The organism is Jatrophihabitans endophyticus (assembly GCF_900129455.1).
GTDB classification, from domain to species: Bacteria; Actinomycetota; Actinomycetes; order Mycobacteriales; family Jatrophihabitantaceae; genus Jatrophihabitans; species Jatrophihabitans endophyticus.
Genome location: NZ_FQVU01000004.1, coordinates 227,906 through 342,972 on the forward strand (window position 1 = coordinate 227,906; position 115,067 = coordinate 342,972).

At 72.5% G+C, this 115,067-nt stretch carries 105 protein-coding genes (2 of these 105 running past the window's edge); 71 read left to right on the forward strand and 34 right to left on the reverse strand.

All coding sequences use genetic code 11. The annotated features are described in order from the left end of the window. Both BUE29_RS15660 and BUE29_RS15665 read left to right on the forward strand, forming a co-directional pair. Positions 1-115, forward strand: the final stretch of a protein-coding gene (locus BUE29_RS15660; protein WP_084181218.1) for an enoyl-CoA hydratase/isomerase family protein. 701 nt of this gene lie to the left of the window's left edge; the window shows 115 of its 816 coding nt (coding positions 702-816); its start codon lies off the left edge, out of view; its stop codon occupies positions 113-115. A 62-nt stretch (positions 116-177) separates the two neighbouring features. Further along, positions 178-1,191 (forward strand): NAD(P)H-dependent flavin oxidoreductase, encoded by a 1,014-nt coding sequence (locus BUE29_RS15665; RefSeq protein ID WP_084181220.1) that lies wholly within the window; start codon positions 178-180, stop codon positions 1,189-1,191. Here the strand turns inward: BUE29_RS15665 and BUE29_RS15670 are convergent. The 4 genes from BUE29_RS15670 to BUE29_RS15685 form a co-directional block, all read right to left on the reverse strand. Next, complete coding sequence (locus tag BUE29_RS15670) at positions 1,146-2,024, reverse strand: FadR/GntR family transcriptional regulator (protein WP_073391368.1); 879 nt, start codon at positions 2,022-2,024, stop codon at positions 1,146-1,148. The two genes, BUE29_RS15665 and BUE29_RS15670, sit on opposite strands and share 46 nt — an antisense overlap. A gap of 106 nt (positions 2,025-2,130) precedes the next feature. Continuing rightward, complete coding sequence (locus tag BUE29_RS15675) at positions 2,131-3,090, reverse strand: PDR/VanB family oxidoreductase (RefSeq protein WP_073391369.1); 960 nt, start codon at positions 3,088-3,090, stop codon at positions 2,131-2,133. A gap of 108 nt (positions 3,091-3,198) precedes the next feature. Next, on the reverse strand, positions 3,199-4,656 hold the full coding sequence (locus BUE29_RS15680; protein ID WP_073391370.1) for an aldehyde dehydrogenase family protein: 1,458 nt from the start codon (positions 4,654-4,656) through the stop codon (positions 3,199-3,201). A gap of 40 nt (positions 4,657-4,696) precedes the next feature. Then, a complete protein-coding gene (locus BUE29_RS15685) occupies positions 4,697-5,488 on the reverse strand; it encodes an enoyl-CoA hydratase/isomerase family protein (protein WP_073391371.1) in 792 nt (263 codons plus the stop codon). An 85-nt stretch (positions 5,489-5,573) separates the two neighbouring features. Between BUE29_RS15685 and BUE29_RS15690 the strand changes: the two genes are divergently transcribed. From BUE29_RS15690 to BUE29_RS15770, 18 genes are all read left to right on the forward strand, one after another. Next, complete coding sequence (locus BUE29_RS15690) at positions 5,574-6,761, forward strand: thiolase family protein (RefSeq protein WP_073391372.1); 1,188 nt, start codon at positions 5,574-5,576, stop codon at positions 6,759-6,761. A 137-nt stretch (positions 6,762-6,898) separates the two neighbouring features. Continuing rightward, entirely contained in the window at positions 6,899-8,875 is a 1,977-nt protein-coding gene (locus tag BUE29_RS15695; RefSeq protein ID WP_084181224.1) for a branched-chain amino acid ABC transporter permease, read from the forward strand. Next, a complete protein-coding gene (locus BUE29_RS21555; protein ID WP_084181226.1) occupies positions 8,872-9,672 on the forward strand; it encodes an ABC transporter ATP-binding protein in 801 nt (266 codons plus the stop codon). Before BUE29_RS15695 ends, BUE29_RS21555 begins: the two co-directional genes overlap by 4 nt. Next, positions 9,665-10,369 (forward strand): ABC transporter ATP-binding protein, encoded by a 705-nt coding sequence (locus tag BUE29_RS15700; RefSeq protein WP_073391373.1) that lies wholly within the window; start codon positions 9,665-9,667, stop codon positions 10,367-10,369. Before BUE29_RS21555 ends, BUE29_RS15700 begins: the two co-directional genes overlap by 8 nt. Positions 10,370-10,445: 76 nt before the next feature. Continuing rightward, entirely contained in the window at positions 10,446-11,693 is a 1,248-nt protein-coding gene (locus BUE29_RS15705) for an ABC transporter substrate-binding protein (RefSeq protein ID WP_073391374.1), read from the forward strand. 113 nt (positions 11,694-11,806) lie between these two features. Next, a complete protein-coding gene (locus BUE29_RS15710; protein ID WP_073391375.1) occupies positions 11,807-12,694 on the forward strand; it encodes an SDR family NAD(P)-dependent oxidoreductase in 888 nt (295 codons plus the stop codon). Further along, a complete protein-coding gene (locus BUE29_RS15715) occupies positions 12,687-12,911 on the forward strand; it encodes a ferredoxin (RefSeq protein WP_073391376.1) in 225 nt (74 codons plus the stop codon). The genes BUE29_RS15710 and BUE29_RS15715 overlap by 8 nt, the downstream gene beginning before the upstream one ends. A 15-nt stretch (positions 12,912-12,926) precedes the next feature. Next, positions 12,927-14,174 carry a cytochrome P450 gene (locus BUE29_RS15720; protein ID WP_073391377.1) on the forward strand — a complete coding sequence of 416 codons (1,248 nt, stop codon included), beginning with the start codon at positions 12,927-12,929 and terminating at the stop codon, positions 14,172-14,174. A gap of 71 nt (positions 14,175-14,245) precedes the next feature. After that, positions 14,246-15,016, forward strand: a complete 771-nt coding sequence (locus BUE29_RS15725) for a crotonase/enoyl-CoA hydratase family protein (RefSeq protein WP_073391378.1) — start codon at positions 14,246-14,248, stop codon at positions 15,014-15,016. After that, positions 15,013-16,524: an acetyl-CoA acetyltransferase gene (locus tag BUE29_RS15730; RefSeq protein WP_143168207.1), complete on the forward strand. Its 1,512-nt coding sequence runs from the start codon at positions 15,013-15,015 to the stop codon at positions 16,522-16,524. The genes BUE29_RS15725 and BUE29_RS15730 overlap by 4 nt, the downstream gene beginning before the upstream one ends. After that, positions 16,524-18,170 carry an AMP-binding protein gene (locus BUE29_RS15735; RefSeq protein WP_073391380.1) on the forward strand — a complete coding sequence of 549 codons (1,647 nt, stop codon included), beginning with the start codon at positions 16,524-16,526 and terminating at the stop codon, positions 18,168-18,170. Before BUE29_RS15730 ends, BUE29_RS15735 begins: the two co-directional genes overlap by 1 nt. Beyond that, on the forward strand, positions 18,167-18,475 hold the full coding sequence (locus BUE29_RS15740) for a hypothetical protein (protein ID WP_073391381.1): 309 nt from the start codon (positions 18,167-18,169) through the stop codon (positions 18,473-18,475). Before BUE29_RS15735 ends, BUE29_RS15740 begins: the two co-directional genes overlap by 4 nt. A 14-nt stretch (positions 18,476-18,489) precedes the next feature. Then, positions 18,490-19,896: an aldehyde dehydrogenase gene (locus BUE29_RS15745; protein WP_234971486.1), complete on the forward strand. Its 1,407-nt coding sequence runs from the start codon at positions 18,490-18,492 to the stop codon at positions 19,894-19,896. Then, on the forward strand, positions 19,893-20,762 hold the full coding sequence (locus tag BUE29_RS15750; protein ID WP_073391382.1) for a mycofactocin-coupled SDR family oxidoreductase: 870 nt from the start codon (positions 19,893-19,895) through the stop codon (positions 20,760-20,762). Before BUE29_RS15745 ends, BUE29_RS15750 begins: the two co-directional genes overlap by 4 nt. Positions 20,763-20,849: 87 nt before the next feature. Next, the gene (locus BUE29_RS15755; protein WP_073391383.1) at positions 20,850-22,001 is read left to right on the forward strand and encodes an acyl-CoA dehydrogenase family protein; all 1,152 of its coding nucleotides are present in this window, start codon (positions 20,850-20,852) and stop codon (positions 21,999-22,001) included. Then, positions 21,998-22,951: an acyl-CoA dehydrogenase family protein gene (locus BUE29_RS23215; protein WP_073391384.1), complete on the forward strand. Its 954-nt coding sequence runs from the start codon at positions 21,998-22,000 to the stop codon at positions 22,949-22,951. Before BUE29_RS15755 ends, BUE29_RS23215 begins: the two co-directional genes overlap by 4 nt. Then, positions 22,948-25,209, forward strand: a complete 2,262-nt coding sequence (locus BUE29_RS15765; RefSeq protein WP_073391385.1) for a CoA transferase — start codon at positions 22,948-22,950, stop codon at positions 25,207-25,209. Before BUE29_RS23215 ends, BUE29_RS15765 begins: the two co-directional genes overlap by 4 nt. A gap of 46 nt (positions 25,210-25,255) precedes the next feature. Continuing rightward, positions 25,256-26,767, forward strand: a complete 1,512-nt coding sequence (locus BUE29_RS15770) for a class I adenylate-forming enzyme family protein (protein WP_073391386.1) — start codon at positions 25,256-25,258, stop codon at positions 26,765-26,767. Between the two features lie 35 nt (positions 26,768-26,802). Here the strand turns inward: BUE29_RS15770 and BUE29_RS15775 are convergent, their stop codons facing one another. Beyond that, positions 26,803-27,567 carry an SDR family NAD(P)-dependent oxidoreductase gene (locus BUE29_RS15775; protein ID WP_073391387.1) on the reverse strand — a complete coding sequence of 255 codons (765 nt, stop codon included), beginning with the start codon at positions 27,565-27,567 and terminating at the stop codon, positions 26,803-26,805. Positions 27,568-27,702: 135 nt separating this feature from the next. Here BUE29_RS15775 and BUE29_RS15780 point away from each other — a divergent pair, with 135 nt between their 5' ends. Continuing rightward, positions 27,703-28,515 (forward strand): enoyl-CoA hydratase/isomerase family protein, encoded by an 813-nt coding sequence (locus BUE29_RS15780; RefSeq protein ID WP_073391388.1) that lies wholly within the window; start codon positions 27,703-27,705, stop codon positions 28,513-28,515. After that, a complete protein-coding gene (locus tag BUE29_RS21560) occupies positions 28,512-30,662 on the forward strand; it encodes an acyl-CoA dehydrogenase family protein (RefSeq protein WP_143168208.1) in 2,151 nt (716 codons plus the stop codon). Before BUE29_RS15780 ends, BUE29_RS21560 begins: the two co-directional genes overlap by 4 nt. A 21-nt stretch (positions 30,663-30,683) precedes the next feature. Here the strand turns inward: BUE29_RS21560 and BUE29_RS15795 are convergent, their stop codons facing one another. The 3 genes from BUE29_RS15795 to BUE29_RS15805 form a co-directional block, all read right to left on the reverse strand. Beyond that, positions 30,684-31,523 (reverse strand): FadR/GntR family transcriptional regulator, encoded by an 840-nt coding sequence (locus BUE29_RS15795; protein ID WP_234971487.1) that lies wholly within the window; start codon positions 31,521-31,523, stop codon positions 30,684-30,686. 68 nt (positions 31,524-31,591) lie between these two features. Then, positions 31,592-32,362 carry an enoyl-CoA hydratase-related protein gene (locus tag BUE29_RS15800; protein ID WP_084181230.1) on the reverse strand — a complete coding sequence of 257 codons (771 nt, stop codon included), beginning with the start codon at positions 32,360-32,362 and terminating at the stop codon, positions 31,592-31,594. After that, positions 32,359-32,838: a pyridoxamine 5'-phosphate oxidase family protein gene (locus BUE29_RS15805; RefSeq protein WP_073391389.1), complete on the reverse strand. Its 480-nt coding sequence runs from the start codon at positions 32,836-32,838 to the stop codon at positions 32,359-32,361. Before BUE29_RS15805 ends, BUE29_RS15800 begins: the two co-directional genes overlap by 4 nt. Before the next feature lie 165 nt (positions 32,839-33,003). On the opposite strand from BUE29_RS15805, the gene BUE29_RS15810 reads away from it, so the two are divergent. Both BUE29_RS15810 and BUE29_RS15815 read left to right on the forward strand, forming a co-directional pair. Then, positions 33,004-33,444, forward strand: coding sequence for a Zn-ribbon domain-containing OB-fold protein (locus tag BUE29_RS15810; RefSeq protein WP_073391390.1), 441 nt, complete (start codon positions 33,004-33,006; stop codon positions 33,442-33,444). Then, positions 33,441-34,604, forward strand: a complete 1,164-nt coding sequence (locus tag BUE29_RS15815) for a thiolase C-terminal domain-containing protein (RefSeq protein WP_073391572.1) — start codon at positions 33,441-33,443, stop codon at positions 34,602-34,604. The genes BUE29_RS15810 and BUE29_RS15815 overlap by 4 nt, the downstream gene beginning before the upstream one ends. Before the next feature lie 12 nt (positions 34,605-34,616). Here the strand turns inward: BUE29_RS15815 and BUE29_RS15820 are convergent, their stop codons facing one another. From BUE29_RS15820 to BUE29_RS15860, 9 genes are all read right to left on the reverse strand, one after another. Continuing rightward, a complete protein-coding gene (locus BUE29_RS15820; protein ID WP_143168209.1) occupies positions 34,617-35,243 on the reverse strand; it encodes a TIM barrel protein in 627 nt (208 codons plus the stop codon). Then, on the reverse strand, positions 35,240-36,133 hold the full coding sequence (locus BUE29_RS15825; protein ID WP_073391392.1) for an LLM class flavin-dependent oxidoreductase: 894 nt from the start codon (positions 36,131-36,133) through the stop codon (positions 35,240-35,242). The genes BUE29_RS15820 and BUE29_RS15825 overlap by 4 nt, the downstream gene beginning before the upstream one ends. Before the next feature lies 1 nt (position 36,134). Further along, on the reverse strand, positions 36,135-36,917 hold the full coding sequence (locus BUE29_RS15830) for a crotonase/enoyl-CoA hydratase family protein (protein ID WP_073391393.1): 783 nt from the start codon (positions 36,915-36,917) through the stop codon (positions 36,135-36,137). Positions 36,918-36,933: 16 nt separating this feature from the next. Beyond that, complete coding sequence (locus BUE29_RS15835; protein WP_073391394.1) at positions 36,934-38,157, reverse strand: cytochrome P450; 1,224 nt, start codon at positions 38,155-38,157, stop codon at positions 36,934-36,936. A 107-nt stretch (positions 38,158-38,264) separates the two neighbouring features. Continuing rightward, positions 38,265-39,032: a crotonase/enoyl-CoA hydratase family protein gene (locus tag BUE29_RS15840; protein ID WP_073391395.1), complete on the reverse strand. Its 768-nt coding sequence runs from the start codon at positions 39,030-39,032 to the stop codon at positions 38,265-38,267. Positions 39,033-39,100: 68 nt separating this feature from the next. Next, entirely contained in the window at positions 39,101-39,820 is a 720-nt protein-coding gene (locus BUE29_RS15845) for a Crp/Fnr family transcriptional regulator (protein WP_073391396.1), read from the reverse strand. A 135-nt stretch (positions 39,821-39,955) separates the two neighbouring features. Continuing rightward, on the reverse strand, positions 39,956-41,119 hold the full coding sequence (locus BUE29_RS15850) for a Vgb family protein (RefSeq protein WP_073391397.1): 1,164 nt from the start codon (positions 41,117-41,119) through the stop codon (positions 39,956-39,958). Positions 41,120-41,350: 231 nt separating this feature from the next. Then, positions 41,351-42,520, reverse strand: coding sequence for a CoA transferase (locus BUE29_RS15855; RefSeq protein WP_200800248.1), 1,170 nt, complete (start codon positions 42,518-42,520; stop codon positions 41,351-41,353). Next, complete coding sequence (locus BUE29_RS15860; protein WP_073391399.1) at positions 42,513-43,586, reverse strand: enoyl-CoA hydratase/isomerase family protein; 1,074 nt, start codon at positions 43,584-43,586, stop codon at positions 42,513-42,515. The genes BUE29_RS15855 and BUE29_RS15860 overlap by 8 nt, the downstream gene beginning before the upstream one ends. A gap of 304 nt (positions 43,587-43,890) precedes the next feature. On the opposite strand from BUE29_RS15860, the gene BUE29_RS15870 reads away from it, so the two are divergent. Continuing rightward, positions 43,891-44,367, forward strand: a complete 477-nt coding sequence (locus BUE29_RS15870) for a PaaI family thioesterase (protein ID WP_073391401.1) — start codon at positions 43,891-43,893, stop codon at positions 44,365-44,367. Positions 44,368-44,403: 36 nt separating this feature from the next. Here BUE29_RS15870 and BUE29_RS15875 read toward each other — a convergent pair whose 3' ends face one another. Then, positions 44,404-44,919, reverse strand: coding sequence for a DoxX family protein (locus tag BUE29_RS15875; protein ID WP_073391402.1), 516 nt, complete (start codon positions 44,917-44,919; stop codon positions 44,404-44,406). A 9-nt stretch (positions 44,920-44,928) separates the two neighbouring features. After that, positions 44,929-46,548 carry a 3-keto-alpha-glucoside-1,2-lyase-like domain-containing protein gene (locus BUE29_RS15880; RefSeq protein ID WP_084181234.1) on the reverse strand — a complete coding sequence of 540 codons (1,620 nt, stop codon included), beginning with the start codon at positions 46,546-46,548 and terminating at the stop codon, positions 44,929-44,931. Between the two features lie 383 nt (positions 46,549-46,931). Here BUE29_RS15880 and BUE29_RS15885 point away from each other — a divergent pair, with 383 nt between their 5' ends. Next, positions 46,932-47,420 (forward strand): enediyne antibiotic chromoprotein, encoded by a 489-nt coding sequence (locus tag BUE29_RS15885; RefSeq protein ID WP_073391404.1) that lies wholly within the window; start codon positions 46,932-46,934, stop codon positions 47,418-47,420. Between the two features lie 97 nt (positions 47,421-47,517). Beyond that, entirely contained in the window at positions 47,518-50,091 is a 2,574-nt protein-coding gene (locus BUE29_RS15890) for an HtaA domain-containing protein (protein WP_073391405.1), read from the forward strand. A gap of 30 nt (positions 50,092-50,121) precedes the next feature. On the opposite strand, the gene BUE29_RS15895 is transcribed toward BUE29_RS15890, so the two are convergent. From BUE29_RS15895 to BUE29_RS15905, 3 genes are read right to left on the reverse strand one after another with little or no spacing between them, the layout of a single operon-like run. After that, positions 50,122-51,321, reverse strand: coding sequence for an acyl-CoA dehydrogenase family protein (locus BUE29_RS15895; RefSeq protein ID WP_073391406.1), 1,200 nt, complete (start codon positions 51,319-51,321; stop codon positions 50,122-50,124). Between the two features lie 12 nt (positions 51,322-51,333). Continuing rightward, a complete protein-coding gene (locus BUE29_RS15900) occupies positions 51,334-52,365 on the reverse strand; it encodes a phosphotransferase family protein (RefSeq protein ID WP_073391407.1) in 1,032 nt (343 codons plus the stop codon). Next, positions 52,362-53,519, reverse strand: coding sequence for an acyl-CoA dehydrogenase family protein (locus BUE29_RS15905; RefSeq protein WP_073391408.1), 1,158 nt, complete (start codon positions 53,517-53,519; stop codon positions 52,362-52,364). The genes BUE29_RS15900 and BUE29_RS15905 overlap by 4 nt, the downstream gene beginning before the upstream one ends. A gap of 74 nt (positions 53,520-53,593) precedes the next feature. Between BUE29_RS15905 and BUE29_RS15910 the strand changes: the two genes are divergently transcribed. Continuing rightward, entirely contained in the window at positions 53,594-54,337 is a 744-nt protein-coding gene (locus tag BUE29_RS15910; RefSeq protein ID WP_073391409.1) for an SDR family oxidoreductase, read from the forward strand. A gap of 10 nt (positions 54,338-54,347) precedes the next feature. Here the strand turns inward: BUE29_RS15910 and BUE29_RS15915 are convergent, their stop codons facing one another. Further along, positions 54,348-55,685 (reverse strand): MmgE/PrpD family protein, encoded by a 1,338-nt coding sequence (locus BUE29_RS15915; RefSeq protein ID WP_159440885.1) that lies wholly within the window; start codon positions 55,683-55,685, stop codon positions 54,348-54,350. Positions 55,686-55,820: 135 nt separating this feature from the next. On the opposite strand from BUE29_RS15915, the gene BUE29_RS15920 reads away from it, so the two are divergent. The 9 genes from BUE29_RS15920 (at position 55,821) to BUE29_RS15960 (ending at position 65,457) form a co-directional block, all read left to right on the forward strand. Next, positions 55,821-57,428 carry a class I adenylate-forming enzyme family protein gene (locus BUE29_RS15920; protein WP_073391411.1) on the forward strand — a complete coding sequence of 536 codons (1,608 nt, stop codon included), beginning with the start codon at positions 55,821-55,823 and terminating at the stop codon, positions 57,426-57,428. Continuing rightward, positions 57,425-58,618, forward strand: coding sequence for a thiolase family protein (locus BUE29_RS15925; protein WP_073391412.1), 1,194 nt, complete (start codon positions 57,425-57,427; stop codon positions 58,616-58,618). The genes BUE29_RS15920 and BUE29_RS15925 overlap by 4 nt, the downstream gene beginning before the upstream one ends. Before the next feature lie 10 nt (positions 58,619-58,628). Next, positions 58,629-59,030, forward strand: a complete 402-nt coding sequence (locus BUE29_RS15930; protein ID WP_084181238.1) for a Zn-ribbon domain-containing OB-fold protein — start codon at positions 58,629-58,631, stop codon at positions 59,028-59,030. 29 nt (positions 59,031-59,059) lie between these two features. Continuing rightward, positions 59,060-60,112 carry an alcohol dehydrogenase catalytic domain-containing protein gene (locus BUE29_RS15935; protein WP_073391413.1) on the forward strand — a complete coding sequence of 351 codons (1,053 nt, stop codon included), beginning with the start codon at positions 59,060-59,062 and terminating at the stop codon, positions 60,110-60,112. Further along, positions 60,109-60,870 carry a crotonase/enoyl-CoA hydratase family protein gene (locus BUE29_RS15940; protein WP_073391414.1) on the forward strand — a complete coding sequence of 254 codons (762 nt, stop codon included), beginning with the start codon at positions 60,109-60,111 and terminating at the stop codon, positions 60,868-60,870. Before BUE29_RS15935 ends, BUE29_RS15940 begins: the two co-directional genes overlap by 4 nt. Before the next feature lie 66 nt (positions 60,871-60,936). After that, positions 60,937-62,268 (forward strand): dihydrolipoamide acetyltransferase family protein, encoded by a 1,332-nt coding sequence (locus BUE29_RS15945; protein WP_073391415.1) that lies wholly within the window; start codon positions 60,937-60,939, stop codon positions 62,266-62,268. Positions 62,269-62,309: 41 nt separating this feature from the next. Further along, a complete protein-coding gene (locus BUE29_RS15950; RefSeq protein WP_073391416.1) occupies positions 62,310-63,269 on the forward strand; it encodes a thiamine pyrophosphate-dependent dehydrogenase E1 component subunit alpha in 960 nt (319 codons plus the stop codon). Next, positions 63,266-64,267 carry an alpha-ketoacid dehydrogenase subunit beta gene (locus BUE29_RS15955; RefSeq protein WP_073391417.1) on the forward strand — a complete coding sequence of 334 codons (1,002 nt, stop codon included), beginning with the start codon at positions 63,266-63,268 and terminating at the stop codon, positions 64,265-64,267. The genes BUE29_RS15950 and BUE29_RS15955 overlap by 4 nt, the downstream gene beginning before the upstream one ends. Beyond that, the gene (locus BUE29_RS15960; protein ID WP_073391418.1) at positions 64,264-65,457 is read left to right on the forward strand and encodes an NAD(P)/FAD-dependent oxidoreductase; all 1,194 of its coding nucleotides are present in this window, start codon (positions 64,264-64,266) and stop codon (positions 65,455-65,457) included. The genes BUE29_RS15955 and BUE29_RS15960 overlap by 4 nt, the downstream gene beginning before the upstream one ends. Here the strand turns inward: BUE29_RS15960 and BUE29_RS15965 are convergent. Both BUE29_RS15965 and BUE29_RS15970 read right to left on the reverse strand, forming a co-directional pair. Then, positions 65,454-66,494 carry an aldo/keto reductase gene (locus tag BUE29_RS15965; protein WP_073391419.1) on the reverse strand — a complete coding sequence of 347 codons (1,041 nt, stop codon included), beginning with the start codon at positions 66,492-66,494 and terminating at the stop codon, positions 65,454-65,456. The two genes, BUE29_RS15960 and BUE29_RS15965, sit on opposite strands and share 4 nt — an antisense overlap. Before the next feature lie 11 nt (positions 66,495-66,505). Beyond that, positions 66,506-68,026 (reverse strand): acyl-CoA synthetase, encoded by a 1,521-nt coding sequence (locus BUE29_RS15970; protein ID WP_073391420.1) that lies wholly within the window; start codon positions 68,024-68,026, stop codon positions 66,506-66,508. A 175-nt stretch (positions 68,027-68,201) separates the two neighbouring features. On the opposite strand from BUE29_RS15970, the gene BUE29_RS15975 reads away from it, so the two are divergent. Both BUE29_RS15975 and BUE29_RS15980 read left to right on the forward strand, forming a co-directional pair. Then, entirely contained in the window at positions 68,202-68,402 is a 201-nt protein-coding gene (locus BUE29_RS15975) for a ferredoxin (protein ID WP_073391421.1), read from the forward strand. Further along, entirely contained in the window at positions 68,399-69,178 is a 780-nt protein-coding gene (locus BUE29_RS15980) for an SDR family NAD(P)-dependent oxidoreductase (protein WP_073391422.1), read from the forward strand. The genes BUE29_RS15975 and BUE29_RS15980 overlap by 4 nt, the downstream gene beginning before the upstream one ends. 4 nt (positions 69,179-69,182) lie before the next feature. Here BUE29_RS15980 and BUE29_RS15985 read toward each other — a convergent pair whose 3' ends face one another. Continuing rightward, positions 69,183-69,932 (reverse strand): SDR family NAD(P)-dependent oxidoreductase, encoded by a 750-nt coding sequence (locus tag BUE29_RS15985; RefSeq protein WP_073391423.1) that lies wholly within the window; start codon positions 69,930-69,932, stop codon positions 69,183-69,185. Further along, complete coding sequence (locus BUE29_RS15990; RefSeq protein ID WP_073391424.1) at positions 69,929-70,696, reverse strand: SDR family oxidoreductase; 768 nt, start codon at positions 70,694-70,696, stop codon at positions 69,929-69,931. The genes BUE29_RS15985 and BUE29_RS15990 overlap by 4 nt, the downstream gene beginning before the upstream one ends. A 196-nt stretch (positions 70,697-70,892) precedes the next feature. On the opposite strand from BUE29_RS15990, the gene BUE29_RS15995 reads away from it, so the two are divergent. The 8 genes from BUE29_RS15995 (at position 70,893) to BUE29_RS16030 (ending at position 79,603) form a co-directional block, all read left to right on the forward strand. Next, on the forward strand, positions 70,893-73,598 hold the full coding sequence (locus BUE29_RS15995) for an ABC transporter permease subunit (protein WP_073391425.1): 2,706 nt from the start codon (positions 70,893-70,895) through the stop codon (positions 73,596-73,598). After that, positions 73,595-74,338 carry an ABC transporter ATP-binding protein gene (locus BUE29_RS16000; RefSeq protein ID WP_234971488.1) on the forward strand — a complete coding sequence of 248 codons (744 nt, stop codon included), beginning with the start codon at positions 73,595-73,597 and terminating at the stop codon, positions 74,336-74,338. The genes BUE29_RS15995 and BUE29_RS16000 overlap by 4 nt, the downstream gene beginning before the upstream one ends. Before the next feature lie 65 nt (positions 74,339-74,403). Beyond that, the gene (locus tag BUE29_RS16005) at positions 74,404-75,663 is read left to right on the forward strand and encodes an ABC transporter substrate-binding protein (RefSeq protein ID WP_073391426.1); all 1,260 of its coding nucleotides are present in this window, start codon (positions 74,404-74,406) and stop codon (positions 75,661-75,663) included. 25 nt (positions 75,664-75,688) lie between these two features. Next, positions 75,689-76,717, forward strand: coding sequence for an NADP-dependent oxidoreductase (locus tag BUE29_RS16010; protein ID WP_073391427.1), 1,029 nt, complete (start codon positions 75,689-75,691; stop codon positions 76,715-76,717). A gap of 51 nt (positions 76,718-76,768) precedes the next feature. Then, positions 76,769-77,071 carry a putative quinol monooxygenase gene (locus BUE29_RS16015; RefSeq protein WP_073391428.1) on the forward strand — a complete coding sequence of 101 codons (303 nt, stop codon included), beginning with the start codon at positions 76,769-76,771 and terminating at the stop codon, positions 77,069-77,071. Between the two features lie 194 nt (positions 77,072-77,265). Further along, on the forward strand, positions 77,266-77,922 hold the full coding sequence (locus BUE29_RS16020; protein WP_073391575.1) for a TetR/AcrR family transcriptional regulator: 657 nt from the start codon (positions 77,266-77,268) through the stop codon (positions 77,920-77,922). Between the two features lie 167 nt (positions 77,923-78,089). Next, positions 78,090-79,331, forward strand: a complete 1,242-nt coding sequence (locus BUE29_RS16025) for a cytochrome P450 (RefSeq protein ID WP_073391429.1) — start codon at positions 78,090-78,092, stop codon at positions 79,329-79,331. After that, a complete protein-coding gene (locus BUE29_RS16030) occupies positions 79,322-79,603 on the forward strand; it encodes a hypothetical protein (RefSeq protein WP_073391430.1) in 282 nt (93 codons plus the stop codon). The genes BUE29_RS16025 and BUE29_RS16030 overlap by 10 nt, the downstream gene beginning before the upstream one ends. Before the next feature lie 97 nt (positions 79,604-79,700). Here BUE29_RS16030 and BUE29_RS16035 read toward each other — a convergent pair whose 3' ends face one another. Next, positions 79,701-80,075 carry a hypothetical protein gene (locus BUE29_RS16035; protein ID WP_073391431.1) on the reverse strand — a complete coding sequence of 125 codons (375 nt, stop codon included), beginning with the start codon at positions 80,073-80,075 and terminating at the stop codon, positions 79,701-79,703. A 469-nt stretch (positions 80,076-80,544) separates the two neighbouring features. Here BUE29_RS16035 and BUE29_RS16040 point away from each other — a divergent pair, with 469 nt between their 5' ends. The 3 genes from BUE29_RS16040 to BUE29_RS16050 all read left to right on the forward strand — a co-directional run bounded on the left by BUE29_RS16040 (position 80,545) and on the right by BUE29_RS16050 (position 83,278). Then, on the forward strand, positions 80,545-81,501 hold the full coding sequence (locus tag BUE29_RS16040) for a MetQ/NlpA family ABC transporter substrate-binding protein (protein ID WP_073391432.1): 957 nt from the start codon (positions 80,545-80,547) through the stop codon (positions 81,499-81,501). A 69-nt stretch (positions 81,502-81,570) separates the two neighbouring features. After that, on the forward strand, positions 81,571-82,617 hold the full coding sequence (locus BUE29_RS16045) for a methionine ABC transporter ATP-binding protein (protein ID WP_073391576.1): 1,047 nt from the start codon (positions 81,571-81,573) through the stop codon (positions 82,615-82,617). Between the two features lies 1 nt (position 82,618). Further along, entirely contained in the window at positions 82,619-83,278 is a 660-nt protein-coding gene (locus BUE29_RS16050; RefSeq protein ID WP_073391433.1) for a methionine ABC transporter permease, read from the forward strand. A 68-nt stretch (positions 83,279-83,346) separates the two neighbouring features. Here BUE29_RS16050 and BUE29_RS16055 read toward each other — a convergent pair whose 3' ends face one another. The 3 genes from BUE29_RS16055 to BUE29_RS16065 form a co-directional block, all read right to left on the reverse strand. Continuing rightward, positions 83,347-84,465 carry a Zn-dependent alcohol dehydrogenase gene (locus BUE29_RS16055; protein ID WP_073391434.1) on the reverse strand — a complete coding sequence of 373 codons (1,119 nt, stop codon included), beginning with the start codon at positions 84,463-84,465 and terminating at the stop codon, positions 83,347-83,349. Positions 84,466-84,595: 130 nt separating this feature from the next. Next, positions 84,596-85,393, reverse strand: coding sequence for a 2-keto-4-pentenoate hydratase (locus BUE29_RS16060; RefSeq protein ID WP_073391435.1), 798 nt, complete (start codon positions 85,391-85,393; stop codon positions 84,596-84,598). A 106-nt stretch (positions 85,394-85,499) separates the two neighbouring features. Next, positions 85,500-87,377 (reverse strand): helix-turn-helix domain-containing protein, encoded by a 1,878-nt coding sequence (locus tag BUE29_RS16065; RefSeq protein ID WP_084181244.1) that lies wholly within the window; start codon positions 87,375-87,377, stop codon positions 85,500-85,502. A gap of 263 nt (positions 87,378-87,640) precedes the next feature. On the opposite strand from BUE29_RS16065, the gene BUE29_RS16070 reads away from it, so the two are divergent. From BUE29_RS16070 to BUE29_RS16130, 13 genes are all read left to right on the forward strand, one after another. Next, entirely contained in the window at positions 87,641-88,906 is a 1,266-nt protein-coding gene (locus BUE29_RS16070) for an ABC transporter substrate-binding protein (RefSeq protein ID WP_073391437.1), read from the forward strand. Positions 88,907-88,993: 87 nt separating this feature from the next. Then, positions 88,994-89,404 carry an SRPBCC family protein gene (locus BUE29_RS16075; protein WP_073391438.1) on the forward strand — a complete coding sequence of 137 codons (411 nt, stop codon included), beginning with the start codon at positions 88,994-88,996 and terminating at the stop codon, positions 89,402-89,404. Continuing rightward, complete coding sequence (locus BUE29_RS16080; protein WP_073391439.1) at positions 89,401-90,234, forward strand: SDR family NAD(P)-dependent oxidoreductase; 834 nt, start codon at positions 89,401-89,403, stop codon at positions 90,232-90,234. Before BUE29_RS16075 ends, BUE29_RS16080 begins: the two co-directional genes overlap by 4 nt. A gap of 29 nt (positions 90,235-90,263) precedes the next feature. Beyond that, on the forward strand, positions 90,264-91,373 hold the full coding sequence (locus BUE29_RS16085) for an enolase C-terminal domain-like protein (protein ID WP_073391440.1): 1,110 nt from the start codon (positions 90,264-90,266) through the stop codon (positions 91,371-91,373). A 43-nt stretch (positions 91,374-91,416) separates the two neighbouring features. Continuing rightward, a complete protein-coding gene (locus BUE29_RS16090) occupies positions 91,417-92,577 on the forward strand; it encodes an enolase C-terminal domain-like protein (protein ID WP_073391441.1) in 1,161 nt (386 codons plus the stop codon). A gap of 61 nt (positions 92,578-92,638) precedes the next feature. Further along, complete coding sequence (locus BUE29_RS16095) at positions 92,639-94,111, forward strand: aldehyde dehydrogenase family protein (RefSeq protein WP_084181246.1); 1,473 nt, start codon at positions 92,639-92,641, stop codon at positions 94,109-94,111. A gap of 79 nt (positions 94,112-94,190) precedes the next feature. After that, on the forward strand, positions 94,191-95,303 hold the full coding sequence (locus BUE29_RS16100) for an enolase C-terminal domain-like protein (protein ID WP_084181248.1): 1,113 nt from the start codon (positions 94,191-94,193) through the stop codon (positions 95,301-95,303). Positions 95,304-95,310: 7 nt separating this feature from the next. Beyond that, complete coding sequence (locus BUE29_RS16105) at positions 95,311-96,366, forward strand: phosphotransferase family protein (RefSeq protein WP_073391442.1); 1,056 nt, start codon at positions 95,311-95,313, stop codon at positions 96,364-96,366. A gap of 138 nt (positions 96,367-96,504) precedes the next feature. Further along, a complete protein-coding gene (locus tag BUE29_RS16110; RefSeq protein WP_084181250.1) occupies positions 96,505-98,010 on the forward strand; it encodes an aldehyde dehydrogenase family protein in 1,506 nt (501 codons plus the stop codon). A 131-nt stretch (positions 98,011-98,141) separates the two neighbouring features. Beyond that, positions 98,142-100,160: an ABC transporter permease gene (locus BUE29_RS16115; RefSeq protein WP_073391443.1), complete on the forward strand. Its 2,019-nt coding sequence runs from the start codon at positions 98,142-98,144 to the stop codon at positions 100,158-100,160. Beyond that, positions 100,144-100,983, forward strand: coding sequence for an ABC transporter ATP-binding protein (locus BUE29_RS16120; RefSeq protein WP_084181252.1), 840 nt, complete (start codon positions 100,144-100,146; stop codon positions 100,981-100,983). The genes BUE29_RS16115 and BUE29_RS16120 overlap by 17 nt, the downstream gene beginning before the upstream one ends. Continuing rightward, positions 100,976-101,683, forward strand: coding sequence for an ABC transporter ATP-binding protein (locus BUE29_RS16125; RefSeq protein ID WP_073391444.1), 708 nt, complete (start codon positions 100,976-100,978; stop codon positions 101,681-101,683). Before BUE29_RS16120 ends, BUE29_RS16125 begins: the two co-directional genes overlap by 8 nt. 67 nt (positions 101,684-101,750) lie before the next feature. Then, positions 101,751-102,662 (forward strand): zinc-dependent alcohol dehydrogenase, encoded by a 912-nt coding sequence (locus tag BUE29_RS16130; protein WP_073391445.1) that lies wholly within the window; start codon positions 101,751-101,753, stop codon positions 102,660-102,662. Here BUE29_RS16130 and BUE29_RS16135 read toward each other — a convergent pair. From BUE29_RS16135 to BUE29_RS16145, 3 genes are all read right to left on the reverse strand, one after another. Continuing rightward, entirely contained in the window at positions 102,640-103,152 is a 513-nt protein-coding gene (locus BUE29_RS16135) for a heme-degrading domain-containing protein (protein WP_200800250.1), read from the reverse strand. The genes BUE29_RS16130 and BUE29_RS16135 overlap by 23 nt on opposite strands. 208 nt (positions 103,153-103,360) lie before the next feature. After that, positions 103,361-104,605: an HNH endonuclease signature motif containing protein gene (locus tag BUE29_RS16140; protein WP_073391447.1), complete on the reverse strand. Its 1,245-nt coding sequence runs from the start codon at positions 104,603-104,605 to the stop codon at positions 103,361-103,363. Positions 104,606-104,680: 75 nt separating this feature from the next. Then, complete coding sequence (locus BUE29_RS16145; protein ID WP_073391448.1) at positions 104,681-105,301, reverse strand: TetR/AcrR family transcriptional regulator; 621 nt, start codon at positions 105,299-105,301, stop codon at positions 104,681-104,683. A gap of 175 nt (positions 105,302-105,476) precedes the next feature. On the opposite strand from BUE29_RS16145, the gene BUE29_RS16150 reads away from it, so the two are divergent. The 8 genes from BUE29_RS16150 to BUE29_RS16185 form a co-directional block, all read left to right on the forward strand. Further along, a complete protein-coding gene (locus tag BUE29_RS16150) occupies positions 105,477-106,316 on the forward strand; it encodes an SDR family oxidoreductase (protein ID WP_073391581.1) in 840 nt (279 codons plus the stop codon). Positions 106,317-106,321: 5 nt separating this feature from the next. Then, positions 106,322-107,152, forward strand: a complete 831-nt coding sequence (locus BUE29_RS16155) for an enoyl-CoA hydratase/isomerase family protein (RefSeq protein ID WP_073391449.1) — start codon at positions 106,322-106,324, stop codon at positions 107,150-107,152. A gap of 12 nt (positions 107,153-107,164) precedes the next feature. Then, positions 107,165-108,343, forward strand: a complete 1,179-nt coding sequence (locus BUE29_RS16160) for a thiolase family protein (protein ID WP_073391582.1) — start codon at positions 107,165-107,167, stop codon at positions 108,341-108,343. Next, positions 108,343-109,107, forward strand: coding sequence for a 3-hydroxyacyl-CoA dehydrogenase (locus BUE29_RS16165; protein ID WP_073391450.1), 765 nt, complete (start codon positions 108,343-108,345; stop codon positions 109,105-109,107). The genes BUE29_RS16160 and BUE29_RS16165 overlap by 1 nt, the downstream gene beginning before the upstream one ends. Next, positions 109,104-109,973, forward strand: coding sequence for a crotonase/enoyl-CoA hydratase family protein (locus BUE29_RS16170; RefSeq protein WP_073391451.1), 870 nt, complete (start codon positions 109,104-109,106; stop codon positions 109,971-109,973). Before BUE29_RS16165 ends, BUE29_RS16170 begins: the two co-directional genes overlap by 4 nt. A gap of 6 nt (positions 109,974-109,979) precedes the next feature. Beyond that, a complete protein-coding gene (locus BUE29_RS16175) occupies positions 109,980-111,182 on the forward strand; it encodes an acyl-CoA dehydrogenase family protein (RefSeq protein WP_073391452.1) in 1,203 nt (400 codons plus the stop codon). Between the two features lie 105 nt (positions 111,183-111,287). After that, positions 111,288-112,445 carry an acyl-CoA dehydrogenase family protein gene (locus BUE29_RS16180; RefSeq protein ID WP_073391453.1) on the forward strand — a complete coding sequence of 386 codons (1,158 nt, stop codon included), beginning with the start codon at positions 111,288-111,290 and terminating at the stop codon, positions 112,443-112,445. 4 nt (positions 112,446-112,449) lie between these two features. Beyond that, positions 112,450-115,067: the 5' portion of an indolepyruvate ferredoxin oxidoreductase family protein gene (locus BUE29_RS16185; protein WP_200800251.1), read on the forward strand. Its footprint extends 994 nt past the window's final position; the window shows 2,618 of its 3,612 coding nt (coding positions 1-2,618); the start codon lies at positions 112,450-112,452; its stop codon lies off the right edge, out of view.

The window sequence follows — 115,067 nt, forward strand, 5'->3', positions numbered from 1 at the left end:
GACCGCGCAGCTGGCGGTCGAGGCCGGGCTCATCGGCGCGCACGCGGCCGCCGCGGACGGCCAGGAAGGGATCGCGGCGTTCCTGGCGCGGCGGGCGGCAAGCTTCGGCGGCTGACCGCGCGTGTGATCGGTCACGAGTGAGGAGTTGCCAATCGAATACTTGTAAAGATTGCCGTTATGGAGACGGCGCTGACCGAGCTGGCCGGAATCGAGCACCCGATCGTCTGCGGCGGGATGATGGGCGTCGGGACGGCCGAGCTGGTCGCCGCCGTGGCCGAGGCCGGGGCGCTGGGGTTCCTCTCGGCGCTGACCCAGCCGGATCCGGCGGCGCTGGCCGCCGAGATCCGCCGCTGCCGGGATCTCACCGACCGTCCCTTCGGCGTCAACCTCACGATCCTGCCGACGGTGCACGACACGCCGTTCGCGGAGTACCTGGCCGCCGCGCTCGACGGCGGCGTCCGGATCGTCGAGTCGGCCGGGCGCAGCCCGGAGTGGATGCTGCCGGCGATCCGCGCGGCGGGGGCGACGGTGATCCACAAGGCGACCTCGGTCCGGCACGCGCTCAGCGCGCAACGGCTGGGTGTCGACGCGGTGAGCATCGACGGCTTCGAGTGCGCAGGTCATCCGGGCCTGGACGACGTCGGGGGACTCGTCCTGATCGCGGCGGCCACCGCCGCGCTCCGCGTCCCGGTGATCGCGAGCGGGGGGATCGCCGACGGCCGCGGCCTCGCCGCCGCGCTCGCGCTGGGCGCGTGCGGGGCGAACATGGGCACCCGCTTCGTCGCCACGGCCGAGGCCCCGGTGCACGACAACGTGAAGCGGCGCATCGTCGAGAACACCGAACGCGACACCCGTGTCGTGTTCCGTCCGTTCCGCAACACCGCCCGCGTCGCGAGCAACGCGGTGTCCGAGCGGATCGCCGATCTCGAGGCGGGGCCTGGCGCGACCTTCGCCGACGTCGCCGAGCTCGCCTCGGGATCGCGAGGTCGGCAACGGGTGCTCGCCGACGGTGACCTGGACGGCGGCATGTGGTGGGCCGGTCAGTCGCAGGGGCTCGTCGGCGACGTCGTCCCGTGCGCGGAACTCGTCGGCCGCATCGTCCGGGAGGCCGAGGACGTGATCGCGGGGCTGAGCGACCGAATCGGTCAGAGGGTGGCGAGCCGGGCGATCGACGGCGCCGCGTCGGGGTGATCGACCATGCGGCCGTTCCCCGAGCGTCGGGCGGTCACGTCGCGCAGGCCGCGCACCGCGCGCGGCGACGAGGCGTCGACGACACGGTCGCCGAACTCGGCCACGACCCGCTTCTGCGTGGCGATCAGATGCGAGCGCGCGGCGCGCTCCGCGGCCGCGGCGTCGCCGCTCAGGATCCGGTCGGCGATCCGTCGGTGGGCGTTCAGGACCGTCCGCTGCTCGGAGTCGGTCGGGTACTGACCGACCTCCGCGGCCTCGTGCGCCCACGTCTCCTCCTGGGCCGACCACACCGCGACCAGGCTGCGCACGACGAGGCGCGTGGTGGCCTGCGGCGTGCTGGCGACGACGAGGTCGTGGAACTGCCGGGACCAGTGGGTGAACGCGGGGCCGTTCCCGAGCGAGGCGGCGGCGCGCGCCAGGTTCTCCTCGAACTGCGTCGCGAGCGCCGCCCGGGTCGCCGGGTGTCCGGCGCAGCTCGCGGCGCACTGCGGTTCGAGGTTGGCGAGCAGCTCGCCGACGTCGCGCAGATGCACGCGCTCGGCCTGCAGGGTCATGCCGATCGCGTGCGACACCGAGCCGCCGTCGGGCAGGTGGATGACCGCGCCGCCGACCTTGCCGCGCCGCACCGTGATCAGGCCCTCCATCTCGAGGATGCGCAGCGCCTCGCGCAGCGGGGGAGCCGAGACCCCGAACATCGCGACCAGCGCCTCCTGCTTCGGCAGCAGGCCGCTGTAGGTCCCGTTCAGGATCCTCTCGCGCAGCTCGGCTGCGATGCTCTCGGCGATCCGGGGCTGTACGCGGACCCGTCGAGGAATGTCCCCGTCGACGTTCACCCTGCCTCCCAAACTTGCAATCGTTGTAACAATACCTAACGATCGAATCCGTCGCGCCGCTCGCCGGACGGCCGCCGGCACGGTGGGGGACGGGCCCGTCGTCATCTCAGAGATCGAGCACGAGCCGGGCGCAGCTCGCGCGTGACACGCAGATCATCATCGTCTCGTTGGCCGTCTGCTCCTCGGGCGTCAGCAGGGAGTCGCGATGGTCGACGGCGCCGTCGAGGACGACCGTCTCGCACGACCCGCAGGTCCCTTCGGTGCACGAGGAGAGGACGTCGACACCGGCGTCGGTGACCACGTCGAGGATGGTGCGCTCCGGCGGCACCGACACGACGAGCCCGCTGCGCCGCAGCTCGACCTCGAAGGCGTCGGAGCGGACCGGCGCGCCGACGTCCTTGGGGGTGAAGCGTTCGGTGTGCAGCGCACCCGCGGGCCAGCCGGCACAGCTCGCCTCCACCGCTTCGAGCAGGCCGCCCGGGCCGCAGGCGTAGACGACGGTGCCGGGCGTCGGCTCGCCGAGATGTCGCGGCAGGTCGATGACGCCCACCTCGTCCTGCGGGTACACGGTGACGCGGTCCGGGGCGAGCGCCTCGAGCTCGGCGCGGAAGGCCATGGAGTGACGGGTGCGCCCGCCGTAGACCAGCTCCCAGTCGGCGCCGCGCGCGATCACCTCGCGCAGCATCGGGACGATCGGGGTGACGCCGATGCCGCCGGCGACGAAGACGTAGCGGTCGGCCTCGACCAGCGGGAAGTGGTTGCGCGGTCCGCGTGCGCGGACGACGTCCCCCGGGCGCAGGGCGTGCGCCAGCAGCGACCCGCCGCGGCCGTCCGCTTCCCGCAGGACGGCCACCCGCCACCGTGCGCGGTCGGCCGGTTCGCCGCACAACGAGTACTGGCGGACCACGTCGTCGCGCAGGACGAGATCGACGTGCGCGCCCGGGGTCCACGCCGGCAGCGCACCGCCGTCGGCGCGGGCGAGCTCCAGCAGGACGACGTCGCGGCTCGGCTCCGTCCGGTTCGTCACCAGGACGCGCAGCTCCTGCTCGTCGATCGACTCCGGCATCAGTGAGCTCCCTGCGTGCGGGCCGCCGACCGGTGGCGCGTTCCAAAGGCGCAATCTTTTAGATGATAACGGCCGAACCGGACGGTGCAAGGACGGTCGCTCGCGTGCTCACAGCAGGACCTGCACCGTCTTCGTGGTCACGAACTCGAGCACGCCGGCCAGCCCGCCCTGTTTGCCGTAGCCGCTCTGCTTGCGTCCGCCGAACGCGATGTGCGGCCCGGCGGGCGCACCCCCGCCGTTGACGCCCACGTTGCCGGTGTCGAGCTCGGCCGCCACCCGGAGCGCCCGCGACAGGTCGGTGCTGAAGACGTAACCCGCCAGGCCGTAGTCCGAGTCGTTGGCGATCGCGACCGCCTCCTCCTCCTCGGCGAAGCGCTGCACGCCCACGACCGGCCCGAACACCTCGTCGCGGGCCAGTTCACCGGTGTTGTCGGGCAGGGCGACGACGGTCGGCTCCACGAAGTACCCGTTCCCGAGCTCGCCGCCGACCCGTGACCCGCCGGTCAGGACGGTGCCGTACGAGCGTGCGCGGTCGACCATGGCGACGATGCGTTCGACGGCGGGCTCGTTGATGACCGGCCCCATCGCGACCCCGTCGCCGAACGGGTCACCCTGCCGCACGCCGGCGAGGGCGGCCTGCAGCTGCTCGACGAACCGGTCGTGGACGGCGTCGTGCACGAGCAGTCGCGAACCGAGGGTGCACACCTGGCCCGAGTTGCCGGTCATCTGCACGGCGGCCGCGACGGCCCGGTCGATGTCGGCGTCGTCGAAGACCAGGCTGGCCGACTTGCCACCGAGCTCGAAGACGCAGGGCGTGAGCTGCGGCGCGGCCGCCGCGGCGATCCGTCGCGCCGTGGCCGGGCTGCCCGTGAACGTGATCTTGTCGACGCCCGGATGGGCGACGAGCGCCTGCGAGGCCTCGACACCGGCGGTGATGACGTTGAGGACCCCGGCGGGAACGCCGGCCTCCAGCGCGAGCTCGCAGACCCGGATCGCGCCGAACGGTGCGAGCTCGGACGGCTTGGCCACCACGGTGCAGCCGGCGGCCAGTGGAGCCCCGATGGTCATGCCGAAGGCCCCGCTCGACCCGTTCCACGTGGCGAGGGCCGCGACCACGCCCACCGGCTCGACGGTGGTGTACTCGTGCACGGCGCGCACCGACAGCGGCGTCGTCTCGCCGTGCAGCCGATCGGCCCAGCCGGCGGCCTCCTCGAGCCAGTCCGCGGCCCAGTGCACCACGTACGGCGTCTGGGTGATGGGGGCGCCCATCTCCAGCGAGGCGATCGTGGCCAGCTCCTCGACGTGCTCGCGGACCAGGTCGGCGAACCGCGTGAGCACGCGACGTCGCTCGACGGGGTTCCACCGGCGCCACCCGGGCAGGGCGGCCCGGGCCGCGGCCACCGCCCGGTCGACCTCGTCCGGCCCGGCCAACGGGACGGACGCCTGGGCCCGGCCGGTGCTCGGGTTGACGTGCTCGTACGTGCCGCCCGACGCGGTGTCCGGCCGCTCGGAGCCGATGACGAGCCGGCGGGGCAGGACCGTCGTGCGGTCCGACGTCGTGGTCATGCTGGGTCTCCTGTCTGCCGTCGAACGGGGTCGCGGCGCGTCACCGGGGCGCGCCGTGGCGACGCAGGGTTGCCGCCTGCGCCTCGAGGCGGGCGTAGGTCTGCTCGGCCGCGGCGCCGGTGAACCGCTCGCGGTGGCGCGCCCCCTCGAGCTCCACGTAGTCGCCCAGCGTCATCGTGCGGGCGTCCACCAGGTTGCGTTTGAGCCCGCGCACGGCCTCGGTGTCGCGCCCGGCGAGCTCCGCCACGATGCGGTCGAGCCCCTCGGCCCACTCCGCGTCGGGGACGACGCGCGCGACGAAGCCGATCCGGGCGGCGGTCTCGGCGTCGAACCGGTCGGCGAGGAAGAGCAGCTCGTTGGCCCGCGCCGCGCCGAGCAGGCGGGGCAGCGTCCAGCCGATGCCGAGCTCGCCCGAGACGCCCACCGGCAGGAACGCCGAGGCGAACCGAGCCCGGCTGCTGGCGATCCGGAGGTCGCAGGCCGCGGCCCACGCGAAGCCGGCGCCGGCGCACCCGCCGTTGATCGCGGCGACGGTGAGCTGGGGCATCTCGTGCAGCAGGCGGGCCGACTGGTAGGACTCCGGTGCGGGCACCTCACGGGTCGATCGCCCGGGCCGGACGTCGGCGCCCGGGCAGAAGGTCGAGCCGGCGCCGGTGAGGACGACCGTCGACAGCTCGGGGCGCTGGGCCAGCCGACTCAGCACCTCGTGGAGCTCCTCGACCATGCGCGCGGTGACGGTGTTGTGGTCGGCCGGCCGGTCGAGGACCACCCGCGCGACGGGTGCGGCGACGTGGACGGAGACCGTCTCCAGATCCGTGCGCAACGCCGTCATGTGACTCCAATGTTATAAAGCTTTATGGTCATTGGAACAGCCCTGTCAAGAGGTGGGCGGGGCCCGGACGAGGGGTTGGGCAGGCATGGTGGACGCGGTCGTCGTCGATGCGGTGCGCACGGCGAGTGGCAAGGGTAAGCCGGGTGGTGCGCTGTCGCGGTTGCACCCCGTCGAGATGCTGTCGCAGGTGTTGCAGGCGCTGATCTCGCGCACCGGTCTCGACCCCGCCGTCGTCGACGACGTGATCGTCGGGTGTGTCGGGCAGGCGGGCGAGCAGTCACTGAACATCGGCCGGAACGCGGTGCTGGCCGCGGGGTTCCCGGAGTCGGTCCCGGCCACGACGCTCGACCGGCAGTGCGGTTCGAGCCAGCAGGCCGCGCACTTCGCCGCCCAGGGGGTGCTCGCCGGTGCGTACGACGTCGTCATCGCCGCCGGCGTCGAGTCCATGAGTCGGGTGCCCATCGGTGCGGCGGTGGTGGGCGAGGACCCGTACGGGCCGTCGGTCGCCGCTCGGTACGACCTCGTCAACCAGGGTGTGTCGGCCGAGCTGGTCGCCGCTCGCTGGAAGCTCGACCGCGACGTCCTCGACGAGTACGCGGCGCGCTCGCACCGCCTCGCCGCCGACGTCGCCGCGGCGGGCGGGTTCGACGGCGAGATCGTGCCCGTCCGGGTGCCGGACGCGGCCGGCGGCCAGGTCGAGCACCGGGTGGACGAGACCGTGCGGGCCGCGACCACCGTCGAGGGGCTCGCGGCCCTGCGTCCGTCGTTCCGCACCGAGGACATGGCGCGGCGCTTCCCGGAGATCGACTGGAAGATCACGCCCGGCAACTCCTCGCCGCTGACCGACGGCGCCTCGGCGGTGCTCGTGATGTCGGCGGCGAAGGCCGACGAGCTGGGCCTGCGACCCCGCGCGCGGTTCGCCGGCTTCGCGGTCGCCGGGGACGACCCGGTGCTCATGCTGACCGCGCCGATCCCGGCCACGCAGAAGCTGTTGGCGCGCACCGGCGTCGCGCTCGACGACGTGGACGCCTACGAGGTGAACGAGGCGTTCGCCCCGGTGCCGCTGGCGTGGGCCCACGAGTTCGGCGCCGATCCGGCCCGGCTCAACCCGCGCGGCGGCGCGATCGCCCTCGGTCACGCCCTGGGCGGCTCGGGGACGCGACTCCTGACGACCCTGCTGGGCACGCTGGAGGCCACGGGTGGGCGTTACGGCCTGCAGACGATGTGCGAGGGCGGCGGCATGGCCAATGCGACCTTGCTCGAACGGGTGTAGCGAACTGGCCAGCTTTTGTTGTAATCCTTGCAAAGATAACTAGGTCGTGTAAGCATCGTGGCCGCCGTCACACGTCGTGACGGCGGCCACGGTCGCTCTCGGACCGTGCTCGGCCCAACCGGATCGCCGGAGGCACAGTGCACGAATATCTCGCGCTCATCGTCGGTGGGATCGCGAACGGCTCGGTGGTGGCCATCGCGGCCATGGGACTGGTGCTGTCGTTCAAGGCATCGGGCATCTTCAACTTCGCCCACGGGGCCGTCGGCGCCGTCGCCGCCGGCATCTTCTACCAGCTCCGCGTGCTCAACGGGGTGCCGTGGGGCCTCGCCCTCGTCATCACGCTGCTGGTCGCCGGCGTCGGCCTCGGTCTGGTCATGGAGCGCGTCGCCTTCTTCGTCTCCGCGGCAAGCACCACGATGAAGGTCGTCGCGACCGTGGGTGTGATGATCTCGTTGACCGCGCTCTTCACCCTGCGCTTCGGTGGGGTGAAGAAGCAGTTCCCGGCCTTCCTCCCCGACTCGGGGTTTCGCGTCGGTGGCGTGAACGTCGGGTGGGACCAGCTCGTGGTGGTCGTGATCGGGCTGGCGGCCGCCGTCGGGATGACCGTGTTCTTCCGCCGCACGCTGCTGGGCCGCTCGATGCGGGCGGTCGTCGACGACCCGGTCCTGCTCGCTCACCTGGGCGTCGGCCCGTCGAGCGTGCGGCGCTGGGCGTGGATCATCGGCACGGTCTTCGCCTCGGTGGCAGGCGTTCTCATCGCCCCCAGCCTCGGGCTCGACGGCACCAGCCTCACGCTGCTCGTCGTCGAGAGCTTCGGCGCGGCCGCCATCGGCGGTTTCGCCAACCTCCCGCTGACCTACGTCGGCGCCGTTCTCATCCAGGTCGGCGTCGCCGTCACCACGAAGTGGGCGTCCGGTACGGACTCGCTGCGCAGCCTGCCCACCGTCCTGCCGTTCGTCGTTCTGTTCCTGGTGCTGTTGCTGACCCCGAAGCGGCGGTTGGTGGAGGTCGGGGCGTCGCTCCAGCAGCGGGTCTCGATGCTGCCCTCGCCGTCGTGGCGCATGGGCGCTGCCCGGCTCGTGCCGCTGGTCGTGCTGCTCGTCGTGCTCCCGGAGCTCGTGGGTGATCACCTGCTGGACTGGATGCAGGGCGTCGTCTTCGTGATCCTGATGATGTCGCTGAGCCTGCTGGTGCGGACCTCGAACCAGATCTCGCTGTGCCAGATGAGCTTCGCCGCGGTCGGCGCCGTCGCCTGCTACCACCTGCAGGACATCGGCTTCCCGTGGCCGCTGGCCGTCGCCGGGGCGGGCCTGGTGGCGATCCCCGTCGGCTGCATCGTCGCGATCCCGGCCGTCCGACTCTCCGGCGTCTACCTGGCGCTCGCGACGCTCGCGTTCGGCATCGTCATGGAGACCGCGGTCTACCAGACCTTCCTGATGTTCGGTGCCGACGTCACGCCGCTCACCGCCCTGCGCCCGTCCTTCGCGCAGTCCGACCGGGAGTACTACTACGTGCTGCTCGTGGTGCTGGCGGTGGCGTTCGTGCTGGTCCGGCTGCTCGAACGGTCGCGGCTGGGTCAGCTGTTGCGCGGCAAGGCCGATGCCCCGCAGGCGCTCGAAGCACTGGGCATCAGGAACTCCGTGCTGCAGACGGTCGCCTTCAGCGCCGCGGCGTTCTTCGCGGGGCTCGCCGGCGCTGTCATCGGGCCGATCTTCTTCGTGGTCGGTGTCGGGAACTTCCCGACGATTCCCACGTCGATCATGCTCGTGGCGTTGCTGGTGCTCGGCGCCCGCAACCCCAGGCTCGGCACGCTCGGCGCGTCGGTGCTGGGGGCGGTCGGCCTGGTCGTGCTGCCGCAGTACATCGGCAACAGCACGGTGCTGTCGTGTCTGAACCTGCTGTTCGGGCTCGCGGCCGTCGAAGCAGCGGTCGCCTCGACCCGGGCCCTGCCGCCGACGTCACGCGCGAGAGCGCGGCTACGAGCGCTGCTCGGTCGACCGGTCGGACCTGCTGCCGACACGGCGGCACCGGCGGCCGCGGTCCGCTCGACGCCCGACCGTGTCCTCGTCGCGGCCGAGTCGGCCGCGCCGACCCGCAAGGGCGTGAAGTCGTGAGCGCGGGACTCGTGGTGCGCGGGCTGACCGTACGCTACGGCGGCATCACGGCGGTCGAGGACGTCGACCTCGGCGTGCCGGCCGACTCGATCACCGGCCTCATCGGACCCAACGGCGCCGGCAAGTCCAGCCTGTTCAACGCGTGCGCCGGCACGGTGCGCGCGAGTGCGGGCACGGTGGAGCTCTTCGGTCGTGACATCTCCCGGATCGGGCCGGCCCGCAGGGCACAGGCCGGCCTGGGGCGCACGTTCCAACGCGTGCAGCTGTTCCGCACCCTGACCGTCCGCGAGAACGTCGCCCTCGGTCACGAGACGGCCTATGCCCGGAGCCGGCCGTGGTCTCTCTTCCACGCGCTCCCGAGCGAACGCCGCAAGACCGCCGCGGTGACGGCGGAGGTGCTCGAACACTGCGGTCTGACCGGCATCGCCGACAAGGTCGCCGGCGGGCTGTCGACCGGCGAGCAACGGATGGTCGAGCTCGCCCGTGCCCTCGCCAGCCCGGCTCGCATGCTGCTGCTGGACGAACCGTCCTCCGGTCTCAGCTCCGACGAGCGCGGCCGCTTCACCTCGATCCTGACCGAGGCGGTCGAGGCCATGGGGCGCGGGGTGTTCGTCGTCGAGCACGACATGGACCTGGTGGCTGCCGTCTGCCAGCGGGTGTACGTCCTCAACTTCGGGCACGTGATCTTCTCCGGCTCGATGGCCGAGGCGTTGCGCAGTGACGTCGTCCGGCAGTCCTACCTGGGCACGACCGAGGCGGGCGCGTCGGACACCGAGCTGGAGGTCACCGGTGCTTGAACTGGACTCGGTCGCGGCCGGTTACCCCGGCAATCAGGTCCTGCACGACGTGACCCTCTCGGTGGGCGCCGGCGAGGTCGTCGCCCTGCTCGGTCCGAACGGCGCCGGCAAGACCACGCTGCTGCGGGCCGCGGCCCGGGCCCTCGTGCTCCGCGACGGCAGGCTGCGGCTGGACGGCCGGGACGTCACGAGGTCCTCGCCGCAGGCCGTGGCCAGGGCGGGGATCTGTTACGTGCCCGAGGGGCGCGGCATCTTCCCGGCCCTCACCGTGCGCGACAACCTGTTGCTGTTCGGCCGCGGCCTGAAGGGCAACGACGCCGTCGATCGGGCGGTGGAGGTGTTCCCGTTCATCACGCACCGGCTGGCCAACCGGGCCGGGGACCTGTCCGGAGGCGAGCGGCAGATGCTGGCGCTCGCCCGCGCGTGGCTGACCCGGCCCAAGGTCGTCCTGCTCGACGAGGTCTCCATGGGGCTCGCGCCGCTGATCGTGGACGACGTCTACGCGTTCGTCAGACGCATCGCCGCCGAGGGCATCGCGCTGCTGATCGTCGAGCAGTACGTCAATCGCATCCGCGAGTTCGCCGACCGGGTGCACCTGCTGCGCGGCGGCCGCATCTCCTTCAGCGGGACCGCCGACGAGTTGGGCAGCGACGAGGAGATCCTCGGCCACTACCTGGGCGCGACGCTGCCCGCCTGAGAACGTCCGTCCGCGCCGCGGGCGAGGCATCACGAGCCGACGCCGAAGTCGGCCCAACAAGATTGGGAAGGGTCCCATGCAACGGATCGCACTGCGTAGTGCCGTGGCCGCCGGCGCGATCGTCGCCCTGGCCGCCGCAACGGCAGCCTGCTCGAGCTCGGACAGCTCGGGTTCCGGCGGCGGGGGTGCCATCAACATCGGCCAGGTCGGTGGCTACACCGGCCAGGTGCCGGGCCTCGACGGGGAGGGTTACGGTCTGCAGGCGTGGGTCTCGTACACCAACGCCCACGGCGGCATCAAGGGTCACAAGATCAACCTGTACACCGGCGACTCGAAGGGCGACCCGACCACCGAGGTGTCGCAGATCGTGCAGGTCGCGAACCAGCACAAGGTGGTCGCGTTCGCCGGCATGGGCACCTTCAACCTCACGTCCTCGATGTCGTTCATCAAACAGAACAAGATCCCGGTCGTCGGCGGCAACATCTCCGACGACGTCTGGAACAAGGAGCCCTACCTCTATCCGCAGGGCTCGGCCAACATCCCGCTGACGGCCCTGGGCTTCGGCCACGTCCCGGCCGGCGCGGGCAAGGTGGGCGTCGTGTACTGCAAGGAGTCGCCGGGGTGCACGCAGGTCTACAACCTGCTGGTCAAGAACCGGCTCAGCAGCGCCTTGGGCGGCGCGGTGGCCTACTCGGCCGAGGTGTCGTTGGCCGCACCGAGCTTCACGGCGCAGTGTCTCGCCGCGAAGGCGGCCGGTGTGCAGACGTTGCCGGTCGCCTTCGACCCGGTGAACATGATCCGGCTCGCCAAGAACTGTCAGCAGCAGGGCTTCCACCCCGTCTACACGATGAGCGGCACCGTGGCCGCCGACTCGCAGGCGAGCTCCGGCCTGTTCGACAAGGCCGTGGCCGCGATCCCGAACGCGCCGTGGTTTCTCGACGAGGGACCCGTCAAGACCATGCGCGCGGCGATGGCGAAGTACAAGCCGGGCAAGACGATCGACTCCACCACGACGGAGGGATGGGCCTCGGGTGTCGTGCTCGGCAAGGCCATCGAGAACGCCCTGGCGAGCAACGGTGGCAAGGTGCCGACCCGCCAGGACATCCTGACCGGGCTGGGCAAGATCAAGAACGAGACGTTCGGCGGGCTGACTCCGCCGCTCACGTTCACGTCGAGCGGGGTGCAGCCGTCGGTGTTCTGCTACTTCGCCGCGACGGTGGCGGGAAGGAAGTGGACCGCGCCGAACGGCTTCACGGCCGCCTGCCCCAGCCCGGCCCAGAAGCAGGCCATCGCGGCCGTGCAGAAGAGGATCCTCGCCGGCTGACGGCGTCACGGTCGGGTGGGTCCAGCCGCCGCTCGGGCCCACCCGGCCGCCACCTCTTGTGGTAAAAATTATAAAGATTAGGCTTGCGGAGAGGGTCGAGAGAGGAGACGAGCATGAGACTCGAGAACAAGGTCGCGATGATCACCGGAGCCGGTTCCGGACTGGGTCGGGAGTCCTCGCGCCTGTTCGCCCGCGAAGGCGCCAAGGTCGTCGTCACGGACGTCTCGGAGAGCCGTGCGAAGGAGACCGTCGCCCGCGTGCACGAGGACGGCGGCGAGGCCATCGCCGTCAAGGCCGACGTCACGGTCGAGGCGGAGATCGAGGCGGCGGTGCGCACCACCGTCGACACCTACGGCAAGCTCGACGTGATGTTCGCCAACGCGGGCATCCCGGCCAAGGACTTCGGGCTGACCCCGTTCGAGGACGTCACCGAGGCCGAGTGGGACGAGACCCAGGACGTCGTCCTCAAGGGCGTGTTCTTCGCCGTCAAGCACGCGGTGCGGGCGATGAAGGAGAACCCCGACGGCCCCGTCGGCGGTTCCATCATCTGCACGTCCTCCGCAGCGTCGATCGTGGGTTACCCGGGCTTCCCGCAGTACGGTGCGGCCAAGGGCGGGATCAACGCGCTGGTACGGATCTGCGCGGCGTGGGAGATCGGTCGCTACGGCATCCGCATCAACGCCATCGCGCCGACGCACGGGATGTCGGCCAACTTCATCCTGCCCGCCGACGCGCCGGTCCTCGGCAAGTCGCACGAGGAGATGGCCGGCGAGTGGATCCCCGAGCACTCCCCGATCCCGCTCAAGCTGCCGCGCGCCCCGCGCATCCTCGACAGCGCGTACCCCGCGCTTTTCCTGGCCTCCGACGAGTCGATCTACATGTCCGGCGTGACGCTGCCGACCTGTGACGGCGGCACCCTCGCGCAGGTCGCGATCCCCTTCGGCCCGAACTGGCGCGAGAACCTGAACGAGAACGCGCGCAAGGGCGACTTCAATGGCTGAGATCAGGGTGTTCGCCGTCGACACCGAGATCTGCGCCGGCCACGGTCGCTGCTACGCGCTGGCCCCGGAGTCGTTCGAGCCCGACGACAGCGGCTACGCCGAGCCGACCGGGCGCGACGAGTCCGGCCGTCCCCAGACCGAGATCGACCAGATCATCGGCACCTGTCCCGAAGAGGCGATCTCCGTCGCGAGCGCGCCCGTCGCATCCGAAGCCTGAGGAGGCTCTGCCGCGATGACCGACATCTCCGACCCCGACACGGCGCCGGTGGACCTCGAACGACTGCGCCGCGAGCACGAACGCCAGTACGAGGTCTATCACCGGGTCTCGATCCAGGAGCACCTCGACGACATGGCCGACCGTCGGGAGAAGTGCCCGATCAGCTTCTCGCCCGACGGCGGCTTCTGGGTCCTCTCGCGCTACGACGACATGAGCACCGTGCTGCGCAAGAACAACCGCGGCGTCGTCAGCTTCCCGAACATCCCGGACGGCAAGCCGGCGTTCGGGCAGAAGAAGACGATCCCGATCGAGCTCGACGGCTCGGTGCACAGCCAGTACCGCAAGATCCTCGACCCGCTGTTCTCGCCCGCCCGGGTGAAGGAGCTCGAGCCGCGGATCCGGGAGGTGGCGCGTGACCTCATCGCGGGGTTCGCCGCCCGGGGCGAGTGCGACTTCGTCGAGGAGTTCGCGATGCCGTTCCCCGGCTCGATCTTCCTCGCGCTGATGGGCTGGCCGATCGAGGACACCGCGAGGATGAACGCGTGGGTCAACACGATGCTGCACGGGGTGGAGGGGGGAACGGAGGAGGAGACCCTGGCCGCACGCGGGCAGGCTGCCGGCGAGATCCGTGCGTACATGAACGAGATCATCGCCGCGCGGCGCGCCGAGCCCCAGGACGACATCACGACCATCCTGCTGCGGGCCGAGATCGACGGTGCCCCGATCCCCGACGACGACCTCTACGACCTGTTCGTCCTGATCATGCTCGCCGGGCTCGACACGGTGCAGAGCGTCCTCGCCCAGAGCATGTCCTACTTCGCCCGGCACCAGGACACCTGGGACTCGATGTTCGCCGACCCCGCACGCATGGGCGACGCGGTCGAGGAGCTCGTCCGCTGGTGCTCGCCGGCCGGCCCCTCGCGCACGATCACCTCGGACACCCTCGCCGTCGGCGAGCTGACCCTGCCCGAGGGCGAGCGTCTCTACTGCCCGCTGAGCGCCGGCAACCGTGACCCCAAGTACTTCCCGGAGCCGGACGAGGTCCGCTTCGACCGGGACGCCAAGCCGCACCTGAGCTTCGGGCTGGGCACCCACCGGTGCGTCGGCCTGCATCTCGCCCGCACCGAGCTGCGCATCGCGTTCGAGGAGCTGCGCGAGCTCATGCCGCGCTTCGACCTGACGGCGGGCAGGGAGCCGCACGAACACGTCGGGCTCACGTGGGGCGTCGACAACGTCTGGTTGACGTTCCCCCCACGCAGCTGACCCGCCCGCAGCGGACCGCGACGGTCGAGCACCGTCGCGGTCCGCGGCCACCGACCCGGCAAGGACCACGAATGCCCGAAGTCCAGTTCGAGCCCGACCCCGACACGCACGTCGCCGTCATCCGTCTCGACCGTCCCGAGGCGCGCAACGCGGTCACCGGTGACATGGCCGAGGCCATCGAAGCGGCGCTGGACACCGTCGAGGGCGACGACCGGCTGTGGGTCACCGTCGTCACCGGCACCGACGACGTGTTCTGCTCCGGCGGGGACCTGCGCGAGGTCGCCGCCGGCGACCCGCGGATGCGCACCAGGCGGGGCGGATTCGCCGGGATCGTGCGACGCGAGCGGCGCAAGCCGCTCGTCGCCGCGGTCGAGGGACCCGCCGTCGGCGGCGGCACCGAGATCGTGCTCGCCAGCGATCTCGTGGTGGCCGGCGACGGCGCCACGTTCGGGCTCCCCGAGGTCCGCAACAGCCTGCTGGCCGCGGCCGGCGGGCTCTTCCGGCTGGGGCGGCACATCCCACCGACCGTGGCCATGCAGTGGGCGCTGACCGGCGACTACTTCCCCGCCGCCCGGGCCTACGAGCTCGGACTGATCAACGAGGTCGTCCCGGCCGGCGACGCGCTGCGGGCGGCCCGGGAGCTGGCGGCGCGGATCTGCCGGAACGCGCCGCTGGCCGTCCAGCACTCGCGGGCCGTGATGCTCGAGGCCACCTGGCTGCCCGAGGACGAGGCGTGGCGGCGCAACACCGAGGCCATGCGCGAGCTCGGCCGCACCGCCGACTTCCACGAGGGCATGGCGGCGGCGGCCGAGAAGCGTCCCCCGAAGTGGACCGCGTCGTGACCGGACGGGCACGAGCGCAGCAGGTCGTCGTCATCGGGGTCGGCCAGCTGCGCCACAACCGCGACCGCACCGTCGACGACGCGCGCGAGCCGATGGACCTCCTCCTGACCGCCGCCCACCGCTGCGCCGCCGACGCGGGTCTCGACCCCGCCGTGTTGCGCGAGCTCGATCTGCTCGACGTCGTGCAGATCGTGTCGTGGAACTACCACGACGCGGCCGCCGCCGCGGCCCACCGACTCGGCGCGACCAACGCCGTGACGTCGACCAGCGGCGTCGGGGGTCACCAGCCGGTGGCGCGGCTGCTCGACCTCGCGCGGCGGCTCGGCGACGGCGAGGGCGGCCTGGCCCTGCTGGCCGGTGCCGAGGCGCAGTCCTCGCTCGACGCGCTCGCCAAGGCCGGGGTGGCCAACCCGTGGCCCCGCGACCCCGGCGGCATGCGGGAGTTCCCGCGCGAGGTCGGCGGAACCGAGCGCATGTGGGACCTCGGTCTGGTGGCGCCGATCCGCGTGTACCCGCTGTTCGAGAACCGGTTGCGCGCCGAGCTCGGGCAGAGCTTCGCCGAGTCCCAGGACTGGTCGGCCCGGCTCTACTCGGCGTTCAGCGAGATCGCGACCACCAACGACGCGGCGTGGAACCCGACGCCGGCCACCCCCGCCGAGATCCGCACCGTCGGGCCCGACAACCGCATGATCTGCTTCCCGTACCCGCTGCGGATGAACGCCTTCGCCGGGGTCGACCAGGCGGCCGCGGTGCTGCTGGCCACCGCCGAGACGGCCGACGCGCTCGGCGTGCCCGCGCACCGACGGATCGCCGTCGTCGCCGGCGCCGAGGCCGCCGACAGCGAGGACGTCCTCGACCGTCCCGGCTTCGGTGCGTCGCCGGGACTGGACGCGGTGCTGGACCGTGCGCTCGCGCGGGCGGGCCGCGACGTCGCCGACCTCGACGTGATCGACCTGTACAGCTGCTTCCCGGTCGTGCCCAAGCTCGCCGCCCTGCACCTCGACGCCACCGACCGCCCGGTCACGGCGACCGGCGGGCTGTCCTCGTTCGGCGGCCCGCACAACGACTACTCGACCCATGCGCTCGTCGCCACCGTCCGCGCGTTGCGGGCCGCCAGCGGCACCGGCCTGGTGTACGCGAACGGGGAGTACCTGACCCGGCACGCCGCCGTCGTGCTGTCCTCCGACGTCACCGCGACCGGCGCGCCGGTCGTGGACCCGGTGGACCCGGCGCCGCCCGGTCCCGCGGCGCCGGCCTACCTCGACGGGTACACCGGGGCGGTCACGGTCGAGACGTACACCGTCGAGTACGACCGGACCGGCGAGCCCGCGCGGGCCTACGTCGTGGCGCGCACCCCGCGCGGCGAGCGCACGGCGGCCCGGGCGTCGCGCGCCGACGCTCACACCCTCGCGATGCTGGTCGACGAGGACGTCGAACCGGTCGGCCGCGGTGGCTCGGTCGTCGCCGTGGACGGCCGGCGCACCTTCGTCGCGGACCGGAGCGCGTGATGGAAGGCGATGCGCGGGACTTCGGCTTCCTGCAGGTGTGGGACGCGGTCGCCGCCGCCGTGGGCACGCGCGAGTGCGTGGTGCAGGGCGATCGTCGCTCGACCTGGGACGAGACCGCCGAGCGCAGCCGACGTCTCGGCTGGTGGCTGACCGGCCAGGGGTTCGGTGCCCGTGGCGAGGTGGCGTCGTGGGAGTCGCCCAACGACACGGTGGGCATCCTGCTGCGCAACCGCGCCGAGTTCCTGGAGACCACCCTCGGCTGCTACCGGGCGCGCTGCGCGCCCTTCAACGTCAACTACCGCTACACCGGCGAGGAGGTCGCCTACCTGCTGCGTGACGCCGGCGCCGCCGTCCTCGTCTACCAGCGCGAGTTCGCCGCCGTCGTCGCGGACGCGGTCGGCCGGCTCGCGGACCCGCCCCGGCTGGTCCTGGTCGAGGACGGCTCGCCGACCGAACCGGCGGCCGCCTCGGTCGAGTTCGAGCAGGCGCTGTCCGACGCGGTCCGCCCGTCGGTCGAACCGGTGCCCAGCCCGGATGACGTGCACGTGCTCTACACCGGCGGCACCACCGGCATGCCGAAGGGCGTCATGTGGCCGCTGCGCGAGCTGGTGAGCGGGGCCACCGGCGCCGTGGTGGCCTCGCCGGCCGCCGCTGCGACGAAGGCTCCGGGGCGTGGCTGGCTGCGCGCGTTGCCGGCGCCCCCGCTGATGCACGGCGCCGCGCTGTGGTTCGCCTACAACGCGTGGACGCGCGGGGCGACCATCGTGCTCGACCCCATCGTCGACCGCTTCGACGCCGACCAGGCGGTCGCGCTGATGCGGGCGGAGTCGGTGACCTGGCTGGCCGTGGTCGGCGACGTCTTCGCCACCCCGCTGGTGGCTGCCCTCGACCGCGCCGCGGCCGACGGCGGCGTGCCCGCCGCGCTGTCCTACGTCTTCTCCAGCGGGGCCGCGCTGGGCGAGACGGCCTGGAACGGCCTGCTGCGCCACTACCCGAGCCTGGCCGTCGTCAACGCGCTCGGCTCGTCCGAGACCGGGCCGCAGGCCTTCCAGACCGGCGCGGACCGGACCGCGGCGTTCCGTCCCGGGCCGGACACGGTCGTCGTCAGCGAGGACCATCGGCGCATCCTCGGCGCACACGACCCGGGCGTGGGCTGGCTGTCCAACGGCGGGACGCTGCCGCGCGGCTACCTCGGCGACCGGGCGCGCACCGAGCAGACCTTCCGCGAGGTCGGCGGCCGTCGCGTCGCGGTGTCGGGGGACCGGGCCGCCGTCGCCGCCGACGGTGCCGTCACCTTCCTCGGCCGCGCGTCGAACGTCATCAACACCGGCGGCGAGAAGGTGTACGCCGAGGAGGTCGAGGGTGCGCTCGCGCGGCATCCGGCCGTGGCCGACGCCGTGGTGGTGGGCCGACCCAGCGAGCGGTGGGGCCACGAGGTCGTCGCGCTGGTGGCGGTGTCGCTCGACGTGGACGACGCCGAGCTCAAGCAGTTCTGCGCCCGGGACCTCGCCGGCTACAAGATCCCCAAGGCCTTCCTGCGGGTGCCGGCGATCCGTCGCGCGCCGAACGGGAAGGTGGACTACACGTGGGCACGCGAACACGCGACGGGTGAGCCGTCGCCGCGAACACAGGAGGTCGAGCGGTGAAGGTCGCAGTGGGCCAGCGGTTGGCGAGCACGGTGTGCGACACCGAGGTCATCGTGCTGAAGACGACCGGCGCGGAGGTCGCCCTGCGCTGCGGGGGCGCGGCCATGACGGACGCCGGCGGCGACGCGGCGCACGCCGGCCCCGGGGTGACGCCGGACGGCGACGGGACGCTGGTCGGCAAGCGGTACGTCGACCCCGGCCAGAGCGTCGAGCTGCTGTGCACCAAGCCCGGCGCCGGTGCGTTGAGCATCGGCGACGAGCCCCTCGTCATCAAGGCGGCCAACGCGTTGCCGTCCTCGGACTGAAGGAAGGTCGACCAGTGACCTCGGTGGAGACCGATCGGATCGAACTGATCAACCCGGCGACGGAGGAACGCCTCGGCGAGGTGCCGGCCGCCGGCGCGGCGGAGGTGGACGCCGCCGTCCGCACGGCGCGGACCGCGCTGACGGATCCGGCGTGGGCGTCGCTCGGCCCGGCCGAGCGAGCCGGCTTGCTGCGGGCCCTCGCCGACGTCCTGCACGGGCGCATGGACGAGCTCGCCGAGCTGATCACCCGGCAGAACGGCATGCCGCTGAAGATGGTCCGCTGGGGCAACGTGTGGGGCCCCATCGCGGCCTACCGCTACTACGCCGACCTCGTCGAGTCGATGGCCTTCGAGACGCTGCGCGAGTCGGCCTACGGCCGCACGCTCGTGCGCCGCGAGCCCGTCGGGGTCGTCGGGGTCATCGCGCCGTGGAACGGGCCGCAGGTGCTCGCGGCGTGGAAGCTGGCGCCCGCGCTCGCCGCCGGCTGCACGGCGGTGCTGAAGCCGGCGCCCGAGACCAGCCTGGACGCGCTGCTGCTCGCCGAGGCGTTCGAGCAGGCCGGCTTCCCACCCGGGGTGTTCACCGTCGTCACCGGCGGTCGGGAGACCGGCGAGCTGCTGGTCGACCACCTCCACGTCGCCAAGATCGCCTTCACCGGCAGCACCGCCGCGGGCAGGGCGATCGCCGCCCGCGCCGGGGCCCAGCTCAAGTCCGTCGTGCTGGAGCTCGGCGGCAAGAGCGCGGCGATCCTGCTCGACGACGCGGACGTCGCCGGTTTCGCCGACCAGGTCGTGCGGCTGTGCAGTCCGAACTCGGGGCAGGTCTGCTACTCCTGCACCCGCATCCTGGCGCCCTCGTCCCGCTACGACGAGGTCGTCGACGTCGTCGTCGAGTCGATGCGCGGCGCGCACGTCGGCGATCCGCTGGAGCGCGCCACCAACTTCGGCCCGCTCGTCAGCGCGCGACAACGCGCCCGGGTCGAGGGCTACATCGCCACGGGGCAGGCCGAGGGCGCGGACCTCGTGAGCGGCGGCGGCCGGCCGGCCGACCTCGGGCGCGGCTACTTCGTCGAGCCGACCGTGTTCCGCAACGTGGACAACGGCATGCGCATCGCCCAGGAGGAGATCTTCGGCCCGGTGCTGTCGGTCATCTCCTACGACGACACCGACGACGCCGTGCGCATTGCCAACGACTCGGAGTACGGGCTCGGTGGTGCCGTGTTCACGGCCGATCCCGAGCGAGGCCTGGCCGTCGCGCGGCGCATCGAGACCGGCTCGATCGGCATCAACGGCTACGAGATCGCGATGGACGCGCCCTTCGGCGGCTACAAGAGCAGCGGCCTGGGGCGCGAGCTCGGGCCCGAGGGCATCGAGCCCTACCTCGAGACCAAGTCCATCTACAACCCACCGGAGGCATCGTGACCGCGCCCGCCGACGGCACCGTCGGACCCGTCGGCGATCGGGACGGCTGGGCCGGCAAGGTCGCGCTGATCACGGGCGCGGCGCGCGGGCAGGGTCGCTCGCACGCGCTCGCGCTCGCCGCCCGTGGCGTCGACGTCGTGGCCGTCGACATCTGCGAGCAGATCGAGACGGTGCCGTACCCCTTGGCCACCAAGGACGACCTCGAGCAGACCGCCGCCGACGTCGAGCGCGCCGGCGCACGCTGCCTGCCGGTGGTCGCCGACGTCCGGGATCGCTCCCTGCTGCTCGACGCGGTCGAGCGGGCGCGGGCGAGCTTCGGTCGCCTCGACATCGCCGTCGCCAACGCCGGTGTCGCGCAGGGATACCGCGACGACGACGGCACGACCCCGGAACAGCAGTGGTCGGACTATCTCGCGGTCAACCTCACGGGGGTCTGGAACACGGTGACCGCCTGCGCGCCCGCGATCGTGGACGGCGGCCGCGGCGGGTCGATCATCCTGATCAACTCGACCTCCGGCATCAAGAGCATGTCGCGTGGCGAGGCCCGCAGCGACGCCTACACCGCAGCCAAGCACGGTGGCGTCGGGCTGATGAAGGCCTACGCGATCGAGCTGGGGCCCGTCGGCGTGCGGGTGAACGCCGTGCATCCCACGGCGGTGGCGACGCCGATGACCGAGAACGACGCCATGCGGGCCTGGGTCGAGCGCAACGTCGACCGGGTGGCCAACGGGTTCCGGGACGCGATGCACGTGGGGCGGGTCCAGCCGGCCGACATCACCGAGGCGGTGCTCTGGCTGGCGTCGGACGCCTCCCGGTACGTCACCGGGGTCAGCCTGCCCGTGGATGCCGGTTTCACGATCGTCTGAGCACTTATTAAACTTACAAAGATTAGCTAGAATACGTAGGCCGCGTCCGACCGTTCGCGGCCATCGCGGACGATCGGTGGAGGCGACGTGGACTACACCACCTCGGCGCGCGGCATCGCCCTTCGGCAGCAGCTGCGAGATCTCGTCGACACCTCGATGCCGAAGAACTTCCTCGGCGCGTTCACGAGCAACCCGCGCGACCTCGACGTCGCCCAGGCGTTCTGCGCCATGCTCGCCGAGCACGAGCTGCTGACGCCGGCGTGGCCGGCGGAGTACGGCGGTACCGGTTCGGGCCCGTGGGAGCAGGCCATCGTCCGCGAGGAGATGTGGGCGCACTTCGAGCCGCGCGGCGCGCAGTACATGGGCGTCAACTGGGTGGGCCCGGCGATCATGCGCTTCGGGACCGACGCGCAACGCCGCGAACACCTGTCGCGTATCGCGAACGGCACCGTCATCTGGTGTCAGGGCTTCTCCGAGCCCGAGACGGGCTCCGACCTCGCCTCGCTGCGCACGGCCGCGCGCCCCGACGGCGACGGCTGGCGCGTCGAGGGCCAGAAGGTGTGGACGAGCTACGCCGGGATGGCGCAGTGGTGCTTCCTCCTGGCGCGCACGTCCACCGGCCCCACGAAGCACCACGGCATCACCGTCTTCCTCGTGCCCATGGACCGCCCCGGCATCCGGGTGGTTCCGATCGCCTCCATGCTCGGCCCGCACCACCTCAACGAGGTGTTCTGGGAGGGCGTCCGGGTCACGCGCGACGACGTGCTCGGCGAGGTCGACCAGGGCTGGTCGATCGTGCGGGAGGCGCTGGCCTTCGAACGGGTGGGTATCGCGCGCTACGCGCGCTGCGACCGCCTGCTCAATCTCGCGCCGGTCGCGTTGAAGGAGCGGTGGGACGAGCTGCCCGCCTCGTTGCGGCAGCGCTGGGCGGCCGCCCTCGTGCACACCCGCCAGGCCCGCCTGCTCGCCTACCGGGTGATCGAGCTGCAGGAGACCGGCGACGTCGACCCGGCCGACTCGGCCGCGTACCGGATCGCCGCGACCGGCGTGGACCAGGAGGTGGCCGAGGTGCTCATGGACATGGTCGAGCAGTACGCGGTCGGTGCGTCGGACCGCGAGCAGCTGTTCGTGCGCGCCGTCGACGACCACTGGCGCTACGCGCAGGCGGCCACCGTCGCCTCCGGAAGCATGGAGATGCAGCGGCTGCTGCTGTCGCGCTCGCTGCTGGGCAGCCGGTGAGGACGGTACTGGCCGACGAGGCCACGGAGTTCGCGGCCGTCGTCGAGCGCGCGGTCCGGCGCGCCGGCGGCTTCGAGCTCGTGGCCCGGGCCGAGCGCGGTGAGCCGGCGGCCGACGAGGTGGAGCGCGCTTTCGCCGAGCTCGGCGTGTGGGACCTGCGGGCCCGGGACGGTGACGTCGACGCCGAGGTCGCCGCGGCGGTGTGCCGGTCGGCCGGTCGGTGGGCGCTGCCGTACCCGGTGGCCGAGCGACTGGCCGGCCACCCCGCCGCCGGCTACGACGCGGTTGCCCTGGCCACCGCGCGCGGGCCGCGGATCAACCTGCACCGGGACGGCCTGCGCTGGCTCGTGTCCGACGGGTTGACCTCGACCGCTCCCGTCACCTCGGTGGGCGAACCGCTCGGGACCAAGCTGGGCTCGCTCGTGCGCGACGCGGAGGTCGGTGCGTGGAGCGAGGACGCCGACGTGGCGCCGCTCTCGCACGTGTTCGGCTGCTGGGTGCTGCTGGGGATGTGCGAGACCGCGCTCGATCTCACCCGCCAGCACCTGCTCGACCGTCACCAGTTCGGCAAGCCGTTGGCGAGCTTCCAGGCGCTGCAGTTCCGCCTGGCCGACACCGCGGCCGCGCTGCAGGGCTTCGGTGAACTGGCCAAGTACACGTTGTGGTCGGTGACCACCGCCCAGGTCGGCCGCGCGGGCGACGCGCTGGCGCTGCGGCTGTCGGCGCTGGAGACGGCCGAGACGGTGTTCCGCACCGCGCACCAGCTGCACGGGGCGATGGGGTTCTGCGACGAGGTGCCGCTGTCGTGGCTGTCGCGCTACAGCCAGCCGATCCGCCGCCTGCCGTGGGGCCGCTCCGAGACCGAGGTACGGCTGCTGCAGGCCATCGAGACCGTCCCCTTCGCCGGACTGTTCAGCTCCGGCGACGCGGGCGCCATCCTGGTGCAATGAGCGAGCCTGTCGGGGACGGGCAGTGCCTGTCCGGCGTCGCCGTCGTGGACCTGACGACGACGCTGTCGGCCGCGGTCGCGGCGCGGCTGCTCGCCGAGGCGGGCGCCGACGTCGTCCGGGTCGAGCAGCCGGGCGGGGACGAGTTGCGGGCCGCCGCGCCGGTCGGCGCGGCGAGCTGGAACCGCAGCAAGCGGGTCGTCGCGCTCGATCTCGCCGGCGGGTCGGACCGCGGGCAGCTCGACATGTTGCTGCGGCGCGCCGACGTCCTCGTGCACGACCTCACGCCGGCCCGCGCGGCCGAGCACGGTCTCGACGCCGCTGCCCTCGCCGCGGGCTTCCCGCATCTCGTCGTCGGCACCGTGACCGGCTGGCCGGCCTGGCATCCGCGCGCCGAGGACCCGGCCGAGGAGATCCTGGTCCAGGCCGCGTCCGGCGTGATGGACGACCAGCAGGGCAACCGGGAGGGGCCGATCTTCACCCGGATGCCCTTCGCCAGCTGGTGCGCCGCCTTCCTGCTCACCGGTGGCATCGCCGCCCGGCTCGTGCAGCGGGCCCGCACCGGCGTCGTCGGCAACGTGGCCACCAGCCTCTTCCAGGGCGTCCTGGTGCCGGCCGCGCTCTACCGGCAGCGCAGCGACCGGCTGCCGGCCGTCATCGAGCAGCCGCACACGCTGCCCAAGGTCTGGCCGGGCGCGTCGCTCAGCCTGTTCGAGTGCGCCGACGGCGTCTGGCTCCAGCTCGCGGGGTCCCTCGGGGGATGGGTCGAGTCGGCCCCGGTGCTCGAGCAACTGGCGCTCGCCGACGCCGTCGACCTGTCCGAGAGCGGCGTGACCCTGGTCAACCTGCCGCGGTGGCAGGCGATCTTTTGCCGGCAGGACTCCGACACCTGGTTCGCCGCCTTCAACGAGGTCGACGTCCCGTGCATGCTCGTACGCGACCTCGGTGCGTGCTTCACCGACGAGCAGGTGCGCGCCAACGACTACGTCGTCGAGGTCGACGACCCCGAGCTCGGCCGGACCGTCCAGGCCGCCGCCCCGTTCACGTTGACGCCGCCGTGCCGCGTGACCGGCCCCGCCGGCGCCCGGCGCCTGACCGCCGTCACCGACTTCGGCCACGACGACGCCGCGGGCGGGCCCCGGGCGACGGCGGCCTCCGCCGCGCCGCTGGACGGCATCACGGTCCTGGACTTCGGCTCGATGATCGCCTCGCCGTTCGGCGCGCAGTGCCTGGCCGACTTCGGGGCGCGGGTGGTGAAGGTGGAGCGTCTCGACGGCGACCGCGGCCGCACGCTCACCCAGTTCGGCGGGGCCAATCGCCACAAGCAGTCGCTCGCCATCGACCTGAAGCACCCCGACGCGGCGGAGCCGCTGCGCCGGCTGATCGCCGCGGCCGACGTCGTCGTCCACAACATCCGCGCCGGGGCCGCGCGACGGCTGGGGCTGGACGAGGCGTCGCTGCGGGCGGCGAACCCGCGCGTCGTCTTCGGCCACGTCTCGGCCAACGGGGGACGCGGACCGATGTCGGGCTACCCCGGTTACGACCCGACCGCGCAGGCCCTCACCGGGTGGGAGCGGATGAACGTCGGCGACGGCCAGGACCCGATGTGGATGCGCAACTCGGTGCTCGACGTCGGCGGCGGCCTCGCCTCGTTCGTCGGCACGCTCCTCCAGCTGTACCGGCGCGAGACGACCGGCCTCGCCGGATCCGCCGGCTCCTCGCTGCTCGCGACCGGGCTGACGATCGCCAGCGAGACGGCGCTGGGGCCGGACGGCACGGCGTACCGCACCGCGCAGGTGGACCCCGAGCAGACCGGCACGGGGCCCGATCACCGCATCTACCGGACGCGCACCGGCTGGGTCGCGGTCGCCGCCCGCACCGACGCGCAGCGCCGCGCCCTGCGCGGGATCGCCGGCGTCCCGCTCGGCGACGGTCTCGCCGGACTCGACGCCGGCGAGGCGCTCGCGCGGCTGGCCGCCGCCGGCGTCCCGGCCGCGCCCGTGCGCGAGGACCAGACGGCGGAGTTCTTCGACGATGCGCTGCACCGCCGGAACGGGGTCGCCCGTCGGCTCGACGCCGCCGACTACGGCTCGATCGAGGTGGTCGGCGGCTTCTGGACGATCGACGGGACCGCGACGGCGACGAAGGAGTCGATCCCGGCGTGCGGCGAGCACTCCGCCGAGGTGCTGGCCGGCGTCGGGTACGGCGCGGCCGAGCTGCAGCGGCTGGCCGCGGCCGGCGTGCTGGCGTCGCCGGCATGACGGCCGCGACCGCGACGTCGCGGCACACGAGCGAAGGGTGGCGTGCGTGAACATCGGGCTGCTGCTGGACATGGCCGCGCAGGCCTGTGCCGAGCGCACCGCGGTCGGGTCGCGAGGATCCGGCGCCACCTTCGAGACCCTGCACGGGGACGCGCTGGCGGTCGCGGCGAGCATCGCCGCGCGGGGCGCGGACCGGCTGGTGCTCGCGGCGGAGAGCTCGGAGCACTCCCCGGCGCTGCTGTTCGGTGCCGCGTACGCCGGGGTGCCGTTCTGCTCGGTGAACTACCGGCTCGCCGACGACCGGCTGCGGTCGGTGCTGGCGCGCACGGCGCCCGCGCTCGTGGTGGTCGACGGCGGGACGGCGGAGCGGGTCCGGGCCGTGCCGGGCCTGTCGGTGGTCACCGCGGCCGAGCTGGTGCACGAGCCCGCCGCCGACGGCGGCCCGGCCGCGGCCGGCGACCCGGCGGACCCGGCCGGCGACTCGGTGGCCATCACGCTGTTCACGAGCGGCACGACGGGGGAGCCGAAGAGCGTGCTGCTGCGCCACCGCAACCTGTTCTCCTACATCGTCGGGACGGTCGAGCTCGCTGCGGCGGGGGAGGACGAGGCGGCTCTGGTGAGCGTGCCCCCGTACCACATCGCCGGTCTCGCGGCGATCCTGTCCAACGTCTATCTCGGCCGCCGGATCGTCTACCTGCCGCAGTTCGATCCCGCGGCCTGGGTCGAGAGCGCGGCGCGGGAGCGGGTCACGCACGCGATGATCGTCCCGACCATGCTGGGCCGCATCCTCGACGTCGTCGAGGCCGGCGACGCCGACCTCGGGGCGCTGCGTCACCTGTCCTACGGCGGTGGCCGGATGCCGATCGCGACCATCGAGCGGGCGATGCGGTTGCTGCCCGGCGTCGACTTCGTCAACGCCTACGGGCTGACCGAGACCAGCTCGACCGTCGCCCTGCTCACCCCGCAGGACCACCGCGACGCGCTGGCCGGCGACGACCCCGCGGTCGCGGCCCGCCTCGGGTCGGTCGGCCGCGCCACGCCGGGTGTCCAGGTCGAGGTGCGCGACGCCGACGGCGCGGTGCTGCCCGCCGGCGAGATCGGCGAGATCCACGTGCGCGGCGAGCAGGTCGCGGGGGAGTACGAGGGCCGCCTCGCGCTCGACGCCGACGGCTGGTTCGCCACCAACGACCTCGGCCGACTCGACGAGGCCGGCTTCCTGTTCCTGGAGGGACGCGCCGACGACGTCATCGTGCGCGGGGGCGAGAACCTGTCACCCGGCGAGATCGAGGATGTGCTGCTCACCCATCCGGCCGTTGCCGAGGCAGCGGTGATCGGGGTCCCCGACGAGGAGTGGGGCGAGAGCCCCGCCGCGTTCGTGGTCCTCGAACCCGGGCGGACGGCCGACGCCGACGAGCTGCGGGCCTGGGTCCGTGGGCAGCTGCGCTCGTCGCGCATGCCGTCGCTGGTGGTCGAGCGCGAGGCGCTGCCCTACAGCGAGACGGGCAAGCTGCTGCGACGCGTGCTGCGGGCCGAGGCCGCCGCCCCGACGAGCCGCTGACGAGCCGCGCGCCGACGCGGGCCACCGGGGTCCGGTCAGTGCGCGGTCCAGCCGCCGTCGACCACCACCGTCTGCCCGGTGACGTAACTGCTCGCCTCGCTGGCGAGGAACAGCAGCGCGCCGTCGAAGTCCGCCGGCTGGCCGTGGCGCGGGATGAGGGTGTTGCGCAGGATCCAGTCCTGGATCTTCTCGTGGTGGATGACGCCGCCGGTCATCTCGCTCTCGAAGAAGCCGGGCGCCAGGCAGTTGGCCCGGATGCCGTGACGGGCCCACTGGGCCGCCCATTCGCGGGTGATCGCCTCCATGCCGCCCTTGGACGCGGCGTACACGGCCTGCGGGAAGCGGGCGATGCCGGCCCGCGCCGCGATCGAGGTGACGTTCACGATCACGCCTGCCCCCCGGTCGCGCCAGGTCGGGAAGAGCTCCTGCACGATGCGGATCGGGCTGACCAGGTTGACGTTGAGGGTGGCGGTGATGTCGTCCACCGACTCGTCCTCGGCGCGGACGCCACCGGCGATGAAGGCGGCGTTGTTCACGACGACGTCGATGTCGCCGACGGCGTCGACGGCCCGTGCCACCAGTCCGGGCACAGCGGCGACGTCGCCGAGATCGCCGGGGACGGCGACGCAGCCCGGCGTCCCGCCTGCGACCTCGGCCAGCAGCTCGGCGCGCCGGCCCACCAGCGCCACCCGGGCGCCGGCCTCGCCGAGCGTCTGCGCGAACCGGCGGCCCAGGCCGGCGGTCGCCCCCGTGAGCAGGACGGACCTGCCGGCCAGGGAGAAGAGGTCCGTGCTGCTCATCGCGACTCCGTGTCGGCTGCGGGGCGCGGTGGCCCGGGTGTCGAGAGCTCGGGACGCTCGCTCTCTTTTCTGTATAAAGATAGTATTCCTTCGGCCGCTCGTGCGAGAGGCCGTCGAACCAGGACGGAGCCAACGGTGAGCTCGGATTCGCAGTACGACACGATCCTCGTCGACGACCGGGACGACGGGGTCACCGTGGTCACCCTGAACCGTCCGGACAGGCTGAACGCGTTCGACACCGCGATGCGGGCGGACTTCCGCCGGCTGTGGGCCCGGGTCCGGGACGACGTCGACGTGCGTGCCGTGGTCCTGCGCGCCGCCGGGGAGCGGGCCTTCTCGACCGGGCTCGACGTCACCGAGCGCACGACGGACAACGACAGCCCGTGGGTCGACGTCACCGCGCCGTTCGCCGAGACCGAGGACCCCGGCCACGATCTGTCACCGAAGCGCAACCAGGTGTGGAAGCCGGTCGTGGCCGCGGTGAGGGGCATGTGCGCCGGCGGCGCGTTCTACTGGATCGCCGAGTGCGACATCGTGATCTGCTCGCCGGACGCCACGTTCTTCGACCCGCACGTCACCTACGGCATGGTCGCCGCCCTCGAGCCCATCGCGCTGTCCTACCGCATGCACATGTCCGACGTCCTGCGCATGTCACTGCTGGGTCTGCACGAACGGCTGTCGGCCGAGACCGCGCGCAGCAGCGGCCTCGTGAGCGAGGTGGTCGCGGCCGACGAGCTCGACGCGCGGGCCCTGCAGCTCGCGTCGGCCATCGCCTCGCAGCCGGCCGCGGCGGTCGAGGGCACGGTCAAGGCGATCTGGCAGTCGATGGACGCCGCACGGAACCAGGCGCTGTCCACGGCGCTGCTGTACACGCAGGTGGGCAATCCGGTCGGCACCGCGACCGTGGACCGCGCCGCGGCCAAGCCGTCGCAGTGGTGGCTCCGGTGACCGCCGTGGCCGACGACGAGCTCGAACTCGTCCGTGGTACCGCTCGTCAGATTGCGCAGCGTTGCGCGAAAGCAGGTCACGACGCGGACGCGCACGTCACGTGCTGGCAGGCGCTCGTCGAGGCGGGTCTGACCGAGCTGCGCGAGGGGGAGCCCGACAACACGCCGGCGGCACCCGCGGCCATGGCGGCGGCCGTCGTCGAGGAGCTGGCACGGGTGGTGTGCGGTGCACCGCTGCTCGGGCACTTGCTCGCGGCGGAGCTCGCCCGCCTCGGCGGTGTCGTGCTGCCCGCCGGCGAGGCCTGGACCGTCGCGCTCGACGACACGTGGTCCCGTCTCGGGAACGCGGTCGGCTGGGACGCGGCGCGGGCGACCGTCGCGCTGGCGCTGGACGGCGCCGGGACCGGCGGCGTCTCGGTGGTGACCGTCGGCGACCGCGACGTGACGGCGGACCCCACGCGGCGGATCGCCACGTGCGCCGGTCCGACCGGGCAGGGGGCCGAGGCCGGCATCGACACGATCGCGGCGTTCCACGCCTTCGCGCGCACTCTGGTCGCCGCCGATGCCGTCGGTGCCGCCGCCGGTGTGCTCGACGCGGCGCTGGGCTACGTCCAGGAGCGGGTGCAGTTCGGCGTGCCCGTCGGCTCGTTCCAGGCGGTGCAGCACCTGCTCGCCGAGGCCTTCGTGCGGCTGGAGGCCGCCCGCAGCTCGCTGACGTTCGCGACGCGGGCCCTGGATGCGACGCCGCTCGACCCCGCGGCCGCGACGCGGACGTCGCTGGTGGTCAAGGGCTGGACGGGCGACGCGGTCGTCGACGTGGTCGAGGCGGCGGTGCAGGCGTTCGGGGGCATCGCCATCACGTGGGAGCACCCGGCCCACCGGCACCTGCGTCGGGTGCTCGTCGACCGGCAGTCCCTCGGCGCCCCCGCCACCGTCGACCCGTTGCTCCTCGACGCGACGCCGCTCGACGCGGGCTCGACCGACGCGGGCTCGCCCGGCGCGGGCTCGCCCGACGCGACCGAGGGCGTCACGGCCGACGACACGGAGCTCGCCCGCTTCCGCCGGGACCTGCGCCGTTGGCTGCGCGAGCACGGCATCGAGCGGCGCGAGGACGAGGAGCACGCCCGCTTCCTGCAGCGCTGGCACCAGGAGCTGGCCGCCGGCGGCTGGGTCGGCCTGTCGTGGCCGCAGGAGTACGGCGGCCACGGACTGTCCGGCGTGTACGAGGTGGTCGTCAACGAGGAGATCGGACGCGCCGGCGCGCCGGACGCCCCTCGCGTCGGCTACATGGGCCGGGCGCTGCTCACGTGGGGCAGCGAGCAGCAGCGCACGCGCTACCTGCCCGGCCTGCTGCGTGGCGACGACTACTGGTGCCAGGGCTTCAGCGAGCCGGGGGCCGGCTCCGACCTCGCCAACATCTCGACGCGCGCGGTCCGCGACGGTGATCGCTACGTGATCAGCGGGCAGAAGGTGTGGACGAGCTACGGCGAGTTCGCCGACTTCTGCCTGCTGCTGGCGCGGACGTCGTCGGCGGCCGGACAGCCGAAGCACAAGGGCATCTCGGCGTTCGTGCTGCCGATGGACAGCCCGGGGGTGGAGGTCCGGCCCATCCGTGCCATCACCGGGCACTCGGAGTTCTGCGAGATCTTCCTCGACGACGTCGAGCTCGGTGCCGAGCAGCGCATCGGGGCCGAGGGCGACGGCTGGCCGATCGCGATGATGACCGTGTCCTACGAGCGGGGCGCCGCCGACGTCGGTTACCTGTCCAAGTTCGGCGCGGCCCTCGGGGAACTGCGGCGCCTCGTGGGCAAACGGGCCGACGAGCCCACCGTCCGGCTGGAGCTCGGCCGGCTGACGCGGCTGTACACGCTGCTGGGCCAGCACGTCGAGCGCCGTCTCGAGGACCGGCAGCGCACCCAGGCGGTGCCCGGTCCGGAGATGTCGGTGGACAAGGTGCTGATGACGCTCGTCGACCAGTCCCTGCACGCCGGGGCGCTGCGGCTGCTCGGGCCCGGGGCGCTGGCCGGCGGCGATCGCGGCGAGTGGCTCGAGCGCTACTTCTACTCGCGCGCGGCCTCGATCTACGGCGGCAGCCAGCAGATCCAGCTCAACATCATCGCGCAGCGGCTGCTGGGCCTGCCCCACTGACCGCCGCGCGAGGCGGCGCGATCAGAGGACGCTGTACCCCGCGTCGCTGCGCTGGTCGGTCGTGACGGAGCGCAGGCCACGGATCGCCCGCGACGACGCGGCGTCCACGACCCGGTCGCCGAACTCGGCCAGCACCCGGTCCTGCGAGGCGTGCAGGTGCGCCCGCGCGGACCGTTCGGCCCCCGCGGCGTCACCGTCCAGGATGCGGGTCGCGATCCGCCGGTGGGCGTTCAGCACGGTGCGCTGCTCCTGCTTGGTCGGGTAGTGGCCGACCTCGGACGCCTCGTGCGCCCAGGTCTGCTCCTGCGCCGTCCAGATGGTCACCAGGCTGCGGATGAGCAGGCGCGTCGTGACCGGTGTCGTGTACGCGACGACGAGCTCGTGGAAGGTGCGCGAGACCCGGGTGAAGGCCGGGCCGTCCCCGACGGCGGCGGCGCTCAGCTCGAGGTTCTCCTCGAAGCGCGGGCGCAGGACGTCCTTGCGGTCGGCGCGCTGGGCGCAGGCGGCGGCGCTGCGGGGCTCGAGGTCCCGGATGCTCTCGGCCAGGTCGTGCAGGTGCACCTGCTCGCCCTGCAGCGCCATGCCGATCGCGTGCGCCATGGAGCCGCCGTTCGGGCGGTGGACCACCGCGCCGCCCAGCTTGCCGCGACGCACGGTGATCAGGCCCTCGACCTCCAGGATCCGCAATGCCTCCCGCATGGGCGGCGCGCTGACCCCGAACATGACGACGAGGTCCTCCTGCTTGGGCAGCGCGCCCTCGGGGATGCTGCCGTTGAGGATGCGCTCACGCAGCTCGGCCGCGATCGCCTCGGCCAACCGCGGCTGGATGCGGGTGCCCATGGGGCCGAACGGTTCGGACACAACCACTCCGTCGTTTTGGCTGAAAGATTGTGAGACTTTACCGCGTTTCGTCCCGCAGCCGGGGACGCTCAGCGATTGCGCCACACGGGCGGACGTTTCGCGCGGAACGCGGCCATCGCCTCGGCGAAGTCCGCGCTGGCTTGCAGGGCCTCGACGGCGGCCGCGGTGGCGGCCCAGCCGGCGTCCGCCTCGTCGCGACCGAGCGTGTCCAGGGCGCGCAGCGTCTCGCGCTGCGCGATCGGCGCGTGCCGCACGATCTCCGCCGCGAGCCCGAGGGCGCGGTCCAGCGCCTCGCCCGGGGCGGTGACCTCGTTGACGAGCCCCAGCGACCAGGCCCGGCGAGCGTCCAGCCGGCGCCCGGTCAGCAGCAGCTCCCGCGCGACGTTCACCGGCAGCGCCCGCGGCGCCAGGAACAGTGCGCCGCTCGCCGCCACGACGCCGCGCGTCGTCTCGGGCAGGGCGAAGGTGGCGGTCTCGCCGGCCACGACGAGGTCGCAGGCCAGCGCCAGCTCGAAGCCGCCGCCGTACGCGTAGCCCTCGACCGCGGCCACCAGCGGGGTGGTTCGCCGCCGCCGCATCACCCCGTAGGTGCCGCCACGCTCGGTCGGCGCGCCGGGACCCGCGACCAGGTCGGTGCCGGCGCTGAACCCGCCGTCCGAGCCGGTCAGGACACCGGCCCACAGCTCCGGGTCGTCCTGCAGCAGGTTCAGTGCGGCGTCCAGCCCGGCGGTCACCGCCGCGTCGATCGCGTTGCGCTTGGCCGGCCGGCGGATGCGGACGACGAGCACCCGACCCTCGCGGGTCACCTCGACCGGGTCCGCGGGCGCGCCCTCGCTCACGGCCGGCCGAGCTTGCGGAAGTCCCAGCTCGTGACCCGCGACGGCACGACCTGCAGCCAGGCGTGCCGTCCGTCGTGCCGCATCGCCGGCTGTCCCGTGTACTTGCGCGAGAACTCCCGTTCGACGTCGACGAGCTCCGGGTCCGCGAGCCCGGTGCGCGGTCGCTCGCCCACCGGTCGCGCCGTGCCGCGCAGTTCGACGCCGCGCAGCTGGTCGTAGTCGTGTCCGGTGTCGACGATGACCGCCACCCGGGGATCGCGCTCCAGGTCGAGCCAGCGTTGCGAGCCGAACAGCGACGTCAGCCAGAGGGCATGGCCGTCCCAGTGGAACCAGAGCGGCGTCACGTGCGGTCCGGCGGTCGACGTCGTGGCCACCCGGCAGGTGCGCTCCTCGGCGAGGAACGCGTCACGCTCGGCGACGGTCATGGCGATGCGCCGGCCACGTCGCTGCGTCGGACCGGACGTGTCGCCCGTCATCGCTGCCCGCCGACGCGGCGGGACGCGGCACGTCCAGGGTGCATACCGTGGTCTCCTTCGATCGGTCTCACGGGGACGCGGCCGGAGACGCACCCCGGCGCGGCTCTCGCTACCGTCGCAGAAGGTTGTTATCTTTTCAAGGATAACTCGACCGGATGGGGTGGCATGGCGACGGAACGCGACCAGGTGGACCCGTTCGACCAGCGGGTCGACTTCCCGTTCTGGGACGGGCTCGGCCGCGGCGAGCTGCGGGTGCAGCGCTGCGTCGCCTGCCGGGCCTGGCGGTGGCCGGCGGACTGGCGGTGCCCGGAGTGCGGGTCGTACGACCTGGGGTGGGAGGTCGTCGAGGCGACCGGCACCGTCTACAGCTGGACGCGGACCCGGCAGGCCTTCGTGCCGGCCTTCGCCGACCTCGTGCCCTACGTCAACGTGCTCGTCGAGCTGCCCCAGGCCGGTGGTGCGCGGCTGCTCGGGCTGTTGGTCGGTAACGCGGACGAGCGTGACGTCCGCATCGGGGCGTCCGTGATCGGCCACGTCGCCGCGCCGTCGGAACGCACGCTGGACCTGCCCGCGCTGCAGTGGACGCTGGCGGGTGGGGCACGATGAAGGCCGGTCAGGTCGCGGCGGTCGGATTCGGCACGACCCCCTACTACAAGCGCGGCCGGTCGCCGCACGCCGAACGCAAGCTGCTGCTCATGGCGATCGACGACGCGGCCCGCATGGCCGGCATCGACGCCCGCGACATCGACGGCTTCGTCTCCTACGGCGCCGACCTGCAGGAGGGCACCCGGCTGGCCGGTCCGCTCGGCACGAGGGAGCTGCGGTGGTCGAGTCTGGTGTGGGGCGGGGGAGGCGGCGGCAGTGCCGCGGCGATCGCGCAGGCCGAGGCGGCCATCGTGTCCGGCCAGGCCGAGACCGTGGTCGTCTACCGGGCGACCGCGCAGTCGACCAGCGGGCGGCTGAGCTCCGCCGTCATCCAGGGTGTGTTCGGGGCGCACTACCGCGTCCACGGCGTCGACTCGCCGATCCAGGCGCTCGCGCTGCGGACCCAGCGACTGCTCGAGGCCGAGGGGATCCCGCGCAGCGCGCTGTCGGCGATCGCCCGCGCCTGCTATCACCACGCCAACCGCAATCCCGGCGCCGTCGGTGAGACCACGTCGCTGACCGAGGACGTCTACGACGAGGCACGGCTGCTCGCCGATCCGATCCGCCTGTTCGACTCCTCGCGCGAGAACGACGCGGCGGCCGCGATCGTGTTCACCTCGGCCGAGCGCGCGCGCGACCTGACCGACAAGCCCGTCTACCTGCTCGCCTCGGCCTACGGCGCGCTCGGCCCGCGGTGGGGCGAGCTCGACGAGAACCACGAGCCGTACACGGCCTCGGCGCAGCTCGGCCCGGCGCGACGGGTCTGGGCCCGGACCGGTCTCGGCCCGGCCGATGTCGACGTCCTGCAGCTCTACGTCAACTTCACCGGGCCGGCCGTGGCGGCGCTGCTCGACCTGGGGTTCTGCACCCGCGAGAACGCGGCGGAGGTCCTCACCTTCGACAACCTCGTCGCGCCGTCGGGGCGGCTGCCGATCAACACGAGCGGCGGCGACATGGCCGAGGGCTTCCTGCACGGCATGGGCAACGCGGTCGAGGCGGTGCGTCAGCTGCGGGGCGAGTCGGCGAACCCCGTCCCGGGCGCCCGCATCTGCCTGTGCTCGGGCGGGCCGATCTCGGAGCTGAGCAGCCTGGCGCTGTTCGGCACCGAGCCGATGGACTGAGCCGCCGGTGCCTCAACGCAGCTGCAGCATCGGCCTAACGTGCTCGGCCAGCTGCACTGCGTGTCCGACCGGATCGGTCAGCGGCCAGCCGAGTCGCGGCAGGTCGAAGTACTCGATCGACAGCAGCCCGTCGTAGCGGCACCGCTCGAGCACGGCGAACACCGCGGCGAAGTCGACCGTCCCGCGATCGGCCGGCAGCTGGGCGCGTCCCGGTGCCGCCTGGCGCAGCTGCACGTGGTGGGCGAGCGGCAGCAGGGCGCCGAGATCACCGCCCCACGCGGTCACGTGACCGGTGTCCACGACGACGCGGACGGCCGGGACCCGGGCGACGAGGTCACGCACCGCGTCGTCGTCGCCGAACAGCGACCCGGCCCACGGCTCGACGTAGGGATCGGCGATCCGGCGCAGCCGGTCGATCTCCGCGTCCCGATCGGCTCCGCGCGGCGGGGCGGGCCACGCGCACCCCGCGCGAGGGGTCCGGGACAGCCGGACGCCGGTCGGCAGCAGGCCCGGATCCGGGTCGTCGGCGAAGACGTCGAGGTGCGCGAAGCGCAGGCGGGCGGCCTCGCGTGCGGCGGTGCCGAGGTCGGTCGGCCAGGCCAGCCGGCAGATGCCGAGCGGCCAGCGGGTCGACGTCACGGCCGCGCGGCCGAGTGGCACGCGACGAAGCGGTGCAGGTCGTCGCGGACCTCGCCGGCCGACCGGCCGGCACTGCCGGACTCGAGCCAGGTGACGCCGGCCTCGGCCAGTTGGCCGATCTCGTCGACGGCCCGGCCCTCGTCGCGCGTCCAGCCGGGGTCGGTGCGCACGAAGCACACGGCGGGCGACCGGTCGGGGTGATGGTGCGCGTGGGCCGCGCGGTACCGCTCGACCCGGTCGCGCAGCGTGCGCACCGTCGCCGCGGCGGTCGCGGCCGACCCCGCCCACTCCTCGGCCACCTCGAACGGCATCCACCCGCTGAACTCGCGGGCGGCCTGCGCCACGGCGAGACGGCTGTTGCCGCCGCGCCAGAGCGGGATCTCGTGCCCGGCGGGCGGCACCGGGCGCAGCGTGTTGCCGCGGGCCGTCCACCCCTCGCCGGCCAGCTGCACGGGCTGTCCCGTCCAGGCCGCGCGCATGGCTCGCGCGGTCGCCGCGGTCTGCCCCGACCGGTCGGCGTAGGAGGCGCCGAGCGCGTCGAACTCGCTGCGCACGTAGCCGGCCCCGAGGCCGGCGACGACGCGGCCGGCGCAGCCGGCGTCGAGGGTCGCGAGCATCGACGCGGTCAGGAACGGGTTGCGGTACGGCGCGACGAGCAGGCTGAACAGCAGCTGCACCCGTGACGTGCGGGCCGCCACCAGGCTCAACAGGACGAACGGGTCGTAGGTGTGGTGGGCGGGGGCGCCGCGTGCGACGACCGGGAAGGGATGGTCGCTCGCGGCGACGGCGGCGATGCCGAGCTCCTCGGCGGTACCGGCGAGGTCGAGCAGTTGCGGCAGGGTGAGCGTGCTGGAGCGGCGTGGCGCGGGCAGGTGGAAGACGAGCCGCACGTCAGGACCCGGTCCAGCGCGGGTCGCGACGCTCCAGGAACGCGTGGACGCCCTCACGGAAGTCGTCGGTGGCCGCGACGGAGCGCACGGCGGCGCGGGAGCGCTCCCAGCCGACCTCGTCCGGGGCGTAGGCGGTGTCGAGGACGACCGTGCGCGAGAGCTGTACGGCCAGCGGGGCGTTCGCGGTGATCCGGGCGGCGAGCGCGCGGGCACGGGTCACCGCCTGACCGGCCGGGCACACCTCGTTGACCAGGCCAAGCTCGGCGGCGACCGGGGCCGGGAAGGTGTCGCCGGTGAGCGCCCACTCCATCGCCTTGACCAGCGGGATGCGGCGCGGCAACCGGAACAGGCCGCCGCCGGCGGCGACGTTGCTGCGCTTCACCTCGACCAGCCCGAAGGTCGCGGTGGTCGACGCGACGACCAGGTCGCACGCCAGCACGATCTCCGTCCCCGCGGCAAGGGCCGGGCCCTCCACCGCCGCGATGATCGGCGTGGCGTGTTCGCGTCGGACGATGCCGGCGAGGCCGCCGCGGCGCGTCGTCAGGCAGCGGGTGTTGCCGGCACGGATCTCACGCAGGTCGGCCCCGGCGCAGAAGGCGGGCGGGGCGCCGGTGAGGACGGCGACCCACACCTGCGGATCGGCCTCGACCGCGTCGATCGCGGCCTCGATCCCCTCGGCCACCGCGCCGTTCACGGCATTCCGGGCCTCCGGCCGGTCGATGGTGATCAGCGCCAGGTGCTCGTCGCGATCGACCTCGTACCGGACCGCGGGAGCCGTCGTCATCGCTGCGCGCGGCCGCTCACGGCCGCGGTCGGACGGGCAGGCGGTGGAAGCCGTTGTTCACCCCGACGAGCTCGTAGCGCCGGATGCCCTCGGTCACCACCGCGTAGTCGGGCATGTGGTCGAGCAGCGTCTCGATCGCGGTCCGGAGCTCCATCTTGGCCAGCCAGATGCCGAGGCAGTAGTGCAGCCCCGCACCGAAGGACAGGTGCAGGCCGTCGCGGCGGCCGAGCTGCACCGCCGCGGCGTCGCCGAAGCGGTCCTCGTCCAGGTTGGCCGACGCGATGAGCGCCGCGACACGGTCGCCGGCGCGTACCTGCACCGCGCCGAGCCGCACGTCGTGCCGGGCGGTCCGGGCCACGAGCGGGGTCACGGCCGACAGCCGGGTGAGCTCGTCCACGGCGCCCGGGATCAGCGAGCGGTCGTCGCGCAGCCGCGCGCGCAGCTCCCGGTCGCCGTCGAGGTGCAGCACGATGTGGTCCATCGACGACGCCGTGGTGCGCACCCCACCGAGCACCATCGACAGGGCCAGGGACACGCACTCGTCCTCGGTGAACCCGGTCGCGGGGTCGACCAGGTGCGAGATCAGGTCGTCGCGGGGCTCCGCGGTGCGGGCTCGTACCACGTCGAGCACGTAGGCCGCGGCCTCCTGGTACTGCCCGGACACGGACGTGGCGAGCGCGTCCCGTTCACCCCCGGCCTCCGGGTCGATCGCGAAGGCGTCCTCGAGCATGAGGATGAACGTGCCCTTGTCCTCGATCTCGTCGAGCCCGACGAAGTCGAAGATGGTGGCGACCGTGAGTCGGAAGCTGAACTCGTGGGCGAAGTCGAACTCGTCGCGACCGGCGAGCTCGGCGGCCAGCTCGTCGGCGACGCGGCGCGCCACCGGGGCCACCCGCTTCTCGATGCTGCCCTTGGCGAACAGGGTGCGCAGCGGCCGGCGCAGCCGGTCGTGGGCCTCGCCGTCCAGGACCCCGGGGATGACGGACGGCGCGTGCGCCGCGGTCGGGATGAGCTTGCCGCCCTGGGTGCCGTCGGCGCTGCGCTCGACGGTGAAGTTGACGTCGTCGCTGATCACCTGCCGCGCCGTGTCGTACGTCGACGCCACCCAGAAGCCCTCGTAGTGTGCCGAGTGCGCGACCGGGCACCGCTCGCGCAGCTCGGCGAACTTGCGTGCGGCGTCCTGGCCGAACTCCGGGGTGTGGTGGTCGAAGTCGACCGTCGGCTCATGGGTGTCAGCCACTGCGGCTCCCTACTCCCGTTCCCCGGCGACGGCGTCAGGGCCGCCTCGCCACGATCGCCACCCTGGCACAGCCTTGTTATCTTTGCAAGGATTAGCGGGTGGGTGGGTCACCGCCCCTGCCACACCGGAGCGCGCTTCTCGGCGAACGCCCGAGCACCTTCGTGCGCGTCCTGCGAGGCGTTGACCGGGTCGAGGATGGGGCGTTGCGCCCGGAAGCCCTCGCCGAGGGTCCAGTCGGCCGACCGGGTGATGATCTCCTTGGTCGCCGCGACCGCGAGCGGTCCGTTGGGGGTGATGCGGCCGGCCAGCTGCAGCGCCGCGTCGAGGGCGCCACCGGGCTCGGTCAGCCGGTTGACCAGGCCGACGCGGTGGGCGTCCGCCGCCGGCAACGGGTCGCCGGTGAGGGCGAGCTCCAACGCGACGGACGCCGGGACGCGGCGCGGGAGCCGCAGCAGGCCGCCCCCGCCGGCCACCAGCCCCCGCTTGACCTCGGGGAGGCCGAAGCGCGCGTCGTCCGCCGCCACGATCAGGTCGCAGGCCAGCGCCAGCTCGCACCCGCCGGCGAGCGCCCACCCCTCGACGGCCGCGATGAGCGGCTTGGCGGGCGGTTGCTGACAGATGCCGGCGAGGCCCCGTTCGCCGATCTCGACGATCTCGCCCGCGAGATAGGCCTTGAGATCCATGCCGGCGCAGAAGTTGCCACCCGCGCCGGTGAGGATGCCGACCGTCAGCTCGTCGCGCCGGTCCAGCTCGTCGGCGGCCGCGGCCACCGCCGCAGCGACCGCGTGGTCGATCGCGTTGCGGGCCTGCGGCCTGTTGATGGTGATGACGCAGACCCGGTCGACGGTCTCGACCAGGACCTCCGGTGTGTTCACTCGTGACCTCTCCGATCGACGGTGCGTCGGGTCGCACCGGCACGTTGGCAGTGGGGTGTCAGGGGATGTCAGTGGCTACGCCGCGCGAGCGCGTCGGAGTCGAGTACGGTCACGCTCCGCACGTCGGTGCGGATCCACCCGCGCGTCTCGAAGTGCCGCAGTGCCTTGTTCACGGTCTCGCGGGTCGAGCCGGTCAGCTGGGCGAGCTCCCACTGGGTCAGCTCGTGGTCGATCACGATGCCGCGTGCGGTGTCGGTACCGAAGCGCTCGGCCAGCTGGAGCAGCTGCTTGGCCAGCCGGCTCGGCAGGGTCAACAGGGCGGTGTCGGTCGTCGTCACCGTGACGTTCCTGACGCGACGCGCCAGGCAGCCCAACAGGTTGAGGGCCGCGTCCGGGTGCTCGGCGAGCCATGCTCGTAGCGGCGTCCCCGGCAGCATGACCAGCTCGGCGCGATCGCTGAGCACCGAGGCCGTGAGCAGTCGCCGTCCGCCGATGAGCGCCCCGCTCTCGCCGAAGTGGTCCCCGCGGGTCATCACCTCGACCATCGTGGCCTGGGCGCCGCGGTGCTCGTAGGTCAGCGCGACCTTCCCGGCCAGCACCACGAACATGTCGTCACCCTGCGAGCCGGCGGTGAACAACTGCTGGCGACGTCCGGCCTGCCAGTAGCGCGAGCGGTCGAAGAGCGCGGCCAGCCGCGACGGCGGCAGGCCGCGGAACGCCGTGGCGGCGCAGAACTCGGCGAACCGGGCCGGGTCAGCGGCGACGGGGCGTGCGGAGGACCTCGCCACGTGACCTCCCTAGTTGACTATATAAAGATTACGAGGATGAGACGACGCTGTCGAGATGCCTCGTCGCGGCGGCGCCCGACGCGAACGACGTCGGCCCCCGAGACCGGGGTCTCGGGGGCCGACGGGGGTGGGGGTTCAGCCGTACAACGGATACGTGTTCGACACGTCGGTCGTGTTGGGGATGTCGAAGTAGCCGATGCGGTTGCCCGCGAACTCGCCGAAGTAGATCCGTCCCGGCACCGTGTTGTTCAGGTCGCACGGCAGCGAGACCGGGGTCGGCGTGTTGTACTCGTGGAACTCGGACGTCGCGACGTCGAGCTGGCCGATACGTCCGCCGCCGGAGAACGTCCCTTCGACGAAGTACAGCTTGCCGTCGCTGCCGAAGCGCATCTGGCCGGGGTTGGGCAACGGCGAGGCGAGGGCCAGCGTGTCGCCGAGCAGCTTCTTGCGCAGCGCGAGCAGGTCGTACATCGTGATCTTGCCGGTGGCCACGTCGATGCGTCCGATCTGGTTGGTGAGATCGGCCGGGAAGTAGATGTACTTGTCGTCCGGCGACACGGTCAGCCCGCCCGGGACGCTGGGGATCGCGGTCGGGATCGGGTACTCGACCCACTTGTGCGTGTAGACGTCGAAGGTGGCGATCTTGTTCGCGGTGCCCTCGGCGATGGCGATGGTGTTGCCGGTGCCCTTCTCCATGGCGATCGGCCCGGCCAGCGGCGTGGGGATGTCGTACTTGGCCCACTGCTTGGTCGTCGGGTCGTAGCTGCCGATCGCGTTGAGGCCGATCAGCGTGAAGTAGATCTTGCCGTCCTTCGCCCAGCTGTTGTCGAAGGGGATGCCGAGGCCGTTCTGCAGCGGGTTGAGCAGCGGGGCGTTCACGCTGACGCCCGCCCAGGGGAAGGGCAGGGTGGTGATGGTCTCGGTGTCGGGGTGCAGCACCCCCAGCGCGTTGCCGCCGGCCTCGACGAACCAGATGTCGCCGTTCGGGCCGCGGTTCTGGCCACCCGGCAGGCCGCCCGCGTTGGGGAGCTTGATCTCGCTCACGGCGCCGGTGCGGGGGTCGACCTTGCCGTAGCCGTTGCCGGTGAACTGGTCCGTCCACAGGTTGCCGTTGTTGTCGAGGGCCACCTCGCACGGGAAGCTCGCGGGCGTCGCGAACGGCTTGAACTCCTTGATGACGATCCCGCCGCTGCCGGTCGGGGCCGCGTGCGCGGCCGGTGCGAGACCGGCCGTCAGCATCACGGCACCGGCGATCGCGGCGGCGGCCCGCCACCGCTGTCTGGGCTTGTTGGTCGGCACTGACTCACCCTTCGCTGGTCGGTCTGATGAGTCGTTAACTTATAAGCATTATGAGATTAAGCAACCTTTGTCCGACAGCGCCTCCGCCACCGACTGGCGACCTTCCCAGCCGACTGGCGACTTTCCGGCCGACTGGCGAGGTACAGGTCGCCAGTCGGCCGGAAAGTCGCCAGTCGACGAGAGAAGTCGCCAGTCGACGGGGCGAGTCGCGGTCGAGGGGGGAGGCGCCGGTCAACGGCCCAGCCAGTCGGCGACGACCGCGCCGGTGTCCGAGCCGAGGGACGACGCGGGGGCCGGGAGCGGGCGGGACCGGGGTCGGGCCGCCCGGTGCTCGCCGGCGACCGACTGCGCGGCTGCGCTCTCGCGGGCGACGTCGTGCATCGAGACGTCGACGAGGGCTGCCCGGCCCCGCGCGAGACACTCGGCGGCCGCCGCGGCGGCGACGGCACCGGTGAGCGGGTCGGCGAGCGCATCGCCGGCGAAGACGGGACCCTGTTCGTCCCACGCGACCAGTCCGGCGCCGGCGGCGACGTCGTCACCGAACCCCACCCGGTGCTCCTGCTCGCGGCCGTACGCGGTGATGCTCAGCCATGCCGTCCCCGCCGCGACGACGTCGTCGGCGTCGAGCCCCCAGCGCCGCAGCGCCCGCGGACGTGACGCTTCGATGACCAGATCGGCTCGCGCGACCAATCGCCGCAGCAGCGTGCGCCCCGCCGCCGAGCCGGGATCGAGCGCGGCGCTGCGGTGCCCGTGGTGCAGCAGGTCGTAGAACCCGGCGTGACCCGATCGCGCGCCGTCCGGACGCATCGGGGACTCCAGCTTGACCACGTCGGCGCCGAGCAGGCCGAGCAGGTGCGCACACAGCGGCCCGGCCCACAGCGAGCTGAGGTCGAGCACGCGCCATCGGGCTCCGGCCGCGACGGTGTGGTCGCCCTCGCGTCGGACGACGCCGGGCCGGCCGCCGGTCTCGGGACGGTCGGGCACGCCGGCGGCCGCCAGGCCGAGCAGCGCCGTGCGTTCCACGACCTGGTCCCGGGTGCGGTGCGCACACCAGCGGGCGACCGCCTGCCACGGGTCGTCGGCGACGGCCCGCTCGGTCAGCGCCGGCACGAGGTCGACGTCCGAGGGGCGCGTGAGCGACAGTGCGACCCAGCCGTCCGCGGTCCGCAGCAGCCGGCCCGCACCACCCGCGGTGACGACGCCGCGGCGACCGAGACCGACGAGTGCCGCACGCTCGCCCAGGACTCCGACATCGGGCAAGGCGACGTCCGTCGTCCGGCGACGCAGCCGAGCGAGGGCGCGTTCGACGACTCCGGCGGGATCGCCGGCAGCGACGAGCGGCGGGCGGGTGGCGCGGCCGGTGAGCCACATGGCCCCGCTGCGCGCCCACGCCTCACTCACCGACGCGGTCCCCGAGGCCCCAGTCGAGCACGGTGCCGGCGTCGACGGCGCGGCCGGTGAGCCCGAGGAAGGCCACGCGCCACCGGCCGGTGCGGCGGGTGATCGACACCGTCCCGCCGGCGCCCGGTACGAGCCCCATGCTCAGCTCGGGCAACCGGACGGTCGTGTCCGGCGCCACGACGACGTCGGCGGCGAAGGCCGGCACCTCGATGCCCGACCCGACGCAGGCCCCGTGCAGGTAGGCGGTGACGCGGTCGCGACAGCGGTCCACGCGGGAGCCCACGCTGCGATCGATCCGGACGAGATGGGCGCTCGCCGGGTCGGGCGAGGTGCCGAACTCCGCGAGGTCGCCGCCGGCGCAGAACGCCGGTCCGCGTCCGCGCAGCTCGACGTGGGTGATGCTGTCGTCCGCCGCGACCAGCTCGAAGGCCTCGACGAGCCCGTCACGCATCGCGCGGTCGAAGGCGTTGCGACGACCCGGTCGATCGAGCTCGATGGTGAGCGTCCGGTCGTCGCGGGTGAGCAGGACCGCGGGTTCGTCGGGAGCGGGAACGGCGTGACGTGGACGGGTGGCGAGCCACGCCGCGAACTCGGGACCGGCCAGCAGCGTCGAGTACACGGCCGACTCGGCGGCGATGCCCGCGGTCGGGTCCAGCACCGCGGTCTGGCGCAGGAGGGCCACGAAGGCTGCCGTGGCACGCGGTGCTCGCGCGACGGTGGCCGCGATCTCGGCCAGTGCCGCGTCCGGATCGGCGACGGCCATCTGTGCGGGGGAGTCGGCCGTCCTCGCCACGACCGTGCAGTCGAGCTCCGCCACGATCGTGCAGTCGAGCTCCGCCACCAACGGGCGGAGCTCCGCGGCGACGCCGGCACGAGCCGTTCCGACCAGGACCCCGACCCGTCGCCGGCGGGCGGCGCGCACCGCGGCCGCGACCTCGTCCCGGTCCTGCGGGGTGCCCACGTCGACGACGGTCAGCGTGTCCACCGGCGTGCCGTCGGCGTCGAGGCGTAGGTCGGTGACCGGTGACCGGGCGGCGAACTCCGCGGCGGTGAGTGGTTCGGTCACCCGTCGGTCCTTCCCCGGTGCGTGCGGGAGGTCGATGCGTCCTTCGTGCCGTGGGATCCCACGAGGGTGAGCATGCTCGTCAGCGGAGAGTGAGCTCGACCCGCGGTCACTATCTTGTCCGAGATCTCGCTGAGTTGGCGGGCGACCCCGAGGAGGACGAAGTCGATCAGCCTGCCCGACGCGTGTGCGTCACGCGGCCTCTGCTGCGGCGCCGATCGCACTCGCCGTCGGCCGCGCGCGGTCGTAGCGCAACGGTCCGGACACGGGAGTCGGTCGTGCGGACCGCGTGCGCGATCATGGCGCCGTGGACGAACCGAGCATCCAGCAACGCTTCTTCCCCGACCTGCCGTGCTTCGGCTGCGGGCCCGCCAACGCCAAGGGGCTGCGCCTGCGCAGCGTCGATGCCGGCGACGGGGTCGTCTCGGCCGAGTTCCTGCCGTGGCCAGAGCACGACAACGGGCTCGGATACCTCAACGGTGGGATCATCGCGACGCTGCTGGACTGCCACGGCGCCGCGGCCGTGGCGCTCGCCTCGGAGCGTCTCGGGCTGCCGGCCGACGGCACGCTGCGGTTCGTCACGGCAGGCCTGGACGTCAGGTATCTGCGTCCCTCCCCGCTCACCGAACCGGTCGGGCTCGTCGGCCACGCGGTCGAGGTGGACGCCGAGCAGATGACGATCGCCACCGAGCTGAGGTGGCAGGACAAGCCGCGGGCGACCGCCACCGCGGTGTGGAAGCGCTGGCACCCCCGATCCGCGGGAGCCGGCCCGCGCACGCACTGATCACCGGGCAGCGGCCGCGTGTCCGGCCGTGGTGCGTCACGGCACCGCGGGCTTTCGCCAGAACGCCGCGAGCTGGGCCACGGCCCCGGTGACCCCCAGCCCGGCCGCCAGCAGCGCGCGCCGCCCGGGCGTGCCGACCCGGTCGAGGCCGACCAGTCGGTCCACGCTGTAACGTCCGCTGCCGAGCGCGGCCAGCGCGACGCTGACGGCACTGATGAAGCCGGTGTACTCCCAGCCCTCGGCCGTGACGAAGTACCCGTGGGGGCGGTGCACGGTCGCGATCGCGACGCTCATCGTGCCCACGACGGCGGCAGCGGACAGCGGCGTGACCGCACCCGCGACGATCGCGCTGCCGCTGCCGATCTCGACCACTGCCGAGAGCTTCGCCTGCAGCTCGGGCTGCTCGAAGCCGATGGCGCCGAACCAGCGGGCGGTGCCCTCGAGACTGCGGCCGTGCCTCACGCCGTGGGCGATCATCGTGCCGCCGACGGCGGTGCGCAGCAGCAGGCGGGCGAGATCGGCGGACTCCGGGAACGGGGCGCGACGTGTCATGGCACGACGCTAGGGCACCGGCGGTGCGGCACCGTCCCCGCGCCCGAGGTCGACATCGGTGTAGGAGAAGCGGTTGTCGTCGTCGTCGAGGTAGGTGTGCAGCGAGGGTGAGTAGGTGACGACGTCGATCCGCGACTGCGCGGGGAAGACGCGGAAGATCCGCAGGTAGCCCTGCCCGCCGCGCATGCTCTGGTAGTTGGTGAGGGTCTGGTAGACCGGCCGGCCCGCGTCGTTGGTGCTGACGAGCCGACCGACGGAGTAGGTCACGCCCGGCCTCGTCGGGGCGATGACGTGACCGCTGAACGCGAACTGCACGTTGGGGTGGGTCAGGACGAACCGGTCCCGGATGGCGGTGCCGTCGTTCAGCGTGGGGTTGTAGGAGCTGGGCAGGTACTTGTCGCCCGGCTCGCCGCGCACGGCGTCGTTCTGGCCGAGGTAGTCGTGAGTGAGCAGGATGACGTGCCGGGCGGGGTAACGGTCGGCGATCTGGCCGGCCCAGAGCAGCACGTCGTCCGGTGCGCCGAACGTCAGGTTCAGGACCAGGAAGTCGACCCCGCCGGCGCTGAAGAGGTGGTAGGTGTCGCGGGAGTCGTCCCGGGCGAAGCGCCCGTCGACGTGGTAGTCGGTCAGCTTCCCGATCAGCGCGTTGAACGGGGCGGTGATGACCGGGCGGGGATAGTCGTCCTTGCTGGTCTGCACGTCGTGATTGCCGGCCGCCACCACGAAGGGGATCTTGCCGCCGAGCTGGTCGAGGCCGGTGACCGCGTTCGACCACTGCCGCGAGTCGGTCAGGTCGTCGACCACGTCTCCCTCGTGCAGCACCATCGCCAGGTTCTGGTCGGCCCGGTTGGCGGCGAGCCACCGGGTCTGCGCGTTCAGGACCTGGGGCGCGTCCCGGACCTCGTACTGGGTGTCGGGCAGGACCGCGATCGAGAAGAAGTCGGTGCGGACGGATGCGGTGACCGAGTCGAAGGTCGTCGGGGCGCCCCAGGTGTAGAGCCCGAAGCGGCCGGCGGGCAGGGTGGCGTCGTGGGCCCGTGCGACGGTCGCGCCGTCGAGCAGGACGGTGAGGTCGGCACCCACGGCGACGACGCGGATGCGGTACGAGCGGCCGGGTCGATAACCGACGACGCGGCTCTGCGCCAGCGTTCGGTACCGCCCGCCCACCTTGGCGACGAGCCGGCGGTACTTGCGCTCACGGTCCATGCTGAAGCGGTAGTAGTTGTTGCGGTCGGTGTAGCGGAACACGACGCCGAAGGCGTCGTCGTCGGCCGTGTGGGCCGACACCGAGAAGTCGTAGTCGCGCCACCGCGGGCTGCCGGCGACGAACATCGTCCCCGGCTTGGCGATGCTGGTCGGCGCGGCCGAACCGCCGTAGACGTTGCTGGTCTGCTGCAGCGCCCCGTTGCGCGCCACCCACTTCGCCGGCCCCGCGGCGGTTCCCTCGGTGACCGCGGTCCAGCCGTCCGTGCGCCCGTTGTCGAAGGTGTCGGTGAAGCCGAGCGGATGCTCGATCGTCGGGAGGGGCGCGGCCGCGGCGGCGGTGGCCGCCGGGACCGCCGCCGTCGCGACGGTGGCTCCCACCACGAGCGCGATCACCGCGGCACGGACACGACCGGCCTGAAGCATGGCTCCCCCCCGAGCCCCCGTGCCCCCTTCTCCTGCGAAGGCCGGGCACGACGTCGGCGACACCCTATGTCAGGCGACGGGGGGCCGCGCGGCGAGTCCGGGCGGGCGGTCGGCACCGCCGAGTGGCGGGCCGCGCGAAAGGGTTCCGCACCGCCCGCCCGTGCGCTAACTTAGGCATGCCTAACCCGCGACCCCCGGTCGCGGACGGCACCGTCCTCACTGCGGCGTGCAGGCCGAGCGAGGACGGGCACCGCGGCTTTCGCCGTCCCGCGTCCGGTCGTACCGGGCGCGAGTGGTGCGGCTGCGGCCTGCAAGACCTCGCGCCGTTCAGCGCGGGCACCGTGAGAGGCCGAAGCGCCTCAATAGTAGGAGGGCTGTTCGCCATGCCGCAAAACATCTCGACCCCCGTCCCGGACGGCCGGCGTCGCCGCCGCACCGCCGCTCTCGGCGCCGGAGTTCTCGGTCTCGCACTGGGCGGAGCGCTCGTCGCCGCCCCGTCCGCGTTCGCCGCGGGAACGCTGACCGTCACCCCGTCCACCGGTCTCGGCAGCACGGCCAGCGTGACGGTCCGCGGGACCGGGTTCACGCCGAACGCGAGCCTCTACGTCGCCGAGTGCGACGTCACCGCCGCGGCGGGAACGGCCTGCAAGCAGGCGTCCTACGTCGTGGTCACCACCAACGCGTCGGGCGCGTTCGGCCCGACCACGCTGTCGGTGAGCAAGACGTTCACCGGCTGGAACGGCGCGACCGGCACCAGCGGTGCGACGGTGACCTGCAAGGGCGCCGCCACGGCGCACCAGTGCGCGGTGCAGACGTCCAACACGGCGAACGGGGCGGCCGACATCGCCACCCGCAACATCACCTTCGCCTGACCCACGCCGCACCGACGGTCGCCCGCTGCCCTGCGCAGCGGGCGACCCGGCGGCGACCCGCCCGACCCGACTCACCGCCCGAGAACGGACCCGCCCCATGTCAGCACCGCCCGTCGCCCGCCTCCTCGTCGCCGGCGCGATCACCGTCGTCACGGCGCTCGTCCCCGCGGTCGCCCCGGGGGTGGCGCGGGCCGAGAGCACGGCGATCACGACGGGGTCGTTGCACTGGGGGTTCAAGCAGTCGTTCCGCTCCTACGTCACCGACGCCGGGATCGCCACGAGCAAGCCCGCGACGCGAGCGGCGGACGGCGCCGTCGACTTCCCCCTGTCGAAGGGCACGTACGACGCCGCCTCAGGCACTACCAGCGTGACCTTCACCGGCGGAGTGCACTTCCGTGCCCACGCCGACGGCAGCGGCGGGTACCTGCTCGACATCACCCTGAGCAGCCCGCAGCTCACGCTCTCGGCCACAGGGTCGACGCTGACGATGGCGGTGACGAGCCGGCAGCTGCTGGCCGGCGACCAGGGCGGGCCGGTCAAGGACTACGGCCGCATCCCCGTCGCGAACCTCGACCCCGCGTCGGGGACGGTGCAGCCGGCCGCGGCCGCGACCGGCACCACCGCGTGGTCCGCGATCCCGGCGACGTTGACCGCGGACGCGGTGCCGGCGTTCCTCGCCTACCCCACCGGCACCGCGCTCGACCCCGTCGCCTTCCGCTACACGGGGCCGGGGGGCGCGCCCCGGTCCGACGAGGTGTTCACCGGTCCGGCGGCGCCACTGCTCGAACGCGCGGCCACCTGGTCGGACCCCAAGGCGCTGAGCCTCGACGCGTTGTACCCCGACCCGGCCCGCGGTCTCGTCTACGTGGTGCGCGGCAACAGCGTCAGCCACGCCGTCCAGGTGCTCGACGCGACCACGATGGCCGAGCTCGGTGGTGACGGCGCGCTCGGCACCTCGACTGCGTACCTGAACGCGTTCGATCCCGACACCGGCACCGTCTTCGCGTTGCAGGACGACGGCACGCTCGCCGCGGCCCGCTGGACCGGCAGTGCCTGGGCCACCGACACCGTCGCCACCGTGACCGACACGGTCACCGGCCTGGCCTGGGACCGGGCGCACCACCGGCTGCTGGCGATCGGCACGACCGACTCGGCGGCCGCGGTCGTCGGCTGGACGCACTCCGGCGGGCAGTGGGACGAGACCACCTACGCGCTGCCGGCACCGCCCGCGGCCAGCAGCATCGCCGACGGTTGGTACGGCCGGCCCCGCCAGGTCCGCAACCTCGCCGTCGACGGGGACGGCACGCTCGTGCTGGCCCGGACCTCGCTCGACTCCGGCACCGCGGCCCCGGCCGTGCTGCGCATCGCGGTGAGCGCGCCCGGTGCGGCGCGCGCCGGGGCCGCCGCGACCGTCAGCCAGCTCGCCGGGACCGCGTTCGCGGCGCCGGCCGGCGACCCCGCCCCCAACGTCGGGTACTCGCAGGTGGTGGCCGGCGGTGACGGCAGCCTGTACCTGCTGCGCAACCAGAACACCAGCACCGTCACCCGGCTGACGGCGACCGGCGTCGACCGGCAGGTGACGCTCCCCGACACCATCGTCGCCGGCATCGCCGTCGACGACGACGCGGTGATCTACGCCGGCGCGCCGAACAACAAGCAGCTGATCGCGATCCGCGACGGCGTGGTGCTGCGTCGGCAGGCGGTGACCGATCTCGGGTCCCGGCTCACCTTCGTCGTCGCGACCGGGGCAGGGCACAGCGTCTACGCCGAGACCCGCACCGCGTTCCCGCTCGGCGTCACCCGCTTCACCCGCGCCGGGCTGGGCCCGAGCGTCACCGGGCAGCCCGCCGCGGCCCACGTCGCGGTGACCGGGGCCGGCGACAGCGCGGGCGTGACCTTCACCGCCACCGGGGACGGCGACCCGCAGCCCACGGTCCGGTGGCAGGTCCGGACCGCCGGGGCGGCCGGTTTCACCGACGTGCCCGGTGCGACGGACGGCACGCTGAGCGTCGACGCGACCGCGACCGACGACGGCAGCGCCTACCGCGCGGTGTTCACCAACGCGGCCGGCGCCATCGCGAGCGAACCCGCCGCGCTGCAGGTCGACTCGCCCGCCTCGATCACCGAGTCCCCGTCGGACAGCACGGTGGTGGCCGGTCGCGACGCGTTCTTCGCCGTCACCACCGCGGGCGGCCCGGCGCCGACCGTCACCTGGCAGGCCGACAGCGGCGCGGGGTGGGTCGACGTCACGACCGCCACGCCGGGGTACCGCCTCACCGGCACCGCCCTCGCCGTCACCGGGACGAGCACGGCGCAGACGGGCCTGCGGGTCCGCGCCACCGCCGTCAACGCGCTCGCCACCGCGGTCTCGGACCCCGCGATCCTCACCGTCACCGCGGCGCCGACCCCGCCGGGCGGCAGTGCGACGGCGACCCCGTCGACCGGTGTCACCGCCCCCACGACCGCCCCCACGACGACCGGAGCCGACGCCGGTGCCGACACGGTGACGGCGGTCGCGGTGGACGCGGCCGGACCGGGCAGCGCGGCCGGCGCCACCGCCGCGACGGGCGTGGACGTGCGCGGCCTGCTGCTCGCCGGCGCCGTCCTCGCCGTGGCCGGCGCCGCCGTCACCGCGACGGCACGCCGTCGCGCCGCCCCGCGACGCCGCTGAGCGGCCGGCACCCCGTCACGGCCGCGCGCGTCACCGTGCGGCCGCCCGCCGGAACTCCTCGCGGGCGACCGTGCGGCGGTGGACGGCGTCCGGCCCGTCCACGATGCGCAGCACCCGGGCCCACGCGTAGAAGTAGGCGAGCGGGAAGTCGTCGCTGACGCCGGCGCCGCCGAAGATCTCGATGGCACGGTCGATGACGGCGGTGGCGACGGCCGGGGCCGCCACCTTGATCGCCGCGATCTCGGTGCGCGCACCCTTCGCGCCGTGCCGGTCGATCAGCCACGCCGTCTTCAGCACGAGCAGGCGGACCTGCTCGATCTCGATGCGCGAGCGGGCCACGAGCTCCTGCACGACGCCCTGCTCGGCCAGCGGCGCACCGAACGCGACGCGGGTGCGGGCACGGTCGACCATGAGGGCCAACGCCCGCTCCGCCATGCCGAGCGCGCGCATCGCGTGGTGGATGCGACCGGGGCCGAGGCGGGCCTGCGAGATGGTGAAGCCGTCACCCTCGGCGCCGAGCAGGTTCGCGACGGGCACACGGACGTCGTCGAGCACGAGCTCGGAGTGCCCGTGCTGGTCCTGGTAGCCGAAGATCGGCAGGTGCCGCGCGATGTGCAGGCCGGGTGTGTCCCGGGGGACGAGGACCATCGACTGCTGCCGGTGCGCCGCGGCGTCCGGGTCGGTCTTGCCCATCACGATGAACACCTCGCAGCGCGCGTCCGCCGCCCCCGTGATCCACCACTTGCGACCGTTCACGACGTAGTCGTCGCCGTCGCGCTCGATCCGGGTCGCGATGTTGGTCGCGTCCGAGCTGGCGACGTCGGGCTCGGTCATCGCGAACGCCGAGCGGATCGTGCCGTCGAGCAGCGGCTCGAGCCAGCGCTCGCGCTGCTCGGGCGTGGCGAACAGCTCGAGCGTCTCCATGTTGCCGGTGTCCGGCGCCTGGCAGTTGATGGCCTCCGGCGCGATGACCGGCGACCAGCCCGAGATCTCGGCGACCGCGGCGTACTCCAGGTTCGACAGGCCCGAACGGGCGGGCAGGAAGAGGTTCCACAGGCCACGGCGTCGCGCCTCGGCCTTGAGCTCGGCCATCACCGGGGGATGCGCGTGCTCGCCGTGCTCGGCCAGCCAGGCGCTCCACACCGGTTCGGCCGGGAACACGTGCTCGTGCATGAACGCCCACATGCGCTCGCAGGCGTCGTGGGCCGCGGGGGAGAGGTCGAAGTCCATGGCGTCTCCTGATCAGGCGGGAACGAGGCTGAGACCGCTCTCCGCGGTGGCGGCGATCTCGGCGCGGAGGTCACCGAAGTCCTGCCCGTCCATCGCACCGGCCTGCACGCGCCGGTGGATGCCCGCAGCGATGACGGCGAACTTGAAGTGCGCGAACGCGCGGTACCAGCCGAGGTCGTCGATCGGTATCCCGGTGCGGGCGGACCAGCGCTCGGTCACGTCGTCGACCGTGGGGAAGCCGGGCTGGTGGGTCACCGCCGCGATGAGGCTGGGGATGACGGCCGCGGCGTCGGCCCAGTAGAACGCGAACATGCCGACGTCGGTGAGGGGATCGCCCAGGGTGGACAGCTCCCAGTCGAGCACCGCGGCGATGCGGCCGTGGTCGTGCGCGTCCACGACGCAGTTGTCGAGGCGGTAGTCGCCGTGCACGATCCCGGCGGCTCGGCTCGCCGGGACGCGGGTCGACAGCCGCGTGCACAGCTCGTCGACGGCGGCGACCTCGTCGTCGCGGCTGGCCTCCCACTGCTGCCGCCACCGCCGCAGCTGCCGCGGCACGAAGCCGTCCGGCCGGCCGAAGTCGGCCAGCCCCACGTCCGCCGGCCGGACTGAGTGCAGGTCGGCGAGGGTGTCGACCAGCGCCGCGCCGACCGCGTGGCGGCCGGCCCTGGTCGGGGCGAACCCGGCCGGCAGGGCGTCACGCACGACGAGGCCGGGAACCCGCTCCATCACGTAGAAGGGCACGCCGAGGGCGTCGCCGTCGTCGACGAGCAGGATCGTCGCGACGGGGACCTCGGTGCCCGCCAGTGCCCGCTGCACCCGCGCCTCGCGTCCCATGTCGTGGGCCGTCGCCAGCACCGCGCCGTCGGGGGGCCGCCGCAGCACGAGCTCGCCCGCCTCGCTGGCCAGCAGGTAGGTCAGGTTCGACTTGCCGCCGGCGATGAGGGTCGCCCGCGGCCGTCGCCACCGCTCGTCGCCGGTGACCTCGGCGAGCAACGCGCCGACGACGTCGGGGCGCGTGAGCCGGTCGGTGGCCGGTGCGCTCACAGCACGGCGCGATCGTGCAGCAGCTCGCGCGCCACGATGTGACGCTGGATCTCGGAGGTGCCGCCGCCGATCTCCATGAGCTTGGCGTCACGCATGAAGCGCTCGACGGGGTACTCGTCGGTGTAGCCGTTGCCGCCCAGGATCTGGACGGCCTCGCTCGTGGCCTTCGCCGCGACCTCGGAGGTGAACACCTTGCACGCCGAGGCCAGTGCGGTGAGGCCGTCGCCGCGTCCCTCGTCGAGCGCCTTCGCCGTGGCGTAGGTGAGCGTGCGGCCGGCGGCGACGCCGGTGAACATGTCGGCGAGCTTGGCCTGGATCAGCTGGAACGACGAGATCGGTCGCCCGAACTGCTCGCGTCCCCGTGCGTAGTCGAGCGCGACGTCGAGGGCGCCCCGGGCGATGCCGACGCTCTCGGCCGCCATCACGATGCGCTCGCTGTTCAGCCCGGCCATCAGGATGGCGCGGCCGTCGGTGCCGGAGCCGATCACGGCGTCGGCGGGCAACCGCACGCGGTCCATGGCGAACTCGCCGGTGGGCGAGCCGCGCCACCCCATCTTGTGGAACGACCGGCCGCGCGACACCCCCTCGGCGGTGAGGTCCACGACGAACAGCCCGAGCTCCCGGGAGCCGGGTTCGCCGGTGCGCGCGTACACCAGCGCGAAGTCCGCTACCGGCGCCGTCGTGATGAACGTCTTGGCGCCGGTGATCTCCCAGCCGTCGTCGGTGCGCTCGGCACGGGTGCGCATCGACATCGCGTCCGATCCCGCCTCGGGCTCGGTGATGGCGAGGCAGCCGATGAGCGTGCCGTCGCACAGCCCGGGCAGGTAGCGACGCTTCTGCTCCTCGGTGCCGTGCCGGACGAAGCGGGCGACGACGAGGTCGGCCTGGTGCAGCAGGGTCGCCGTCGTGGACAGGCAGACGGCCGCCAGCTCCTCGCCGACGATGCACATGTCGGTGACGCCCAGCCCGCCGCCGCCGTACGCCTCCGGGGCGCACATGCCGAGGATGCCCAGCTTCGCCGCGTCGTCCCAGCTCTCGCGCGGGAACTCCTGCTCGCGGTCGAGGCGGCGCGCCCGCGGCGCGACCCGGTTCTTCGCGAAGTCGCGGACGGTGTCGCGCAGCGCGACCTGCTCGTCGGTGAAGTCGATGATCACGGCACGGACCCCTCTGGCTCTCGGACGGCCTACTCTATAGACTGACCGTCCGTACGGTAAGTGAGAGGAATCTCGTGGCGAAGTCGTCCGCGCTGGTCACCGGCGCATCGCGGGGCATCGGCCTCGCCATCTGCCGTGCGCTGGCCGCCGACGGGCACGCCGTCACGATGGTGGCGCGCAACCCGGTCGCCCTCGCCGCCGCGCGCGACGAGATCACGGCGCAGGGCGGGGAGGCGTACGACCTCACCGCCAACGTCGCCGACGAGGCGGACGTCCTGCGGATCGTCGAGGCGCACCGGGACCGGTTCGGTTCGCTCGACGTGCTGGTCAACAACGCGGGCATGGGCATTCCGTCGCCCCTGAACGGCCAGTCGGTCAAGCAGATCGACCTGCAGCTCGCGGTCAATCTGCGCGCGGTCATCCTCGCGACCCAGGCGGCGCAACCGCTGCTGGAGAAGAGCGCGGCCGCGACCGGTCGTTCGCTGGTGGTGAACGTGGCCTCGATCAGCGGCAAGGTCGGCTCGGCCGGTCTCAGCGTGTACGCGGCGGCGAAGCACGGCATCGTCGGCTTCACCGACTCGATGAACCGCGAGCTCTACGCCAGTGGCATCCGTTTCGTCGCGCTGTGCCCGGGCTACGTCGACACGTCGCTGAGCGACTACGTCAAGGAGCACCTGGCGCCGGCCGAGATGGTCCGCCCCGAGGACGTGGCCGAGTCGGTGCGCTTCCTGCTGCGGCTCTCGCCCGCCTGTCTCGTCCCCGAACTGATCTTCCAGGAGGCCGCGGCACTCGGGCTGCGGTCGATCCCGCTCGGCTGAGGGCGACACGTCACTCCCGGACGATGGCGGTCACGAGGTCGCGAACCCGCCTGTGCTCCAGCTCGGCGATGCAGTCGACCAGCCGTTGCAGTGCGTCGTCGCTCAGGCCGCGCTGGTCGGCCGCGTCGGCCAGGCGCCGGTGCACCTCGGCGAACGTCCAGTCGAAGCCGGGCGGCGTGGGCAGCGTGTCGCTGTCGTGTTCCGTTCCGTCGGCGTGGACGACGATGCGGCAACGACCCGGCGTCAGGTCCGGGTCCGCGACGACCTCGATGCGGCGCGCCAGCGTCGTCACGGCAACGTCGTCCACCGCCTCGAGCATGCCGCGGGTGACCGTGCCGTGCAGGATGCCCGCGGCGAGGCAGAACGGGGCGCTCATCAGCGCGCCGTTCGCGCTCGCGAACGGTCCACGACGATCCGTGCCCGGGTAGGCGGCCTCCGACGGCGGTAGCAGCACCCGAACGGCGTCGACCTGGTCACCGGAGTAGCCGAAGTGGGTGCCCATGGCGACCACCACGGTCACCGGCATCTGGTTGATCGCGCAGATCGGGTACGGCTTGTACGTGACATCCAGGACGCGCCAGCGCGTCCCGAGCGCCGCCGCAGCAGCGTGGGGCGTGCGCGAGCCCGTCAGGGCCGGGTAGAGCCCCGCGGCGCCTTCGAGCGAGTCGGGCGCCGCGATCGCACCGGACGCGGCCAGTTCGGCGGCGAGCAACCCGTTGCGGCCGGCGACGCCCACCTGGTACTGCCACTCGTCGGTGCCGGCGAGCCACGTCTGCCCGGTGCCACCCCCGAACGCCGCGGCGAGACCGATCGCGGACGCCGTCCGTCCTGCATCCAGACCCAGCAGCCGGGCCACGCCTGCGGCCGCCGCGATACCGCCCAGGACGCTCGACGGGCGGAAGCCACGAGCGGCGCACGCGGGCCCGACATCCACCCCGACCGCCGCGCCGACCTCGTAGGACGCGAGCAGCGCGGCCATGAGATCGGCACCCGACGAGTCCAGCGTCTCGCCCACGGCGAGCAGGGCGGGCAGGCTCGTCACGGCCAGATGAGCGATGGCCGGCAGGTAGGTGTCGTCGCGGGCGCTCGCGTGCATCATGGCGGCGTTGGCGACGACCGCGCGATCGCGATGGGTGCGGGTCCCGTCGTGCAGCAGGGTCGCCGCCGACGGACCGTCGTACGGCAGGGCGGCCGCCAGTCCGGCCGACGAGATGCCGGTGAGCGCTCCCGCGCGGAGCATTCCCAGGTTGTGGAGCAGGTTCGTCCGCAGCTTGGTCACGACCGCGGCGGGCGCTGCATCCACCCGCAACCCCGCGGCGAACCCGGCCAGCTCGGCACTCTGGTGCATGCGCATCCCCTCGTCGAGGCTTGCTCGCTGTCTCGTGCCGACACTATCTTCTGACCGTACGTACGGTAAGTAGATTCCTGCTCGTCGTGGGTAGTCGACACCAGGACGGGCGAACACCGAGCAGGAAGAGGCGCGATGACCGATCTGCCGAGCAGCGCGACCGGATACGACGTCGTGGCGGGCCGGACGTGGATCGCCTCGTTCGCGCGATTGGTCGGGGCGGACCCGGACGGCGTCGCCATCGAGGACGAGAGCGGCAACCGCCTCCTCCGGCGTCGTCTCGCGCTGCGCGCGGCCGGCGCGGCGGCGCAGCTGCGGACGCGCGGAGTCACCGTCGGCGACCGCATCGGGGTCCACCTGGAGAACACCCTGGACAACGCCGTCCTGGTGCTCGCGCTCGGAGCGCTCGGTGCGGTGTGCACCCCGGTGAGCCCGAAGTTCACCCGTCCGGAGATCGAACGCCAGGTGCGGGCGTGCCGCCTCCGGCTGTTCGTCACCGACGCCGCACCCGACGGCGAGCTGGTGTCGGGTGATCTCGGGGCGCCCGTGGTCGGCATCGCCGACGTCGTCGACGCCGTCGACACCGTCGACACCGTCGACACCGTCGACACCGTCGAGGCGGCCGAGCAGCGGTTGGCGGCGTTCCTCCGAGATGCGGACGCGCGTACCGCGGACGAGCCCGCCACGATCATCTGCACGTCGGGCTCGACCTCGGCGCCCAAGCCGATCGTGCTCTCGCACGGCAATCTCGCCTTCGCCGTCGCGTCGTCCCAGGCCTACTACGCGCTGAGCCCGCTGGACGCCGGCCTCACCGTCTTCCCGTGGTGCCACTCGAACGGCCACGTCAACCAGCTGCTGTGCTGGCTCGCCCTCGGCGTCCGGATCTGCGTCGCCGACCGGTTCACCGCGAGCGGCTTCCCGGGTCAGCTCGCCCGCTTCGACCCCACCGTGGCGCCCCTGAACAGCACGCACGTCAAGATGGTGCTCGCCAAGCTGCCCGCGGACGTCGGTCGCGTTCCCTCGCGGCTGCGCATCGTGCCCACGGCGTTGGATCAGGCGCCGGAGCTGGTCGAGCGGTTCACCGAGGTCTTCGGTGCGCTGCTGCGCAAGGTCTACTACCAGACCGAACTGGTCGCGCCGGTGACGGTCTGCGACCTCGTGCCCACGCGGACGACCGTCAACGACAATCCGATCGGCCACGTCGCGCTGTCGCACGAGATCCGCGTCGTCGACATCGACGGGAACGACGTCCGAGCGGGGACGCCCGGGGAGATGCTCGTACGCACCCGGGTCCGCTGGGGTGTCGCGTCCGGGCGCATGGACCTCGACACGGGCGAGCTGGTCCGCAACGACCCCGCAGCCTGGTGGCACACGGGCGATCTCGCGATCGCGGACCCGGACGGCTTCCTCTACTACGCCGGCCGCACCAGCGAGATGATCAAGCGCGCCGGCCACAACGTGGCCATCCCGGAGGTCGTCGAGACGCTGGTCGCGCACCCGGCCGTCCAGGAGGCCGCCGTCATCGGCGTGCCCGACCCGGTCCGCGAGGAGCAGATCGTCGCGTTCGTGGTCGGGGACGTGACCGAGGGCGAGCTCGTCGCCTTCTGTACCGAGCGGCTCGCGCGGTACAAGGTGCCGTCGGTGGTGGTGACGGTGTCCGCGTTGCCCCGCACGGACATCGGCAAGCTCGACACGAGATCGCTGCGACGACGGTGGAACGAGAACGACGCGGTGAGTCGATGAGCGCCGCCGCCGCCGTCACGGGGATCGTCGACAGCCCGCTCGGCACCGTCGCCCGCAGCACGATCCAGACGGCCGTCGACGTCGCCCGCGCGGCGGTGGCCGATGCCGGCCTCCGGCTGCAGGACATCGACGGCCTGATGAGCCTCGGCGTGCTTGCGGCCGAGAACGGCCGCGACGTGCACCGGCACCACGTCCGGCTCGCCGAGCAGCTCGGCCTCGGACCGTTGCGTTACACCGGCACCAGCAAGCTGGGCAGCGGCGCGGTCGGCGAGACCCTGCGCGAGGTGAGCCTGCTGGCCGGCGCCGGAATAGTCCGCCACGTGCTCGTCGTCGGTGCCGACTCGTTGCGCACCGGGCTGGGACGTGACAACGCGCAGGCGGCCTGGATGGACTTCCACGACCAGGAGCTCGAGGGCCCCTACGGTCACACGGCACCGTCCACCTGGGCCACCCACGCCCAGCGCTACGCGCACCGGGTGGGGTGGAGCGCGGATCGGCTCGACGAGGCGATGTCGCACGTCGCGGTGTCGGCGCGCAAGTGGGCCGTGCGCAACCCGGCGAGCAGCTACGAGGACGAGCTGACGATCGAGCAGGTGCGCGCCTCGCGGATGGTGTCGGACCCGCTGCGGATTATGCACTGCTCCCGTGCCATCGACGGCGGCAGCGCCGTCGTGGTGTCCGCGGTCGACGCCATCGACGCCGACAGGCGCGACCGTGCCGCGTACGTCGTGGGCACGGGAACGCGCTACGGCTACTACTACTTCGCAGGCCCGGGCGACATCACCGAGTCGGTGCACGAGTTCGCCTCGGCGAGCATCGAGGAGGCCTACGCGGCCTCCGGTCGGGGGCCGTCGGACATCGACGTCGTGTACCCCTACGACGGGTTCGCCATCATGCCGTTGCAGATCCTCGAGGCCGGTCGCTTCGCCGAGCGCGGTGAGGCGGTGCACCTCTACGAGTCCGGGGCGACGTCACCGGGCGGGTCGCTGCCGTGCAACACGCACGGCGGGTCGTTGAACCACGGCCTGCCGGCGTTCCCCGCGGTGCTGTTCCCGACCACGGAGGCCGTGCGGCAGCTGCGGGGCGACGCGAGCGGCCGCCAGGTGCCCGACGCGCAGAACGCCCTCGTCCACGCGTGGTCGGGCGTCGGACGCATCAACGCCTCGTTCGTCCTGAGTCGCACACCGTGAGGAGCCGGCCGTGAACCCGATCAGGTTCCGCACCGTGACGCCGACCGAACTCGGCGTCGAGTACTGGGAGCAGACCGCCACCGGCGTGCTGCCGCTGCGTGAGTGTCGTGAGTGCGGGCGCAGCCGGCAGTACCTCACCGCCGTCTGTGGGAACTGCGAGAGCGTCGAGTGGCGCTGGGTCGCCGCCTCGGGTCGCGGCACGGTCTACGCCGCCTCGCTCAACCACTACCGGATGACCGACGAGTTCCCGGACGAGTACGTCGTGGCGATGGTCGACCTCGAGGAGGGCGTACGGGTCATGACCAATCTCGTCGGGCCCGGGGCGGCCGACGCCCGGATCGGAGCACCGGTGCACGTCGTGTTCGAGTCGTTGGACGACGGCAAGAAGGTACCCGTCTTCGCTCTTGACTGACCGGTCGTACGGTCAGCTACTGTGTCGGCATGCGGGCGCTGCGATGGCACGGTGCGAAGGACGTCCGGCTCGAGGACGTCGCGGTGGATGCGCTCGGCCCGGACGAGGTCCGTGTGCAGGTCGCGTACTGCGGCATCTGCGGCAGCGACCTCGCCGAGTACCGGCAGGGCCCCGTGGCGATCCAGGACCGCCCCCACGTGCTCACCGGCCACCGACCGCCGGTGACGCTCGGCCACGAGTTCGCCGGCACCGTCACCGCGGTCGGCGAGCGGGTCCGCGGCGTCGCGGTCGGCGACCGCGTCGCCGCCGACGCCACGCTGCGCTGCGGCGTGTGCCTGCCCTGCACCAGCGGGCGCTACAACCACTGCGCGCTCGGCGGGTCGATCGGGCTCGCCTGCGACGGCGCGATGGCCGACTCGGTGCGCATCCCCGCCTACTGCGCGGTGCCGCTGCCCGACGAGGTCCCGCTGGCCGCCGGCGCGTTGCTGGAGCCGTACGCGGTAGCGCTGCACGCCCTGGACCGCGCCGCGGTGCCGGCCGGCGGGCGCGTCCTCGTCTCGGGGTTCGGGCCGATCGGCGCGGCGGTCGCCGAGGTCGCCCACGCCCTGGGGCTGCGGGTGCTCGTCAGCGAGCCGAACGCGGCGCGCCGCGCCGCCGCCGAGCGGCTCGGTCACCGGACGATCGAGGCGGCCGGCGACGCGCGGACGGCCGCGCGTGCGATCCGGACCGCCACGGCCGGGGGCGCGGACGCGGTGATCGAGTGCAGCGGATCCCGGGCCGGCCTGGAGTTCGCGCTCGAACTCACCCGCCGCGGTGCCGACATCGTCGCGGTCGGCCTGCCCAAGGAGCCCATCACCCTCGACGCGGCGCGACTGATCCTCTTCGAACGGGGACTGCTCGGCGCGCTGGGCTACCAGAACGACCTGCCCCGAGTGGCCGGCATGATCGCCGCGGGCGTGCTCGACCCGACCCGACTGGTCAGCCGCGTCGTCCCGCTCGCCGACGCGGCGGCGGAGTTCGCGCGGCTCACCGCCGAGCCGGGCGCGGACCTCAAGGTGCTGCTGCAGCCGGAGCCGGCGTGAGCAGCGTGCGCACGGCGGTCGACGGCGCCGTGCTGACGGTGACGATCGACCGCCCGGCGGCGCGCAACGCGATCGACGCGGCGACCGCCCTCGCCCTCGCCGACGCCTTCGCCACGCTCGACCGGCGCGACGACCTGCGCGCGGCCGTGCTCACCGGCGCCGGGGGCAACTTCAGTGCGGGCATGGATCTCAAGGCCTTCCTGCGGGGGGAGTCCCCGGTCGTCGACGACCGTGGTTTCGGTGGGCTGTGCACCCGGCCGCCGGCGAAACCGCTCGTCGCCGCCGTCGAGGGCTGGGCGCTGGCCGGCGGCTGCGAGCTCGCCCTGGCCTGCGACATCGTGGTGGCGGGGCGCACGGCGCGCTTCGGGCTGCCCGAGGTCCGCCGCGGCCTGCTGGCCACCGCCGGCGGCACCGCACGGCTGCCGCGCCGCGTGCCGCTCGGCGCCGCCATGCTGCTGGCGCTGACCGGCGAACCCGTCGTCGCCGACGAGGCCCACCGGCTCGGTCTCGTCGACCGCCTGGCCGACGGCGGCGACGCGCTGACGACGGCACAGGCGATCGCGCGGACGATCGCGGCGAACGCGCCGCTGTCGGTCGTCGCCGGCAAGGCCGCCGTGCTGGCGGCCCACGACACCACGCTGGCCGAGGCGTTGGCCGCCGCGGCGCACGACGCCGAGCACATCGCGGCGTCCGACGACGCCCGCGAGGGCGCCACCGCCTTCGCCGAGAAGCGCGCGCCCCGATGGACCGGCCGATGAGCGCCGACGCTCCGCCGCGGTCGGCGCCCCTGTCGACGAGCACCGACCACTGACCGAGGAGAACTCGTGCACATCGTCCGGCTTCCCCGGCTCGGCCAGACCATGGAACAGGGCATCGTGACGGCCTGGCACGTCGCGCAGGGGGCGGCGTTCGCCGAGGGGGACGTGCTCTACGAGGTCGAGACCGACAAGAACGCCACCGAGGTCGAGGCCAAGCAGGACGGCGTCCTCGTCCGGATCGTCGCGCCCGGCGGCGGGGCCGAGATCGCCGTCGGCACCGTCCTGGCCGTCGTCGCCGAGCGCGACGAGTCGCCGACGGACGCCGAGATCGACGCGCTGCTCGCCGGCGCCGACGAGCCCGCGGCCGACAGCGCGTCCCCTGCCCCGAGCCCGGCGGCCGAGCCGACCCCGCTACCCGAGCCGACCCCGCTACCCGAGCCGGCCCCGCCCGTCCCACCCGCCGCTGCGCGCAAACCGCCCGCCCGCGCCACCGCTCGCCGCCGCGCGGCGCTCGCCGTCCCCGCGGCCCGCCGGCTCGCGCGGGAGCTCGAGGTCGACCTGGCCGCGGTCGCGGGGTCGGGCGAGAACGGTGTCGTCCGTGTCGTGGACGTCGCCCGCGCCGCCGTCTCGACCGCAGCCCGCAGCGTCGCCCGGGGCGCGGGCGACCCGGAGCCGATCGTCGCCCCGCCGGCCGCGCCCCGCCTCGCGGCCGGGACCGGGGCCGCGGAGTCGGCGGCGGTGGCGTCGCGGATCCCGGTGCAGGGCATGGCCCGGGCGATGGCCGAGTCGATGGCTCGCTCGTGGGCCGTCCCGCAGTTCACCCAGCAGATCCGCCTCGACGCCACCGCGCTGGCGGCGCGGCTGCGGCGGCTGCGCTACGAGGGCGTGCCGGTCAGCTACAACGACCTGATCGTCGCGGCCACGGCTGCCGCCGCCGTCGAGGTGCCGGCGGTCAACGCCTCGTTCACCGGGGCCGAGATCGTCCGCTACGCCGAGGTCAACGTGTCGATCGCCGTGGCGACCGACCGCGGCCTGTTCGTCCCGGTCGTCCGGCGTGCCGACTCCCTGTCCGTTGCCGACATCGCCGCCACCAGCAGGCAGCTCGCGGAGCGGGCGAAGCAGGGACGGCTCGGCACGGCCGACCTGTCCGGCGGGACGATCACCGTCTCCAACCTCGGCGCCTTCGGCGTCGACAGCGGCATGCCACTGCTCAACGCCCCGCAGTGCGCGCTCGTGTTCGTCGGCTCGCTGGCCGACCGTCCCGCCGTCGTCGACGGGCAGCTGGTCGTCCGCGCCCAGCTCGACGTGGCCGTCGCCTACGACCACCGGGTCGTCGACGGCATGACCGCGGCCGGCTTCACCCGCGCCCTGCGCACCCGCCTGGAGGCCGGCGGCTGACCGCCGCGCGCCCGTCCCACCCGCCCGTCCCTGGAGAGGTCATGCCGACCGACGACACCGCACTCGAGATCTATCGGGTCATGCACCTGGCTCGGAGCTGGGAGACGCGCCTGCTGCGCATGCTCGACGACGGCCTGGTGTCGGGCTTCTACCACGCCGGCCGCGGCCACGAGGCGCTCGAGGTGGCGGGCACGCTGCCGCTGCGCCCCGACGACTACCTGCTCTACGACCACCGCGGCTGCGCCCACATGATCGCCAAGGGCATGAGCCTGGTCGAGCTGTTCGGCGACTTCCTGGCCAACGACAAGGGTTCGACCCGGGGCCTCGGCGCCGGCATCGTCCACATCGCCGACCCCGCGCACGGCGTGCTCGGGCAGTCGGGCACGCTCGGCGGCGGCCACGTGCTCGCCGCGGGCGCGGCGCTGTCGGCGCGCATCCGTCGGACCGACCAGGTCGTCGTCAACTTCTTCGGCGACGGTGCGGCGAACCGGGGCACGTTCCACGAGGCGGCGAACGCCGCCGGGGCCTGGAAGCTGCCGGTCGTCTACGTGGTGCAGAACAACGGGTGGGCGATCTCCACGCCGCAGCACCGCGTCACGGCGGTCGAGTCGTTCGCCGAGCGGGCCGCCGGGTACGGCATGACGGGTGTGCGCGTCGACGGCATGGACCCGTGGGCGGTGCACGACGCCATGACCGAGGCGGTGGAGCGTGCCCGGGGCGGGGGCGGCCCGACCCTGCTCGAGGGCACGGTCGCCCGGCAGCGCGGCCACTACGAGGGCGACCCGATGAAGTACCTCAGCGCCGAGGAGATCGCGGTGATCCGTGCCACCGATCCCGTCGCGGCGATGCGTGAGCGTCTGCTGGCCGACGGCACGGCCGACGCCACCGGGCTCGACACGCTGGAGCGCGAGAGCCTGGCCGAGGTCGAGCGTGCGGCCGAGGAGGCGCTGACCGGCACGCTGCCGGGGCGCGAGCGGCTGACCGAGGGGGTGTACGCATGACGACCGCGCAGGTCACCGGAACGCGGACGCTGTCGTTCTCCCGCGCGATCAACGAGGCGATGGCCGAGGAGATGGCGCGCGACGACCGGGTCTTCGTCATGGGCGAGGACGTCGGCCGGTTCGGCGGCGCCTTCGGCGTGACGCGGACGCTCTACGACCGCTTCGGCGCCGACCGGGTCATCGACACTCCCATCTCGGAGATGTTCATCGTCGGCGGCGGCGTCGGCGCCGCGATCACCGGGCTGCGGCCGATCGTCGAGCTGCAGTACGCCGACTTCCTCTGGAACGCCGGCGACGAGCTCGTCGGCAAGATGTCGAAGTGGCGCTACATGCACGGTGGCCTGTTCACCGTGCCGATGGTGGTGCGGCTGCCCGAGGGCGCCGCCGGCGGGGCGGGTCCCGAACACTCGACGTGTCCCGAGGCGGCCCTGCTCGCGGCCACCGGCACCTACATCGTCATCCCGTCGACGCCGTACGACGCGAAGGGCCTGCTCAAGTCGGCAGTTCGCGACGACAACCCCGTCGCCTTCTTCGAGCACAAGGGCATGTACGCGCTGCGCGGGGAGGTGCCCGAGGAGGAGTACCTGATCCCGCTCGGCGAGGCCGACCTCAAACGCACGGGCGAGGACGTCACCGTGGTGACCTGGGGACGCATGGTGCACCGGTCGCTCGAGGCGGCCGAGCTCGCGGCCGGCAAGGGCATCGAGGTCGAGGTCGTCGACACGCGTGGCCTGCGGCCGCTCGACCTCGACGCCATTGTCGCATCGGTGCGCAAAACCGGTCGGCTGATCATCACGCACGAGTCGGGCCGCACCGGAGGAGCCGGCGGGGAGATCGCCGCCCTCGTCGCCGAGCACGCGCTCACCAGTCTCGAGGCCCCGATCCGGCGCGTGTGCGGCATCGACACGCCCGTGCCGCAGAGCGTCCACCTCGAGCAGTTCGTGGTGCCGAGCGCCGACGAGCTCGCGACCGCCATCGCCGAGGTGGCGGCGTATTGAGCGCTCCGGTGGTGGTGGTCGGGGCCGGCATCGGCGGGGTCCGTACCGTCCAACGGCTGCGGGCGTGGGGTCACGACGGCCGGATCGTCGTCATCGGCGCCGAACCGCACCGCCCCTACAAGCGCCCGCCGCTGTCCAAGGACGTGCTCGCCGGCGGCGAGCTGGCCGAGCTGCCGGAGCTGCTCGGTGCCGAGGCGGAGGACGCGCTCGACGTCGACTGGTGGCGTGGCGTGCGGGCCCGCGCGCTCGACACGCGCCGCCGCGTCGTCGTCACCGACGCCGGCGACGTCGCCTACCGCGACGTCGTCGTCGCCACCGGTGTCGTCGCGCGTCGCGTGCCCGGGCTCCCCGGTCTCGTGCTGCGTACCTGGGACGACGCGCAGCTCCTCGGTCGGCAGCTCGCGCCGGACCGGGTCGTGGCCGTGGTCGGAGCCGGGGTGCTGGGCTGCGAGATCGCGGCGACCGCGGCCCGGGTGGGGTGCGAGGTGCACCTCGTCGACGTCGCGCCCGGCCCGATGACCCGGGTCGTCGGCCCGCTCGTCGCCGCGGAGATCTCGGCGCTCCACGCCGAGCACGGCATCCGGCTGCATCTCGCGACGTCCGTGGCGGTGGGCGGGTTCGGAAGGTTGGAGCTGTCCGACGGCACCGGCCTCGACGCCGACGTGGTCGTGCATGCCGTCGGGGTCGAGCCCGACGTCGCCTGGCTGGCCGGGTCGGGACTCGACCTGGCCGGGGGTGTGGTGACGGACGGGCGGGGCCGGGCGTCGGTCGCCGGCGTGCACGCGGTCGGCGACGTCGCCGTGTGGGACGGGCGCCGCCACGAGCACTGGACGGCGGCGCTCGAGCAGGCCGACGTCGTCGCGGCCGACCTCGTCGGTCGGGAGCTGCCGGCGCCGCCGGTCCCGTACTGGTGGAGCGACCAGCACGGCGTCACGCTGCAGGGCCTCGGCGACACCGCGGCGCCCGACGTGTGGTTCGGGCGCTGGGGCCCGCAGCGGCGCCGGGTGGCGCTGTACGCGCGCGACGGCGTCCTGGTCGGCGCCGTCGGGTTCGCCGCGCCGGCGGCGGTGATGCCGTTGCGGGTACCGATCCAGCAGGGCGTGCCGGTGGCGGAGGTCGCGCCGCGCCTCGCTGCCACCCCCGCTACCACCCTTGCCACGGACCCCGCCGGGTCGACCCCGGCCGGCTAGAACGTCCGACGCACCGGCACCGGCGCGAGGTCGGTGAAGCCCGGGTCGCGGTGGTACATGTACACCGGATAGCCGGGCGCGGTGCTGCTCGCGGCGTCCAGCCGGCCGACCTGCTCGGGCGTGAGGTCCCACCCCACCGCGCCGAGGTTGTGCTCGAGCTGCTCCTCGGTGTTCGCCCCGAAGATGACCGACGTCACCGTCGGCCGCTGCAGCAGCCAGTTGAGCGCGATCTGCGCGACGGTGTGCCCGGTCTCGTCGGCGAGGTCGTCGAGCACGTCGATCACGTCGTAGGCCCGCTCGGCGTCGACGGGCGGGCCGTAGCCGCCGAGCCGGTCGACCCTGCTGCCGGCGGCCGGCGGCCGCGAGCGGCGGATGTCGCCGCCCAGCCAGCCGCCGGCGAGCGGGCTCCAGACGAGCGCGCCGACGCCCTGGTCCACGCCGAGCGGCATGAGCTCCAGCTCGTAGTCACGACCGACGAGCGAGTAGTAGACCTGCTGGCCGACGAAGCGCGGCAGCCCGTGGGCGTCGGCGACGGCGAGCGCCTTCATCAACTGCCACGCGGCGAAGTTGGACGCGCCCAGGTAACGCACCTTGCCCGACGCCACGAGCGCGGCCAGGGCCGACAGTGTCTCCTCCAGCGGCGTCCGGGCGTCGAACGCATGCAGCTGCAGCAGGTCGACGTGGTCGGTGCCGAGGCGGCGCAGGGCCGTCTCGCACGACGTGATCAGCCGTGCGCGACCGGCGCCCAGGTCGGTCGGGCCGCCGCCGGTCGGCAGGCCGACCTTGGCCGAGACGAGGACGTCGTCACGCCGGCCCTCGATGGCGCGACCGAGGACCTCCTGACACCGCCCGTTGCCGTACACGTCGGCGGAGTCGAAGAGCGTGAGCCCGGCATCGAGGCACCGGTCGACCATGCGCCGCGCCTTCTCGACACCGGTGTCGCCGTACGGCCAGTCCGGGCCGCCGGCGAAGGTGCCGGTGCCGAAGGCCAGCGGCGGCAACCACAGCCCGGAGCGGCCGAGCTGTCGCGGGGCCATTCCGCCGGCGCTCACGCGTCGATCCGGCCGGTGGGCAGGGCGCGCTTCATGATCTTCCCCGATCCGGTGAGGGGCAGGGCGTCGACGACGACGACCTCCCGCGGCACCTTGAACTTGGCCAGGTGGGCGGTGCAGTGGGCGATGACGTCCGTCGCGAGGACGGCGCCGTCGTCGAGCACCAGGAACGCGCGCCCGACCTCGCCCCACCTCTCGTCGGGCACACCGACGACCGCGCACGCCGCGACGCCGGGCAGCTCGGCCAGCACCGTCTCGACCTCGGCCGGATAGACGTTCTCGCCGCCGGAGATGTACATGTCCTTCCACCGGTCGACGAGGTGGAGGTTGCCCGCGGCGTCGCGGTAGCCGGCGTCGCCGGTGCGCAGCCAGCCGTCGCGGAAGGCGTCCGCCGTCGCCTGCGGGTTGCGCCAGTAGCCCGGCGTCACGCTGGGCCCCCGGATCCACAGCTCGCCGATCTCGCCGTCGGGCACGTCGCTGCCCTCGACGTCCACGACGCGGAGGCCGACGTGCAGCAGCGGCTTGCCGACCGAGGTCGGTGGGGTGGTGTCGTCGTCCGGGTCGCACACGGTGCCGCTGGGCCCCGCCTCGGTCATGCCCCACCCCTGGGCCAAGGGCCGACCCCGCGCGGCCCATGCCCGCAGCAGCGGGGTCGGCGCCGCCGCGCCGCCGACCCCGGTCGTGACCAGCCGATCGAGGTCGGCGGTCGCGAAGTCGGGGTGCTCGGCCAGTTGCTGGTACACCGTCGGCACCGCGAACAGGTGAGTGATGCCGAGCCCGGGATCGGCCAGGGCGGCGAGGATCTGGCCGCTGTCGACCCGGCTCGCCACGACGACCGTCCCGCCGGCGTGCAGGACGGGGTTGACGTAGAGGTTGAGCCCACCGGTGTGGAAGAACGGCAGGACCGCGAGATGTACCGAGTCCTTCGAGACCCGGGCCTCCGGGCCGATGTTGACCGCGTGCCACAACGTCATGCGGTGCGTGACGAGGGCGCCCTTGGGGCGCCCCGTGGTGCCCGACGTGTACAGGAGCGCGGCGACGGCACGCAGCGGGACGGCGACGTCGTCGGGTCGGTCGTCGGGCTCGTCCGGGGTCGTGTCGAGCGCGACGCTGCGGACGCCGAGGCCGTCGGCGAGCTGGTGCGCGAGGTCGGCGTGCGCCGTGTCGGCGACGACGACGCAGGGTTCGGCGTCCGAGACGATGTACTGCAGCTCGGTCGGGGCCAGCCGCCAGTTGAGCGGGACGAAGACCAGCCCGCCGCGCGCGCACGCGAGCTGCACCTCGAGCAGGGCCGGGCAGTTCGCGGCGAGGACGGCGACCCGGTCGCCGACCCCGGCGCCGGCGTCGCGGAGCCGCTCACGCCAGGCGTCGACCCGGCGGTCCAGCCGGGCCCACGTGGTCACGCGCCGGGTGTCGAGGTCGACGAGGGCGGGGTGGTCGCCGCGCCGGACGGCGTGGTGGGCGACCCAGTCGTGGCGGTTCCCGTCGTCGGCGGGGGTGGGCGGAACGACGCTCATCCGTAACCCTTCTGACCGTACATACGGTCAGTATGACGGTCCGGTCGCGCGGACGGAAGGAGGTGGTCGCATCGTAGGTCAGTGACCCGGACCCGGCCTCGATGGAAGTTGACCGTACGAACGGTCGGTGTACCGTCCGACGCATCGACACCGTCGTCCCCCGGAAGGGCTCACTGTGAAGCTCCGGATCGACAGCACCGTGTGCATGGCGCACGGGCGCTGCTACGCGCTCGCGCCCGAACTCGTCGAGGTCGACGACCAGGGCTACCCGGTGCTCACCGCCGCGGCCGACGATCTCGCCGCCGACCAGGAGCCGCTGGCCGACGAGGTCGTGGGCACCTGCCCCGAGGGTGCGATCTCCCTCGTCCGCGAATGAGCGGGCCGGCAGTCGGGGTGTGCCGGCGGTTCGAGGGACGCGTCGCCGTCGTGGTCGGCGGCGGCCACGGCATCGGCCTGGCCACGGCACGGCGCCTCGCCGCGGAGGGGGCGCGGGTCACCGTCCTCGACCTGCGCGAGGCCGAGCAGGCGGCCGCGGGGCTCGCCGCGGACGGGTTGGCCGTGACGGGGCGCGAGCTCGACGTCACGCGGCCCGACGCCGTGCGTGACCGGCTCGCCGAGGTGCGGGACGCGGCGGGCGAGATCGACGTGCTGGTGAACAGCGCCGGACGGCTCGCCCTGGCCGACCCGGTCGCGCTCGAGCTCGACGACTGGCGCCACACCTTCGCGGTGAACCTCGACGCCGTGTTGCTGGCCGCGCAGGCCGTGCTCCCGGCGATGATCGACCGTGGCGGGTCGATCGTCAGCGTGGCCTCGATCGGTGGGCTGCGGGGCGGCCCGGGCACACCGGCGTACAACGCGTCCAAGGCGGCGGTCGTGAACCTGACCCGCAGCATGGCCGCCGAGTACGGGCGGCACGGCGTGCGGGTCAACTCGGTGTGCCCCGGCTGGGTGCCCACCGGCTTCAACGACCCGCTGACCGGCACGATGACCGACGCCCAGGTCGAGCAGCTGGTGCGTTCGCGGGTCCCGCTGGGGCGGCAGGGCACCGCCGAGGAGATCGCGGCGACGATCGCCTTCCTCGCCTCCGACGACGCCGCCTACGTCACCGGCCACGCCCTCGTCGTCGACGGCGGGCTGACCGCGACGTTCTGAGCCCTCACTGGATGGTGAAGCCGCCGTCGTCCAGGTAGAAGCCGCCGGTCATGTTCGCCGCGTCGTCGGAGAGCAGGAACGCGACGAGCGTCGCGACCTCGCGGGGCTCGCCGAGCCGGCCGATCGGGTGCAGGGCGGCGAGCTCGGCCGCCTGCTCGGGTGTCTGCGACGCCGTCAGCAGCGGCGTCCGCACGAACCCGGGTCCGACGGCGTTGACGCGGATGCCGTCGGCGGCGTGATCGCGGGCGGCGGCGCGCGTCAGCCCCACGACGGCATGTTTCGATGCCGCGTACGCCGGGGTCATCGCGGACCCCAGCACGCTCATCACCGAGCCCATGTTCACCACCGCGCCGCCACCCGCGGCGCGCATCGCGCGCAGTTCGGCGCGCAGGCAGTGGAAGACGCCGTGCAGGTTGACGGCGATGGTGCGGTGCCAGTCGGCGAGCTCGACGTCGGCGACGGCGGCGGGCGGCTGGCCGATGCCGGCGTTGTTGACCGCGCCGTCCAGTCGGCCGAGACGCGCGACCGCATCCTCGACCATCGCCTCGACCTGGTCGGGGTCGGTGACGTCGACGGGGGCGGCGTACGCCACGACGCCGGCCTGGTCGCGCACCGCGGCGGCGACCCGCTCAGCGCTGTCGGCGTCGACGTCGGCCACCACGACCTGCCAGCCGCGGCGGCCGAGCTCGAGCGCGCAGGCCTCGCCGATGCCGCTGCCCGCGCCGGTCACCAGGACGCTGCCCGGGCCGGTCACGATGCCGTCCGCCCGCCGTCGACGACGATGGAGGACCCGCTCACGTAGCTCGCGAGGTCGCTGGCGGCGAACAGCGCGGCCTTCGCGACCTCGGCCGGGTCCGCGACGCGGCGCAGCGGGATGCCGGCGACGTAGTCGGCCTCCGCGGGGGTGCCCAGGCTGGGCACATCGTCGGTGTTCATGGCCGTGGCGATGTAGCCCGGGTGGACCGCGACGGCGCGGATGCCGTGCGGCCCGAGCTCGTCGGCCATCGCGTACGTGAGCAACCGGATCGCTCCCTTGGTCGCGCAGTAGACGGTGCATCCCGCGGCCCCACGCAGGCCGGCGACGCTCGACAGGTTGACGACCACCCCGCGCCCGCGCGGCACCATGGCGCGGGCGGCGGCCTGCGCCATGAAGTACGCGGAACGCACGTTCACCTCGGTCACGAGGTCGTAGTCGTCCTCGGTCACGTCGAGGAAGCCGCCGACCCGGAAGATGCCGGCGTTGTTGACCAGCACGCTGATCCCGCCCAGTTCCTCGGCCGCGGCGACAGCGGCGTCACGGCCGGCCGCGCGCCGGACGTCGCACTCGACGAAGGTGGCCCGGCCACCGGTGTCGCTGATCTCGCGGTCGATCGGCACGCCGCCCTCGCGCGGCTCGCGGCGCCGATCGGCGACCACCACCGCGGCGCCGTGCTCGGCGAAGAGCCGCGCCGTCGCGCGCCCGATGCCGCTCGCGCCACCGGTCACGACAGCGATCTCGCCCGCCAACAACTGCAGCATGTGACCCCTTCCGATCGCGTTCCGGAGCTCGTGCAGAACCCCGTCCGTTGTGATTGACCGCACGTACGGTTAGGAGTTACGTTACCGGCGCATCGCGGCCTGTAAAGGGGCCGGTGCGACTCGATGGGAGTCACTGCATGCGTGACACGCGTGGGGACGGGCAGCGCGGCTGCACCGCGGTCGAGAGGGCCGTCTGATGTGGCCGTTCGTCATCTCGGGCCTGGTGGTCGGAGCGATCTACGGCATGGCCGCCGTCGGTCTCGTGCTGACCTACAAGGCGTCGGGCATCTTCAACTTCGCGCAGGGCGCCGTCGCCACGGTGTCGGCCTACACGTTCTACGAGCTGCACGTGCAGCACGGCGTGGCCTGGCCGGTGGCCGCGGCCGTCGCGGTGTTCGCCGTCGGACTGGTGCTGGGCCTGCTGTTCGAGCAGCTCGGCCGGCGCCTGGCCGGGACGGGACTCGCCGTACAGGTGACGAGCACCGTCGGCGTGCTGCTGATCGTGCAGTCGACGGTGGTGCTCGTCTACGGCACCACCGAGACGCGGCTCGTGCCGGTGTTCCTCGCCCACGGCCAGTTCGAGCTCGCGGGCACGATCGTGCAGAACGCCGACCTCATCACGTTCGTCGTCGCGGTCGTGGCCACCGCGGTGCTCTCGCTGTTCTTCCGCTTCGCGCGGCTCGGGCGCTCCATGCGTGCCCTGGTCGACGATCCCGAACTGCTCGCGCTCACGGGCACCAACAACACGGCCGTCCGCCGCTGGGCGTGGCTCATCGGCGTCACCTTCGCCGGCGCGTCGGGCGTCCTGTTCTGCACCGTCCAGCCGCTCGACCCGACCCTGCTGACGCTCCTGGTCGTGCAGGCGTTCGGCGCCGCGGCCATCGGCGCGTTCCGCAACCTGCCGATCACCTTCGTCGGCGGCCTGGTGGTCGGCGTCGTGGCCTCGCTGGCCACGAAGTGGTTCACCACCGGCATCCTGCAGGGGCTGCCCGCCGCCTTCCCGTTCGTCGTGCTGTTCGTGGTGCTGCTCGTGTTCCCACGCCGGTTCCTCGCCGCGCGGGCGCGGGTCGTGCCCCGGGTGCGCGACGGGTGGCGCGCGCCGGCGCGGCTGCAGGGCGGGTTGGGCCTCACCCTGCTCGCGTTCTTCGCGCTCGTGCCGACCTTCGCCGGGATCCACCAGAACGACTGGACGCTCGCGCTCGCCAATCTGATCGTCTTCCTGTCACTGGGCCTGCTGGTACGCGAGTCGGGGCAGCTGTCGTTGGGGCACGTCGGCTTCATGGCGATCGGCGTGTCGACGTTCGCGCACCTCGCCGACAAGGGCGTCCCGTGGGTGCTCGCGCTCGCGGCGGCCATGGCCATCGCCGTCCCGATCGGGGCGCTGCTCGCGATCCCGGCGATCCGGTTGACCGGCCTGTACCTCGCGCTGGCCACGCTGGGTTTCGGGATCCTGCTGCAGTACATGTTCTACACGCAGGACTTCATGTTCGGCTTCAGCGGCGCCGGTCTCGAGGCGCCGCGGCCGAGTGGGCTCGGGCTCGGCGGCGACACCGGCTTCTACTACCTGGTGCTCGTGCTGGCGGTGGCCTTCTCGCTGCTCGTCATGGCGCTGGTGCGCGGGCGGCTCGGCCGGCTGCTGCGCGGCGTCGCGGACTCGCCGACCGCGCTGTCGACGTCGGGCACCTCGGTCAACGTCACGCGCGTGCTGGTGTTCTGCGTGTCCGCGGCACTGGCCGCGGTCGGCGGGGCGCTCGGGGGCATGGCACAGGGAAGCGTGACGCTCCTGTCGTACCCGCCGCTGCAGTCGTTGAGCTACCTGGCGCTCATCATGATCGTCGTCGGTTCCTCGCCGTGGTACGCGGTGCTGGCGGCGGTCGGGACGACGGTCATCCCGTCCTACGTCTCGGGGACGGAGACCACCTACTGGCTGCAGCTGGTGTTCGGCGTCTTCGCCGTGCTGCTCGCGCTCACGCCACCGTCGGCGCAGGGCACGCCGCCACGTCTCAAGCAGCTGCTGGACCGGCTCGGTGGCCGCCGGGAAGGACACCATGCGACACCGACGGTGCCCACGCACGCCGCGTCCGACACGGTGGCGGCGAGCGTCGAACCCGGTGAGCTCGAACTGCGCGACGTGATCGTCCGTTTCGGCGGCACGGTCGCGGTCGACGGCTTCAGCCTCGTCGCGCCGACCGGACGCGTCACCGGCCTCATCGGCCCGAACGGCGCGGGCAAGACCACGACGTTCAACGTCGCGTCCGGCCTGCAGCGCGCGGGGCGCGGTGACGTCCTGCTCGACGGCCGGTCGGTCACGAGGGTGCAGGTCGACACGCGCGCCAGGAAGGGCATCGGGCGCACCTTCCAGAAGATGGAGCTGTTCGACTCGCTGACCGTCGCCGAGAACGTGGCGATGGGGGTCGAGGGGGTGCAGGCGGGGCGCAACCCGATCCGCCATCTGGTCGCCGGTCGGGGCAACCGTCCCGTCGTGGCGGCCGCGGTCGCCGACGCACTGCGCACCTGCGGCATCACCGCCCTCGCCGACGAGCCCGTCGCGTCGCTGTCGACCGGTCAGCGCCGGCTGGTCGAGCTCGCCCGCTGCCTCGCCGGCCCGTTCCGGATCCTGCTGCTCGACGAGCCGTCCTCCGGGCTGGACCCGGGGGAGACCGCACGCTTCGGCGACGTCCTCGAGACGGTGGTGCGCGAGCGGGGCATCGGCATCCTGCTCGTCGAGCACGACATGGGCCTCGTCATGCGGGTGTCCTCGCACATCTACGTCCTCGACTTCGGCAAGCCGATCTTCGACGGCACGCCCGAGCAGGTCCGCAACTCGCCGGTCGTGCAGGCCGCCTACCTCGGCGTCGACGACGACCTGCTCACCGACGAGGCGATGGAGGCCGCGCAGTGACCACCTCGTCCGCGGCCGTCCCGACCGCCCCCGACACCGACGCGCTGCTGACCGTCGACGGCGTCACCGTCGCCTACGGCCAGCAGGTGGCGCTGCGCGACGTGTCGCTGACCGTGCGGCGCGGTTCGGTGACCGCGCTGCTCGGGCCGAACGGGGCAGGCAAGACGACGCTGCTGCGTGCCGTCGCCGGGTTGCAGCGCCCACGCTCCGGACGCATCACGTTCGACGGCGCGACGATCACCACCCGGCCGGTGCACGCCCGGGTGCGCGCCGGGGTGTGCCTGGTGCCCGAGGGGCGCGGCGTGTTCCGCAACCTGACGGTGCGCGAGAACCTGCTCGCGCAGCTCCCACGATCGCCCCGCTCGCGCGACATCGGCCCGGCGCTCGAGGCCTTCCCGGATCTCGCCGGCCGGCTCTCGCAGGCCGCCGGCACGATGTCCGGTGGCCAGCAGCAGATGCTCGCGCTCGCCCGCTGCTACCTGAGCAACCCGTCGGTGATCCTGCTCGACGAGGTGTCCATGGGGCTGGCGCCCCTCGTCGTCGACCAGATCTTCGACTCGATCGGCCGGCTCGCCGCGCAGGGCATCTCGTTGCTGCTCGTGGAGCAGTACGTCGACCGCGCCCTCGACCTCGCCGATCACGCGTACGTCCTCAACCGCGGCGAGATCGCCTTCGCCGGGGCCGCGCGGGATCTCAGCCGCGAGGCCCTGCTCGCCGACTACCTCGGCGTCGAGGTCTGACGCCCATACGCACCACGGGTGCGCCGTCCGGCGCCCCGTCACCCTCCGAATCGGGGAGAACATCGATGCACCGGCGCACCACGATGAAGGTCTCGGCCGCGGCTCTCCTGGCCGCCGCCCTGACGCTGACGGCCTGCGGGTCGGACAGCGCCGGCGGCGGCGCGGCCGAGGACGGCGGCCTCAAGGGCACACCGATCACCATCGGCATGATGTGCAGCTGTTCGGGACCGTTCGCCGCCAACCTCGGCGGCACCCCCGACGTGGCCACCGCGTGGACCAAGACCGTCAACAACTCCGGCGGCATCAACGGCCACCCCGTGAAGGTGGTCGTGGCCGACGACGGCGGCGACGCGACGAAGTCGCAGCAGATGATCCGCAAACTGGTCGAGCAGGACAAGGTGATGGCGGTGGTGGACGAGGTCGCGTCCTACGACGCGTCCTGGGCCTCCTACGTGTCGGGCAAGGGCGTGCCCGTCCTGGCCGGCGTCAGCTTCACCCAGCCGATGTCGACGAACCCCAACTTCTTCCCGACCGGCGGCACCCTCGCCGCGATCACCTACGGCCTCGTGCAGAACGTGCAGAAGTCGGGCAAGACGAAACTCGCCGTGCTCGCCTGCGCCGAGGCGCCGCTGTGCGCCGGGTACACCGGTCAGATCAGTCGCATCGCCAAGGCCACCGGGTCCAGCGTCACCGTCGCCTACCAGTCGAAGATCTCGGCCACCCAGGCCAGCTATACGGCGCAGTGCCTCGCGGCCAAGTCGGCCGGCGCGGACTCGATGTACGTCGGTCACGGTGGCACCGTCGTCACCCGGGTCGTCGACCAGTGCGTGCAGCAGGGTTACCAGCCGACGCAGTTCCAGGTCGGCGGTGACGTGGTCGGCAGCTGGGAGAAGGATCGCAACCTCGACGGGGTACCGATCGCCCAGTTCCACCTGCCGCTGCACGACGAGACGACGCAGGGCGGCAAGGCCTTCCACGACGCGCTGCGCAAGTACGCACCGGGCGTGCCCACGTCGTCCAACTACTCCGAGGACACGCTGAGCACGTGGATCGGTCTGCAGCTGTTCGCCGCGGCGGCGAAGGCCGGCAAGATCGCGCCGACCTCGACCGGGGCCGACGTGAAGAAGGGGCTGTACACGCTGAAGAACGAGACCCTGGGCGGGCTCACGCCGCCGCTGAACTACGTGGCCGGCAAGCCGACGGTCACCAACTGCTACTTCAACGAGAGCGTCGAGAACGGCAAGTGGACGACCCCCGGTGGCGTGAAGCCGGTGTGCCTGCCCGCCGACGTCGCCGCCAAGGTCAACGCCGCATTCGCGGGCTGACGACCCCACGAGGAGAGGAAGACAGATGACACACCGCGGACGCGAGGTGCGGCTGCACAAGGTGCCACGGGGGGTGCCGGGCCCCGACTCCTTCCTGATCGCCGACGTCGAGGTCGGCGAGCCGGTGGAGGGCGAGCTGCTGGTCCGCAACCAGTGGATGTCGCTCGACCCCGCGATGCGCGTGCGGATGGGGGGCAGCGGCGGGTCCATCGGCGCGGTGCCCAACTACGAGATCGGCCAGGCCCTGGACGGCATGGCCGTCGGCGAGGTCCTCGCCTCGACCGTCGCGGGGTACGAGCCCGGCGATCTCGTCGTGCACTCGCAGGGATGGCGCGACTACGCCCGCCCCCGCCCGGACACGCCGGGGCACCGCGTCGCGAAGATCCCCGCCGACGAGCCGCTGCCGCCGCAGAGCTACCTCGGCCTGCTCAGCCTGGTCGGGTTCACCGCCTACGTCGGGCTCTACCTCGTCGGCGGCCTGGAGCGGGACGAGACGGTGTGGGTGTCGGCCGCGGGTGGTGCCGTCGGCAGTCTCGCCGTGCAGATCGCGAAGCTCAACGGCAGCCGGGTCGTGGCGAGTGCCGGCTCCGCGGACAAGGTCGCCTACCTGCGCGACGTCCTGGGCGCCGACGAGGCGTTCGACTACCACGACGGGCCGGTCGGCGAGCTGCTCGGCAAGGCCGCGCCCGACGGCATCGACGTGTACTTCGAGAACGTCGGCGGCGAGCACCTGACGGCGGCCCTCGACGCGCTGCGTCCCGGCGGCCGCATCGCCCTCTGCGGGCTGGTCTCGTCCTACAACGCGGCCGAGCCGCCGCCCGGGCCCACGAACCTGTTCGCCATGGTCTCCAAGGGCATCACGATGACCGGGTTCCTCGCCGTGCAGTACGCGCAGCACATGGCGGAGTACCGCGACCTCGTCCGCGGCTGGCTGGCCGAGGGGAGGCTCGACTACCGCGAGACGGTCACCACCGGTCTCGAGAACGCTCCGCAGGCGCTCATCGACGCACTCGCCGGCCGCACCGTCGGCAAGGTGCTCGTCGACCTGCGGTGACGCGCGCCTGACATCGACCAACGATCACGGATCCACCCACAGGGAGACACCATGTCCATCACCGTCATCCTCGACATGACGATCAAGCCCGAGCTTCTGGACGAGTTCCTGCAGCGCTTCGACGAGAACCTGCCCGACTCGCGGGCGTTCGAGGGGTGCGAATACGTCGATGTGTACACCGCCGACGACAACGAGGCCCGCGTCGTCTGCATCGAGGGCTGGACGTCGCTGGAGCGCTTCCAGGCCTACGGCGCGTGGCGGGCCGAGCAGGGCGACGTGGAGGCGTTCCAGAAGTACTACGACGGCGTGCCGAACCTGGTCCGGCTCGACGCGCGCGACGTCACGCGCGGCTGACCGTCCGCCGGTGCCCGTCGCGGTGGGCACCGGCGGCCACCCCGCCGCGATGCGCACTGCTCGGCTACGGATGATCACCTCGTCGCCGAGCTGTGGCATGCTCCGGTGCAATCAGCCCGGCGAATCCGCCGCCGGCTGCGAGACGACGGACCGTGCATCGCCTGCACCGGTGGGCGAGCCGGAAGGAGCCGGCCGTGCCCAGAACGGCTCAGTCGAGCAAGAGTGACATCCTGCGCACCTTTGCGGGCTCGGTGGCCAACTCGGGCTACGACGAGACGTCGTTCCGCGAGATCGCCGAGGAGCTCGGCATCAGCAAGGGCACCATCGTCCACCACTACGGCACGAAGGAGCGCCTCCTCGAAGCCGTCCACCGCGAGTACATGGACCGGCGGCTGCGCGAGGCCGAGCAGATCCTCGCCGCCACGACCGGCGCCGCCGCTCGGCTGACCGCGTTGATCGCACAGTTGCTGGTCGCGCAGCGCGACGATCGGGACGCGACGGTCACCTTCGCCCGCGAGATCGCCCGCTTCGCCACCATGGACCTCATGGCCGACGTCCGTCACATGCGGTCGGCCTACACCAAGCTGGTCCGCGGCGTGCTCAGCGACGGCGTCGAGTCCGGCGAGTTCAAGGACGTCGACGTCGACCTGGTGACGCTGCAGATATTCGGAATGTGCAACTGGTCGTGGACGTGGTGGGGCTCTCGGCCGCAGTACTCGGTCGTCGACGTCGTCGAGGCGTGGACCACCAGCCTGCTGTCGGGTCTGCGGACGTCGCGGGGCCCCAAGAAGGTCGACGTCGCGAGCATCGTGGCGTCGGTCGAGGCCGTCGTCGAGCAGCTCGACAGCTGAGTTCCGGCACCCTCCGGGCCGTTCCCGCGCCGCGCGCAGGCGGTCCGGGCGTTCGGCGACGCCCGCGTCCCGCCGTCGCGGAGATCGATCGAAACTGGCGGTTGACCTCCGTGTCCTGCGTCACCTACCGTTTTGACCGTACGCACGGTTAGTAGAGGAGAGACGCCATGACCGGAGTGCTGGACGACTCGACCGGATCGGCCCCGGCGGCCGCCACGCGCGGCTGCCCCGTCATCCACGAGGAGTTCTCCGCGCCCCGCACGCAGGGTGCCCACTGGGCCCTGGCGGACCGGCTGCGCGAGCAGGGCGGGGTGCACTGGAACGACCAGGCTCAGGGCTGGTGGATGTTCACCAGCAACGCGGCCGTGCGGGACATCTTCCGCTACCCGCAGCTCTTCTCCAGCCGGTCGATCACCCCGTGGGACCCGGACCCGGCCTACGTCACCGTGCCGACGATGATCGACGGCCAGGAGCACCTGCGCTACCGGCGGCTGCTGAACCCGTGGTTCACCGCCGAGAACGTGCGCCGCCACGAGGACGCCATCCGCGCGATCGCCAGGCGACGGGTCGCCGAGATCGAGCCACGCAAGCGCTGCAACTTCCCGGTCGACTTCGCCCTCGAGTACACGACCGAGCTCTACCTGCAGTTCACCGGCATGCCCACCGAGGACACCCCCAAGCTGCGCGCCTGGGTGGACGACTTCTTCTCCGGCTACGGCGGCGACCCGAACGCCCAGGAGGCGATGGGCAACGCCGTCGCGGGCCTGACCGAGTACCTGCAGATCGCCGTCGCGGAACGACGGACCTGGGGCGGGGCGCGTGAGGGCGACTTCGCCTCGCGGCTGATGTACGACTCGCAGGAGACGGATCGCCCCTTCAGCGACCAGGAGCTCGTCGACCTGCTGCTGCTCGCCATCATCGGCGGGCTCGACACCACCAGCAGCCAGTTGAGCTACCTGTTCCGTCATCTCGCCGGGAACGCCGGTGACCGGCGTCGGCTCCTCGACGATCCCGAGGTCGTCCCGCTGGCGATCGAGGAGGGGCTGCGCTTCTTCCCGATCCTGATGGGTGACGGTCGCAAGGTCACCCAGGACACCGAGTTCCACGGCGTGGAGCTCAAGGAGGGCGACATGGTGTGGGCCGTGACCAGTGCGGCCAACCGGGACCCGAACGTCTACGAGCGCGCGAACGAGTTCGTCGTCGACCGGAAGAAGAACCAGCACGCGACGTTCGCCCTCGGCCCGCACCGCTGCCTCGGGATGCATCTCGCCCGCACCTCCATGCGAATCGCGACCGAGGAGTGGCTGGCCGTCATCCCGCACTTCCGGCTCGACGCCGACGGGGTGCTGGAAGAGCGCGGAGCGGGCTCCATGCTGTCGCCGCTGGACGTCCCGCTCGCGTGGGACTGACCGCCGAGATGTCGTCGGCGATCCTGTCGGGCCCGCTGGAGGACGAGCCGACACCGGTTCCGCGGGTCTCCGCGGCGGCGGGGAGCGCGGTCTACGTCGGGTACGCCGACCGTGCGCGCCCGGTCCGCCATGCCAGCCTGGTGCCGTTGCTGACCGGCTTGGAGGCGCTCTGCGGCGTGGTGCTCACCGAGACCGTGGCCGCCGACCTGCAGCTGGCCCGGCGGGTGGTCACGTGCGAGGGGTGCCGGCTCGTGCTGTCGGGCGGTCGGTGACCGCTCGTCGACCACCCGGGCGCCCTGTCGCTGTGTCGACACATCGTGACGCCGGGGCCGACCGCGAGCTGTCGATCCCGCCGCCGGCTGCGGTCCGTCAGGGGCGTACCGCCACGTCGACGAGGAACCGGTGGCCCGTCGAGCGGCCGGCGCCGTCCTCGGTGGCGGCGACGTCCCGCGTGCGGCACTCGATGCGCAGACTTCCGTCGGGGCGCCGGGTCTGCCGCTCGAGCACGGCACCGATCGCGGTGATGCGGCCGCGGACGCGACACCGGCGACCGGGACCGTTGCCGTAGGTCTGCGCGTCGATCGAGTCGAAGAGCTCGGCGCCCAGCGCGGCGCGGAACTCCTCGTCGGGCGACTCGGCCCGGAAGTCGGACGCGCCGCGGTCGAAGTCGTCGCCGACGCGCAGCACGACGGCGTCCTCGCTCGACCAGTCGCCGAGCTCCCACTCGTCGACGAGGATCCGCACGAGTCGCCATGATGCCTGCTCGGCCGGTCCCGGCCGGTCCCGGCCCTGCCGTCGGCGGGCGGGAGTAACCCACGGCACCTCGCGACACCCGGGTCTGGTCGGCCGCCGCGACTCCGCTAGTCTTCCCCACTGTGTCGGTAGGAAAGCTTATGACGTCGGGTGGCACGGTGACGTGCGCGCTGCCGGCCGACGGCTGCTACCGGCCGCCCGTGGCGCGGTCGTCCTGTACCGGCGCGGGCACCGTCACGCGGTCACGCGTCCCCGGGCGACGAGCGACGCTCCCGACCTGAGGACGGCGGCCGCCGACCGGCCGGCCCGCCTCCCGGGACGCGCACCCGCCGTCCGCCCTCGGTCAGCCCCGTCAACCCAGCCAGCTCCAGTCAGCCACGAGACGCGTCCGTGGCTGCCCGCGCGTCCGCTCGCCCACCGACGGCGCGCGCGTGAGACAGAACGAAACGAGGAACCCGACATGTCCAACTCCAACTCCACTCCCGGTGCGTCCGCCGAGCCGCAGCTGCCCGCGCGGCGCCGCAGCCGGCTGCCGGCCGTCGTCGTCGGGGCGGCGGTGGTCGTCGCCGCGCTCGTCGTCGGCCTCGTGGTCGCGCTGAACGGTGGCGACGACGACAGCGACGGCCGCACCGTGCGCCTCGGCGTCACCGACGCGTCCGAGCCCTACTGGAAGACCTTCACCACGCTCGCGAAGGACAAGCTCGACATCACGGTGAAGCTGGTCAACTTCAGCGACTACAGCCAACCGAACCCCGCGCTGCGCCAGAAGCAGCTGGACCTCAACGAGTTCCAGCACATCCAGTACCTCGCGAACTACAACGTCACCGCCAAGGACACGTTGCAGCCGATCGGGGCCACGGCCGTCTACCCGCTGCCGCTGTACGCCACCAAGTACGACGAGCCCGCCGACATCCCGGCCGGCGCCAAGGTCGTCATCCCCAACGACGCGATCAACGAGGCGCGCGGGCTGCTCGTGCTGCAGGCCGCGAAGCTGCTCACCCTGAAGGACGGGGGCACGGCGTTCTCCAGCGTGTCCGACATCCAGACGCACAAGGTCGACGTGACCCCCCTCGACGCGTCGCAGACGGCCACCGCGCTGCAGAACGGCTCGGCGGCGGCGGCCGTCGTCAACAACAACTACGCCACGGCGGCCAAGCTGGCGAAGACGGACGCGATCTTCCACGACGACCCGGCCAGCTCGAGCGCCGCGCCGTACGTGAACATCTTCGTCGCCCGCGCCGAGGACAAGGCCGACCCGACGTACCTGAAGCTCGCGGCGCTGTACCGCGACCCGGCCGTGCGCAAGGGCGTGCAGGAGGCGAACGGTGGCACGGCGGTGTTCCGTACGGTCGCGCCGGCCCGGCTGCAGGCCGAGCTGAAGACGGTCGAGGGCCAGGCGCGCAGCGCGAGCAAGTAGGGCCGACACGCACGCAGGTCCGGCGGTTCCGGCGGAGCCGTCGGGCCTGCGTCGCGAGAGAGGATGAGCATGGCCGAGACAGCCGCGGTGCACGTCCGGCTGGCCGACGTGACGAAGACCTTCCCCGGGCGGGGGCGCCGGGACGAGTCGGCGACCGCGCTGGCCGGCGTGGACCTCGACGTCCGGCGCGGCGAGGTGTTCGGCATCGTCGGCCAGTCCGGCGCCGGCAAGAGCACGCTCGTGCGGATGATCAACGGGTTGGAGACGCCGACGTCCGGACGGGTCGTCGTCGCCGGACACGACCTCACGTCGCTGCGCGGCGCCGAGCAGCGCGCCGCCGTCCGCGACATCGGCATGATCTTCCAGCAGTTCAACCTGTTCCGCTCGCGCACGGTCGCGGGAAATGTCGCGTATCCGCTCAAAGTCGCCGGCGTACGCCAACCCGAGCGGGACCGCAGGGTGGCCGAGCTGCTCGACTTCGTCGGACTGCTCGCCCGCGCCCACGATCACCCCGAGCAGCTCTCCGGCGGGCAGAAGCAGCGCGTCGGCATCGCCCGTGCGCTGGCGACCGAGCCGTCGTTGCTGCTCGCGGACGAGGCGACGAGCGCGCTCGATCCCGAGACCACCCGCGAGGTGCTCGGCCTGCTGCGTCGCGTCAACCGCGAGCTCGGTGTGACCGTCGTGATCATCACCCACGAGATGGACGTCATCCGGGCCATCGCCGACCGCGTGGCCGTCCTGGACGACGGCCGCGTCGCCGAGGTCGGCACCGTCTACGACGTGTTCTCCCGCCCGCAGACGACGGCGGCGGCCCGGTTCGTGGCCACCGCGCTGCAGGACCGGCCGTCGACCGCGACGCTCGAACGCCTCCGGCTCACCCACCCCGGGCGCATCGTCACCGTCCGCGTGCGCGACCAGGCCGGGCTGCAGACCACACTGGCGCGGTCGTTCCTCGCCCACGGCGTCGTCGCCGAGATCGTGTTCGGCGGCATCAGCGAGCTGCAGGATCGCCCGGTCGGCAGCCTGACCTACGAACTCACCGGCGACGACGCCGCGGTCGACGGCCTGCTCGCCGAGCTGCGCGACCGCGGGGTCGACGTGACCGAAGAGCCCTGACGTGGACGAGTTCCTGGACAACCTCGCCGTCTTCCGTACCGCGATCGGGCAGACGTTCTACATCGTCACGGTCTCGGTCGTCGTCGGCGGCCTGCTGGGGCTGGGGCTCGGGCTGACGCTCTACGCCACCCGGCCCGGCAACCTGCTGGGCAACCGGGCGGTGTTCGTCGTCGTCAACCTGCTCGTGAACCTGGTGCGTCCGATCCCGTTCGTCATCTTCCTGACCGCGATCCAGCCGCTCATGCTCCGCACGATCGGGACGACGATCGGCACCAACGCGGTGACCTTCGCGCTGTCGCTGGCGGCGGCGTTCGCGGTGAGCCGCATCGTCGAGCAGAACCTGCTCACCGTCGAGCCGGGGGTCATCGAGGCGGCACGGGCCGCGGGCGCGCGCCCCATCGGCATCCTGCTCACCGTGCTGGTGCCCGAGGCGCTCGGCCCGATCGTCCTCGGCTACACGTTCATCTTCGTGGCCGTGGTCGACATGTCGGCCCAGGCGGGGCTCTTCGGCGGCGGCGGCCTGGGCGACTTCGCCATCACCTACGGCTCGCAGCGCTACAACTGGTTCACCGTCTACGCGAGCGTCGCGACGATCGTCGTCATCGTGCAGGCCGGCCAGTTCCTCGGCAACTGGCTCGCGCGCCGCGCCCTGCGCCGCTGAGAAAAACTCGTGGCGGCCGGCTCCGGGTGCACCGGGACCGGCCGCCACGAGTGCGGGGGCGGGAGCGGTCAGTCGAAGCGGACGACGCCGCGCAGGTTGGTGCCGTTCACGACGTCGGCGAACGCGTCGTTGACCTGGTCGAGCGTGTACTCGCGGGTGATGGCCTCGTCGAGCTTGAGCTGCCCGCTGCGGTACATGTCGAAGTACCGGGCGAAGTCCGCCTGCGGGATGCTCGCGCCGTAGAGCGAGCCGTAGAGGGTCTTGTGCAGGGCGACGAACATCGTCGGGTTCATCGGCACGCCGACGTGATCCATCTGCATCATGCCGATGATCGTCGTGGTGCCCGCCTTGGCGGTGGCCTCGATGGCCTGCCCGATGGTCTCCGGGGTGGAGATCACCTCGAAGGCGTGGTTGACGCCCTGACCGTCGCGGGTCAGCTCCTTGCACCGCTGGACGACGTCCTCGCGCTCGGTGTTGATGGTGTGCGTGGCGCCGAAGTGCAGCTTGGCCTGCTCGAGCTTGAAGTCGTTGCGGTCGGCGGCGATGATCGTCGTCGCGCCGGCGACGCGGGCGCCCTGCAGGGCGAACGAGCCGACGCCGCCGCAGCCGAGGACGAGCACGGACTGGCCGGGCTGCACCTTCGCCCGGTTGAACGGCGCGCCGAAGCCCGTCGCGCCACCGCAGGCGACCAGCGAGATCGGCGCGAACGGCAGGTCGTCGTCGACCTTGATGACCGACATCTCCGACAGCACGGCGTGCTCGCTCAGCGTGCCGAGGTAACACCACTGCCGGATGCCGTCGCCGTTGGCGTTGCGCATGCGGAAGTCACCGCCGGGCAGGATGCCTTCCAGCGTTCCGGCCGACCAGTTGGCACACAGGTACGGGGTGCCGGTGAGGCAGTACTCGCAGGCGTTGCAGAACGGGTTGTAGACGGTGATGACGTGGTCGCCGGGCTTGACCTTGGTGACGGCGGAGCCGACCTTCTCGACGATGCCGGCGCCCTCGTGGCCGAGGGCCATGGGCAGCGAGACCGGGAGCTCGGCCTTGATGGCGTGCAGGTCCGAGCCGCAGATGCCGTTGGCCATCATGCGGACGAGCACCTCGTTGGCCTTGGGCTCGTCCAGCTCGAGCTCCTCGACGCGGAGCGGCTTGTCGAAGTCGTACAGGACGGCGGCGCGGGTCTTCATGTGCAGGGTCCTCTCGGATGCGGCATCGGTGCTCGGACGAACACTGGAAGTTCGGTGGCGGGCTTGTCCAGGGTGGCGACGGGGCGGGATGTGCGATGCCACAACGACGTCGTCGGCACCGCGTCCGGCATCAGGCCGGGGGGCCGGCGGACAGCACCGCCGACACCGTCCCCAGCGGCCCGAAGTCGGCGGCGACGACGCCGTCGGTGACGGGCACGGGCCCCGCCACCGCCCCCGAGGCGATGACCATGCCCTCGCGCAGCCGGCCGCTCACCCGGTGCACGCCGCGCGACAGCCAGCCGATCAGGCTCACCGGGTCGACCCGGATGACCGCCGGCACCGAGCTGGAGTTGACCTCCTCGCCGTAGGTGAGGTCGACGGCGATGCGCGTGACGTCGATGTCGCGGGGGCTCACCTGCGCCCCGACGACGAGCCGACCGCTGAACGCGTTGTCGGCGACGATGTCCTGCGGCGAGAACGACGTCATGGCCTGCGGCCAACCGGTCATCCGCGAGTCGGCCAGCTCGATGGCGGGCACGAGGGCCGTGCTCTCCAGCACCAGCTCCCGGCTGCAGAGCTCCGGCAGGTCCTGCAGGACGACGAAGGCCACCTCGGCCTCGGCCATGGGGCAGTGGAACACGCTGGTGTCGACCTGCGACCCGCTCGCGAGCACCTCGTCGGAGAACAGTGCGCCGATCAGCGGCTCGGGGATGCCGAGCGCGGCCTGGCTCGCCGGGCTCGTCGCCGACAGCTTGTACCCGGCCACGCTGCGCTCGCCCGTGCGGACGTAGGCGTCCACGAACCGGCGCTGCACGTAGTACGCACCCTGCAGGTCATAGGACCTCTCGCAGTGGGGCGGCTTCACCGGTCGCCCGGTGCTCCGCGACCGCACGAACATGTTCGCGATCTCGTCCGCCGACGCGCTCATGGGCCCACTGTGGACCAGCGATCACCAGAAACTGACGCCGGCCGGGGAGCCCCTTGTCGATTGCCACAACCGGGCGGTCGGCAAGATCGACTCGACCACGTGCGGGTCAGCCGGCGCCGGCCCCGGACGTCTCGACCAGATCGCGGATCTGCGTCGCGAGCAGCACCTGCGCGAGGGATTCGAGGCGCTCGGCCTTGATGCCGGCGATCTCGCGCACCTTGCCCAGCCGGTAGCGGACGGTGTTGTCGTGCACCCCCAGCTGCACGGCGGTCCGGCGCAGCTGCGCGTCGCACTTCACGAAGGTGCACAGCGTGCGTTCGAGCTCGGTGCCGTGGGAACGGTCGTACTCGGCGATCGGCGCGAGAACGTCTTCGGCGTACTCGACCGCCCCGACGATCCCGGTGCGCTGCCCGATGAGCCGGACGAGGTCGAAGCTACGGGCCGGGACGACGCGGGGCCGGACGACGCTCTTGCCCAGGGAGCCGGCGAGCTGTCGCGAGCGGCGCGCGGACGCCGCGACGTCGGCGAGCTCGCGGCAGATGTCGGACACGACGCAGAAGTGCGCGTCGAAGCGCTCGGCCAGCCCGTCGAGCACGGCGGCGACGGACTCGGTGAGCAGGCCGTCGACGGCGTCGACCTGCTGGTCGCCCGGGGCGGTCTCGACCAGGACGAGCTCCGCACCCGGGATGCCGGTGCTGGCCACGACCTTCGACCCGGCCGGCAGCGCCGCGCCGACGAGGTCGACCAGCGCCGTCCGGTCGGTGCCGACGTGCGGCCGCGCGCTCGACGCGCGGCGCTGGTACTGCAGCAGCAGGACGGTGTGCCACTGCGCGGCGTCGACCCCGAAATCGCCGGCGCGGGCGATCAGGTCGGTGGTGTCGCGCCGGCCGTAGAGCAGGTCGGAGAAGTACAGCTCGCGCTCCTGGCGGTCGAGCGCCTCGCTGCGGTGCCGGGCGAGCATGCGCAGGGCCAGCGCCATCGCGGCCTGCTCGATCGCGCGCCGGTCGACCAGGGTGAACGGGGTGCCGCTCTCGCACAGTTCGAGGTAGCCGACGCAGTGGTGGTCGACGACCAGCGCGGCCAGCAGCCGGCGGAGCCGGAGCTCGCGGGTGGGCTGGATCATGAAGCTGGGCTCGCCGTCGGACAGCCCCTGCAGGGCCTCCAGGACGGGTGCGGAGCGGGCCTGGTCGCGGGTCATCGCCGGGCAGCTGCCGGTCACCGTGCCGTCGGGGGCCGCCCAGGCGTCGACCTCGAACTCGGGCGTGTAGAGCACGACGTGGCGGCGCAGCAACGACGCGGTCAGCGCGATGAGCTCCGAGACCTCGCTGCCCTCGAGCACCGCCTTCGTCACCCGGGTGTGGATGAGGCTGGACTCGCTGAGCACGGTGCGCTGCCGGTCGATGACGTTCGCGTTGTCGCGCAACCGCGCCTGCATCCAGCTCTGCCGCACGACGATCGCGGCGAGCGCGGCGAAGGCCTGCGCCACCTGCGTGTCCTGGTCGGTGTAGTCGCGCCGGGCCCGCTCGTTGTCGACGTAGATGACGCCGATGACGTCGGTGTCGACGACCAGCGGCACGCCGAGCATCGAGCGCACCCCCCACCGCCGCATCGTGCGCTGGATCGTCCGCGGGTCGGAGACCGCCTCGGACACGATCACCGGCTTGGCGGTGCTGACGACCTCGGCGGTGAACTGGTCCGACGCGACGCCCGCGACCAGCTTGCGCACGGCGCCGTCGATGTCGCGGTCGGTGCAGTAGCCGAGCTGGCCGCGGAAGGTGCCGTCGCTCTGCCGCAGGTAGACCGAGCAGCGGTTGGAGCTGAGCAGCTCGCACAGCCGCCGGCCGACGAGGCGCAGGACGTCGTCCAGCTCGACGGTTCCGGACGTCGAGAGCAGCGAGACCTCCTCGAACGCCTCGAGAACCTGGGCATATCGCCCGTTCCACGAGTCACCGGTCGACGTGCCCAACAACTGAGCCAGCGCCAATGCGGACTCCTCGACTAGGTGGGGTTATGGAAGTGAACAGATCGTGACACCAGCCCCCGTCCGAACGGAAGGGTCGCAGCTCCTGGGTCAGTTAGGCGTTTGCGCGTCCCCAGCCCACCACTGCGCGCCGTCGCCGACGACCGTGCGGACGCACCCGCTCTGTGGAGAGACACAACGGCGGCGACGAGCGCGGGCGCGACGGTTGCGGTTGTGGTGCTTCTCTTGGCCACCGGCGCGACAGGGCGCGACTCGAAGGAGAGTTCATGAAGCGATCGATGCAGACCAGGGCGGTGACCGCGGTCCTGGCCGCGAGCTCCATCGCCCTCGCGGCCTGTTCCAGCTCGGGGGGCGGGAGCGGGGACGACGGGTCGCAGGCCGGTTCGCCGGCAGCACAGGGGAAGAAGGCCACGGGGGCCCCGGTCACGATCGGTTACCTGATCCCGGACAGCGGCCCCGAGGCCAATCCGCAGGTCGCGCCCGGACTCAAGGCGGGCCTGGACTACATCAACAACCACGGCGGCATCAACGGCCGGCCGCTGCAGGCGCTGGAGTGCCACACCGACGCGTCGGCGGCCAAGGAGACCTCCTGCGCGAACAACTTCGTGCAGAAGAAGGTCGTGGCGGTGCTCGACGGCTTCGACCGCGGCATCGCCGACAGCCTGCCCGTCTACAAGGCGGCGAAGATCCCGGTCCTCGGCAACGTCGCGCAGAACGCCGTCGCCGACACCGACACGTCGGGCACCTACTACTCCCTCGGCCCGGCCAACGCGGTGTACGCCATCGCACCGCTCGTCGCGTTCAAGAAGCTGGGCAAGACCAAGATCGCGTACGGGCTGAACGACGTGCCGGCGCAGCACACCTACGCCGACAAGTTCCTGGTGCCGGTGGCCAAGCAGCTCGGCATCTCGATGAACGCCATCTACTACAACGACACGAGCCCGAACTTCTCGGTCGTCGCGGCGACCGCGCAGTCCAGCGGCGCGCAGGTGCTCGGCGTCGTCAAGCTGACCACGCCGTCGCAGTGCCAGCAGTTCATCAACTCGTCGCGGCAGGCGGGCTTCAACGGCACCCTGCTCGCCGGCAACTGCGTGGGCGTCGAGCAGCTGGGGGCGAACTCCAAGGACGTGTACACGTACCAGAACAACTTCTTCCCGGCGATGAGCAAGTACCTCCCCGCCAACCTGCAGGCCGACGTGAAGGTCATGGACGAGGCGACGAAGGGCATCGCGTCGGACAAGAAGGGCTTCTTCACCTACGAGGACTTCGCGACGATGATGGACTTCGTCCGGATCACGTCGAAGCTCAAGACCATCGACGCCGCGACGGTGATGGCGGCGCTGAAGGGGCTGAAGGACTACCAGGGCTTCGCCGGGCCGAAGCTCACCTGCGGCGGCACCGTGTTCCCGGGCACCTCCGCGTGCAGCAACAAGCTCATCCTCTCGGTCTCCATGGGTGACGGCACGCTCAAGCCGACCGGCGCCGACGAGGGTGGCTTCACCGCGGTCGACCCGGGCCTCGTGCCCAAGTAGCCGCTCCCGACCCGGGTGGCAGCGAGTGCGTCACGCCTCGCTGCCACCCGCGCCCGTCCCGTCGAGTCACCCGAGCGTGGAGGACCCATGCACCACATCAGGCACGAGATCGAGCTGGACGCCCCGCCGGACGAGGTCTGGGACGTCGTCGGCGACCCGGGCGCGATCGCGCGATGGCTGCCCGCCCTGGAGGACTCGCACATGGAGGGCGACGTGCGCGTCGGCACGATGCCTGGCGGCCTCGTGGCCAGGGAGCGCATCACGCACCGGTCGGACGCCGACCGCAGCTACACCTATGTCTTGGAGGAGGCGCCGCTCGCGCTCGAGGGTTACGAGTCGACGATCACCGTGCAGGACCTGGCCGGCCGGTCCCACGTCGTCTGGGCGGCGCACTTCGACGCCGACGACGAGCTGCGGGCCGCCGTCGACGACATGTACCGGACCGGGCTGGACTCTCTCGCCGCCCACCTCGACGCGCGGACGCAGGAGCGGGCATGACCAACAACCTCGAGGGCAAGGTCGCCCTCATCACCGGCGCCACGTCGGGCAACGGCCGTACGCTGACGCGCAACTTCCTGCGCCGCGGCGCCCGGGTCGTCGGCACCGGCCGTCGCGCCGAGCTGGGGGAGAAGATCGCCGAGGACCTCGGCGAGCTGGCGGCCAACTACCACTTCGTGGCCGGCGACGTCACCTCGGTGGCCAGCTGCGAGGAGATGGTGCGCGGCGCCGTCGACCGGTTCGGCCGCCTCGACATCCTCGTCAACAACGCGGGCGTGCTCGGCGACCCCGGCCTCGTCGACTCGCACGAGGCGACCGAGGAGTGGTGGGACGCGATCATCGACACCAACCTCAAGGGCGCCTTCTTCTGCTCTAAGTACGCCCTGGCCCAGATGGTGGAGCAGCGCTCCGGCGTGATCGTCAACGTCGCGTCCATCAACGGGGCCACCAGCCCCATCGCCCGCATGGCGGCCTACAACGCGTCGAAGGCCGGCCTCGTGCAGCTCAGCAAGTCGCAGGCCATCGAGTACGCCGACCGGGGCATCCGGTCGCTGGTCGTGATCCTCGGCGGGGTCGACGGCGAGACGGGCACGCAGGCGCGCGAGGCGCTCACCCGTTACGTGCGCGGTGCCGACGCCGTGATGCGGCAGGAGGACAGCAAGGACGTCGTCATGCCGAGCGAGGGTGTCGCCGACGCCATCGCGACGCTCGCGAGCGACGACTGCGCGCAGATCACCGGTGCCGAGGTGGCCGTCGACATGGGCGTCACCGCCGGCGCGCTGAACTCCACCTTCATCTACATGACCGCATCGGGCGTCTGGAAGGTCTGACCACCCGCTATGTCGAAAGGGAACCACTCGTGAAGATCGAGGACGTCAAGCTGACCGTCTTCCGCCGACCCGACCCCGGGCACGGACGCGCCGCCATGATCAAGGGGCAGTCCACGATGAAGCTGCTGACCGAGATCGTGGCGGTGCAGATCACGACCGACGAGGGCGTCACCGGTGAGACCTTCAGCCTCGGCGGCGGCATGGGGATGGCGCACTACCTGGCGTCGACGTTCAAGCCGGCGCTGATCGGCCGCGACCCCGCGGAGCGGGAGGCGATCTGGCAGGACCTGTGGGACATGAGCCGGCTGTGGTTCCCGCCGCTGTTCGCGCTCGGCACGATCGACGTCGCGCTCTGGGACCTCTACGCCAAGTCGGTCGGGTCGCCCATCCACGAGGTGCTCGGCACCTACCGCCGCAAGATCCCTGCCTACGCGAGCTCGATGACCAAGGAGAACGTCGGCGAGTTCGTCGAGGAGGCGCTCGCCTACAAGGAGCGCGGCTACCAGGGCTACAAGCTGCACGTGTGGGCCGACCCGGACCGCGACATCGAGGCGTGCCGGGCGGTGCGCGAGGCGGTCGGCGACGACTGGCCGCTGATGATCGACGTCGTCGCCGGTTACAACCAGCACGAGGCGCTGCGCGTCGGTCACGTGCTCGACGAGCTCAACTTCCTCTGGTACGAGGAGCCGCTGCGCGACTACGACATCCACGGCTACCGGATGCTCGCCGAGAACCTCGACGTCGCCATCTGCGGCGGCGAGACCAACGAGGGCGGGCTCTACTCGCGGGCCGAGCTGATCTCGTCGCGCGCCGTCGACATCGTGCGCGGTGACCCGTCCTTCACCTACGGCATCGGGCACACGCGCAAGATCGCGACGCTCGCCGAGGCGTTCGGCATCAACTTCGAGGTGCACACCAACCCGAACCCGATGATGGACGCGGCGGGACTGCAGGTCGCGCTGTCGGTGAAGAACACCTCGTTCTTCGAGCAGCTCGTGCCCGAGTCGCTCTACGACTTCGGCGTCGAGGAGCCGGTCTTCATCGACCACGAGGGGTTCGCTCACGCCCCCGAGGGCCCCGGGCTCGGTCTCCGGATCGACTGGGACTTCGTCGAGAAGTACAAGATCGCGGAGCTGTGACGATGACCCGAAGCACCCCCGTCCCCCCGACCCGGACCGGCCGATGCGGGTAGACGAGGTCGGCACCCTCGCCGCCGACGACCTCTCGCCCACCCGCATCGCCGACGTCCGGGTGGAGGTCTACGACCGGCCGCACCCCACCACGCCGGCCGACACCATGATCGGCAGCGAGCCCATCGGGCACCTGCTCACCGAGTGCGTCGCCGTCCGCATCACCACCGCGGCCGGCGTGACCGGCGAGTCGCTGTCCCTCGGCGGCGGCCTCGGCCTGGGGCACTACATCGCGAAGTGGCTGCGGCCGTTCCTGATCGGGAAGGACCTGCGCTTCCTCGAGGCCATCTGGCAGGGCATGTGGTCGCGCAACCGGCTCTGGTTCCTGCCGCAGTTCGCCATCGGCACCGTGGACGTCGCGCTGTGGGACGCCTTCGCGCGGACGCTGGACCTGCCGCTGTGGCAGCTGCTCGGCGGCTACCGGGCCAGCCTGCCGACCTACGCGAGCTCGATGAGCCATCCGACCGTCGCCGAGTACGTCGACGAGGCGCTGCTCTACCAGCGTCGCAACTTCGCCGGCTACAAGCTGCACACCACCGGTGACGTCGCCTTCGACATCGACTGCTGCCGCGAGGTGCGCGCCGCCGTCGGCCCCGACATGGCGCTCATGGTGGACGCGGTCGGCGCCTACAGCCAGGTCGAGGCACTGCGGGTCGGCGCCGTGCTGCAGGAGCTCGACTACCACTGGTTCGAGGAGCCGCTGCACGACTGGGACGTCCACGGCCTGAAGTGGCTCGCGGACGAGCTCGCGGTGCCCATCGCCGCGCTGGAGACCAACGAGGGGTCGATGTTCTCGAGCCCGGAGCTGATCACGACGCGGGCCGTCGACATCGTGCGCTCGGACGTCTCGTTCAAGGGCGGGGTGACGCCGGTGAAGAAGACCGCGGCCCTGGCCGAGGCGTTCGGGATGAACCTGGAGGTGCACACCAACGCCGGCAACCCGCTGCTGGACGCGGCGAACCTCGCCGTCGCCCTGAGCATCAAGAACACCGAGTTCTACGAGCAGCTGGTCCCGGAGGAGGCGTTCTCCTACCCGGTGATCGGCTCGATCGACGTCGGCGAGGACGGCCGCGTCAGCGCACCCGACGGCTCCGGCCTGGGCGTGCGCGTCGACTGGGACCAGGTCGCCGAGTTCAGCGTGGGCGTGCTGTGACCGCCCGGCCCGTCCCCACCACCACGACCGCCGCGACGGCACGGACAACCAGGAGGAACCGATGAGCGAGACAGCAGCCACGACCCGGGACTACACGCAGCTCGTCGCGCGGACGGTGTCGCGCGACGGGGCGTTCGAGGCGGGCGAGGGCGCCGAGCTCAAGGTCGTCAACGGTGCCGACGAGGCCGTCGTCGCGTCCGTGCCGAGCGCGACCCCGGCGCAGGTCGACGCCGTGCTGCTCGCGGCCAAGGCCGCCCAGCGCACGTGGTGGCGCTCCGGGCCGACCGCCCGCGCGACGCTGATGCGCCAGATGGCGACGGTGCTGCGCGACAACACCGACGCGTTGGCCGACGCGCTCACCGCGGAGTCGGGCAAGACGCGCACGATCACCGCCATCGAGGTCGAGCTGTCGGCGCAGTACCTGGAGCGCAACGCCGAGTGGGGCCTGCGGATCGAGGGCGAGATCCTGCCCAGCGACACCCCGACCGAGCAGATCCACATCCAGCGCGAGCCGATGGGCGTCGTCGCCGCCATCACCGCCTGGAACTGGCCGCTGGCGCTGCTGTGCCGCAAGCTCGGCCCCGCGTTGATCACCGGCAACGCCGTCGTGGTCAAGCCGAGCGAGGTGACGCCGCTCGCGACGATCATGGCGCTGCAGCTGTGGTACGAGAACCTGGACGTGCCGGCGGGCCTGCTCGGCCTCGTCACCGGGGACGGCTCGGTCGGGCAGGCGCTCGTGCGCAACCCCGTCACCAGCCTGGTGACGTTCACCGGGCACCGCGACACGGGCAAGCGGATCATGGCCGACGCCTCGGCCAACCTCACCCGGGTCGCCCTCGAGCTCGGCGGCAAGGCGCCGGCCCTGGTGCTCGCCGACGCCGACCTGCAGCTGGCCGTGGACGGGCTGATCGCGGCCCGGTTCAGCTTCGCGGGGGAGACCTGCGGCGCCGCCGAGCGGATCCTGGTCGAGCGCCCGGTGTACGACCAGTTCACCCGGCTGTTCACCGAGAAGGCCGCGGCGCTGCGCGTCGGCGACCCCCGCGGCGACGTCGACTTCGGCCCGCTGGTCAACCGGGCGCAGCTGGAGAAGGTCTCCGCGGCCGTGTCGGCGGCGGTCGCCGAGGGCGCCACCGTCGTCACGGGCGGGTCGACGCCGACCGGAGCCGACTACGAGAAGGGGTTCTGGTTCGCCCCGACCGTCCTCACCGACGTCTCGCCCGACATGCAGGTCGCGCGCGAGGAGACGTTCGGGCCGGTCATCCCGATCATGCCGGTCGACTCGCTGGACGAGGCGCTCAGGATCGCGAACGACACCCGCTACGGGTTGGCCAGCTACGTCTACACGTCCTCCTACGCCTCGGCGATGACGGCGGCCCGCGAGCTGGACTTCGGCGAGATGTTCATCAACCGCGGGCCGGGCGAGGCGATGCACGCCCACCACGCCGGTTGGAAGGAATCGGGTCTGGGCGGCGAGGACGGCAAGCACGGCCTGCTGCACTACACCCAGCTCAAGGTCGTCTACCACAACTGGTGACCGAGAGGCAGCAGTCCCCGGCAGGCGCAGCGACCCCGAGCCCTGCCGCACCCGCAGGTACCCGTACCCAGGAGAACGCGTGATCATCAAGGACGTCCGTCTCGTTTCCTACCGTGCCGAGCTGCCCGCCGGCTACGAAGCGCCCACGCTCTACGGTGGCCAGTCCATCGCGCCCTACGTGACCGACTTCCTGGCCGTCCAGCTGGTCACCGACGAGGGCATCACCGGCGAGGTCGTCAGCGCCTACGGCGGGCTGAGCCTCGCGCACTCGATCGCCGACCGGCTGCGGCCGATCCTGGTCGGGCGCGACCCGGCGTACCGCGAGGCGATCTGGCAGGACATGTGGCGCCTGGACCGGCTCAACTACACCACGCAGTTCGCGATCGGCACCGTCGACGTCGCGTTGTGGGACCTCTACGCGAAGAGCCTCGACGAGCCGCTGTACAAGCTGCTCGGCGCGGTGCGCGACAAGGTGCCGGTCTACGCCAGCTCGATGGAGCACCCGACGGTGCAGCAGTTCGTCGACGAGGCGCTGCACTACAAGGAGATCGGCTACCAGGGTTACAAGCTGCACGTGTGGGGCGACGCGCGCCGCGACATCGGGCTCGTCGCGGCGGTGCGCGACGCCGTCGGCCCGGACTACCCGCTCATGATCGACGTCGCCGGCAACTACCAGCAGCACGAGGCGCTCAAGGTCGGCCGGGTCCTCGAGGAGCTCGACTACCTCTGGTACGAGGAGCCGATCCGCGAGTACGACCTGCACGGCCAGCGGATGCTCGCCGACAAGCTCGACATCCCGATCTGCGGCACCGAGGTCGCGCCGGGCGCGATGATCTCGGCGCCGGAGTACATCACCACCCGGGCCGTCGACATCGTCCGTGGCGACGTGTCGTTCAAGGGCGGGGTGGGTCCGCTGAAGAAGATGGCGGGGCTCGCCGAGTCGTTCGGGATGAACATCGAGGTCCACACGAACGCCAGCACCATCATCGACGCGGCCAACCTGCACGTCATCGCGTCCATCGCGAACACGACGTACTTCGAGCAGCTCGTCCCCGAGCAGCTGTTCACGCTCGGCGGGGTCGAGAAGATCCACATCGACGGCGAGGGATTCGCCCACGTCCCGGAGGGCCCCGGTATCGGCGCCCGCATCGACTGGGACATGGTCGAGCACAACAAAGTCGCCGAGATCTGAGACGGACGTGGAAGCGCCGACCGAACGGGTCGACGCGGCGGCCACCCTCGACGATGACGCGCAGCGCTGGCCCGAGCTCGGGCCGTGGCTGGCGGGCGCCGGCGTCGAGGTGGCCGAGCCGCTCACCCCCACCCTCATCGTCGGCGGACGGTCGAACCTGACCTACCGCCTCGACGACGCCGCCGGCCGCCGGCTGGTCCTGCGGCGACCGCCCCTGCGCGACGTGCTCGAGACCGCGCACGACGTGGGCCGGGAGTACCGGATCATGGCGGCGGTCGCCGCGCAGGGGATCCCAGTGCCCGTCATGCGCGCGCTCTGCCCGGACCCAAGCGTCGTGGGTGCGCCGTTCTACGTGATGGACTTCGTCGACGGCACGATCCTCGCCAGCGACGCGGACGGTGCGGCGTGGCCGGCGACCGCCCGCGGTGCGGCCTCGCGCTGCCTCGTCGACGTGCTCGCGCGTATCCATGCCGTCGACGTGGACGCGGCCGGGCTCGGCGGGCTCGGCCGCCGGGAGAACTACATCGCCCGGCAGCTGGCGCGCTGGCAGCGGCAGTACTCGGAGTCCAGCACGCGGGACATCCCGACGATGAGCGAGCTGTACCGCACGCTCGTGGCGGCCGTGCCGGCGCAGCGCTTCACCGCGCTCGTCCACGGCGACTACCGCTTCGGCAACGTCATGATCGACGAGGCGGGGGACGTCCGCGCGGTGCTCGACTGGGAGCTCGCCGCCCTGGGCGACCCGCTCGCCGACCTGGGCTGGCTGCTCGCCACGTGGCGCGAGCCCGGCGAGCCCGAGGGCTTCGAATCGCCGACGGGCCAGCCGGGGTTCCTCAGCCGGGCCGAGGTCGTCCAGCGCTACGAAGCCGTCTCCGGCCGCGAGGTCGGGGATGTCAGCTTCTACATGTGCTTCGCCCTGTGGCGACTGGCCTGCATCAGCGAGGGCGTCTTCGCCCGCTACCGCTCGGGCGCGATGGACGGCGCGGCGAGCCAGGGCCGGGTCTTCGGCGAGCTCGTCTACGACCTGTCCGAGGCCGCGCTGCACCTTATGAACGCATCGTGACGTCTGCGGGGTGCCGTCGTGGGGCGGTGACCAGGGACGTCTTTGTGGTTAGCGACAAAGGCCGGATTTTCCGCAGTGCCTGCTGGGTCACACCCGAGTGCAGTATTCGCAGGCACGGTCCGCAACGAGGAGGAACGCATGGGTAACGACAGCGGCAGCGACAGCGGTGTCGACGACGGCATCCACGACATCGCGTCGGTGATCAAGGAATTCGCGGATCAGCCGATCTGGTACGGCGGTCAGCGGCACCCGGGCGAGGCGCCGGCCATCGCCGTCCGCAACCCCGCCAACGAGGACGTGCTGAGCGACCTCGCGAGCGCGTCCACCGAGCAGGTCGACGCGGCGCTGGCGGCGGCACGCGACGCGCAGTACGCGTGGAACCGCTCCGGGCCCTCGGCCCGCTCGACGCTCCTGCACGACATGGCGAAGGTGCTCCGCGACAACGCCGAGGTGCTGGCCGAGGTCGTGATGGCCGAGTCGGGCAAGACCTGGGAGATGTCGCACGCCGACGTCGAGGTCGGCGCCGTGATGCTCGACCTCAACGCCGAGTGGGCCCTGCGCATCGAGGGCGAGATCCTGCCCAGCGACACCCCGACCGAGGAGATCACGATCCGGCGCGAGCCGCTCGGCGTGGTCGTCGCGATATGCCCGTGGAACTGGGCGCTCACCATCGCCTGCCGCAAGATCGGCCCGGCGCTGGTCACCGGCAACACCGTCGTGGTCAAGCCCAGCGAGGTGCCGCCGCTGTCGACGGTGCTGGCCATGAAGCTCTGGCACGAGAACCTGGAGATCCCGCCCGGCGTCCTGAACCTGGTGACCGGCGGCGGCGAGGTCGGCAAGGCGCTCGTCACGAACCCGATCTCGGCCATGGTGTCCTTCACCGGGCACCGCGACACCGGCAAGCGCATCATGGAGACCGCGTCGGGCACGTTGACGCGGGTGGCGCTGGAACTCGGCAGCAAGGCCCCGGCCATCGTGCTGAAGGACGCCGACCTCGACAAGGCCGTCCCCACGCTCGTGCAGTCGCGCTTCTGGTGCGCCGGCGAGTTCTGCAACGCCACCGAGCGCATCCTCGTCGAGCGCCCGATCGTCGACGAGTTCATCAAGCGTTACACCGCCGCGGTGAGCGAGCTCAAGGTCGGCGACCCGCGCGAGAACCCGGACTTCGGTCCGCTGGCCAACGGCGCGCACTACGAGAAGGTCGACGGCGCGGTGCAGAAGGCGCGCAGCGAGGGCGCGACCGTCGCGACCGGCGGTGGCCGGCCCGAGGGCGCGGACTTCGAGAAGGGCTACTGGTACGCCCCGACCGTCATCACCGACGTCACCGAGGACATGTCGATCATGCGCGACGAGACCTTCGGACCGGTGGTGCCGGTGCTCGCCGTGGACTCGGCCGAGCACGCCATCGAGATCGCGAACAGCTCGCGCTACGGGCTCGCGGCGTACCTGTGGACGTCGTCCTACGCCAGCGCCATGACCGTCTCGCGCGACCTGGAGGTCGGCGAGGTCTTCATCAACCGCGGCAGCGGCGAGGCGCTCCACGCGCACCACGGTGGCCACAAGGAGTCCGGCTACGGCGGCGAGGACGGCAAGCACGGCATGGTGAAGTACACGCAGCTCAAGGTCGTCTACCACAACTGGTGAGCGGCGGTCGGGGACCGGCCGACGGCCGGTCCCCGACGAAGCACGGGACGTGCTGAACCTCGGCGACGCGACCACCACCCGAGCGCGTCGGCCCGGCCTGCCCTGACGCGGCAGCAGAGAACGGAGCACCAGTGGTTGTCATCCAGTTGATCATTCTCGGCCTGGCGGCCGGTGCGGTCTACGCGGTGTTCGCCGACGGACTGATCGCGGTCTACCGGGCGACGGGCATCATCAACTTCGCCCACGGCGCCATGGCGATGTGGGGCGCGTACGTGATGTCGCAGCTGCACTCGGACAGCCGGCTGGTGTTCCCGGTGTGGTCGATCAGCCTCGGCGACGGGCCGATGGGGCTCTGGCCGGCCGCGCTGATCGGGCTCGTCAACGGGGTGCTGCTCACGCTGCTGTGCCACTACCTGGTGTTCCGGCCGCTGCGCAAGGCGCCGGCGCTGTCGCAGGTGGTCGCCTCGGTCGGCCTGCTGCTGTTCCTGCAGTCGCTCGTCGCGCTGCGTTTCGGGACGTTCACCATCACGATGGCGCCGCTGGTGCCCAACGAGAACGTGACCGTGGCCGGGGTCAGCGTCTCGGTCGTCTCGGCCACCGCGGTGGGTGCGGCCGCGGTCATCTGCCTGGCGCTGTGGGCCTACTTCCGGTTCACGAAGTACGGCATCGCGACCCGGGCAGGCGCGGAGGAGGAGCTCGGGCTGCGGCTGCTCGGCTTCTCGCCCGACCGGCTGGCGCTCATCATCTGGATCCTCGTCGGCTTCTCGAGCAACGTCATCGTCATCCTGGCCGGGACGCTCGTCGGGCTCGACCCGAACGTGTACACCTTCGCCGTCATCCCCGCGCTCGCGGTGGCGCTGGTGGGGCTGCTGAAGTCGTTCTGGGCCGGGTTCGCGGCCGGCATCGCGCTCGGCGGTTTCCAGGCCTACATCATGTACCTGGCCGCCAACACCTGGTGGCCGAAGTGGGCCAAGGTCGGCCTCACCGACGCCGTCCCGTTCCTCGCGATCATCGTCATCCTCTTCCTGTTCGGGAAGGGCATCCCGGCCCGCGGGCGGATCACCGAGCCGCGGCTGTCGCCGGTGAAGGTCCCGGCCATCAAGCTGCCGGTTGCCGCGGTGGCGATCGTGGTCGCGGTGCTCGCGGTCACGCTCACGTCGGGCAACTACCGCTACGGCATCGTGACGTCGATGATCCTGACGATCATGTCGCTGTCGTACACGGTGGTCACCGGCTACCTCGGCCAGATCTCGCTGGCGCAGACGGCGTTCGCCGGCACCGCCGGGTTCGCGCTCTCCAAGGTCGAGAACGAGCTCGGCGTGCCGTTCCCGCTCTCGATCGTGCTCGCCGTGATCGTCGCCGCGCTGCTCGGCATCGTCATCGGCACGCCGGCCCTGCGAATCCGCGGCGCGCAGCTCGCCGTCATCACGCTGGCGGCGGCCATCGTGGTCCAGCAGTTCGTCTTCAACAACAACGTGTTCACGCCGCTGAAGGGCAATCCACTGTCCGGGCCGAAGATCTTCGGCCTCGACCTCAGCGTCCGCAGCGGCACCAACGTGTCGCGACTGCAGTTCGGGCTGTTCACCCTCGTGGTGCTCGTCGCCGTGATGGTCGTCGTGGTGCTGCTGCTCTCCGGCCGTACCGGCCAGTCCTTCCTCGCCGTCCGGTCCAACGAGCGGGCGGCCGCGTCCATCGGCATCGACGTCTCGCGCACCAAGCTGCTGGGCTTCGCCATCTCGTCGGCCGTCGCCGGTCTCGGCGGCTGCATGCTCGCCTACAGCAGCGCGCAGGTGGAGCCGGGCTCGTTCACCGTGCTGGTGGGGTTGTCGCTGCTCGCGACCGTCTACCTGGGCGGCATCGGCAGCATGAGCGGCGCCGTGCTCGCCGGCATCATCGGCCCCGGCGGCATCGTCTACATGCTGCTCAACCAGGCTGTCGACCTCGGCACCTACTACCCGATGATCGCGGCCGCCCTGCTCGTCGTCACGGCGATCCTCAACCCGCTCGGCATCGCGGGCGGCACCCGCATCATGGCCGACCAGGTCCTGGCGCGGCTGCGCGGCCCGGGCCGGCCACCGACCACCGGTGACGCGGCCGGCCCGGTTCTGCGCACCACCCGGGAGGAGCCGGCCCATGTCGACGCCCACTGACGACGCCCGACCGCTCGTGGTCGAGTCGTCCGACATCCCCGAGCGCGCGGCGCCGGTGCTCGAGACCACCGGGCTGAGCGTCCACTACGGCGGTGTCGCCGCCAACCGGGACGTCTCCATCAGCGTCCGTCCCGGGGAGGTGGTCGGCCTCATCGGCCCGAACGGCGCCGGCAAGACCAGCTTCGTGGACGCCGTCACCGGGTTCGCCTCGTACTCGGGGTCGGTGCGGCTCGCCGGCGAGGTGATCGACGGCCTGCCGAGCTACGCACGGCGGCGGGCCGGTCTCGCCCGCACGTGGCAGGCGGGGGAGCTGTTCGACCAGCTGACCGTCGCCGAGAACCTCGAGCTGGTGGTCGAGCCGGGCGGTATCGGCGCGGTGCTGCGCGACGTCCTCGGTCGGCGCAGCAGCCGGCGGCGCGTCACCGAGCAGGTGCGCGACGTGCTCGAGATGACCGAGCTGACCGACGTCGCCGACCGCGTGCCCTCCGAGCTCTCGCTCGGCCTGCAAAAGCTGGTCGGGGTCGCCCGGGCCGTGGCGTCGGACGCGAAGGTGCTGCTGCTGGACGAGCCGGCGGCCGGGCTGTCGTCGTCGGAGAGCCAGGAGTTCGGCCGGAGTCTGCAGAAGTTCGTCGACCGCGGCATCGGGATCCTCATGATCGACCACGACATGGACCTGATCATGAACTACACGCACCGGCTGTTCGTCCTCAACTTCGGGTCGATCATCGCCGAGGGCGATCCGGCGCAGATCCGTGACGATCCGGCCGTCATCAGCGCCTACCTGGGCGCCACCGAGTCCGAGGAGCAACGTCACCATGGCTGAGGGCCTGCGCATCGAAGGACTCACCGCCGGGTACGCCGGCATCGCCGCGGTGCGCGACGTGAGCCTCACCGTCGCCCCGGGCGAGGTCGTCGCCCTGCTCGGCCCCAACGGCGCCGGCAAGTCGACGACGCTGCTCAGCGCGATCGGCGCGCTGGCGCCGATGGGTGGGCGGGTGCTGTTCGACGGTCAGGACATCACCGGCCGCACCCCCGACGCCGTCAGCAGGCTCGGGCTGGCGCTCGTCCCCGACAGCCGCGGCATCTTCTTCGACCTGACCGTGCGCGACCACTTCCGCCTCGCCGCGCCCAAGGGCGACAAGGCGGCGGTCGAGGCGATGCTCGACCGGTTCGGGGCGCTGCGCGGTCTCATGGACCGGCGGGCCGGGCTGCTCTCCGGCGGCGAGCAGCAGATGCTGGCGCTCGCCAAGGCGTTCGTCACCAAGCCGTCGGTGCTCATGGTCGACGAGATGAGCCTCGGGCTCGCGCCGCTCATCGTGCAGTCGCTGATGCCGATCATGCGGCGCGCGGCCGAGGAGGAGGGCATGGGCATCCTGCTCGTCGAGCAGCACATCGAGATGGCGCTCAAGGTCGCCGACCGCGGCATCGTCCTCAACCGCGGCGCGGTCCGCTTCGAGGGTCCCGCCCGCGAGCTGCTGACCAACCGCGCCGACGTCGAGGCGTCCTACATGGCGCGAGCCTGACCTTTCCCTGTCCGCCCGGCCTCCGGAGGTTCTGATCGTGCGTGCGATTCGTTTCGGCAGCGCTGGCGTGACGCTCGAGGACGCGGCCGAGCCGGTGCCCGACCCGGGGCGGACCCAACGGGTGCGCATCGTCTCGGCCGGCATCTGCGGCAGCGATCTCGGCTTCATCGCCCAGGGCGGCGTCCCGGTCGTCCCCGGGCACGAGATGGCCGGGCTCACCGACGACGGCCGACCCGTGGCGGTGCAGCCGAACGCCGCGTGCAGTGACTGCCCACTCTGCGCGTCGGGGCGGGCCAACCTGTGCCCGAGCTCCATGGCGAACTTCTCCGGCATGGCCGGGGTCGACGGCGGCTTCGCCGACTACGTGCTCGCGCGTCCCGAGCAGCTGCACGAGCTGCCCGCCTCCTTGCCGGTCGAGCTCGGCGCCCTCGTCGAGCCGGCCGCGGTCGCGCGGCACGCCCTCGTGCGCCTCGCCGCGCCGGCCGGCGCCGAGGTGCTGGTCGTCGGGGCAGGCACGATCGGCCTGCTCGCCGCCGCCATGCTGACGCCGACCCACTCGGTCTCGCTCGCGACCCGGCACCCGCACCAGCGCGCGGCGGCCGAGGCGCTGGGCGTGCGCGCCGTGGACCCCGACGACGCCTTCGCCGCCGACGCCGTGCTCGACTCGGCCGGTGGGCAGTCCTCGCTCGAGCTCGCCATCGACGCCGCCCGTCCCGGTGCCGGCATCGTCACGCTCGGCGCGGCGACCTGGCAGCCGAAGCTGACGGAGACGATCCTCTACAAGGAGCTCGACCTGCGGCTCTCACTCATCTACACCGGCGACGACTTCCGCGACGCGCTCACGTTCCTCGCCGGGCGTCCCGACATCGCGCCCACGCTCGTCACGCACCACTTCGCGCTCGCCGACGCCGAACACGCCTTCGCCGCCGCCGGCGCCCGCAGCGGCCAGCGCAGCATCAAGGTGCTGATGCACCCGTAGGGGTGTCCCGGGTGGCGTGATCGCGCATGAGTCCTTCCATGCCTTCGACCACCAGGGCGTGATCCTGCACCTGCGGCAGTCCCGACACGGTCACGGTGCCGACGACTCCGACATCGCGGATGGTCACCGGCACGCACCCGCCGTGCGCCGCGTACAGCGCCGGGTCGATCCCGAGCTCTTGATCGAGCTTCCGGCCCGACTCGGCCAGCCGCAGCCCTACCAGCAGCGAGGACGCCGCGAAGCGGTTCACCACCCGGATCTTGCGCTCGATCCACGCGTCGTTCTCGGGCGTCGTCCCCGGCAGTGCCGCGTGGAACAGCTGCTGCCCGTGGCGGCGGATGTCGATCGTGACGGCCTGGGTCCGCGTCGTCGCCAGCTCGACCAGCGTGCATCCCAGCCGCCAGGCGTCGAGGTTGTCGAAGCGGTCGAACTGCAGGTGCCGCTGCTGCTCCTCGAGCTCGGCGATCGTGGGCGAGCCACTGTCGGTCACGGAGCCTCCTGGTACGAGCGGGTCGGACGAGTGGACGCTACCCATCCCGCTAGGCCACCCGTCCGGCACGCCGTGGAATCCGAAGCGGGTCTCTGGTCGACGCCACGCAGAATGGGCGTTCTGAACGGCGGGTTGGCCCCATGCGGGCGCGGTGAGTTGAGCTCCGTGGGCGCGCTGGGTTGGGGCCAAGGGGCCGGTGTGGCGAGGGTCAGCCGGGGCGGGAGTTGCTGCGGGGCGTGCGGGTGGGGTCGAGCCAGGGTGGGGGGATCCAGGCGGGGCGGCCGTCTCGTATGACGGATCGCCAGCCTTGACGAGTGTGTTCGCGGTGGTGGCGGCCGCAGACGAGGGCGCCGTTGGCGATGGTGGTCCGGCCGCCGTTCGCGTGGTCGATCACGTGGTGGGCTTGGCACCAGGCCGGGGGGACTTCGCAGCCGGGGAAGGTGCAGCCGCCGTCGCGGGCGATCATGGCGAGGCGCTGGGTCTCGGTGAACAGCCGTCGTGCATCGGTATGGCCGGTGACCGCGCCGTGCTCGTCGAGCTGAATCGTCATCGCCCGGGTGTCGCCGCCGGCGATCCGGATCGCCTCCTGGGTCGGGACGATCGCGCCGTGACCGGTGGTCGCGACACCGTCACCGCTCGACCAGTTGTCGGTCGTCGTGGTGAGCAGCACGGTGGTCGAGATGCCCGCCACCGTGGGGAGCAGTTCAGCCCGCTGCACCAGGTCGAGCGAGTCGAGGAGCCCGTCGTGGCGGCGCTGCCCCGCGGTGCGCGGATCCCGCACCCCGCCTTCGGCCGGTCTCGGCGCGGCCAACGCGTCCAGCACGGTGAGCAGCCGTTCGGCGAGCTCGGCGGTGGCCTCGCCGCTGATCGACGCCGAGCCGTCCGGGCGCTGCCGGATCGTCAGGTCCCGGTGCCGCTCGCGGTAGGCGACGTCGCACAACGCACCGTCCTGATCCAGCACGGCACGGATGCGGGCCGCGATCCTGCCCAGCTCGAACGGATCGAACTGGGTCGCGTAGTCGACCAACTCGGCCTCGACGCGGGCGCCGTGCTCGGCCTGCACCGCCTCGGGCAGCGCGTCGACGGTCTGCACGACGACGGCGGCGTGCCGGGGTGAGATCGACCCGGCGGCCTGCGCCGCCGCCACCACCGGGAACGGCGCCGGCACCGTCTCACCCGTCAGCGTCGTCATCGGCGCAGCGGCCGAGGCCGCCCGCACCCGCGCGACCGCCTCGTGCGGGTGCACTCGCAGCAGGCCCCGCACGAACGCGGCGATGTTCCGCGCGCCGTACGTGAACGGCAACCCCCGCCGCTCGGCCTCGGCGACGAACCGGTGCTCCATCGCCGCGAGCCGGTTGCGCGTGCGCTCCAACTCCCGCCACGACTCCAACAGGACGTCGTCGTCGCAGCGCGCCAGATCGACCGGCACCAGCTCGTCGACGAATGTGTTCACGTGTTCGATTTTACGGCTGTGACCGACACCGGACAATCGTCAAACGCAGCCTGTGGACAACCGGGAACGAGGAGATCAGCGACATCGCAGCGCGGCGATGCGGCCCGGGGCGGCGCCGACGGTGTGGGCGGCGATGTCGACGTAGTGCCGCGCGACGGTGCGGGCCGACATGCGGCCGCCGGGGCGGAACCAGGTGGCGACCGCCTGGGTCATGCCGAGCAGCGCCCGGGCCGTCTCGGCCGGCGAGGTGACGTCGAAGTCGCCCGATGCGACGCCGTCCTCGATGCAGGTGACGAGCATGACCTCGACCTGGCGGCGCTTGGCGCCGTAGCGCCGGCGGTTCTGCGGGCCGAGGCTGCGGATCTCAGCGTCCATGGCGGCCAGCTTCTCGTTGGACGCGATGTAGAGGACGATGCACTCGATCAGCTGCAGGAAGCGATCGGCGGGCGCCGGGCCGGCGCACTCGAGCGCCGCCCGGCAACGCGCGATGACCTCGGTGATCGACGTGTCGAGCAGTGCGTAGAGGAGCGCTTCCTTGTTCTCGTGGTGGTAGTACAGCGCAGGCACGGTGAGCCCGACGCGACGGGCGATGTCGCGCACGCTGGTGCCGTGGTAGCCGGACTCGTAGAACAGGTCGAGGGCCGCGGACAGGATGGCGGTCAGCTCCGGCGACGGCGCGGTCGGCGGTGTGCTCACGTGTCGTCCCGGAGTCGCTCGGCTGGGCCGCGCACGGTGCGGCGCGGATCGCGATTGTCGCATGCTCCAGACGCCGGTCCGATCGACGCGACCGACCCGTTGCGTCGCCCCGGGCTCTTTGGCATGCTCCCCATGACTTAGCGATCGCTAAGTGCCGGTGAACGATTGGGAGTCGATGACGCCGCCCCTGACGAGCCTGGTGAACGAGCGACTGCTGGCCGGGCGCACCGCGTTCGTCACCGGCGGCGGCAGCGGGGTCAACCTGGCGATCGCCACCGCCTTCGCCACCCTGGGCGCGGACGTGTCGATCTGCGGGCGGTCCGAGGAGCGGCTGCTCGGTGCCGCGGCCGGGCTGCGCGAACTCGGTGCCCGCGTCGTCACCTCGGTCGCCGACGTCCGGGACCGCGCCGCGGTGCAGGCCGCGTTCGACCGGACGGCCGACGAGCTCGCGCCGTGCGACATCGTGGTGTGCGGCGCCGCCGGCAACTTCCTCGCGCCGGCGGAATCGCTGTCCAGCAACGGTTTCCGCGCGGTCGTCGACATCGACCTGCTCGGCTCGTTCCACGCCGCGCACGCGGCGTTCGAGCAGTTGCGACAGACTCGTGGCTCGCTGCTCTTCGTCTCCGGCGGCCAATCGCTGATGCCCTTCGAGCTGCAGGCCCACGTCGGCGCAGCCAAGGCCGGTGTCGACAGCCTGATGCGCAGCCTCGCGCTGGAGTGGGGCCGGCACGGCATCCGCGTCAACTCGATCGTCCCCGGCCCGGTCGCCGGCACGGAGGGCATGGCGCGTCTGGCCGACCACACGGGCGAGGATCTGTGGAACGACATGGTGCCGCTCGGCCGCTTCGCGACCGCCGAGGAGATCGCGCAGCTGGCGGTGGTGCTGGTGTCGCCGCTGGCGTCCTACGTCTCCGGCGCCCAGGTCGTCGTCGACGGCGGGATGGCGCTGACCGGCACGGGCCGCTTCAACCAGGCGGTGCGCGCGGCGTTCACCGCGTCCGGGAACGGAGCGTGACTGCGATGACCACGACTACGGAGCCCGCCGCCGAGCCCACCGTCGCACTCGACACGCCCGCACCCGGGGTCACCCGGCTGACGCTGAACCGGCCCGGCTCGCTCAACGCGCTGAACGTGGACCTCGTCGCCGACCTGACCGCAGCCCTCGACACGGTCGAGTGCGACGAGACGTGCCGGGTCGTCGTGCTGACCGGCGCGGGACGCGGGTTCTGCGCCGGCCTCGACCTCAAGGGCTACGGCGACGACGACCTGATCGCCGAGCAGGGCGAGCTGCGGCGGACGCTCCGCCGGCAGGTGGAGATCGCCGACATCAGCCGCCGGCTGCACCACCTGCGGCAGCCGGTGATCGCGGCCGTCAACGGCCCCGCCGCCGGGGGCGGGCTCGCCTTCGCGCTGGCCAGCGACGTCCGCATCGCCGCGCGCAGCGCGTTCTTCGTCGCCGCGTTCCTGCAGGCGGGGTACTCCGCGTGCGACCTCGGCACCTCGTGGCTGCTGCCGCGCATCGTGGGCACCGGTCGGGCGCACGAGCTGCTGCTGACCGCCCGCAAGGTCGACGCCGACGAGGCGCTGCGGCTCGGGCTCGTCACCGACGTCGTGGACGACGCCCATCTCCTCGACACCGCGCTGCGCACGGCCGCGCTGATCACCCGCCACCCGCCGCTGTCGGTCGAGCTGACCAAGCAGGGGATGTGGGCGGCGGTCGAGAACCCCGGCTTCGACGCCGCCGTGGAGTACGAGAACCGGCAACAGGTGGTCACGGCCTTCACCGAGGACCAGAAGGAGGCGACCCGCGCCTTCGTGGAGCGCCGGCAGCCTCGCTACCGCAACCGATGAACAGGAGTGCAGATGCGTGACGCGGTGATCGTCGACATCGTCCGGACGGCCTCCGGGCGCGGCAAGCAGGGGGGCGCGCTGTCGGGCGTCCACCCCGTCGACCTGCTGGCCGAGACCCTGCGCGCGTTGGTCGTGCGCACCGGCATCGACCCGGGTCTGGTGGACGACGTCATCGTCGGCTGCGTGTCGCAGGTCGGTCAGCAGTCGGTCAACGTCGGGCGGCACGCCGTGCTCGCCGCCGGCTTCCCCGAGAGCGTGCCCGCCACCACCATCGACCGGCAGTGCGGGTCCAGCCAGCAGGCCGTGCACTTCGCGGCGCAGGGCATCGCGGCCGGTGCGTACGACGTCGCGATCGCCTGCGGCGTCGAGTCGATGTCGCGGGTGCCGATGTTCTCCAACACGCAGGGCCAGGACTACCTGGGTGCCGGCGTCGCCGCCCGCTACCCGGACGGCCTGGTGCCGCAGGGCGTCTCCGCCGAGCTGATCGCGCAGCGCTGGAAGTTCGACCGCGAGGCGTTGGACGAGTACTCGGCGACCTCGCACGCACGGGCAGCCGCCGCAGCCGGCGCCGGGCAGTTCGCCGACGAGATCGTGCCCGTCACGACCGGGTCGGCACGTCACGAGGTCGACGAGACCGTCCGCCCGACGACCACGGTCGAAGGGCTGGCCGGCCTGCGCTCGTCGTTCCGCAGCGACGAGTACGTGCAGCGCTTCCCCGAGCTGGAATGGCACATCACGCCCGGCAACTCCTCGCCGCTGAGCGACGGCGCCTCTGCCGCGCTCGTCGTGGCCGCCGACGTCGCCGAACGGCTGGGGCTGCGGCCGCGGGCCCGGGTCCACGCGACGGCCGTCTGCGGCGACGATCCGGTCCTCATGCTCATGGGCGTGGTGCCGGCGACCCGCAAGGCGCTCGACCGCGCCGGCCTGCAGCTCGACGACATCGACGCCTACGAGGTCAACGAGGCGTTCGCGCCCGTGCCGCTCGCGTGGGCGCGCGAGGTCGGTGCCGACCCCGCCCGGCTCAACCCCCGCGGCGGGGCCATCGCGCTCGGCCACCCGCTCGGCGCGTCCGGCACCCGGCTCATGGCCACGCTGCTCAACCACCTCGAGCAGACCGGCGGACGGTACGGGCTGCAGACCATGTGCGAGGGCGGCGGCATGGCCAACGCGACGATCGTCGAGCGGCTCTAATGCGCCTGGACGCTGGCGCCGCGCTCGTCACCGGTGGCGCGTCGGGCCTCGGTCTCGCCACCGTCGAGCGGCTCGCCGCCGCCGGGGCCGACGTGGTGCTGCTCGACCTGCCGTCCTCCGCCGGTATCGAGGTCGCCGACCGGCTCGGCGACCGGGTGCGGTTCGCCGCCGCCGACGTCACCGACGAGGCGGCCGTGACCGCCGCGCTCGACGCGGTCGCGGCCACCGGCCGGCCGCTGCGGGTCGTCGTCAACTGCGCGGGCATCGGGCCGCCGGCGAAGGTCGTGAGCCGGCGCGGCCCGTATCCGCTCGAGCTGTTCCGTAAGATCGTCGAGGTCAACCTGATCGGCACCTTCAACGTCGTCCGGCTCGCCGCGGAGCGCATCCTGGCCGAGGACCGCGACGGCGAGGAGCGCGGCGTCATCGTGAACACCGCGTCGGTGGCGGCCTTCGACGGCCAGATCGGGCAGGCCGGCTACTCGGCGTCCAAGGCCGGTATCGCCGGGATGACGCTGCCGATCGCGCGCGAGCTGGCCGAGCGGCAGGTGCGGGTCGTGACGATCGCGCCGGGGCTGTTCGAGACGCCGCTGCTCGCCTCCCTGCCCGACGAGGCCAAGGCGTCGCTGGCCGAGCAGGTGCCGCACCCGAGCCGGCTCGGCCGCCCCGACGAGTACGCGATGCTCGTCGAGCACATCGTCGCCAACCCGATGCTCAACGGCGAGGTCGTCCGGCTCGACGGGTCGATCCGGATGGGCGCGCGGTGACCGGCGGGGCCGACCCCGCCGGCGGCTACGAGACGCTGCGCTACGCCGTCGCCGACGGCATCGCCACGGTGACGCTGCACCGGCCCGACCGGCTCAACGCGTTCGTCGACCGGATGGGCGACGAGCTCATGCACGTCGCCGATCGCTTCGACGGTGACGACGACGTACGGGCCGTGGTGTTCACCGGCTCCGGTCGCGCGTACTGCGCGGGCGCCGACCTCGCCGGCGGCGGGGAGATCTTCGAGCGGCACGGCGGCGACGCCGGCTTCGACATGGAGCGCTTCGCCGACTACGGCGGCACCATCACCCGCCGCTTCTTCGACGCCCGCAAGCCGCTCATCGCCGCGGTCAACGGCCCGGCCGTGGGGCTCGGGGTGACGATGACGCTGCCGATGGACATCCGGCTCGCCGCGGAGTCCGCCCGCTTCGGCTTCGTCTTCGCCCGGCGCGGCCTCGTGCCCGAGGCGTGCTCGTCGTGGTTCCTGCCGCGGCTCGTCGGGATCGCCCAGGCCGCCGAGTGGACGTACTCGGGCCGGGTCTTCGACGCCGCCGAGGCGCTGCGGGGCGGGCTGGTGCGCAGCGTGCATCCCGACGCCGAGCTGCTGCCCGCCGCCTACCGGCTGGCCGCCGAGCTCACCGAGCACAGCGCACCGGTCGCGGTGGCGCTGACGCGCCACATGATGTGGACGATGCTGGGCGCGGCCTCGCCGGCGGAGGCGCACCTGCTGGACTCGCGCGGCATCTACCACCTGGGGACGAGTCGCGACGCCAAGGAGGGGGTGGCCGCGTTCGTCGAGAAGCGGGAGGCGCGCTTCCCCCTGCGGGTGTCCGGCGACGTCCCCGCCGTGTTCGACGACTGGAGCTGACGCCCCGTGGACTTCGAGTACGACGAGCGCACGCAGGAGCTCCGCGCCCGGCTGACCGACTTCATGGCCGAGTTCGTGTACCCGGCCGAGCCGCTGTTCGCCGACGACGCCACGAGCGGCTGGGAGCGGCCCGCGGTCATGGCCGAGCTGCGGGCGGCCGCAAGGGAACGCGGGCTCTGGAACCTCTTCCTGCCGCACCACTCGGACGGCGCGGGGCTCACGAACCTGCAGTACGCACCGCTGGCCGAGATCACCGGCCGCAGCCCCGAGATCGCGCCCGAGGTCTTCAACTGCAACCCGCCCGACACCGGCAACATGGAGTTGCTGAGCCTCTTCGGCACGCCGGCGCAGCAGGAACGCTGGCTGCGGCCGCTGCTCGCCGGTGAGATCAAGTCGGCGTTCTGCATGACCGAGCCCGACGTCTCGTCGTCGGATCCGGCGAACCTGGGCGCCCAGGCGGTGCGCGACGGCGACGAGTACGTCCTCACCGGCCGCAAGTGGTGGTCGACCGGTGGCATGAGCGAGGACTGCCGGGTGCTCGTCGTCATGTGCGTGACCGACCCGGACGCGTCGACGCGCGACCGCTTCAGCATGCTGCTCGTCCCGCGCGAGGCGGCCGGCGTGTCGGCCGTGCGCGGGTTGAGCATCTTCGGCTACGACCACCGCACCAGCGGCGGCCACGCGGAGATGTCCTTCGACGGGGTGCGGGTGCCCGCCGCGGACGTCCTCGGCGAGGTCGGCAAGGGGTCGGCCATGGCGCAGGCGCGGCTCGGCCCCGGCCGCATCCACCACTGCATGCGGATGATCGGCATGGCCGAGCGGGCCGTGGACCTGATGTGCGAACGGGCCACCCGGCGCTCGACGTTCGGCCGGTTGCTCGGCGAGCACGGTGTGGTGCAGCAGTGGATCGCCGACGCCCGGGTGCAGATCGAGCAGCTGCGCCTGCTGGTCCTGCGCACCGCGTGGCTGATCGACACCCGCGGGGCCCGCGAGGCCCGTCGCGACATCTCGGCCATCAAGGTCGCCGCGCCGCAGGCCGTCGAGTCGATCCTGGACCGCGCCATCCAGATCCACGGTGCCGCAGGCATGACCGCCGACCTGCCGCTGGCCATGCTGTGGGCCCAGGCCCGCACGATGCGCTTCATCGACGGGCCGGACGAGGTGCACCGCATGGTGCTGGCGAAGCGCGAGCTCGCCCGCTTCGCCTGATCCTTGACCACCCCCGAGCGCCGACCTAGACTGAACGAGCGCTAAGTCGGTAGAGCCAGGGATCCGCCACCCGCTCCCGGCGCAGAATCGTCCGAAAGGTTGATCATGCAGCGACATCTCTACGAGCCCGACCACGACGCCTACCGCGAGGCCGTCCGCGAGTTCGTCGACCGCGAGGTCGTCGGCAACGTGGAGCACTGGGAGGAGCAGCGGCTCATCGACCGCTCGGTGTGGATGGCGGCCGGCAAGCAGGGCGTCATCGGGCTCAGTGCCCCCGAGGAGTTCGGCGGTGCGGGGCAGCTGCGCGACTACCGCTTCCGCAACGTGGTGATGGAGGAGCTGAGCCGGGTCGGCGCGACCGGGCTCGCGTCGAGCTTCTCGCTGCAGGACGACATCGCCATCCCCTACATCGCGTCACTGGGAACGCCCGAGCAGCGCGAGCGCTGGCTGCCGCGGATGGTGAGCGGCGAGCTCATCGGCGCCATCGCGATGACCGAGCCGGGCACGGGCAGCGACCTGCGCGGCATCCGCACCGCCGCCGTCGCCACCGACGGCGGCTGGCGGGTCTCCGGCGCGAAGACCTTCATCACCAGCGGCATCCAGTCCGACCTGGTGATCGTCGTGGCCCGGACGGGCGCGCCGGGGGAGCGGTCCGCGCACAGCCTGCTCGTGGTCGAGGAGGGCATGGCCGGCTTCAGCCGCGGCCGCAAGCTGCGCAAGATGGGGCTGCACTCGCAAGACACCGCCGAGCTGTTCTTCGACGACGTCTTCGTCCCCACCGAGAACCTGCTCGGCGAGCTCGGCGGCGGCCTCGACCAGCTCAAGAAGCACCTGCCCCTGGAACGGCTGTCGATCGCGGCCGCGGCGGTGGCCGGCTCGACGGCGGTGCTCGACGCGACGCTCGCCTACGTCCGCGAACGCGAGGCGTTCGGCCAGCGCATCGCCGACTTCCAGAACACCCGCTTCGTCCTCGCCGAGGTCGCGACCGAGCTCGACGTCACCCGCTCCTACGTCGACGACGTCATCCGCGCGTGGAACGACGGGACGCTCACCGTGGTCGACGCCGCCAAGGCGAAGTGGTGGGCGTCGGAGGTGCAGAACCGGCTCGTGGATCGCTGCCTGCAGCTCTTCGGTGGCTACGGTTGGATGGAGGAGTACCCGGTCTCGCGCGCCTACCAGGACGCCCGCATCCAGAAGATCTTCGGCGGCACGAACGAAATCATGAAGGAGATCATCGGCCGTGACCTTGTCGGGAAGCGCTGACCGGGTGAGCTCGCCGGCGAAGCCCGACCAGGCACGACGCGACGACACCGTGGCGACGACGGGTGGCGCCACGGGCGGCGCGACCCCGCCGCCTTTCTCGCTCGACGACCGGTTCGCCGTCGTCGAGGGCGAGGTCTACCTGACCGGCGTCCAGGCGCTGGTGCGGGTGCTGCTCGACCAGCGACGGCGCGACGCCCGCCTCGGGCTGCGCACCGCCGGCTTCGTCAGCGGCTACCCCGGCTCGCCGCTCGGCGGCGTCGACCTCGAGCTGAACCGCCGCGCCGCGCTGCTCGCCGAGCACGACATCCGCCACCAGCCCGGCCTGAACGAGGACCTCGCCGCCACCGCCATCTGGGGCGCGCAGACCGCGGGGACGCTGCCCGCGCCGTTGTACGACGGCGTCTTCGGCATGTGGTATGGCAAGTCGCCCGGCGTCGACCGCACCGGCGACGCGTTCCGGCACGGCAACATCGGCGGCGTCGCCGAGTACGGCGGTGTCCTCGCGGTGGCCGGCGACGACCCCGACGCGCGCTCGACGAACTTCCCGACCGACACCAACGGCGCGTTCCACGACTGGGCGATGCCGATCCTGTTCCCCGGCACCATGCAGGACGTCATCGACCTGGGGCTGCACGGCTACGCGCTGTCGCGCGCCGCCGGCGTGTGGGTCGCGTTCAAGATGGTCACCGACATCGCCGACGGCTCGGGGACGGCGCACGTCGGACCCGACCGCGTCGACCCGATCGTCCCGAGCGTCACCCTCGACGGCCGGCCGTTCCGGCCGCAGCTGCGCGTCGGCACCCCCGGCCCGCCCATGCGCGAGGCGGAGCGCGACCTGTTCTCCGCGCGCACCGAGCTCGCCGCCCGCTACGTCGAGCTGAACGGGCTGAACCCGGTGGTCGTCGACCCGCCGGACGCCCGCATCGGCATCGTGGCCCCGGGCAAGGCGTACACCGACCTCCGCGAGGCGCTCACCACCCTGGGGCTCGACCACGACGACCTGGTCCGCGCCGGCGTCCGCATCAAGAAGGTGTCCGCGCTGTCGCCGGTGGCCGCGTCCGAGTGGCGCGCGTTCGCCGCCGGACTGCAGGAGATCGTCGTCGTCGAGGAGAAGCGCCCGTTCCTGGAGCGCTTCCTGCGCGACGCGCTCTACGGGCAGCCCGCGGCGCCGGCCATCGTCGGCAAGCGCGACGAGCGCGACGAGGCCTTCCTGCCGATCTCCGGCGAGCTGACGGCGGCGCTCGTCGCCCGCGTCCTCGGGCCGCGACTGCACGACCGGTGGGGCCTCGACGTCCGGCTGCCGCAGGTGGCCCGGGAACGCACGCTGCTGCCGCTGTCGACGGCGCGTACCCCGTACTTCTGCTCGGGCTGCCCCCACAACCGCTCGCTCGTCGTGCCCGAGGGCAGCCTGGTCGGCTCCGGCATCGGCTGCCACATCCTGCAGCTCGTCGTGCCGCGCCCCGAGTACGGCGAACTGGTCGGCTTCACGCAGATGGGCGCCGAGGGCGCGCAGTGGGTAGGCGCGTCGGCCTACACCGAGGCCGAGCACATCTTCCAGAACATCGGCGACGGCACGTTCCACCACTCGGGCAGTCTCGGGCTGCGCTTCGCGGTGGCGAGCAAGGCCAACATCACCTACAAGCTGCTCTACAACAGCGCGGTCGGCATGACCGGCGGCCAGGACGTCGAGGGCGCGATGACCGTGCCCGCGATCGCGGCGCTGCTCGAGGCCGAGGGCGTCGTGCGCACGATCATCACCACCGACGACCCGAAGAAGTACCGCCGCACCAAGCTGCCGAAGAACGCGAGCGTGCGGCACCGCGACGACCTGGTCGAGGCGCAGGAGGAGCTCGCCGCGCTGACCGGCGTCACCGTGCTGATCCACGACCAGCAGTGCGCCGCCGAGAAGCGTCGGCTGCGCAAGCGGGCCAAGCAGGCCGAGCCCACGACCCGCATCATGATCAACGACCGGGTGTGCGAGGGCTGCGGCGACTGCAACAGCAAGTCGCAGTGCCTGAGCGTGCAGCCCCTCGAGACCGAGTTCGGCCGCAAGACGACCATCCACCAGTCGTCGTGCAACCTCGACTACTCGTGCGCCAACGGCGACTGCCCCTCGTTCGTGTCCGTCGACGTCGAGAACGCGAAGAAGGCCGGCACGGCGGTACGGCTGCCGTCGGTGCCGCTGGTCGACCCGGTCGCGGTCGTGCCCACCGACGCGGTGAACATCCACATGACCGGCATCGGCGGCACCGGTGTCGTCACCACCAGCCAGATCATGGCCACCGCCGCTGTGCTCGACGGGCACCAGGTGCGCAACCTCGACCTCACCGGGTCGTCGCAGAAGGCGGGGCCGGTCGTCTCGCAGCTGCAGCTGTTCACCGGCGACGTCGAGCCCGCGACGACCATCCCCGCCGGTGGCGCCGACGTCTTCCTCGCCTTCGACCTGCTGGCGTCGGTGAGCGAACCCAACCTCGCGAAGGGCGACCCGCAGCGCACCGTCGTGGTCGCGTCCTCGTCCGTCGCACCGACGGGCCAGATGGCCTACAACTCCGCGATCCCGCTGCCCTCCGTCGCCGAGCTGCGCACGATGCTCGACGGCGTCAGCCGGGCGACCGAGAACGT

What these genes read in the sequence shown, in the direction of transcription:
- BUE29_RS15665 (WP_084181220.1), top strand. Translation starts at nt 178, where the DNA reads ATGGAGACGGCGCTGACCGAGCTGGCCGGAATCGAGCACCCGATCGTC.
- BUE29_RS15675 (WP_073391369.1), bottom strand. Translation starts at nt 3,090, where the DNA reads ATGCCGGAGTCGATCGACGAGCAGGAGCTGCGCGTCCTGGTGACGAAC.
- BUE29_RS15680 (WP_073391370.1), bottom strand. Translation starts at nt 4,656, where the DNA reads ATGACCACGACGTCGGACCGCACGACGGTCCTGCCCCGCCGGCTCGTC.
- BUE29_RS15685 (WP_073391371.1), bottom strand. Translation starts at nt 5,488, where the DNA reads ATGACGGCGTTGCGCACGGATCTGGAGACGGTCTCCGTCCACGTCGCC.
- BUE29_RS15690 (WP_073391372.1), top strand. Translation starts at nt 5,574, where the DNA reads ATGGTGGACGCGGTCGTCGTCGATGCGGTGCGCACGGCGAGTGGCAAG.
- BUE29_RS15705 (WP_073391374.1), top strand. Translation starts at nt 10,446, where the DNA reads ATGCAACGGATCGCACTGCGTAGTGCCGTGGCCGCCGGCGCGATCGTC.
- BUE29_RS15710 (WP_073391375.1), top strand. Translation starts at nt 11,807, where the DNA reads ATGAGACTCGAGAACAAGGTCGCGATGATCACCGGAGCCGGTTCCGGA.
- BUE29_RS15715 (WP_073391376.1), top strand. Translation starts at nt 12,687, where the DNA reads ATGGCTGAGATCAGGGTGTTCGCCGTCGACACCGAGATCTGCGCCGGC.
- BUE29_RS15720 (WP_073391377.1), top strand. Translation starts at nt 12,927, where the DNA reads ATGACCGACATCTCCGACCCCGACACGGCGCCGGTGGACCTCGAACGA.
- BUE29_RS15725 (WP_073391378.1), top strand. Translation starts at nt 14,246, where the DNA reads ATGCCCGAAGTCCAGTTCGAGCCCGACCCCGACACGCACGTCGCCGTC.
- BUE29_RS15735 (WP_073391380.1), top strand. Translation starts at nt 16,524, where the DNA reads ATGGAAGGCGATGCGCGGGACTTCGGCTTCCTGCAGGTGTGGGACGCG.
- BUE29_RS15765 (WP_073391385.1), top strand. Translation starts at nt 22,948, where the DNA reads ATGAGCGAGCCTGTCGGGGACGGGCAGTGCCTGTCCGGCGTCGCCGTC.
- BUE29_RS15775 (WP_073391387.1), bottom strand. Translation starts at nt 27,567, where the DNA reads ATGAGCAGCACGGACCTCTTCTCCCTGGCCGGCAGGTCCGTCCTGCTC.
- BUE29_RS15805 (WP_073391389.1), bottom strand. Translation starts at nt 32,838, where the DNA reads ATGACGGGCGACACGTCCGGTCCGACGCAGCGACGTGGCCGGCGCATC.
- BUE29_RS15810 (WP_073391390.1), top strand. Translation starts at nt 33,004, where the DNA reads ATGGCGACGGAACGCGACCAGGTGGACCCGTTCGACCAGCGGGTCGAC.
- BUE29_RS15815 (WP_073391572.1), top strand. Translation starts at nt 33,441, where the DNA reads ATGAAGGCCGGTCAGGTCGCGGCGGTCGGATTCGGCACGACCCCCTAC.
- BUE29_RS15830 (WP_073391393.1), bottom strand. Translation starts at nt 36,917, where the DNA reads ATGACGACGGCTCCCGCGGTCCGGTACGAGGTCGATCGCGACGAGCAC.
- BUE29_RS15875 (WP_073391402.1), bottom strand. Translation starts at nt 44,919, where the DNA reads ATGACACGTCGCGCCCCGTTCCCGGAGTCCGCCGATCTCGCCCGCCTG.
- BUE29_RS15880 (WP_084181234.1), bottom strand. Translation starts at nt 46,548, where the DNA reads ATGCTTCAGGCCGGTCGTGTCCGTGCCGCGGTGATCGCGCTCGTGGTG.
- BUE29_RS15885 (WP_073391404.1), top strand. Translation starts at nt 46,932, where the DNA reads ATGCCGCAAAACATCTCGACCCCCGTCCCGGACGGCCGGCGTCGCCGC.
- BUE29_RS15890 (WP_073391405.1), top strand. Translation starts at nt 47,518, where the DNA reads ATGTCAGCACCGCCCGTCGCCCGCCTCCTCGTCGCCGGCGCGATCACC.
- BUE29_RS15895 (WP_073391406.1), bottom strand. Translation starts at nt 51,321, where the DNA reads ATGGACTTCGACCTCTCCCCCGCGGCCCACGACGCCTGCGAGCGCATG.
- BUE29_RS15915 (WP_159440885.1), bottom strand. Translation starts at nt 55,685, where the DNA reads ATGCACCAGAGTGCCGAGCTGGCCGGGTTCGCCGCGGGGTTGCGGGTG.
- BUE29_RS15920 (WP_073391411.1), top strand. Translation starts at nt 55,821, where the DNA reads ATGACCGATCTGCCGAGCAGCGCGACCGGATACGACGTCGTGGCGGGC.
- BUE29_RS15925 (WP_073391412.1), top strand. Translation starts at nt 57,425, where the DNA reads ATGAGCGCCGCCGCCGCCGTCACGGGGATCGTCGACAGCCCGCTCGGC.
- BUE29_RS15935 (WP_073391413.1), top strand. Translation starts at nt 59,060, where the DNA reads ATGCGGGCGCTGCGATGGCACGGTGCGAAGGACGTCCGGCTCGAGGAC.
- BUE29_RS15950 (WP_073391416.1), top strand. Translation starts at nt 62,310, where the DNA reads ATGCCGACCGACGACACCGCACTCGAGATCTATCGGGTCATGCACCTG.
- BUE29_RS15955 (WP_073391417.1), top strand. Translation starts at nt 63,266, where the DNA reads ATGACGACCGCGCAGGTCACCGGAACGCGGACGCTGTCGTTCTCCCGC.
- BUE29_RS15965 (WP_073391419.1), bottom strand. Translation starts at nt 66,494, where the DNA reads ATGGCCCCGCGACAGCTCGGCCGCTCCGGGCTGTGGTTGCCGCCGCTG.
- BUE29_RS15970 (WP_073391420.1), bottom strand. Translation starts at nt 68,026, where the DNA reads ATGAGCGTCGTTCCGCCCACCCCCGCCGACGACGGGAACCGCCACGAC.
- BUE29_RS15980 (WP_073391422.1), top strand. Translation starts at nt 68,399, where the DNA reads ATGAGCGGGCCGGCAGTCGGGGTGTGCCGGCGGTTCGAGGGACGCGTC.
- BUE29_RS15990 (WP_073391424.1), bottom strand. Translation starts at nt 70,696, where the DNA reads ATGCTGCAGTTGTTGGCGGGCGAGATCGCTGTCGTGACCGGTGGCGCG.
- BUE29_RS15995 (WP_073391425.1), top strand. Translation starts at nt 70,893, where the DNA reads ATGTGGCCGTTCGTCATCTCGGGCCTGGTGGTCGGAGCGATCTACGGC.
- BUE29_RS16005 (WP_073391426.1), top strand. Translation starts at nt 74,404, where the DNA reads ATGCACCGGCGCACCACGATGAAGGTCTCGGCCGCGGCTCTCCTGGCC.
- BUE29_RS16010 (WP_073391427.1), top strand. Translation starts at nt 75,689, where the DNA reads ATGACACACCGCGGACGCGAGGTGCGGCTGCACAAGGTGCCACGGGGG.
- BUE29_RS16015 (WP_073391428.1), top strand. Translation starts at nt 76,769, where the DNA reads ATGTCCATCACCGTCATCCTCGACATGACGATCAAGCCCGAGCTTCTG.
- BUE29_RS16025 (WP_073391429.1), top strand. Translation starts at nt 78,090, where the DNA reads ATGACCGGAGTGCTGGACGACTCGACCGGATCGGCCCCGGCGGCCGCC.
- BUE29_RS16040 (WP_073391432.1), top strand. Translation starts at nt 80,545, where the DNA reads ATGTCCAACTCCAACTCCACTCCCGGTGCGTCCGCCGAGCCGCAGCTG.
- BUE29_RS16045 (WP_073391576.1), top strand. Translation starts at nt 81,571, where the DNA reads ATGGCCGAGACAGCCGCGGTGCACGTCCGGCTGGCCGACGTGACGAAG.
- BUE29_RS16055 (WP_073391434.1), bottom strand. Translation starts at nt 84,465, where the DNA reads ATGAAGACCCGCGCCGCCGTCCTGTACGACTTCGACAAGCCGCTCCGC.
- BUE29_RS16060 (WP_073391435.1), bottom strand. Translation starts at nt 85,393, where the DNA reads ATGAGCGCGTCGGCGGACGAGATCGCGAACATGTTCGTGCGGTCGCGG.
- BUE29_RS16070 (WP_073391437.1), top strand. Translation starts at nt 87,641, where the DNA reads ATGAAGCGATCGATGCAGACCAGGGCGGTGACCGCGGTCCTGGCCGCG.
- BUE29_RS16075 (WP_073391438.1), top strand. Translation starts at nt 88,994, where the DNA reads ATGCACCACATCAGGCACGAGATCGAGCTGGACGCCCCGCCGGACGAG.
- BUE29_RS16080 (WP_073391439.1), top strand. Translation starts at nt 89,401, where the DNA reads ATGACCAACAACCTCGAGGGCAAGGTCGCCCTCATCACCGGCGCCACG.
- BUE29_RS16090 (WP_073391441.1), top strand. Translation starts at nt 91,417, where the DNA reads ATGCGGGTAGACGAGGTCGGCACCCTCGCCGCCGACGACCTCTCGCCC.
- BUE29_RS16095 (WP_084181246.1), top strand. Translation starts at nt 92,639, where the DNA reads ATGAGCGAGACAGCAGCCACGACCCGGGACTACACGCAGCTCGTCGCG.
- BUE29_RS16110 (WP_084181250.1), top strand. Translation starts at nt 96,505, where the DNA reads ATGGGTAACGACAGCGGCAGCGACAGCGGTGTCGACGACGGCATCCAC.
- BUE29_RS16120 (WP_084181252.1), top strand. Translation starts at nt 100,144, where the DNA reads ATGTCGACGCCCACTGACGACGCCCGACCGCTCGTGGTCGAGTCGTCC.
- BUE29_RS16125 (WP_073391444.1), top strand. Translation starts at nt 100,976, where the DNA reads ATGGCTGAGGGCCTGCGCATCGAAGGACTCACCGCCGGGTACGCCGGC.
- BUE29_RS16150 (WP_073391581.1), top strand. Translation starts at nt 105,477, where the DNA reads ATGACGCCGCCCCTGACGAGCCTGGTGAACGAGCGACTGCTGGCCGGG.
- BUE29_RS16155 (WP_073391449.1), top strand. Translation starts at nt 106,322, where the DNA reads ATGACCACGACTACGGAGCCCGCCGCCGAGCCCACCGTCGCACTCGAC.
- BUE29_RS16160 (WP_073391582.1), top strand. Translation starts at nt 107,165, where the DNA reads ATGCGTGACGCGGTGATCGTCGACATCGTCCGGACGGCCTCCGGGCGC.
- BUE29_RS16165 (WP_073391450.1), top strand. Translation starts at nt 108,343, where the DNA reads ATGCGCCTGGACGCTGGCGCCGCGCTCGTCACCGGTGGCGCGTCGGGC.
- BUE29_RS16180 (WP_073391453.1), top strand. Translation starts at nt 111,288, where the DNA reads ATGCAGCGACATCTCTACGAGCCCGACCACGACGCCTACCGCGAGGCC.